This is a genomic window from Nisaea nitritireducens, from assembly GCF_014904795.1.
GTDB lineage: Bacteria > Pseudomonadota > Alphaproteobacteria > Thalassobaculales > Thalassobaculaceae > Nisaea > Nisaea nitritireducens.
Genome location: NZ_JACZFS010000031.1, coordinates 57,672 through 169,502 on the forward strand (window position 1 = coordinate 57,672; position 111,831 = coordinate 169,502).

A 111,831-nucleotide genomic window follows, 5' to 3' on the forward strand; every position below is an offset into this window, starting at 1 on the left:
TGGAATCATAACAGAGACACGGCGCTCTGAGAATCCCATGTCTGACAGTCATTTTTTTCCGATGTGTCGCACGTCTTTTCACGCGACCGGCATCCGCCAAGGATCCGGCGGCATTGCCGACAGAGGCAATCCGTCCCTAAGCTGTCCTCAGTGAAACTTAGGATTTCGCCCTATGCCCAGATACACGCCCGGCCCGTGGAGAATGAACACAAGCGGAGAGCTCTGGTCCTACGCCCGCGGCAATGCCCCGGCGCAGATCGGCTCCATGAGCTGGTCCTGCGATGCGCTGGAGCGCCAGGGGAATGCCCAGATGGTCGCCGCGTCGGCGGATCTTTGCGAGTGCCTCGACGAAGTAATGCTGTTGATCTCCCAGCCGGAGGTCGCAGATGCCATTCTCGATTGCGACAGATTGAAGACACGGGCGCAGTTGATTCTGGAAACTGCTCGTACAGTGCTCGCCGAGGCAACCGGACGCGACCTGCCGGAATGGCCCGGGCGCGACGAAACAGACACGCGCCTCGAAGGCTGATCTTCATGGATCTGAGGGCATTCGTCAGAACCATCGCCGATAGCGATGTTGTTGACTGGACACCGATCCTGCGCCCGACCTTCCGTCACCGCTTCGTGCTCCGGAACAATGCAAAGGGCGAGGAAATCGGACTGGCGGCGGATCAACACAGCCTGCATCTGACCTACCTGAAGGATATCCGGATCACCATGGCCTACGGCATGGTCGAGAATGCGAACTATCAGGTGCCGTCGCCCAACCGCTTCGCCAGCGAGAATGCCCGGACCCACCTGCTCGACTGTTTCTGGGAGGGCCGCCTCGCTTTTCGCGATACCATCGTGAATATCGGCCGTAACCGCTGCCTGCTGCCGTTACCCGCAGAATGGACGGAAACCGGCATGGAAATTCCCGTCCTGCGCTACGGGCTGGCAAGACTGATCCACGACCTGGCAGGGCCGCCGACCATCTTCGATGAGTATTTCAGCATGTCAGGAATGCAGAGGGTCAACCGCCGCTGGCCTTGAGAGGCAGGGCCGACAGCTCGGTAACCGAGCCTAGAACAGCTTTTGGAAACTCCCGCCCGCATAATGCAGCAGGTAGATCGTACCAAGCCCGCCACCGAGGATCAGAACCAGCAACAGCGTGACCTTGATGGCCATCGCATAATCGCCTTTCGTGTTCTTCCCTTTCGATCCCCGTGCAGTCGAAGGCCGCGCCGGTGCCGCGGCAGCGGCGGCCGGCTGTTCCGGTGCCGGCGGCGTCTTGTCACGGCTCACCTTCGAGCTGGTGTCGAACACCACGATTTCCTTGCCGTTCCCGGTCGCCTCGTCGAAGGTGTCCTTGATCACCTTGACGGCCTGGAACTGCTTCTCGCCGTGCAGTGACTTCGCGACATCAATGGCAGTGTCGCGATCCGGATAGGTCGAATCGACCGCCCAGTTTCCGCTTTTGAGCGTGTGCACCTCATAGAGGGTCTGAACCGCCATCGCCAACAAGTCCCAAACTCAAAAAAACAACCTAACCGGAAATCCGGTACAGCGTGTTTATATATAAATTAATCTTGATGACCCGTTAACGGTCTTTGGAAAAAACCCGCAAAATTAAAAAGGCCGCGCCGGAAAACCCGGCGCGGCCTCTTCAATTGGAACCCGGCAGACTATTCGCGATTACCGAACAGCTGCAGAAGGAACAGGAACATGTTGATGAAATCGAGATAGAGCTTCAGGGCGCCCATGATCGACTTCTTCGTCGACACTTCGTGCCCGTCGGACTCCATGTACATGTTCTTGATGTTCTGGGTGTCGTAGGCGGTCAGGCCCGCGAAGACCAGCACGCCGCCGACAGAGATCATGAACTGCATCATGGTCGAGGCCAGGAAGATGTTGACGACACTGGCGATCAGAATGCCGATCAGGCCCATGAACAGGAACGTGCCCATGCCACTGAGGCTTTTCTTCGTCGTGTAGCCATAGAGGCTGAGACCAGAGAAAGCAGCAGCGGTGATGAAGAACACCCGTGCAATACTCTCACCCGTGAAGACGAAGAAGATGCTGGCGAGCGAAAGTCCCATCACACCGGCATAGATGAAGAAGGTCATGCGCGCCGTGGAAGCCGACATCGACTGGATGCGGGCGGCCAGGAAAAACACCATGCCGAGCGGGGCGAGCATGATCACCCATTTCAGCGGTGAAGCGAAAATCAGCTGCGCGAAAGCCGGCGAGCTCATCGCCAGCAGCTTGGTGCCGATGGCGAAGAAACCGGTCAGCGCAAGGCCGATGGTCATGTGATTGTAGACGCCGAGCATGTAAGAGCGCAGGCCGACGTCGATTTGTGCGGCCTCCGCCTCGGCAGCAGTCATGTGTTTGCGATCCAAGTTCATGTCTCACTCCCAATGAGCCGAAGGTCAAAAAACAGTTCAGGAAAGAAGTAATGAGACACGTCAATATTTTCAACTGAATCCGGAGCAAAAGTCGCAAGACTTGCGGATCCGGTTGGAATGGCCCAAATGGACTGACTGAATTACGACATGTTGAAAGAAAATTCGCAGATGGTCGATCTCGGAGAGCTCAAACCCCTTTTTCGCGACAACAACGAGGCCGAGTACGAGCTGGACCTGCGCGGTCTCGACATGCCTCATTCCGTCGCCTCGACCGAGCGCATGCTGGAACGCAACAGATTCCGCACATCGCGCTCCGTCCGCATCCTGATCGACGCGCCGGACGGCGAAGGCGGTACCAGCCATTTCCAGCCCATCGGACGTTTGCTGCTCGACGCGCGGAAAGAGGGTATCCTGACCGGAATGTCGACCCTGCCGCCTGAAGACGTTCTTGGCTTCCACATTGTGACGACCGGCAAGCCGGATGCGGAGGAAGGCGAAACAGACGCAGGCGTGAGCGAACCGGAGGGAGAAGACGTTTGAGAAATCTGGCCGACCGCACGACGGATTACTTCGAGACCCTGGCCCGCCTGACCCGCGAGGCCAGCGTGACCGACGGTGCGGGCAGCCAGAAAACACTCAGCGACGGCTTCGCCGATTTCCTTGCACAAGGCCGCGCGGCCCACGATGCCGGCAATAAACTGATCTTCGTCGGCAACGGCGCCAGCGCATCGATGGCCTCCCACTACGCCCTCGACCTCACCAAGAACGGTGGCATCCGCTCTCTTGCCATTACCGATCACGCCATGCTGACAGCGCTGACCAACGATATCGGCGGCGACGCGATCTTCGCCGAGCAGATCGGCTTCTATGCCCAGCCGGGCGATATTCTTGTCGCCATCAGCAGCAGCGGCTCTTCGCCGAACATCACGAAAGCGGTCGAGCGGGCGCGGGACATAGGCTGCGCCGTTATCACTTTCTCCGGCTTTACCGCCGACAATCCGCTGCGGCTGTCGGGCGATCTGAATTTTTATGTCGCCGGGGATGAATACGGCTTCGTCGAAACCGCCCACGCCGCACTGATCCACGCCATCATCGACCTGTCGCTCGGCTGGGGCACGGCGGAAGACCGTAATCCGGGCGCTCTGAAACGCCGCGGTGCGGCAGTATAAGTCCCCCATCGTACTCAGGCGCTGCTGAACAAACCGCCTCGCATCTCCCGCGCAAAGGATAAGCGCCCAATGCAGACAGTCGCCGTGCCGAAAGCCGCTCTCACCTGGTCCCTGCTTCTGCTGCGTCTCGGCGTCGGCATCGTGCTCGGCATGTGGGTGCTGAACAAGTTCGTGAACCCGACCGGCACGTCCGGCGTGCTGCAACATTACTATGGCGGCCCCGAAATTGGGCCCGGCATCTCCTACGCCCTTGGCGCGGCACAAGGCTTCATCGTTCTGGCCTTCGTGATCGGCTCCCGGAAACGCGTGGCCACCGCTTTGGTCTTCCTCATGCATCTCGGCTCCACCCTTGCACCGGTCGCGAATTATCTCGATCCATGGACCGTGCCGAACCTGCTGTTCTTCGCAGCCTGGCCGATGCTGGCGGCCATCGTGGTGCTCTATCTGTTGCGCGACTACGACACGCTGTTCTCGATGGAAGATGGGATGGAAGAGAGGCTGAATGCCTTGCGCCCGGCCGGAGACTGACGTGAGCCAGGACAAGGGCCCACATCTGTCGAAACCGGAGGTCCGGCAGCTTGTTACGACGCTCGATGAGGCGAATGGCGACACCCGGCGCGCGGCGATGGCGCGCCTGTCATGGCGCCCGGCCTGGGCGATCCGTAGCCGCAACGGTGCGCTGAGCGCATTTTTTGATCTGTTTCGCCGACGCAAGGACGCGCGGGATTAAGAGGCGTACCCGGCCCAGCCGGATTTACGCAGATCGCAGGCCGGGCAGTCGTCGCAGCCATAGCCCCACGCGTGCAGCACGGTCCGGTCGCCGCGATAGCAGGTATGGCTCTCCCGCCGGATCAGCTCCACCAGATCCGCGCCTCCAAGCTCCTCCGCCATTTTCCAGGTCGCCGCCTTGTCCAGCCACATCAGCGGCGTGTGCAGCACATAGCGCTTGTCCATGCCGAGGGTGAGCGCGACCTGCAGCGCCTTGATGGTGTCGTCCCGGCAATCCGGATAGCCGGAGTAATCGGTCTCGCACATACCGGCGATAATATGCCGTGTATCCCGGCGATACCCGACCGCCGCCGCCGTCGTCAGGAACAGTAGATTACGGCCCGGAACGAACGTGTTCGGCAACCCGGCCTCATTCATCTCGATCTCTTTGTCCCGGGTCAGCGCCGTATCGCTGATCGCACCGAGCAGCGAAAGATCGATAAAATGATCCTCCCCGAGCTTCGCGCCCCATTCAGGAAACCGCTCCCGCAGCGCCGCGAGGAAGGTCGTCCGCACCTCAAGCTCGACCGCATGGGTCTGCCCGTAATCGAAAGCAATGGTCTCGACATGATCAAACCGGTCCAGCGCCCAGGCAAGACAGGTGGCGGAATCCTGCCCGCCGGAGAAAAGAACCATCGCTGTTTCGGTCATGGGGATACCTGCTTTTGACTTGCCGTTCAGGTTCAAGAGTCGCGGCAGTCAGCGCTACTAAGCCAATCGCTCTTTTGGGGAATCACAGGTCGAAAGCTGAAAAGAGATCAGCGCGACGTTAGTCGAATGATGACGTCTCTAACCCGCACTCGCCGCCGCAATCGCGGCAATCCGGTCTTTCTTCCGCAGCCGCTCGCTCGCGGACTTCAGCTGTCCGCAAGCCGCCAGGATGTCCCGCCCGCGCGGGGTCCGGACCGGTGAGGCGTAGCCAGCCTTCAGGACCACCTGGGCGAACTTCTCGATGGTCTCGTCGTCAGAGCATTCATACTCCACGCCGGGCCACGGATTGAACGGGATCAGGTTGATCTTGGCCGGGATGTCCTCGATCAGTTTCACCAGCGCCCGCGCGTCGTCCAGGCTATCGTTCACGCCCTTCAGCATCACGTATTCGAAGGTGATGCGGCGGGCATTGTTAACGCCTGGATAGGTCCTGCAGGCGTCGAGCAGGTCCTTGATCGGGTATTTCTTGTTGATCGGCACCAGCTTGTTGCGGATCTCGTCGGTCACCGCGTGCAGCGAGACCGCGAGGTTCACGCCGATTTCGGCGCCGCAGCGCTCCATCTCGGGAACAATGCCGGACGTGGACAGGGTGATGCGGCGCTTGGACAGGCCGAGACCCTCGCCGTCCATGGCGATCATCATGGCGCGCTTCACATTGTCGAAATTGTACAACGGCTCACCCATGCCCATCAGCACGATGTTGGTCAGCTTGCGGTCGCTCTGCGCCGTCGGGAAGCCGCCGAGCCGGTCGAGCGCGACCAGAATCTGGGCGACCATCTCGCCGGATGTCAGATTGCGGACAAGGCGCTGGGTGCCGGTATGGCAGAAGGAGCAGGTCAGCGTGCAGCCGACCTGGGAGGAAATGCAGAGCGTGCCCCGGTCGTCGTCCGGGATGAACACGGCCTCGGCCTCGTTCCCGTCGTCGAACTTCAGCAGCCACTTGGCGGTGCCGTCCTCGCTCCACTGCTCGCGGCTGATTTCCGGGCGGCCGATCTTGTAATGCTGGGCCAGCTCTTCGCGCAACGGTTTTGCCAGCGTCGTCATCTCGGCAAAATCTGTCACACCCTTGTGGTAGATCCAGTGCCAGATCTGACCCGCGCGGAATTTCGGCAGGCCGCGCGTCTTCAGCTCTTCTATGAGCTGTTCGCGATCAAGGCCCACCAGATCCTTGGCGGCAAGGTCTGCGGCGAGATCGGTCGTCGCCGGCTGGTCGGAGGCGGCGGAAGTGGATAAAGCATGTGTCGACATGGGCCGTAAAATGAGTGCACAGGCCTGCAAAGGCAAGCCGAATCGGCGGAAAGCAGCCATGCCGGAAGCGCGCATCTCGTGGGTGGGGGAAGAAGCTCTGGGAGACCAGCAATGAGCGCATCGCAGAAGGTTGTCATCGCGGGTGCCGGGATCATCGGCGCCGTGGCCGCGTTCGTGCTGAGCCGGGCCGGTGCGCACGTCACCATTGTCGAGGCGCGGCCGGGACCGGGAGAGGGCGTCTCGGCGGCATCCTTCGGCTGGATCAACGCGATCACCTTCGATCCGGAAGATGATCCGGCACTCTATGGGTTGCGCCGGGATGCGTTCGGCGCCTGGGCAGCACTGGAACAGGCCCTCGGCAAGCCGCTTCCCGCGCACCGGCAGGGCGCCCTGTTCTGGGGGCGCTCCGTCGAGGAGACCATGGAGGCCCGGGATAGGCACCGGGAGGCCGGTAGCAGCTACCAACTCATCGGCCAGGCGGAGATCGCGGCCCTGCTGCCGCAGCTCGCCTCCCCGCCTGAGGCCGCGCTGTTCGCGCCGGAGGAATTCGCACTCGATGTCAGTGCCACCGTCCGGATGCTGCTGAAAGCGGCGGAAGAGAATGGCGTGGTGCTGATAACCGGCGCCCCCGTCACCGGGATCGACAGCGCGGGAGGGCATGTGAGTGCCGTCCGGGCCGGGGATCACCGGCTTGAGGCGGACAGGCTGATTGTCGCGGCGGGAACGGAGAGCGGCCGGATCCTCGCCCCGTTCGTTCCCGATCTCGGAGTGGCGGCCTCGCCCGCCGCGCTGGTCACCGTCACCGGGAATTTCCCGCAGACAACCTGCATCACGGATAGCCCGGAGCTGGAATTCCGCATTCCCGCCCCCGGCCTCTTGATGTCTGCTCACAGCGTTCCCGAGGGAAGCAATCCGGAAGATGCCCTCGCCCGGCGTACCGTCGAGCGGGTGAAGCGTGTCCTGAAAGAGACGGGAGAGGTTGCGGTGCGGTCCGTGCAGGTCGGCCAGCGGCCATTCCCGGAAGGTGGAGTGCCGCTGGTCGGCCCGGTCGCGTCACTCACCGGGGCCTATGCCGCCGTTGCCCATCCGGGCGTCATCCTGGCACCGGCCATCGGCACCACGCTCCACGATCTGATAGCAGGGCGCCGCGCCGGAAGCGGGCTTCAGCCGAAAGCTTTCTAAGCCCGGTGGCCGGTTATTTCCGGCACTTGCCGTCGATCAGCTTCTTGGTCGCGGTGAACCCGCGCAGGGAGTAGGTGTCCGATGTCTTGGTGCCGCGCGAGGAAACGCCGGCCACCACCATCTTGCTGCCCTTGATCATCGCGTTGACGATGGAACTGTCCGTCTTGGCATCCGGCGCCCAGGCCCGGTCCTTGTCGGTGAAGAGGGAGAATTTCCGCCCACCGATCTCGACCTCGACCTCACTGTCCGGCTTGTAGCTATAGCCGGTGACAATGCTGAACTCGCCCTTGCTGTCCGCGTCGGGGTGGTGGGTGACCAGCGCGTAGATGTGGCCACGCTTTGAGTAATTACCCTCAGCCTTGGTCGGCGTGCTGGCCATGTAGCAGACAGTCTTGCCGCCACTCTCGTAGGTGTAGGCGATCCAGTCGCTGTTGCGGCCAATGGTCTGCGGTTCCTGTGCGGAAGCCGTGCTGGTCACGCCGACAGCAACGGCGAGACCGAGCAAAAGCAAGCGGAAGTGCGTCATGGTGATAGAGCCAGCCATTCCGGTTTTCATATCTAGGGTTTTGGATGCCATCCCGGCGGTCAATATACAATGCAAAGAATGTGGCGGGATTGAGAAATCGGCCGGAAATCGAGAAATTTTTCCCGCCGAGTGATCTGCTCCCGAGCTGCAAGCGTATCGTCAGCGTCATGTTAGAGCAAGCCGGCCTGGAAACTTCAGACCATCCGCTTGAGTCCGTGTGCTTTGAAACGGTACAACCGGATCTGGCGCACAAGAATATGGACCGGCTTCCCTTGGACATGACGCATGAAGATCTGATCGAGGCAATTGCCGGGAGCCAGGACAAAGCGGCTTTCCAGCAGCTCTTCGAACATTTTGCGCCGCGCCTGAAATCATACCTCCTGAGGCTTGGTGCGGATGCGGCAATGGCGGAAGATGTCGCTCAGGAAGCGATGGTCATGGTCTGGCGCAAGGCAGCGAGCTTCGACCGCAGGCAGGCCGGCGCCAGCACATGGATTTTCACCATCGCCCGGAACAAGCGGATCGACCGGCTGCGCCGCGAACGCAGGCCGGAACTGGACCCTGACGATCCCGGACTGGTCCCGGCAGCAGAACCGGCGCCCGACCGGTCGCTTCAGGACGGTCAGGCGCGCCAACGCATCGCGGCCGCGATGAAGGCCTTGCCCGACGAGCAGGCCGATCTGGTGCGCCGTGCATTTTTTGATGACGAGTCCCACAGCCGGATTGCTGAGGAAAGCGGTCTGCCGCTGGGAACCGTCAAGTCACGCATCCGTCTGGCCCTGACCCGGCTCAGGCACGAGATGAAGGATTTTGAATAGTCATGGCTGAAGCAAAATCAAACGCCGGCGCCATGCCCGGCGAAGACTTGCTGCTCGACTATGCAAGCGGCGCCTTGCCGGAGCCGGTATCGGTGCTGGTGGCGACCATGCTCGCCCTGCGCCCGGACCTGCGCCAGAGGGTGTCCGAGATGGAGGCTGTCGGCGGCTATCTGCTGGAAGAGATCGAGCCGGCCGACTTGTCGAACGATGCCTTTGACGCCGTACTGGCCCGGATCGAAGCCCCCGGCATGCCGGATGAAGCTTCTGCGAATAACGATAATGCAACACCGTCCGACGCCGCGACCGTCGCGGCCGTGCCGGAGCCTCTGCGCTCCTATCTCGGCAGCCCGCTCTCCAAACTGGCCTGGCGCAAACGCGGGCCGGGCATCGAGGAAGTCCGCCTGCCGGTCGCGGATAAACGTTTCGAGATGTCGGTTCTGCGCCTCGGTCCAGGCCGCAGCGTGCCGACGCACAGTCACGAAGGCAGCGAGCTGACGCTGGTTCTCGACGGGGCTTTCAGCGACGCCGCCGGCCGGTACGCACGCGGCGATCTCGCAGTGAATGGCGAGGAAGACCAGCATGCACCGATGGCCGATCCAGAGGATGGTTGCCTCTGCCTGGCAATCACCGGCGGCCCGCTGCGCTTCAGCAATCCATTGATCCAGCTCTACGACAGGATGACCCGGGGTTAGCTCTCGCTCTCCGCTGCCTTTGCAGCCGCAGCTTGCCGTTTCCGGTTCTTCCGAACCCAGAGCGGCGGACCAAAGCTCGGGACTTTTTCCGGCTGCGGTTCGGTAGGCCCGCCTGGGGAAACTGGACGGCGGGCGAAGTTGCCGGTGGATTGCAACCGGTCATACATGACCAGCGCGCCTGCCAGCCCGACATTGAGCGAGAACTTGGTCGGGATCTTCACGATGTGATCGCAGCGCGCCACCATCTCCTCGGACAGGCCGCCGCGCTCCGGGCCGAGCACATAGGCCGCAATTTTCGGGTGATGAAAACTCGGCAGTTCGACCGCGTCGTCGGTGATCTCGATGCCGACCAGGGCGCATCCCTTCGGCAGCAGCATGTTGCCGACCGTATCGAATTCATAGAACGGCAGGCTGCCGGCAGTTCCGGACGTGTCCGTCTGCTTGAGTTCATGCACTGAAAGCGCCGCCTGGACGCTGAAGACAAAACTGGCGCCGAAAGCGTGCGCCGTTCTGTAGATCGCGCCGACATTGCGGGATTTGCTGATCCCCTCGACGCCCATTCCGAAATATCCTCGCATGGCGTCTCTGTTGCACAAACCCGTGCGCCAAGGCAAGTTGCCTTGAACGTCAAGTCACCGGCCACAAGAGCCGGGAAAAGCATGCCAGACCAGGAGACGCCTCATGAGCCCGGACAGCCTCGCCGCTGACGACCGTATCGTGCGCACCCATATCTCGGAAGTCGATGCGGCTCCGCTGCTCATCGAAATCACCCGTGGCGACATGGTGGAATCCGTGCATCGCGGGATCGTTTCCGTCGTCGATGCCAACGGCAAGGAAGTGCTGTCCCTCGGCGATGTAGAGCGTCCGACCTATCCGCGCTCCGCCATAAAGCCCTTGCAGACCCTGCCGGTGATCGAAAGCGGCGCCGCCGACGCCTTCAATCTGAGCGAGGCGGAAATCGCGCTGTGCTGTGCGTCACATCGCGGCGAGCCGATCCACGCGGACAAGGTGATCCCCTGGCTCGCCCGTCTCGGACTCGGTGTCGATGATCTGGAATGCGGACCGCAACTGCCCTTCCACGAAGCATCCGCGCACGCCCTGATCAAGGCCGGCACCGAGCCGACCCGGGCGCATAACAATTGCTCCGGCAAACATTCCGGCATGCTCACCACAGCCGTTCATCTGGGCGAGCCGGTCAAGGGCTACACGGAAGCGGATCATCCGGTGCAGACACGGCTTATCGAACTGATCGGTGAGATGGGCGAGATGGACCTCTCGCGCACGGCGCGTGGTGTCGACGGTTGCGGCATCCCGGTCTTCGGTGCGCCGCTGCGTGGCGTCGCCTATGCCATGGCCCGCCTCGCCGCGCCGGACGCACTCGGCGCCGACAGGGCAGCCGCCTGCCGCCGGATCGTCAAAGCCTGCGCCAACAATCCGCTGATGCTCTCCGGCACCGGTGCGTTCAATTCCGTGGTGCTGGCCGAAACCGGCGAGAGCTGTCTGCTGAAGGGCGGGGCCGAGGGTTACTACACGGCTGCGCTGCCGGAAAAGGGATTTGGCGTTGCGATCAAGATCGACGATGGCGCGGGCAGGGCATCCGAGGCAGCCGTCCTCGCGGTGCTCATCAAGCTTGGTGTGATCGATGACGCACAGAAAGCCCGCATCGAAGCCTCTTGCTCGCCGGAAGTCCGGAACTGGGCCGGCCGTCTCGTCGGCTTCATCCGTCCGACACCCGCTTTCTGACTTTAAGAAAACCTGCTGTGGCAATATCTACAGCCCGCATCGGAAGACGCGATCTTGCTCTCGAGTAGCGTCACTTTCGAGGTCGTTTAAGGCCCTGCCAGCCGGTTTTCATGCATTTTTTCTTTGCGGGCCGCCCTCTCGCACGTTAGGAGATGCCGCGCGCTAAATTCCGAAAAGATTGATCAGTCATGCACCGCTATCGCAGCCATACCTGTCACGATCTCCGTATCGACCATGTCGGTGAAACAGTCCGCCTTTCCGGTTGGATCCACCGCCGCCGCGATCACGGTCAGCTGGTCTTCATCGACCTGCGCGACCATTACGGCCTGACCCAGTGCGTCGTCGACATCGAGGACGAGACCTTCAAGACGGTCGAGAAGCTGCGTGTCGAGAGCGTGGTGACAATCACCGGCCGCGTGGTCAAGCGCACCGACGAGACGATCAACGACAGACTACCGACCGGCCATATCGAACTTCGTATCGACGAGATCGAGGTGCAGTCCATCGCCGACGTGCTGCCGCTGCAGGTCAACGCGGACGAGGATGCCGGCGAGGACACCCGCCTGCGCTACCGCTTCCTGGACCTGCGCCGCGAGCGCATCCACAACAACATCATGCTGCGCAGCAAGGTGATCTCTTCGATCCGCCGCCGCATGACCGACCAGAATTTCATGGAGTTCCAGACTCCGATCCTGACCGCCTCCTCACCGGAAGGCGCGCGCGACTTCCTGGTGCCGTCACGTCAGCATCCGGGCAAGTTCTACGCCCTGCCGCAGGCGCCTCAGCAGTTCAAGCAGCTGATCATGGTTTCCGGCTTCGACCGGTATTTCCAGATCGCTCCCTGCTTCCGTGACGAGGACAGCCGCGCCGATCGCTCCCCGGGTGAGTTCTACCAGCTCGATGTCGAGATGAGCTTCGTCGAGCAGGAAGATGTCTTCCAGGCCATCGAGCCGGTCATGGCGGGCGTGTTCGAGGAATTCTCCGACTGGAAGGTGCCGGGTCCGTTCCCGCGCATCCCCTACAAGGAGTCGATGCTCAAATACGGTAACGACAAGCCGGACCTGCGCATTCCGTTCGAGATCTCCGACGTGACCGAGATCTTCCGCGACAGCGATTTCGCCGTCTTCGCCAAGGTTATTGCCGGCGGCGGCGTGGTCCGCGCGGTGCCGGGTCCGAAATGCGGCAGCCGGGCGATCTGCGACCGGATGAATTCATGGGCTCAGGGCGAAGGCGCTCCGGGCATGGGCTACATCATCTTCGGTGACGGCGAGGCACGCGGCCCGATCGCGAACCGCCTGACGCCGGAAAAGATCGCGGAACTGAAAGCACAGACCGGCATGGGCGATGGCGATGCCATCTTCTTCTCCGCCGGCAAGGAAAGCGACGCCGCCAAACTGGCCGGTACCGCCCGCGTGAAACTCGGCAACGATCTCGACATCGTCGAGAAGGACACTTTCCGGCTCTGCTGGATCGTCGACTACCCGATGTTCGAGCTGGACGAGGCGACCGGCAAGATCGACTTCTCGCACAACCCGTTCTCCATGCCGCAAGGCGGGCTTGAGGCACTGGAAACCCAGGAGCCGCTGGACATCCTCGCCTACCAGTACGACATCGTCTGCAATGGTATCGAGCTCAGCTCCGGCGCGATCCGGAACCATCTGCCGGAAGTCATGTACAAGGCCTTCGGCATCGCCGGGTACGAGCCGGAAGTTCTGGAAGACAAGTTCCGCGGCATGCTGAACGCGTTCAAGTACGGCGCCCCACCTCACGGTGGTATCGCGCCGGGTATCGACCGCATCGTCATGATGCTGGCGGACGAGCCGAACATTCGCGAGGTCATCCTGTTCCCGCTGAACCAGCGGGCCGAGGATCTGATGATGGGCGCGCCGAGCGAAGCGGAGCCGCAGCATCTGAAGGAACTCAGCGTCCGTCTCGCCCTGCCGCCGAAGCCGGCAGCACCGGCCGCCGAGTAATTAATACACATGCTTGGTGCCGCCGAGGCGTTCAAACGCGCACTGGCGGCACTCGCCGACGGAAAACTGACGAAGCAGCAGAACTGTCTCGTCTGGTCTCCGGGCAGGCCGAAAATCATGCGCCCTGCCTAAACCATCCCCGGCAGATTTTGATAAATCTCGAGTGTCTCTGATCGTCGATGCGGTCAGGTCAGGTGCGCCGTCGCGCTAGTCGATCCGCAGATCGACTGACTGAACTGTGTGATTCTTGCCGGGCCCCGATGGACGCTCAACCTGGACCAGCCCACGATACGTCCCTTTCGGCCAGTCACTGCGAGACTTCTTTCCAATATATTTGAAGGTCCTGAGCTGCGGTTTTTCCTGGACCCATTCCGTCTCCGTCAGAACACCGCCATCCGGCGCCGTAAAGCGCATCGACACCCGATCGCCCTTCCGCAATCCGTAGAGGTCTGTCCAGAGAACCAGAAGCGGGGCATTCGCGGAAATATCCGGATCGGTGAACTTGCCTTCCACCACGCCAAGCGTGTCCGGCACTTCACCGGCAATCCCGCTTGCCTGAATCAACGGCGCGGAATAGCGGAACTTGCGCAGCACCGTTTCCTTCCAGAGCGGTGCCTTGCCAATGCCGCACGCACCTTCGTCCGCATCAAGCCCAACGAAGGGGTCGACGACCTTGCCGTCTTTCTCAAACTGAACATGGAGATGCAGAAATTCGGTCGAGCCGGAAAGCCCCACAAACCCGAGCCGATCGCCGCTGACGACCGTATCGCCTGCCTTCACGGCAACGCTTCCGCGCTTCAGGTGGCAATACTGACTGACCCAGCCGCCGCCATGATCGATCCGGATCCCGTTACCGCAATCCCGTCCCTTCAGGGATTCCTTGCCGGCAATCCGGATATTCACATCCGGCATTTCGTCCCGCACGCCGACCACCTTCCCGGTCGCTGCCGCGAGAACGGGCACCTCGTCCCGGTTCAGCCGGCGCGGATCCGAGATCGCGAAATCGATGCCCTTGTGCCCGTCGACGGTCATCGCACCGCACTGGTAGTCGCGGCGGCCCTTGGTCGGGTCAAGGTCGACATATTTCAGCGGCCAGCAATCGACACCGGGATCGCAGGCAATCGGCATGGAAAGCGGTAATGGTGACGGCTCAAGCGCGCCAAGATCCAGCGGCGCCTGCTCCGAAACGTGAGCCGTCGAGGTCTCGGACGCCATCGCCTGCGTGGGCCGCCCTTGATCTTCGGGAGACAATAACGCGGTCATGAACCAGACGAACGCGCCACCAACGAGCATCACAAACGCTATGTACACTGCGATCAGTCGTCCCAAAACCAGCTCCGTTCGGCGTATCTAGCCCTTCACCAACGACCGCAGATAAACTCCGTAGCCGCTTTTCGCCAGCGGTTCGGCCAGCTTCAGAAGTGTCTCGTCGTCGATGTAACCCATATGGTGGGCGATTTCCTCGACACACGCAATTTTCAGCCCCTGACGTTCTTCCACGGTGCGGACGAACTCGGACGCCTGCAGCAGCGAGTCGTGGGTGCCGGTATCGAGCCACGCATAACCACGCCCCATCCGCTCCACATGCAAATCCCCGCGCTCCAGATAGACCTTGTTGACGTCGGTGATCTCAAGCTCGCCGCGCGGCGACGGCTTGATCGACTTGGCGATATCGATCACGTCCCGGTCATAGAAATAGAGCCCGGTCACCGCCCAGTTGGATTTCGGGTGTTCCGGTTTCTCTACGATCTCGTTTGCCTTGCCTGCCTCATCAAAGGAGACAACGCCGTAGCGTTCCGGGTCCCGGACGTAATAGCCGAACACCGTGGCGCCGCTCTCGCGGTCAGCCGATCGCTGCAGCATCTCCGTCAGGCCGTGGCCGTAATAGATGTTGTCGCCAAGGATCAGGGCCGACGTGTCGTCACCGATGAAGCTCTCACCGATGATGAAGGCCTGCGCCAAGCCGTCCGGCGAGGGCTGCACCCGGTATTCCAGCGAAATGCCCCACTGGCTGCCGTCGCCGAGCAGGCGCTGGAAGCCTTCCTGATCCTCAGGCGTAGTGATGATCAGGATATCCTTGATCCCCGCCAGCATCAGCGTGCTGAGCGGGTAATAGATCATCGGCTTGTCGTACACAGGCAGGATCTGCTTGCTGACGCTGACGGTCAGCGGGTAGAGCCGTGTGCCGGACCCGCCGGCGAGGATGATCCCTTTCATCCCTCTCCCTTTCTCTCGTTTATTCAGGCCTCGGCCAGAAGCACCTCGAGCACATCGTCGAGGCCATCCTGCCAGGGTCTGCGCGGCACAGTGAAGGCCGCGAGAATTTTGCCCGCGTCGAGCACGGAATTGACCGGACGCTTCGCCGGTGTCGGATATTCGCTTGCCGGAATAGCCTCAACCTCGGGGCGTCGTCCCCAGACAGGTTCCGCTCGGGCAAAGATCGCCTCGGCAAAGCCATGCCAGCTTGTCCGGCCATCGGCGGTGTAATGATAAGTGCCCCAAGCGTCCCGGTTACCGTCCGCGATCCGGGTGGCGATGGTCAGGATCGCGTCAGCGATGTCGCCTGCCGCCGTCGGCGCGCCAAACTGATCGGCAACAACGCGAAGCTGATCGCGGTCCTTGCCGACCCGCAGCATCGTCTTCACAAAATTGGCGCCATGGGCAGCGTAGACCCAGGAGGTGCGCATGATCACATGTTCACCGAGCACGGCCCGCACCGCCTGCTCTCCCGCTTCCTTTGAGGCGCCATAGACGCCGAGCGGCGCCACCGGATCGCTTTCCAGATAGGCGCCCTCCTTGCTGCCGTCGAAGACATAGTCGGTCGAGATATGGATCAGCGGAATACCGGCGGCTTTCGCGGCGGCGGCGAGATTGGCCGGACCGTCGCGATTGATGGCATAAGCCGCGTCCCGGTCTTCTTCCGCCTTGTCGACGGCCGTGTAGGCCGCCGCGTTGACGATCAGGGACGGTTTGATCTGCGCCACAGCCGCCTGAACGGCGGCCGCATCTGAAATGTCGAGGTCCGCCCGCACCAGGCCTTTCACGTCATGACCATGCTTCGCCGCACGCGCCAACAGCTCCGTGCCGACCTGCCCGCCAGCGCCGGTGACGAGGATCATGACCACTACTCCTTGGAGCCGGTGCCGAGACGCTCGCCGGCATATTTGCCGTCGAGGATCGGCTGCCACCAGTCCTTGCGGTCGAGATACCATTCGACGGTCTTGCGCATCCCGCTCTCAAAGCTCTCTGACGGCTCCCAACCAAGCTCAGCCTTGATCTTCGAGGCGTCGATGGCATAGCGGAAATCGTGGCCCGGACGATCGGTCACATGCGTGATCTGCTCGGCATAGCCCTTGCCGTCCTGGCGCGGCACGAACTCGTCCAGCAGGGCGCAGATGCCGGTCACCACATCGATGTTGCGGCGCTCCTCATTGCCGCCGATATTATAGCTCTCGCCTGGCACGCCTTTCGAGCAGACGGTCCAGAGCGCGCGGGCATGATCGTCGACAAACAACCAGTCGCGCACATTCTCGCCTTTGCCATAGACCGGCAGCGGCTCGCCCGCGAGCCCCTTGATGATCATCAGCGGGATCAGCTTTTCCGGGAAATGGTAAGGCCCGTAATTGTTCGAGCAATTGGAGAGCACGGTCGGCAGGCCGTAGGTCTCCATCCAGGCCCGGACCAGATGATCCGAGGATGCCTTGCTGGCGGAGTAGGGCGAGCGCGGGTCGTAGGCGGTTTCCTCGGTGAACAGCCCCTCGTCGCCGAGCGAGCCGAAGACTTCATCCGTGGAAATGTGATGGAAGCGGAAGCGCGTCTTCACGTCTTCCGGGGCGGCCGCCCAGTAATTCCGGGCTGCCTCCAGCATGGTGTAGGTGCCAACAATGTTGGTTTCGATGAAGGCCGCCGGGCCATCGATCGAGCGGTCGACATGGCTTTCCGCCGCCAGATGCATCACCGCGTCCGGCTTGTACTTGGAGAATATCCGCGCCAGCGCCGGGGCGTCGCAGATATCCGCCTGCTCGAAGCGATACCGATCCGACCCGCTGACCTCGTTAAGCGATGCCAGGTTCGCCGCATAGGTCAGCTTGTCGAGATTGATCACCGTGACGTCCGTGTCGGCGATCAGATGGCGGATGACGGCGGAGCCGATGAAGCCGGCACCCCCGGTAACGATGACGGTTTTGACGTCGCTCATGCTCGGGATTTCCTCAGGCTTCGTAGGTGAAGGGGCTGTCGAAGGCGGCAAAGGGCGTATAGCCCTCGTCCTTGGCGGAGAGGATCGGCCCACCGTCCAGCGGCCAGTCGATCCCGATATCCGGATCGTTCCAGGTCAAACCGCCCTCGCATTCCGGTGCGTATTTGCCGGTCACCTTGTACAGCACCTCGGTATTTTCCTCGACGGTGCAGAACCCATGGGCAAAGCCGACCGGTACCAGGATCTGGTTCCATTCATCGGCACTGATTGTCCGGCCGACCCATTTGCCATAGGTTGGCGAGCCTTTGCGTATATCGACGGCGACATCGTAGATCGCGCCCCGTATCACCCGCAGAAGCTTATCCTGACCATGCGGCGGGGTTTGGAAATGCAGCCCCCGCAGAGTGCCTTTCGGCGCAGAGAAAGAGTGGTTGTCTTGGACGAATGTATAATCGAGACCGGCGGCTTCGAAAGCGCCCTGATTATAAGTCTCGGAGAAAAAGCCACGATGGTCGCCGAACTTTTTCGGCGTGATGATCTTGACGTCCGAGATCTCTAGCGGCTCGACCTGCAAGGCCCTGTCTCCCCCTGGATACACGCGGCCTCAAAAGGCCTGCGCGGCTATAGCATGCGGTGCGCGAAGGCGGCAAGCCGCGCGCCCCGGAAAGCCGCTCAGGCTCTTGTCCCCGGAGCTTGTAACATGGGCTGAAAAGATGGCACATCAGAGCCATGGAAACTCCGCGCCCAGAAACGACGTCCCCCGGCTGTGCCGTCATCATCGTCAGCTACCATACCGGCCCCTGCCTTATGGACTGCATCCAGGCGGCTCTCGGTGAAGCGTCGGCGCGCGAAGTGGTGGTGGTGGATAACGGCAATCCGCCGGAAGTCGTAACCACGCTCGAAAAGATGGCCGCATCCGAGCCGCGCCTGACCTTGCTGACCGGTCACGGCAATGTCGGCTTCGGCCGGGCCTGCAACCTCGGCGCGCGGGCGACGACAAGCCCCTTTCTTCTGCTGCTGAATCCGGACAGCGTCCTGCAGCCCGGCAGCCTCGACGGCGCCATGGCGCTGCTCGGCACACGGCCAGACATCACGCTCTACACGATCCGGATCGAAAACCCGGACGGCAGTGAGCAGCGCGGCTGCCGGCGAAACCTGATGACCCCGTGGACCTGTCTGGTCGAGGCCTTCGGCCTGCACCTGCTCGGCTTCAGGCGGATCAACCTCAACCACACACCGCCGCCGGCCGCACTGACGGAGGTCGAGTGTATCTCCGGCTCCTTCATGCTGTTTCCCCGCTCCTTCTTCGAGAAGATCGGCGGCATGGATGAGGATTATTTCCTGCATATGGAAGATGTCGATACCTGCCAGCGCGTCCGCAAGGCGGGCGGCAGCATCTGGTTCGATCCGGCCTTCTCCGCAGTCCATGTTCAGGGCACCAGCGAGACGACAAAGCTTTATATAGAACGCCAGAAGACCAAGGGCGGCATGCTCTATTTCGCCAAGCATTTCGGCGGCTGGGCGAACCCGCTCGTGGCCTTGGTCAATCTCGCACTCTGGCTCCGGTTCGGCCTGATCGCCCTGCGGCTCGGCCTGAAGCGCTGATGGAAGAACTCGGCGTATATGGTGGGCTTTTCCTCCTATCCTTTCTGGCGGCAACTTTCCTTCCGGCGCAATCCGAGTTTGGCCTCGTCGGGCTGATCCTGACGGAATCCTATTCGGTTCCTCTGCTTATCGCCGTTGCGTCGGTCGGCAACACTCTTGGCTCGGTCGTAAACTGGCTGCTTGGTCGCTTCATTGACCGCTTCATCAGCCGAAAATGGTTCCCGGCGTCACCGGCACAGATGGAGCGCGCCTGCGGCTGGTACCGGAAATACGGTCAGTGGAGTCTGCTGCTGAGCTGGGCACCTTTTATCGGGGATCCTCTGACCCTCGCGGCCGGAGTATTGCGTGAGCCGTTCGGGCGGTTTCTGCTACTCGTCGCCATCGCGAAAACCGGGCGCTATATCGTCGTCGCAGTTCTGACGATCTAACAATTTCCAACACAGACCGTCCGCCCCAGCTGCGCTGAAATTGGCGTAAATCTTTTGACTTCTTCAATTTTTAAAAATTAAAAAACTCGTTAATAAAGCATGAATCATTTTAATTAAAATTTGCAGTGATTATCGCATCGAATTTTACATACGGTTGACGCTGACAGAAAGTTGGAGCCCGGTCATGATGCATGCCTTCCCTGTCGCACGCCCTTCCAGCATTTCTTCCATCGCATCCAGCACCCTGTTCTTCGTCGATCAAGAAGTCCCGAATCCTGAAAAAATTCTGTCTGGTCTCAATCGCGGAACAATCGTCAAACGACTGCCCAGAACCGGCGACGCCCTGGATGCCATAGCCTCATTCGCGGAGATACGGACGGCTCCGGTAGAGCGCATTGTCATTCTGTCACATGGCAGTGCGGGAAGCCTCAGACTGTCCGGACAGGAAATCGATAGTACGGCGCTGAGAGACGCGGGAGGAGCGCTGTCCCGCATCCGTGACGCACTCGCGCCGGACGCGGAGATTGTCCTGATGTCCTGTGCCACGGGAGCCAGCACCTCGGGTCGCACTTTCCTGAGAGTACTGGGCATCATGACAGGAGCGACGGTCAAAGCGGCGGACGCGGATATTGGCAAGACTGCCGATTGGGAAGCTCTGCCGTCAGCAGCCATCCTCGTCGGCAAAACCGCCCTGGCATCCTATCCGCATCGCCTCGGGGGCCGCACCACCTCGGGGCCTTTGTAGAAGGCAACCAGTCACCCCCACGAACGAGACCCTGACCGGAGTCTCGAAAACTCAACTCGACATCATAGCGACTGCCGGATGAGATCTCGCATAGGCAGGACCAAGGTCTCAGGCTGCCGGTCGTGTGCTCCGTCCAAGCACGGCGTGCATGACCCCGCGGCCTATTCCGCCAAGCTTCTCCAGCTTGTCGTCCTCAAGCAGGATGATCTTAGCGAGGTCAATGGCGATGGACGCCGCCTCAAAGGCGAAAAAGGCGGGCAAGCGCAAGCCGTATGCCCGCCAGACGCGCATCCGGTTGCGGTAGATATGATACCGGCGGAAACCGGAATGGCTGTTGAAACGAAAGTCGCGCCCCAATAGCCGCTTGTGCTCAAACTCGCCTAGCCGGTGTTCCAGCCCGGCATCCCCGACCGCGACCAGTCCCCAGTCGAACCGCCGCATGCGGAAGGCGAATTCGAAGTCGATGTAATCGACGAAGAAATCCTCGCGCATCAGGCCGATCTCGCGGAACACTTCCGCCTTCACTAAACTGCCCGAGGCAATGACAAAGGCAACATTGTCGAGCACATCGCCCGGCCCGAACCGGACCCGCCGTAAATCGAAAGCGTGCGTGGAGACATAGGCGCGGGCTTTCAGGGTACCTTCCGCATCGTGCAGACGTGGTGCGACAAGGCCGATCCGCTCCGGTGCAGGATGACTGTCATGGGCGGCCAGCAGGGCCTCGACCATGCCAGCGTCCGGAACGCTGTCATCATCGAGCAGCAGAACCCAGTCCGCGCCCTCTTCCAGCGCCAGCCGGATGCCTTGATTCTGGGCTGCCGCGAGGCCGACATTCTCGTCATTCAGAACTAGCTGGACCTTGTCACCACCGGCTTCGACAACTTCCTTCAGCTTTGCCCTAACCCCATCGCCGGAATCATTATCGACGACAATGATGCGTCCAACTTGCGGGGCCAGCGCTTCCAGCCCCCGGAACAGCCGTTCATCGGATTGATAGGAGACAATAACGGCGGCAACGCTAGTCTGCGGCATGTTCCACCCCGGTTGGCGGAACTGGTCCCGCTCTGTTTTCGCGCCGGATCGGCCGACGGTCGCCTGCCTTGGCAAAGAGTTTTGCAGGATTCCAGCTCAGCGCAGAGAGAAACATGCAAATTCCCACCTTCCGGTCGGCCTGAATCTTGGCTCGCTGTTTCATGATGGCAGGGAGAACGGCAAGAGCATCGCGGATCGCCCGCACCCGGACGGCACTGTCGCCACGCACCGGGCCAAGCAGGACAATAAGCCCTAGTTGCGCCAACAGTAATGGTAGAAACAGATGGAACAAAGGTGCCGGCATCGTGCGCAGGAACGTCCAGATCCGGTTTCGCGTGACGTGATAGCGGGAAAACTCAGAATTCTGCCCGGCAATGGCCGATGCAACATGACGGACCCTAGCTCCGGCAAGCTGAATGCAGCGCTCGCCGGCAAGCCGCAAACGCAGCCCAAGCTCGACATCCTCGTAATAACAGAAATAGGTCTCGGCAAAACCGCCGACCTGCTCAAATACATCTTTGCGATAAAACGCAGCGGCGGCACAGGGCCCCATCACCTCGGCATCCTCCGATATCAGCGATGCGGGCTTCAGCCGGTCGCCCCGCCAGGCAAGACCGAGCGGGCTGTAATGATCCCCGGCACCGTCGAGCAAGTCCGGGTCGCTGTCGAGAAGCTGGGTCGAGCCGAAGACTGAGGTGCCATCATAGCGGACAACGGCATCCGCAAAGGCCTGGAGCCAGTCAGGATCGGCAAAGGCGTCCGGGTTCAGCAGGGCAAGCCAGGTGCCGCGCGCCTGCCGGGCAAGCAGATTGTTGCCGGCTGCAAAGCCGATGTTTTCCGGGCTGCGCACCAGTTCGGCTGGAACATTAAGGGTACTGAGATCGATGCCGTCGCCGTCCGGAGACCCGTTATCGAGCACCAGAACCTCGAAATCACGGAATGACTGTGCTTCCAGCGCCGCCAGACAGCGGGGCAGGTACGCGCCTGAATTAAAGGCGACAACAAGAACTGAGATCAGTGGCACTTTGGCTACCATGCGAGTCTGCAAGTGGCTGATTTTTCATGACCATAGAATGGCCCTGTCTCCGCATTCGAGCACAGAGACAAAATCCGCGCAAACAAAAGGGGCTCGTCACAGACGAGCCCCGTAGGGAGAGTCCCGGAAGGATCACTTCGCCAGGTTAGGGGGATGCGTGAAAACGCTCCTGGACGTGATTGCTGCCGCTGGGGGAAACGGCGCTTCCTTGCATCCCAATGTAGCGTCCAGCGGTAAAGAAAGCCTTAAGCGGGTGCCAGAAAAATAGCGGCAGACCTAAACCAGCAGCTTGCGGATGAATTGCGGTAACCCGAACGCGCCGGCATGGGCTTCCGGCGTGTAATAGCGGCAAGCGATATCCGCAGCTTCGAACCGCTCCGCGATGGCGGAAACCGGAAGCTGACGCAAGGATTTGTCGTCACTGGCCCAGCCGAAAGCCATCAGCCCGCCCTGATAGGTCGGTACCGCCGCCGTATAGAACCAGACATCAGCAAAATGTGGGCTGAGACGGTTGAAGCTGTTCGTCACCTCTCCGCCCTGCACGAAAGGCACACCGTTCTGGGTGACCAGGATTCCGCCTTCCGTCAGGCACCGCTTGCAGGCCTTGTAGAAGCTTTCCCGGAACAGCACTTCGCCCGGCCCGATAGGATCGGTCGAATCGACGATGATGACATCCCAGCGCTCGTCGGTCTCTTCGACAAACTTCGCCCCGTCTGCGAATTGCAGATCGAGCCGCGGATTGTCGAACGCTCCGTCGCTGAGAGACGGCAGGTGCTCGATGCACATATCGACCACACTGCGATCCAGCTCGACCATGGTCACCCGCTCGACCGATGTGTGGCGCAGCGCTTCCCGCGCCATGCCGCCATCGCCGCCACCGATGATGAGTACCCGTTTCGCCCGGCCATGGGCCAGGATCGGAACGTGTGTCAGCATCTCGTGATAGACGAACTCGTCGCCCTCGGTGGTCTGGACGATGCCGTCGAGCGCCATCACCCGGCCGAACGCACGGTTCTCGAAAATAATCAGGTCCTGATGCTCCGTCCGTTCCCGGAAGAGCACCTTGTCGATCACCAGACGTTGTCCATAGCCGCTGTGGAGGGTTTCGCAGAACCACTCGCTCATACGGTCAGGCCCCGTTTCAGGTCGTTGAGCTGGATTGAGTCCGGGCGGAAGGCCCGGCGCAGCACCGCAATCGCCTGGTGAGGCTCTGCGTCTCCGCACATGAACACGTCGAGCGCGGCATAGCCCCGCTCCGGCCAAGTGTGGATGCTGATATGAGACTCTGCAAGCACCGCAACGCCCGACACGCCGCCATTCGGCGTGAAGTGATGCAGATGAATATGCAGCAGGGTAGCACCGGAAACCTCGACGGCTTCGCGCAGGGTTTCCTCGACATGGTCGAGTTCATCCAGCCGCGAGGCGCCAACCAGATCGATGATCAGGTGCGTGCCGGCAAAGACCAGCCCGTCCTTCTGTACGAAATGATCGAGAGATGCATCCGAATGCGTCGGTGCCAGTTGAACGACCGTGCCATCGATATTGGCCGTGCCGGTGGTGTCGGAATTGGTTCTGCTCGGTTGAGTATCCGAGTCCATCCCCAAATCAGCGAAGGCGACGTTTTTATCCATCAACCCCTCCTATCCAGTAGATGTCCCAGTTACCCCGTCGCATCCCGCTTGCCGCAACACCGTTGGGCGGAATGGTCTGGCGTTCCTTTCGCTCCGCACAATGCGGATATAAGCGCGGCGTTCTGAGGCTTTTCGCCCCCCGTAGCAAGTTAATTCTGACCCGCCGCTCGAAAAAGTTCGACCGGAAGCGCTCCACATCATCGCGATGCCCTACCGGTCGTGTCTTTCTAGACGAAAAATGCGCAATAAGTGCGCCTATGTCAAGTAGGGAGCCCGACAAATTTTTCAGCGCGGCCGCAGGGCGATACAATCGATCTCGACAAGCGCCTTCCGGGCTAGTCCGGTGACTCCAATACAGGTCCTCGTCGGCCGCGTTTCGGCTCCGAAATACTCCGCATAGACCGCGTTCATCGCATCGTAGTCACGCTCGAATTCCGTCAGGAACACGCGGGCGGAGACAACGTGGCTAAAATCGAGCCCGAGCCCCTCAAGTACCAGCCGCAGATTTTCCATGGTCCGGCGGGTCTGCGCCTCGACGCCATCCGGCAGCGGTCGCGCATCATCGTCGGGATCGGTCGCAAGCTGGCCCGTGATCAGGCACCAGTCATCAACCTCGACGGCATGGCTGTATGGCGCAACCGGAGAGGGCGCCTGATTGAACAAATGAAATACCGGTCCCGCCATGATGCGTCTCCTCAATCACTCCGCGCTGGTCGCCGTACCGGCCCTGCGCCGGTTTTTGCGCCGCGGTCGTGGCGCGACCGCACCGCGCCGGTCATGCAGCTCGGCAATAATCTGAAGTCTGCGCTCCCCGTCGAAACGGGGCCAGCCCGAAATCTCCTCGATCGTCCGCCAGCAGCCTAGGCAGTGGCCGCTTGCGCGGTCGATCTGGCAAACGGCAACGCAGGGTGAAGGAATGTCAGACATGTCGAAAACCTACCGGCCGCAGTTTCAGAACACCGAAACATTGCAGATAAGAAAACGGCGTGGATCAAAAATCCACGCCGTCTGCGTCGGTTTATGGTCCGGAAGCGGCGTTAAGCAGCTTCGGTCACATTGCTTTCGAAAGCATTGATCAGAGCTGCGAAGCTCTGGATCATCTCAGCGATACCTTCGGTGCCGCTGGCGGTGACCAGGTTGCCCTCGGTCACGGAAGCGACCTCTTCCCAGCTGGCACCGGCGGCTTCGAGAGCCTCACGGGTGTCGGCGGAGGAGGTAACGGTCCGACCCTTGGCATCCTCGATGGTGATCATCAGGGACGTGGCATCGCCGATCAGGGCAACCGGCATACCGGCGCGCATGAAGGCCTTCAGCACGCGCTGGGCATGCGGGTCTTCAGCCAGCTTCTCGACGCCACGGACACCGCCCGGAACAACGAGGCCGGCATAATCGACGGCCAGCGTATCGGCCAAGTCCGCGTCAACCGGGAAGAAATGGCCCCAGGAACCGTCGTACCAGCCATTGACGAGGCCGGTGGCGCGGGAAACGGCTTTGACCGTCGCGCCTGCGGCAAGCAACTGCTTTTGGGGCTCGACGAATTCGACTTCATCGAAACCGTTGGCGACCATGATTGCGATATTTTTTCCGGTGAGCGGCTTGTCCTGCATTTAGTTCTCCTTTTTATAGCGTCTCGTCGGGTGCGGCGGGGCCGGAACGGTCCTGGATCAAGACACTCCCGGAATGCACCGAAAAATCGGACTCCGGAAGGCACGTCTCATCAAAACGCCGAATGTGGGCTGGATCCCTCAACACCCGGTCAAGGCCGGGAGCGGGATCAAAACAATTGAAACCGACGAGCAATAGCTCGCGGCGTGGGAGATAGCGAAAATCGAGACTAAATTCAAGTCAAGAGATATGCATGGCTGCGTTGCGCAGATATTTCCGGGCCGAGGTACACCGGTAAATCCCCCATCTGCCCGAACATCCGATCATCTCCAGATCGGATTTAACGACCACCGTCCCCATACAATCAGGGATCAAATGGCCGCTGGAGCGGGTGAAGGGAATCGAACCCTCGTATTCAGCTTGGGAAGCTGATGTTCTACCATTGAACTACACCCGCGACGCCCCCAAAGATGCGCAAGCTGCGCCGAGCTTACAAGTGAAATCGTTTGTCCCGATATAGCTCACCAGCGTCACCACCGATTCCAGTAGACGTCAGGGGCAAACACGATCCTGACCTTGAGCGACGGCGGTACCATCACGCTCGTCGGCGCCTCGACCGGTCCGGTCTCGGACGGGCTTTTCCTCTACAGTTGAGCCCCTGCAGCGCGGGCAATTTCCGCCCGCCTGATGCTTTACAGTCCCATACAGTCACGACATGGTGAGAGATTGTGCGGCCGCTGGCGCTTGCCCGACTGTTGGCGGTAGCGCACCTTGCGCTCTATGTAGACTCTTCGGAAATTCGCTCCACATATAGCGTTGGGACCGGGGATACCGGTAGCGGGGGACGGCGAAGGCGCGGGTGAGGAGTGAAAAGGTGTACAGCGAGACCACGGGCGCGATCAGGGTATTTGTTCAGCCTCACTATCTTCCGGATCATTCGGACCCGGAGGAACATCGTTTTGTCTGGGCCTACAAGGTCACGATCGAGAATCTCGGGGATGAGGAAGTCCGCCTGCGTGCACGACATTGGGAAATTACGGATGCCCTCGGACGCCAACAGAAAGTCGACGGACCGGGCGTCGTCGGTGAACAGCCAGTGATCCGGCCGGGCGAAAGTTTCGAATATACCAGTGGCACTCCGCTCGGGACGCCTTCGGGCTTCATGAGCGGCCACTACGACATGACCGGCCCGGACGGGCAGAATTTCACTGTTTCGGTGCCCAGTTTCTCGCTGGATCTGCCGGAAGCGGCCGGACGGCCAAACTGAGCGGGTGCGCAAACCGGGCATCCATTGGGAACACTGAGGGCGTAACCCCATCACAATTCATGCGCCCTTGACCGAGAAGGAAGTAAAATGTCGCCTTATGACAACGCACTGCGCGCAGAGGCCGCGGCGGGCAACGATGTCGACGTCAAGGTCGTCGGGCCGCGCCCCTCACGCGAAGACGCGGAAGCGGCGGTTCGCACCCTGATCGAATGGGCCGGGGACGACCCGGACCGGGAAGGGTTGCTGGAGACGCCGGCACGCGTGGTGCGCTCTTACGAAGAACTGTTCAAGGGGTATCACAGCGATCCCCGGGGCTATCTCGAGCGCATATTCGAGGAGACCGAGGATTATCACGAGATGGTCCTGCTGAAGAATATCCGTATGGAATCCCATTGCGAGCACCACATGCTGCCGGTCATCGGCCGGGTCTCTATCGCCTACATGCCGAATAACCGCGTGGTTGGCGTCAGCAAGCTGGCGAGGGTCGTTGAGACCTTCGCAAAGAGGCTGCAGATCCAGGAAAAAATGACCGCACAGATCGCCCATTCGATCCAGGATGTGCTTCAGCCAAAGGGCGTTGCCGTCATGGTAGAGGCTGAACATCAGTGCATGACCACCCGCGGTGTCTGCAAGCCGGGCGCCAGCATGGTCACCAAGACTCTGACCGGCTGCTTCAAGGAGGATGCGGAACTTCGCAAGGAGTTCTTCGACCTGGTTGCGAAAGCCAACTGACCTCCCGCTAGCCGGGACCGGAATATCGGGGGCGCAGCCGTAAAGCCGCGCCCCTTTTCCGTTTCGGTACTGGACATCGGGCTCCAGCCAGTCCAATGATCCCCGCTCTGTGCAAATGGATTTGGAGCGCGGACTTGGTCGCCATTGGTCCGGTCCTTCACATCGTCGGTCTTCTCATGTCGATCATGGCCGTGGCCATGTTGCTGCCGGCCGGTGTGGATCTCGTCGTTGGCAACTCCGACTGGGAAGTTTTCACCGGCGCGTCCGCTTTGTCCCTCTTCATCGGCGTCTCGCTGATGCTGAGCACGACGAGCCCGTCGGCCACCAATCTGAGTCTGCGCCAGGCCTTCCTTCTGACCACGCTTAGCTGGCTGACGATTGCGACCGTCGCCGCACTGCCCTTTGCCTTCTCCCAGCTCGACATGACTGTCGCCGACGCTTTCTTCGAGAGCATGTCAGGGGTAACCACCACCGGGGCGACCGTAATCGTCGGGCTCGAACATGCTCCGCCGGGAATTCTCTTGTGGCGCGCCCTGCTGCAATGGCTCGGCGGCATCGGTATCATCGTCATGGCCCTGGCGGTTCTGCCAATGCTGAGCGTCGGTGGCATGCAGCTGTTTCAGACTGAGGCGTTCGATACGCCGGACAAAGTGGTCCCGCGGGCAGCCCAGCTGGCCGGCGGGATCAGCGGCATCTATCTGGCCTTCACCGCGATATGCGCGTCCGCGCTCTGGGCAGCCGGCCTGCCGGGGTTCGACGCCATCACCCATGCCATGGCAACGATCGCGACAGGAGGTTATTCGACCCGGGACGATTCCATCGGGCACTATGACAGTGCCCTCGTGGACTGGATCGTCTTTGTTGGCATGATCGCCGGCAGCCTGCCGTTCGTCTACTACCTGCGGATGATGCGCGGATCGCTCCGTCCGCTGTTCCAGGACAGCCAGGTGAAGTGGTTTTTCGCCATCGTCGCGATCGTGGTCTGCTCCATATCCCTGTGGAACTGGCATGTGCTCGACTTTGCACCGATGCAGGCGCTTCGGTACGCTGCCTTCAACATGGTCTCGGTGATGACCGGAACCGGGTTCACCACGACCGACTACGGAAACTGGGGAGGCTTCCCGGTCACCGTCGTCATGTGCCTCATGTTTGTCGGCGGATGCGCCGGATCGACGACCTGCGGCATCAAGATTTTCCGAATCCAGGTACTCTACGCCACCGCACAGGTCCAGATCGAGCGACTGCTGCGCCCGCATGGCGTCTTCATTCCCTACTACAACCGCAAACCGATCCCGGAGACGGTCTCCGAATCGGTGATGGGATTTTTCTTCCTCTATATGCTGTGTTTTGCGGCAATCGCGGCCTTGCTTGCCTTCATAGGCCTCGACTTCATCACCGCCGTATCCGGCGCCGCGACCGCTATCAGCAATGTCGGGCCCGGCCTCGGCCCGATCATCGGCCCCTCCGGAAATTTCGACTCCCTGCCAGCCAGTGCAAAATGGCTCTTGTCATTCGGCATGCTGCTCGGCAGGTTGGAGCTGTTCACCGTTCTGGTGATGCTCTCTCCCTCCTTCTGGCGCCGCTAGGCGCTGCCCGGAAAGGTATCGCGACATGAGCGAGATGCTCGCCCAATCCATTTCCATGCTCGACCGCCTGGTCGCGTTCGACACCACGTCCCGGCTGTCCAACCTCGAGCTGATCGACTTCGCGCGAGACTATCTGGAAAGCCACGGCATTCCGACGCGCACGACCTTCAACGAGGACAAGACCAAGGCCAATCTCTGGGCCACCATCGGCCCGGAAGACAAGGGCGGCGTTGTTCTCTCCGGTCATGTCGACGTGGTTCCGGTCGACGGCCAGGACTGGAGCGCCGAGCCGTTCAAGATGTGGGAAGCCGACAAGAAGCTGTTCGGACGCGGCACCGCCGATATGAAGGGCTTCTGCGCCATCGCGCTGGCCATGGCGCCGGAGATGAAAAAGCGCGGCCTGAAGACGCCGATCCATCTCGCATTCTCCTACGATGAAGAGGTCGGCTGCATCGGCGTGCGCGGCCTGATCAAGGACATGACAGAGAACCTGCCGCTGCCGATCGCCGTTGTGGTCGGCGAGCCGACCGGCATGAAGATCATCGGCGGCAACAAGGGCAGCCGGAGCCTGATGGTGACGGTGCGCGGCGTACCCGGCCATTCCAGCGAGCCGCATCGCGGTGCCAATTCCATCATGTTCGCGGCCCGGATCATCAATCTGCTGGAACAAATCCAGACCGAGTTGCGTGAAAACGCGCATGAGGACAGCCCGTTCGATCCTCCCTACACCACCATCGATCTTGGTGTCATCGAAGGCGGCACCGCGCACAATATCATCCCCGAGTTCACCAAGTTCCGCTGGGGTATGCGGCTGCATCCGGGTGATGACGGCGAAGCCATCGAGCAACGGGTCCGCGACTATATCGAGAGCGAGTTGAACCCCGCCCTGAAGGCCGTCTCTCCCGAAGCTGGCGTGACCATGGAACTGGTCAATGACGTGCCGCCGCTTGTGCCAGACACGGAATCCGCCGCCGAAGACCTGATCCGCCACCTGACCGGCCTCAACCAATCCGGTGCGGTATCCTTTGGAACCGAGGCCGGCTTCTTCCAGAAAGCCGGCGTTCCAGGCGTGATCTTCGGCCCCGGCTATATCCAGCAGGCGCACCAGCCGGACGAATTCATCGAACTCTCCCAGATCGAGGAATGCGTTGAATTCATGACCAAGCTGACGGACTGGGCCGCTAAAAACGGCTGAGCCGCCGCATTACGCAGTCACCACCTTGACCCTATTGCGAACCGGTGAGACGGTTCGCAATAGATGTAAAAAACGTCCGGCGCTGAAACCGGACGATGGTCAAGGGGGAGACCGGCGTAATGGCCGCAGACAATTCGAACAGGGACAATTCGAACAAGAACGACCCGGATAAAGGCAAACGGCGCTCATCCGACTGGTATGGCAAAACCGACAAGGATGGTTGGGCGCACCGGTCCTGGATGAAGAACCGGGGCATTCCCGCCGATATGTTCGACGGACGCCCCGTGATCGGCATCTGCAACACCTGGTCCGAGTTCAATCCCTGCAACGCCCATTTCCGCGATATCGCGGAGCGGGTGAAGCGCGGGGTCTACGAAGCCGGCGGCATGCCGGTCGAGTTTCCGGTCTTCTCCACCTCCGAAAGCCAGCTCCGGCCGACGGCCATGCTGTACCGCAACCTCGCCTCGATGGATGTCGAGGAAGCCATTCGCGGCCTGCCCATGGATGGCGTCGTGCTGCTTGTCGGCTGCGACAAGACCACGCCGTCCCTGATGATGGGGGCTGCGAGCTGCGATCTTCCGACCATCACCGTCTCCGGCGGCCCGATGCTGAACGGCCACTATCGGGGCGAGCTGGTTGGTAGCGGTACCCATGTCTGGAAATTCTCCGAGATGGTCCGCGCCGGAGAGATGACGCTGCAGGATTTCATGAATGCGGAGCAGGACAATGCCCGCTCCGCCGGTCACTGCATGACCATGGGTACCGCCTCCACCATGGCCTCCATGGTGGAATCCCTCGGCGCCGGCCTGCCGCACAATGCGGCCATCCCGGCTGTCGATTCCAGGCGCAACGTGCTGTCCCAAATGGCCGGGCGCCGCATCGTCGACATGGTGCGCCAGGACATCAAGATGTCGGACGTGCTGAAGCGCGAGAATTTCGAGAATGCCATCATGGTCAATGGCGCGATCGGCGGCTCCACGAATGCCGTGGTCCATCTGCTCGCCCTTGCCGGACGAATGGGCATCGACATCACACTGGACGACTGGGACCGGCTCGGCCGGGACGTGCCCTGCCTGCTCAACCTGATGCCCTCCGGTGACTTCCTGATGGAGGATTTCTTCTATGCCGGCGGGCTGCCCGCGATCATCCGGGAACTGGAAGGCTTCATCCACAAGGATGCGCAGACAGTCAACGGACGGACGCTCTGGGAAAACAACAAGGACGCGGAGTGCTGGAACCGGGAAGTCATCTTCCCGCTGGACAAGCCGTTCAAGCCGAATGGCGGCATCGCCGTCCTGCGCGGCAATCTTGCTCCCGACGGTGCCATCATCAAGCCGTCCGCCGCCTCGCCGGAGCTGATGAAGCATCGCGGCCGGGCCGTGGTGTTCGAGACCATCGAGGACTACAAGGAAAAGATCGACGATCCGGATCTCGATATCGACGAGACCTGCATCATGGTGCTGAAAAACTGCGGCCCGAAGGGATATCCGGGCATGGCGGAAGTCGGGAACATGGGCCTGCCGCCGAAAGTCCTGAAGAAGGGCATCAAGGACATGATCCGGATTTCCGATGCCCGGATGAGCGGCACCGCTTATGGCACCGTCATCCTGCATTCGGCGCCGGAAGCCGCCGCGGGTGGGCCACTGGCCTTCGTTCAGAACGGTGACATGATCGAGGTCGATGTCGACGCGCGGCGCATGCACCTAGACGTCTCGGACGAGGAGATGGAGCGCCGGCGAGCTGCCTGGCCCGGGTTCAAATCACCCTATGACAGAGGGTACTCAAAACTCTACGTTGAGCATGTAGAACAAGCCGATAAGGGGGCTGACCTGGATTTTCTCGTCGGCCGCAGCGGCACGCCGATCATGCGAGAATCCCATTAGCAAAAAATTCTGATTTCGGTGCTCGTATCCAGGCTGCATTTTAATACAGATGTATGCCAGTATAGTGGAACAATTGTTTTGCAACGCGCCGATGTGCATTGCACCGAAATCAGAGACGCGAAGAATTTCGCGCCACGGCTGCGTTACCACAAGTTGACGAAAAGCAGCGCACCATGGGCATGCGAGAGACACCTTTGACTGATGATCGACGCACTCCGGACGGTGCGAATACAGAAGCGATGCAAAGTGGCGGTAAGGAAGCGATCACTGATATCGCGCACGAGATGCGGAATGCATTGAGCGCGCTTCGTGCCTATACGCATCTTCTGAAGTCCGAGAAACACGGGCCACATAGTCACCCGAGCTATAAACGCTACTCGGTAATTGCTCACGATGCCGCCGATGCGCTTGTCCGGATCTGCGACCGGCTCCTGGACAGGGATGAGGCGCCTGCCGCGAGCATGTCGGCAGACCCTCATGCCCTCTGCCAGCTGGCCGTTGAAAGATATGCGGCGCTAGCGGAAGAAAAAAATGTCTCTCTCTATGTTCAGTTCGACCGTAGTTTTCCGGCACTTCCAATCCCGCAAGTTGTCCTGGAAGACGTGCTTGGCAACCTGATAACGAATGCGATCAAGTTTACACCGCCCGGCGGAACGGTCGCGGTAATCGGCAAGATCGACCCGAAAACAGGAGCCGTCATCATGGTGGTTCGAGATACCGGGGCCGGAATGTCGGCAGACAAGCTTTCCGAAGTTCTCCAGTTCCTGCCGGTCAAGCCAATGGAAGGCTCGGAAGGCGAACTTGGAACCGGCCGGGGGCTATCGATCATCAAAAGACAGCTTGCTCCCCACAATGTGGATATTCAAATCCGGAGCAATCCAAACTTCGGAACTTCGGTCTCGCTTATATTCAATACCCCTTAACAACAGCTCCTATTGAGTCGTCCAGGAGCCCTCACCGGGTCATGGCATGGCAGCCAACGCCTTGGCGAAGAAGTCCGGGCCGCCGAAATTACCGGACTTGAGCGCCAGCGCGATGGGCGCGTCTCCCAGCGAGACTGTTGCCGGGACCCCGGGATCAATCTGCGCACCGATCCTGAGCCCTGTTACGCCGAGTGCGGACACGACAGCGCCAGACGTCTCACCGCCCGCGACCACGAGGCGCCGGACCCCCGACGCAACCAGTCCTGTTGCAATCGCAGCCATTGCCTCTTCGACCAGCGCTCCCGCCTCCGCGCGGCCCAGACGGTCCTGTATGGCACGCACAGTCTCCGCCGGCTGGCTGGCATAAACCAGCACCGGGCCCGCCGAAACCTTCTCACGCGCCCAGTCGAGCACTTCCTCGACCACATTTTCACCATCCGCCAAACGCAGCGGGTCAATGCCAACGGATGGATAATCCGCCTTGAACCGGTCGATCTGCCCGAGCGTTGCGACGGAACAGCTCCCGGCGAGTACCGCGGCGTGCCCTGGAACAGTCGGAATTACGTCCGCACCGGCTGTTTCCTTCAGTAAGCCCTGCCGCCGGTAGTTCTCTGGAAGCCCAAGGGCGATACCGGAGCCACCGGTGATCAGTGCAAGATCAGTCAAAGCGCAATCTATTGAAAACAAATGACGATCAAGAACGGCATCAACAATGGCGATACCGCCTCCGGCTGATTTCAATGCCTCGATTTCCGCTGAAATTGCCTCCGGACCGGCCTCGACGGTAGCGAATTGGATCAGCTTAACTGGTTTTTTAGTTTGTCGTTGCAGGACCGACACGAGATTGCTGTCCGTCATCGGTGTCAGGGGATGATTCCGCATCGGACTGTCGGACAGAAGCTGATCGCCGACGAACAGATGCCCCTTGAAAATCGTCCGCCCCGTCTCGGGGAAAGCCGGACAGGCAATCGTGAAGTCCGTCTCCAGATCGGCCATCAGCGCATCCGTCACCGGCCCGATATTACCCTCGTCGGTCGAATCGAATGTAGAGCAGTATTTGAAAAAGAACTGGCGGCACCCCGCACTTTGCAGCCATTTCAGCGCGGCGCGCGACTGGGAGACGGCCTCCTGCACCGGATTGGTTCGGGATTTCAGAGCGACGACGATGGCATCGGCTTCGGGAACAGCCGTGTTCTCATCGGGGACGCCGATCAACTGCACGGTCCGCATGCCGCCGCGCACAAGCATGTTCGCAAGGTCCGTGGCTCCGGTGAAATCGTCCGCGATACAGCCAAGAATTGGCGCCATAACCGCATGTCTCCCTTGGAAAATCAGTTTCTGGATTGGGCAGCGCAGTCTGCTGTAGGCTGCGTCTCCAATCAAGCGCGGGTCCGTGCAACAACCGGCAATTTCAAGGACCGGCAACCAAGGGGGGTGTTCATGCCAAGACTGGCAGCCAATCTATCCATGATGTTTCAGGAGCACGCGTTCCTCGACCGGTTTCAGGCCGCGGCCGATGCCGGCTTCAAGGGCGTCGAGTTCCTGTTTCCATATGATTTTCCGGCCGAAACAATCCGGGCGCGCCTCAAGGATGCCGGCCTCGAACAGGCTCTGTTCAACCTTCCGCCGGGCGACTGGGAAGCGGGAGACCGCGGTTTCGCTGCAATCCCGGGACGGGAAGACCGTTTCGGCGAGGCGCTGGAGCGGGCACTGGATTATGCCGATGCGCTCGACTGCCCGCGCTTGCATGTGATGAGCGGCATGGTTCCCGACGGCGTCTCCCGCGAAGCTTGCACGGAAACCCTGACAGCCAATCTGCGCAAGGCCGCGCCAATCGCGGCCGCACGCGGAAAGACCCTGATCATCGAGCCGATCAACAACATCGATATGCCGGGCTATTTCCTGAACTATCAGGCCCAGGCCAAATCGATCCTGGGAGCCGTCGGCGCCGACAATGTCCGGCTGCAGTTCGATCTCTATCACTGCCAGATCATGGAAGGGAATCTCGCGGTCCACTTGCAGGATTATCTCGATCTGATCGAGCATATTCAGATCGCGGGCGTCCCGGGCCGGCACGAGCCCGACATCGGCGAGATCAACTATCGTTACCTGTTCGATCTGATGGACGAGCTTGGCTATGACGGCTGGGTCGGCTGCGAATATCGGCCGGAAGCCGGAACGGTCGATGGTCTTGCATGGAAGAAGGAGTGGTCCCTATGAAAATCACCATAACCGGGGCTACAGGCTTCATCGGCCAGAAACTGGCCCGCCGCCTGCTTGATTCCAACGCGATTGTCGCCGCCGACGGCAGCCGGCAAAGCATCACCGAGCTAACCCTTCTGGACACAGTCCCCGCGCCTGCCGCGCTGACGGACGATAGCCGGGTGCGCAGTCTCTCAGGCGACATCACGGACAGCGCCCTGCTGGCCGAGGCCATCCCGGGCGACACCGACAGCGTCTTCCATCTTGCCGCCATCGTCAGCGCCGGGGCAGAAGAGGATTTCGAACTCGGCATGGCCGTCAATCTGGACGCTACGCGCAACATTCTGGAAATCCTCCGGCATGCCGACGGCACGCCGAAGATGGTCTTCGCCAGTTCCTGCGCCGCTTTCGGTGGAGACCTGCCCAATATCGTCGAAGACATGACGGCAACAACGCCGCAGACCTCCTACGGCACCCAGAAAGCCATCGGCGAATTGCTGGTCTCGGATTATAGCCGGCGCGGTTTCGTGGATGGCCGTTCCCTGCGCTTCCCGACCGTCGTGGTTCGCCCGGGCAAACCGAACAAGGCCGCCTCCACCTTCGCCAGCTCGATCTTCCGCGAGCCGCTGCAAGGCGAGCGCGCTATCTGTCCGGTCGCCGGAGACGCCAAGATGTGGCTCGCCTCCCCGCGCAGCATCGTCGAGAACACGGTCCACGCTCACAATCTGGCGGGCGATGCCTGGGGCGCATCGCGCACGGTCTCGCTCCCAGGCTTTTCGCTCACCGTCGCAGAGATGGCGAAAGCGCTGGAACATGTCGCCGGACCGGCCGTCGCCTCCCGCATCGACTGGGAGCCCGATCCCTTCATCGAGAAAATCGTGCGTGGCTGGCCGCCGGCCTTCAATACCAAGAAAGCTGCAGCACTCGGCTTTACGCAGGATGAAGGCATGGAAGCGGTTATCCGGGCCTTCATCGAGGATGAGCTGGGCGGCAAGATCGCCGCGTAAACCGGGTTATTCCCTGCGCAGCACCTTGTCGACGATCAGGGAATAGAACCACTGATCGCGGAAGGAAGCCTTCAATGCATCGGGATCATATTCCGTCTCGACCCAGTCGCGGAATGTGATCCCGGTTTCGTCATGACGGTCGGCGAATGTCTCGAATACGAAATCGACAACGCCGGTCTTGCCCTGCCTCACATGTCCGAAGCGCAGGGAAAGCTGGTCCATCGCTTCCCGCATCGGCACGTCATGCTTCAGATGCAGATATATCGTGCTCATCAGCCCGGTGCGATCCGCGCCGGACTTGCAATGCATCAGTGTCGGACCCTCAAGCTGATCCCAGACATTGATGGCGTCGATCATGGTTTCCCGCTTCAGTGGGCTACGAGACCGGATCGGCAGGCTGATCAGTTTCAACCCGAGCCGCTCGCAGGTCTCCCGTTCCAGCCGGTAGCGGTAATTGTCCTGCTCCGACCCACGTAGATTGAGAACGGTCCGGAACCCGGCCTTGGTCAACCGTTCCAGATGCCACGGAGACGGCTGCGCTGAACGCCAGAGATCGCCCCGCACCAGATGCTTGTTCAGATAGATGGAGCGGAAGACACCGTGATCCTGCGCCATCAGGTGCCACCAGGCACGCCGACGCTCCAGGCCTTCAAGGCGCGGAAGAGCGGAGCTCTCGGGCAAAGAAGCGTCGGTCATCAGAAATCACTCACGGCGATCGCGGTCAGGGACATGGACTAGTCCTTCTCCCCGCGCTCACCAATCATCAGGGTGAAGGGAAGCCGGCCGCGCTCGAACACCATCTGCCCCATCGCGGTTACGCATTTATGCTCTTCGTTCTTGAAAGAGGCGTTAATCTCGAAATCCACCATCTCGTCAGGAAAAACCTTCTCGTCGACGTATTCCGCGAAGGCACGAATGATCTTGATCGGTGTCTTCGACCAGATTTCATCGTCATCGACCGTGAAAACGTAGTCTTCCTGCGTGTGACGCGTCGCACTCATCATCGTCGCGACCAATGTCTTGGACATAATTGAACTCTCCTAAATCCGAGGCCCTTTTACACGCGTTTGCTGGCGATTTTATGACTCTATCCCGTAATCCACGGCAATTTCGTCTCATCGTCCGCAATAAACAAGGTACCGCCTATGGTTTCCGGCAATGAGAGCCGGAGATAGCCGTCCAGCGCCTCCGGAGCGAAACCGCGCTCCCGCAGGAAGGCTTCGGTCTTCCCGAGGTCTTCGGAGAGCAGCCCATAGCCGACGATCAAAGGGCCGTCCTCGGGCAACTCGCCATCCGGGACGAGATCGGCAAGACCGTCTTCATCGACGATCACCACACCGCCTCGTTCAAGCGGGATTCGCCAGACATGCTCGCTCACCGGTTTCGGGCCGCCCCGGTTGAGGAACCAGCAGTAACGAGCGGCAACCTTGTCGAGGGTCTCAACCCCGACCACCACATCGCGCAGCGCGACGATGCCATTGCCGTGGTGTAGCCACCGATCCTGCCAGACGATCTCCTCGGTATGGTGGGCGACATATTGCACCCGGCCCTCCGGCATGTCCTGCGGCCGTACTCTGCAAACAGTAAAGCTGGCTTCATCCTCGCCGCCGCTGGCCAGACTGACGGGACGCTTAAGGTGCACCAGGGGCTCGGGATGAAAACCCGTCAGGGTCAGCCGGCCCTGTGCGCTTTCCGGATCGGCGCAGGAGAAGGCGATCAGATGCAGGCCTATATAGCGCTCCATCTGTTCGGCCGCCCGCGCGCCGAGCGGCGTGGACGCATCCGAGACCGTGATGATCTCGATATAGCCCTCGGGCAGCATGATGCAGCGATTGGCCGTGCCGGACGGTACCGGTTCGGTCGCCTCGTCAAGATTGTGGCGGTGCTCCGTAAAGGGCGTCTGCACGAATCCGAGCCGGTTGAACTCGCGATGCGCCTCCGCCATATCCGGCACGAAGTGCGCCACATGATCGAGGAAGATCTCCTCTCCGACTGGCAATTGCCGCGGCTGTTCCATATTCCGTTCTTTCCCGGCTTGCTTTCCGAATCTGCCGCGTCACTATGCGGAGAAATCAAAGCACTGAAAAGTAACGGTTGATGCGCATTCTGTTCGGGTGGGAATTCGGGGCCGGTTTAGGCCACATCAACAGGATCAAACCGATCGCCCGTGCGCTTCGGGAACGGGGCGCGGAGATTTTTCTCGCCCTGCAGGAAACGGAACGCGCGGATGCCTTCTGGGACCCCGGAACCGGTAAGCTGCCAGACGGCTATCATCTGCTGCCAATCCCGCGCTGGAACATGCCGTCCGATCCAAAAGCACGGACGGTGCCGACCCATTCCTTCGCCGACGTTTTGAATCTCATCGGCTATGGCAACGAAAGTGGCTTCGCAGCCCGGCTCGAAGCCTGGAACGGACTCTTCTCTGCCGTGCAGCCCGATCTGGTGGTCGGCGATTTCAGTCCGACCATGAATATCGCGGCGCGCGGCCGGATCCCGTCCCTGACCATCGGGAACGGCTACACCATGCCGCCCGGTGGCCGGCCGATGCCGCCGATCCGGCCCTGGCAAGATGCGCTGGAGGACTTCTCAAAAGAGCATGAAGCGAATCTGCTCGCCATTATCAACAAGGTGCTTCGGTTACGCGGCGAAGAACAGCTCCCCTATCTGAGCGATGCCTTTCATGGCGACCGGTCCTTTCCGCTCACCCTGTCAATCGTCGACCCCTATGCCGCCCATCGCGAAGAAGCGACTGTCCCACCTTTCAACATGCCGACGGACATCACTCCGTTACCGAAGGACCAACGACCGGCGGACAGTGTGTTTTTCTACATGCCGCACTCCCATCCGCTGCTGAAGCTGGCGGTCGATGCCCTGAAGCAAAGCGATCTGCTGGTACTGGCCTATATCAGCGGCATCAGCTCCGATGCCGCGCACAAGAACTCCACCGACCGGTTCCGAATCAGCCCGACGCCCCTGCCTTTCAACGAGGTCATGCCGAAGGCGCGGCTTCTGGTACATCACGGGGGGCTTTCAACGGCAGTTGCCGGAACCATGGCCGGCACCCCGCAAGCGATCCTGCCCTGGAACCTGGAGCATCTGGTGACCGCTAAGCGGATCGAAACCCTCGGCGCGACGCGTGTACTGAACAATCCTGCAAAAGAACTCCCCGGCAAGGCCCTGACACAATTCTTCGTCCGCGCCGCCCGGGACGATGCCCTCCTGGAAAAAGCCATCATGGCTGCCGGGTCCGTGGAGCTCGGCAATCCGGATGAGGGTCTTCAGGCCATCGTTTCGGCCTGCTTCGAATTGATCGGAAAAAATCCAGGCTAATCGCCCGTGAGGTGAATTCTTTTAATTGCAACTCATTCTCATAATCACTAACCTGTCCTGACCATTCGATGGGAGGGATAGATCGTGCAGCACCTGCTGACAGGACAAACCGGATTTCAGGCTCGGACAGGGAGTGGCCCACTCCCTTCGACACTGGTCACACCTGCGCTGGACGAGTTCGAAGCCCTGATCCTCTGGGGCATGCGGCAATGGATGCGCGCCCACAAGGAGCGTCGCTGCGCAACCGGCTCGGTTCTGGAAGCGTTCGAGTTTTCGGGGCTGGTTTCCGCTCTCGTACCGCTGAACCGGATGATGACCATGCTGGTCCTCGGCAGCCGGCGCCGCCTTGCTATCGCCACCACACCGGCCGCCCCACTGAGCATTGATGAGCAGGTACTGCTGCGGATGCTCAATGCTGCACGTCAGCGGCAGACCGACCTGGTGGAGTCCCGTTTGGGCATGTGGATGGAGCAGGTCAGCATTCAGGCAACCGCGCAGGCCGCACTGCTTCTGGCGCAGACCGTGTTTGCATCCGGCGCGACAGCGGTATCAGATGCATAAGCCCGCTCAGAAATGCCGGAGCCTAAACGCAAAGGACACCCTGCCTACCGGCAGGATGTCCTAATCCGCAGCAAATCCATTCAGGAGATTTGCGTCAGTCCGTTTCGTTCGCTTCAGACTGCAGCAGCAGATAGTTCTGCATGCCCATCTTCTCGATCATGCCGAGCTGGGTCTCAATGTAATCGACGTGACCTTCTTCATCTTCGAGGATCTCGGCAAAGAGATCGCGGGTCACATAGTCGCCGACCGACTCGCAATGCTTGATGCCGGCCTTGTAGTTGGCGATCCCGTCCAGCTCGAGCTTCATGTCGCCTTCGAAGATCTCCTTGACGTCCTCGCCGATCAGCAGCTTGTCGAGATACTGCAGATTAGGCACGCCTTCGAGGAACAGAATGCGGGCCATGAGCGTTTCCGCATGCTTCATCTCGTCGATGGACTCATCGTACTCGTGCTTGCCGAGTTTCGAAAAACCCCAGTCCTGCAACATCTTGGCGTGCAGAAAATACTGGCTGATGGCGGTCAACTCGCCCTTCAGACCATTGTTTAGAAATTCGAGAACCTTGCTGTCGCCCTTCATAGGCCTTGCTCCAGATTGAATGTCCCGGAGCGGAAGATAGCACTGTTTAGAATAATTCCAAGTACGTTCGCCAAATCAATATTGCGAACTATACTCAATATAACAAAGAGTTAGCGTTTAATTCCGGTTCTACGCAGCATCCGTAGAAGACATTTCAATCTCGCCGGTCCGCGCCGAGAGCTGTTCACGAATGGTATTCATGCAGGTTCCACACTGCGGACGGCAGCCCACATTCTGATAAACCTGACCGACTGTGCGCGCACCGGCCTCAATGGCCTTGTCGACACAGCGATTCGTAAATCCATTGCACAGACACACATACATGGCGCGCTACCCGCAATTAAGAGTCATTCGCATATGATGCTTCTTGCGACTGATTGTCAATACGAAATAAAGGACCAAAATTGGTCTGTATTAGAATTTGATGAGAAACGCGCGGAAACCTTATGATTTCAGTCGGGATCAAATAGGTCGGGCGGCCCCGAAGGACCGCCCTAGCTCGAGCCGAGAGGGAGGGAGCGAAGTCGAAAGGCTCGAGTGTTCTGTTGCCTTCATCGTTCCGTAAAACAATTCTGGCTTGGTACTTTTTTTACCCGTTAAACCTGAACATTTCGTAAACAGGACAAACAAAATCACCTGCGGTATTAGCCTGTATCGGTTAGTCGGGATGCGTGGCGAAAATGACGGCAAAAGCGCTGATGTTTCAGGGGACCGGATCGGATGTCGGGAAATCCGTTCTGGTCGCTGGTCTGTGCCGGCTGGCGGCCCGGAAAGGCCTCAGAGTCCGGCCGTTCAAGCCGCAAAACATGTCCAACAATGCTGCGGTCACGGTCGATGGCGGCGAAATCGGCCGGGCGCAAGCGCTTCAGGCGCGCGCCTGCGGTCTCGAGCCGCATACGGACATGAACCCGGTATTGCTGAAACCCGAAACCGATCTCGGCTCCCAGGTGGTCGTGCATGGCAAGGCGCGCGGCCATGCGAAGGCCCGCGACTATCAGGCCATGAAACCGGAACTGCTGGGAGCGGTCCGTGAAAGCTTCACCCGTCTGAAGGAAGACGCCGACCTGATCCTCGTCGAAGGCGCCGGTAGCCCGGCTGAAGTCAACCTGCGGGCTGGAGACATCGCCAATATGGGCTTTGCCGAAGCCACGGGCTGCCCGGTGGTGCTGATCGGCGATATCGACCGCGGCGGCGTCATCGCCTCCCTGGTCGGCACCCATGCGGTGATCCCGGAGGCAGACCGGACGCGCATTGCCGCGTACATGATCAACAAGTTTCGCGGCGACGTCTCGCTGTTTGACGAAGGGTTACGCATCGTCACCGAGCGGACCGGATGGCCTTCGCTCGGGGTCGTGCCGTATTTTCCCGAGGCCCGGAAACTCCCGGCCGAAGATGCCGTCGCTCTTGAAAGCGCGGTCCACGAAGCAGCGGGACCGATCAGGATCGCGGTTCCGCGGCTTTCCCGTATCGCCAATTTCGACGATCTCGACCCGTTACGGCTGGAGCCTGACGTTACGGTCGATATCGTGGAGCCCGGGCGCGCCCTGCCCGGCGATGCCGCACTGATCCTGATTCCTGGCTCGAAATCGACCATCGGCGACCTTGCCGACCTGCGGGCGCAGGGATGGGACGTGGATATTGCGGCCCATGTCCGGCGCGGCGGCCGCGTGCTCGGGATCTGCGGCGGCTACCAGATGCTCGGCCGCAAGGTGCATGACCCCGATGGGCTGGAAGGCCCCGTCGGATCGGCGGACGGGCTCGGGCTGCTGGATGTCGAAACCGTACTGTCGCCCGAAAAGGCCCTGACCCGCATCACCGGCACCGCCGCCACGGGCAAGCCGGTTTCCGGTTACGAGATCCATATCGGCCGGACCGACGGCCCCGACAGAGATCGCCCTTTCGCGACCATCGATGACGGCAGCGGCCCGCACCGGGACGGTGCCTGCTCCCGCTCGAGGCAGATCGCGGGAAGCTATTTGCACGGCATGTTCTCCGGCGACGAATTTCGCCGGGCCTTTCTCGCCGAACTCGGTGCCACGCACTTTTCAGACACCAGTTTCGAAATGGAAATCGACGGTGTACTGGACCGGCTGGCCGATCATCTGGACGCCCACCTGGATATTGAAACCCTGTTCGGTCTTGCCCGCTGAGCGCGGTCGTCTATGGTGCGGCCGGAAACGCTCATTCTCGGAGGCATACATGGCCAATCGCCTTTGCGCCCTGCTGGTGCTGCTGACGGCAGTTCTGCTGACCGGCCCGGCCCGCGCTGCGGATCTTGAAAACACGCTTTATCTCGACCTTCAATATGGACGCGTCGAAATCGAGCTGCGCCCCGACATCGCGCCGAACCACGTGGCGCGGGTCAAGGAGTTGGCGCGGCAGAAATTTTACGACGGCATCATCTTTCACCGGGTGATCGACGGCTTCATGGCGCAGACGGGCGATCCGACCGGCACCGGCATGGGCGGTTCCGGCCAGAAGCTGAAGGCTGAATTCAGCAATGCGCCTTTCGTGCGCGGCACCGTTGGCGCGGCACGGTCGAGCAATCCGAACAGCGCGGACAGCCAGTGGTTCATCTGCTTTACTGACTGCCAGTTCCTAAACGGAAAATACACCGTTTGGGGCGTAGTCTCCAAAGGCATGGAATTCGTGGACATGATCAAGCGTGGCGAGCCGCCGCGCACGCCGGATCATATCGTGAAATTGCAGGTGGCTGCGGACGCTCAGTAAGTCCACAGCTCACCTCTTCCCAGAAACTCAGAAAAGGATCGAAACCTTGAGCGATCAGGAAAACACCCTCTTCATCGATCTCGACAATGGCCGCGTGGTCATCGAGCTCAAGCCCGACCTCGCCCCGAAGCATGTGGCGCGGGTCAAGGAACTGGCCCGGGAAGGCTTTTATGACGGCATCGTCTTCCACCGGGTGATCGATGGCTTCATGGCGCAGACCGGCGACCCGACCGGTTCCGGCATGGGCGGATCCGGCCAGAAGCTGGACGCCGAATTCTCCGATGCACCGTTCCAGCGCGGTACGGTCGGTGCGGCACGCTCGCAGAGCCCGAACAGCGCCGACAGCCAGTTCTTCATCTGCTTCAAGGACGCCCGCTTCCTCGATGGTCAATACACCGTCTGGGGCGAAGTCACCGAAGGCATGGAATTCGTCGACATGATCAAGAAGGGCGAACCGCCGGTCGACCCTGACAAAATGGTCAAGGTCCAGGTCGCGGCAGACGCCGAATAACCTGAACAAACATCTATCCAACCCAGGACCGGCTTTACGTCAGGTCCTGGGTTCGCCTCAGAAGAACAGCGCGTCTTCGAGCGGATTGCGGCCCTCGCGGTCCTCGATTTCCAGAACCCAAATATCGGGATCGATGCGGCGTTCTTTCTCCAGCACCGCATCCGCTTCGGCTTCCGGCACCGGCTCCTCGCCCGTCCGCGAACGCCATTTCAGGCTGCCGTCCAGCTCCCGGGCCAGCGCCAGGATGGTGAAACCCGGCCCAAGCCGGTTGATCTTCAGATACACCGTACCCGCATCGTCATCGCCGGAACGCGCCACGGTCGCCGTCAGGCCGAGCGCCATGCACTGGCGCAACCCGGCCTGAACCAACATTTTTGACTTGAGACGCGGTCCAATCATCAGCTAATCCCCGGCGGCCGTTGAAATCTGCGGGCTTTCCGCAATTTTACTGATCGGTAAAAGCAGCAGGACTCCGGCGGGTTTCTTTTTTAGACTACCGCACGGATTGAAATCCGCGAACAGGCCCTGAGCGGCCTTAATAAACAGGGGTGGCACATAATGAAACAGTGGGTATTCGCGGCAATCGCCGCAATCGGTATCGGCGCCGCTGCCGATGCCGCCGAGTTCAAGCCGGCCGTCGTGTTCGACATGGGCGGCAAATTCGACAAGAGCTTCAATGAAGGTGTCTACGAGGGTGCCGAGCGCTTCGCCAAGGAATCCGGTATCAAATATCTCGAATTCGAGGTGACCAACGAGACCCAGCGCGAGCAGGCGATCCGCCGCATGGCGCGCAAGGGCGCCAACCCGATCCTCGGTGTCGGCTTCGCCCAGGGTCCGGCCATCGAGAAGATCGCCAAGGAATATCCGGACACCAGCTTCGCCATCATCGACAGCGTCGTCGATGTGCCGAACGTTCAGTCAATCGTGTTCAACGAGCATGAAGGCTCGTTCCTGGTCGGCGTGCTGGCGGCGAAAGCCTCCGAGACCGGCAAGCTCGGCTTTGTCGGCGGCATGGACATTCCGCTGATCCGCCGCTTTGCCTGCGGTTATGTCGGTGGCGCCCAGTGGGCGAACAAGGATGTCGAGGTTCTGCAGAACATGACCGGCAGCACGCCGGCCGCCTGGAACGATCCGACCAAAGGCGCAGAGCTTGCCCGCAGCCAGTTCGACCGCGGCGCGGACGTTGTCTTCGCGGCAGCCGGCTCCACCGGCCTTGGCGTGCTGCAGGCTGCAGAAGATGCGGGCAAGAAAGCCATCGGCGTCGACAGCAACCAGAACTACCTGCATCCGGGCACCATGCTGACCTCCATGCTGAAGCGCGTGGACATCGCCGCCTACAATGTCTTCAAGAGCGCCAAGGCGGGCGAACTGAAGCCGGGCATCAATGTCCTCGGTCTCGGCGAGAACGGTGTCGGCTGGGCGCTGGACGAGCATAACAAGGACATGATCACCGACGAGATGAAAGCTGCGGTCGCAAAGGCCGAAGCGGGCATCAAGTCCGGCGAGATCAAGGTGCATGACTACATGGCCGACAATACCTGCCCGTACTAAAGGCCGCGCATCAGAAAACATGACCTCCGATCATCAACAGTCCATGGCGGGCGGCGGCGAGCCGCCCGCCATCGAGTTGAAGGGCATCAGTAAGAGTTTCGGACCGGTTCAGGCGAACCGGAACGTAACGCTGCGCGTCATGCCGGGCACAATCCACGGCATCGTCGGCGAGAACGGGGCGGGGAAATCGACCCTGATGTCGATCCTGTACGGCTTCTATCATGCCGATGCAGGGGAAATTCTGGTCGACGGCACACCGGTAACCATCGCATCCAGCCGGGCCGCCATCGATCTCGGCATCGGCATGGTGCATCAGCACTTCATGCTGGTCGACACCATGAGTGTGCTCGACAATGTCATGCTCGGCTCCGAAGGCGGCGCGCTGCTCGACAAGGGTGAGCGGGCGGCACGGGCTGAGCTGGCGCGGCTGTCCCGGGATTACGGGCTGACGGTCGACCCGGACGCGCTTGTCGGCGACCTTTCGGTCGGCCAGCAGCAGCGGGTCGAAATCCTCAAGGCACTCATCCGCGGCTGCCGCATCCTGGTACTGGACGAGCCGACCGGTGTACTGACGCCGCAGGAAGCGGACCGGCTGTTCGAGATCCTGGATGCCCTCCGGGAGCGCGGCGTCACCATTATCCTGATCACCCACAAACTGCGTGAAATCCTAGCCGCCACCGACAGCGTGTCGGTCATGCGGCTCGGCGAGATGGTCGCGCACCGGAAGACACCGGAGACCAGCGCCGAGGAGCTCGCCGAACTGATGGTCGGCCGCAAGGTTCTACTGCGTGTGGACAAGCCGGAGCCGAAAATCGGCGAGACCATCCTGCAGGCCGACAATGTCACCGTCACAGATGCGCAGGACGTTGACCGCGTCAAAGCGGTGAGCTTCACGGTCCACGCGGGCGAGATCGTCGGCATCGCCGGCGTTGCCGGGAACGGGCAGAGCGAGTTGCTGCAGGCGCTGGCCGGTATCCAGCGACTCTCAGGTGGCTCTTTTTCGATAAACGGCACCCGCACGGTGTCCGCCGCGACACCCTACAATCCGCATGAGGCACGCGGTCTCGGCATCGCCCATGTGCCGGAAGACCGGCACCATATGGGGCTGGTCACCGCTTTCCCGGCGCATGAAAACCACATTCTCGGCCACCAGGACTGGGATCAGTACAACAACGGTCTGCTGCTGGACCGGGAAGCGGCCATCGCCGACTGTGCGGCGGAGATGGAGCGCTATGACGTGCGTCCACCGAACCCGCACCTCCCGGCAGCCAGTTTCTCCGGAGGGAACCAGCAAAAACTCGTGCTGGCCCGGGAGCTGGAAACCGAGCCGAAGCTGCTGCTGGTCGGCCAGCCGACGCGCGGTGTCGATATCGGCGCCATCGAGTTCATCCACAACACCCTGGTCGCCATGCGCGACCAAGGCGCCGCGGTCTTGCTGGTATCCGTGGAGCTGGAGGAGATCATGTCTCTCTCCGACCGCATCCTCGTCATGTCCGACGGCCGTATCGTCGGCGAGATGATGGCCGCCGATGCGGACCCGCAACGGATCGGCCTGATGATGGCGAACATTTCAGAAGACGATGCCCCTCAGGGCAGTCCCGAGGGTGACAAAGCCGCATGAGCCAGCCGATCAAGCTCCCGAAATGGGTCGATGTCGGGGTTATTCCGGCACTGAACATCCTCGCCGCGCTCGCGGTCTCCGCTCTTGTCATCCTGGCGCTCGGCGAAAACCCGATCGAAGCGCTGGACGTCATGCTTTACGGGGCTTTCGGCTATGACGAGGCCATCGGCTACACGCTTTATTACACGACCAATTTCATCTTCACCGGCCTTGCCGTCGCGGTCGCCTTCCATGCCGGGCTGTTCAATATCGGCGGCGAAGGGCAGGCCTATATCGGCGGGCTTGGCGTCGGGCTTGTCATCCTGGCACTGGACGGGCTGCTGCCTTGGTACGCGCTGCTGCCGCTGGCCATGATCGGGGCCGCCTTGTTCGGCGGGATCTGGGCGGCGGTGCCGGGCTGGCTGCAGGCCTATCGCGGCAGCCACATCGTCATCACCACCATCATGTTCAACTTCATCGCCTCGGCGCTGATGGTCTACCTGTTGGTCAATGTGATGATCAAGCCGGGGCAGATGTCCCCCGAAAGCCGGGAATTCGCCGAAAGCGCCTGGCTGCCGATGGCGCACCAGATGTTCGCCGTCATCGGGATAGACGTCTCCCGCTCGCCGCTGAACCTCTCCTTTGTCCTTGCCCTGATCGCCTCCGTCCTCGTCGCCATCTTCATCTGGCGCACCCGATGGGGCTATGCCATCCGCACGGTCGGCCGGAACGAGACGGCGGCGATCTATGCCGGGATCGATCCGAAGAAGACGATCTTCTGGACCATGGCACTTTCCGGAATGCTGGCCGGCATGGTCGGCATCAACGAGATCATGGGCGTGCAGCACAAGCTGCTGCTGAACTTCACCGCCGGATACGGCTTCACCGGCATCGCCGTCGCCCTGATGGGACGTAATCATCCGATCGGCATCGTGCTGGCCAGCCTGTTGTTCGGTACCCTCTATCAGGGTGGCGCGGAGCTCGACTTCGAGTTCGAGCAGATCACCCGCGACATGGTAATCGTCATCCAGGGTTTCATCATCCTGTTCTCCGGCGCGCTCGCCTACATGTTCAATCCGCTGGTCGCGCGGCTGATCGGCCGGCTCATGCCGGCGCGGGGCTAGGGGGCGATCATGGCGGACACCTATCTCCTGATCCTGCTCACCCTCGACGCCACGCTGCGCGTCGCCACGCCGCTGATCCTGGCCGCCATGGCCGGTCTGTTCTCGGAACGCTCGGGCGTGATCGATATCGGACTTGAGGGCAAGATGCTGGCGGCTGCCTTTGCCGCCGCCGCGACCGCTGCCGTCACCGGCTCGGCATGGGCCGGGCTCGGCATGGGAATTTCCGTCTCCATCGGTCTGGCGCTGCTGCACGGCTTTGCCTGCATCACCCACAGGGGCGATCAGGTGATCAGCGGCGTTGCCATCAATGTCGTGGCCGCCGGGCTGACAATCGTGCTCGGCATCGCCTGGTTCCATCAGGGCGGCCGGACGCCGACCCTCGATGCCTCCGCGCGCTTTACTGAACATGCCCTGCCTTTCGCGGATGCCGCACGCAGCATTCCGGTGATCGGGCCGCTCTATGCGGAGGTGATCAGCGGGCACAACATCCTCGTCTATCTCGCCCTTGCCGTCGTGCCGCTGACCTGGTGGGTGGTTTACCGCACCCGGTTCGGATTGCGGCTGCGGGCTGTCGGCGAAAACCCGGCGGCGGTCGATACTGCCGGGATCAGCGTCACCGGCCTGCGCTACAGCGCACTGGTGATCGCAGGGACCCTCTGCGGCATTGCCGGGACCTACCTCTCCACCGCCCATTCCGCCGCCTTCGTGCGCGACATGACGGCAGGCAAGGGATACATGGCGCTGGCGGCGATGATCTTCGGCAAGTGGAAGCCGGTGCCGACCCTGTTCGCCTGCCTGCTGTTCGGCTTTCTCGACGCCATGGCTGTCCGCCTGCAGGGCGTCGAGCTGCCGGTAATCGGCATCTTCCCGGTTCAGCTGCTGCAGGCCCTGCCCTACATTCTGACCGTCGTCCTGCTGGCCGGCTTCATCGGCAAGGCCATCGCCCCAAAAGCCAGCGGCACCCCCTATGTGAAGGAGCGGACGTGACCCCTTACAGCATAGCGGCCAAGGCTATCCGCGCAGCTCTGCCGGGCCGAAGCGCCCGGATCGCACTGGTCCTCGGCAGCGGGCTCGGCCCCGTCGCCGATGCGGTGGAAAACCCGGCCTCGGTTTCTTTCGACGACATCCCCGGCTTTCCGAAACCTGCTGTCGAAGGCCACCACGGCCGCCTGATCCATGGCACGCTTTCGGGCCGCGAAGTCTTCGTCCTGCAGGGCCGGGCACATGCCTATGAAGGCCATCCGCTGTCCGACGTCGTTCTGCCGGTGCGGGCGCTGGCCCTGCTCGGTGTCGAGACGCTGGTACTGACCAACGCCGCCGGAAGCCTTCGGGAAGACATGGCGCAAGGCGGCCTGATGATGCTGACGGACCATATCAACTGGTCCGGCGCCAATCCGCTGATCGGCCCGAACGATCCGGCACTCGGACCGCGCTTCTTCGACATGACACAGGCCTATGACATCGGCCTGCGGGACGCGCTCCGGCGCAGCGCCGAGGCGGAGGATGTGGCGCTGCATGAAGGCACCTACCTCTGGGCGCTCGGCCCGAACTTCGAAACCCCGGCGGAAATCCGCGCCTTCCGCCTCCTCGGCGCCGATGCCGTCGGCATGTCGACGGTGCCGGAAGTGCTGGCCGCCCGGCATGCGGGCCTCAGGGTTGCCGCAATTTCCGGTATAACCAATTTCGGCGCGGGCATGGTTGCGAACGAAATTCTCGACCACGAACACACACTGGCCCAAGGCGCGACGATCGCGGAGTCCATGACCCGCCTGCTGCTGGAATTTCTGAAGGACCCAATTCATGACTGAAGCCGGCCGCGCATTGTCCATGCTCGATTTGACGAGTCTTGCAGACGATGACACTCCGGCCTCGGTCGGTGCCATGCTGAAACGCGCCGTGACGCCCGCCGGGCCGGTCGCCGCTGTCTGCATCTGGCCGGCATTCGTGGCGCAGGCAAAGAGCGCACTTGCCGGAACGACTGTCCGCATTGCCACGGTCTCGAACTTCCCGCATGGCCGCCCGGATATCGCGGGCGCTATCGCGGTTACGAAACAGGCCGTTGCGGATGGCGCGGATGAGGTGGACGTGGTCTGGCCTTATGACAGCTGGCTGAACGGCAATACCGCCATCGCCGGGGATCTTGTCAGCGCGTGCAAGCAAGCCTGCGGACCCGACGCACACCTCAAGGTCATTCTGGAAACAGGCCGGTTGCAGACCGCCGACGCCATCGCCGGCTCCAGCCGGGACGCGATTGCGGCCGGTGCGGATTTCATCAAGACCTCCACCGGCAAGACACCCGTCTCCGCCACTCTGGAAGCTGCCCATATCATGCTGGAAGCCATCCGGGAGAGCGGCAAGCCGGTCGGCCTGAAACCCTCCGGCGGCATTCGCACAACGGAGCAGGCCATTGCCTATCTGCGGCTCGCCGACAAGATCATGGGACCGGGCTGGGCGACACCGGAGACGTTCCGTTTCGGTGCCAGCAGTCTGCTCGACGCTCTGTTGAAGACACTTGGGCACAAAGAGTGAGAGACTACCGCCATGCTGACCCAGGAAATCATCCGCAAGAAACGTGACCGCGCCGCTCTCTCGGAGGCCGAGATCGCGACCTTTGTCGAACGGATTACCAGCGACGAAGCGAGCCCGGAACAGATTGCCGCCTTCGGCATGGCCGTCTTCCTGAATGGCATGGAAACCGAAGAGACCGTCGCCCTGACCCTGGCGATGCGGGACAGCGGCAATGTGATGGACTGGGATGCGGAAACGCTCGGCGGCCCGGTCCTGGACAAGCATTCGACCGGCGGGGTCGGCGACAAGGTCAGCCTGATGCTGGCCCCGATGGTCGCTGCCACCGGCGGCTTCGTGCCGATGATATCCGGACGCGGGCTCGGCCATACCGGCGGCACGCTGGACAAACTGGACTCAATCCGTGGCTACGAGACAGCGCCGTCAGTCTCCCGTTTCCGCAAGGCGGTCGAGCAGGCAGGCTGCGCCATCATCGGACAGACTGAAGATCTCGCCCCGGCGGACAGGCGCTTTTATGCCGTGCGGGATGTGACGGCGACGGTGGAATCCATTCCCCTGATCACAGCCTCGATCCTCTCCAAGAAACTCGCCGCCGGGCTGCAGGGCCTCGCCATGGATGTGAAGACCGGCTCCGGTGCCTTCATGGAAACGCTCGACGGCTCCCGCGCCCTTGCCCGCTCCATCGTCGATGTAGCGAACGGCGCCGGACTGCCGACCACCGCAATCATCACGGACATGAATCAGGTGCTCGGCCACAGCGCCGGTAATGCCGTGGAAGTGCGCGAGACCATCGATTACCTCACCGGCGAACGGCGCGACGACCGTCTGCATGAGGTTGTAATCGCGCTCGGCGCGGAAATGCTGGTCACCGGCGGACTCGCACCGGATCGGGAGAGCGCCCGGGAAAAATTGCTGCGTACCCTCGCCTCCGGCGCGGCCGCCGAACGGTTCGAGCGCATGGTCTCCTGTCTTGGCGGGCCGACCCATCTGTTGCGCGACACCAAAGCTCTTGCCAAGGCTGCGCATGTTGTTTCTGTCCATGCCGACCGCACCGGAACGGTGACGGCAATCGACACTCGTCGGATCGGCCTCGCCGTGGTCGAGCTTGGCGGTGGACGGCAGCGGGCAGAGGACCGCATCGACCGCTCCGTCGGACTGACCGAAATCGCCGGGCTCGGCGATACCGTCGACGGCGAGCAGCCGCTGGCGGTCGTTCATGCGAAGGACGAGGAGGACGCCGCCCGCGCGGCCGAAACACTGAAGCAAGCTTTCAGCATCGGCAATGGTACGCCGGATGAGGCCTCCCCCATTATCGAGATTGTCACCTGATGGCCCGGGCATTCCTCATCGTTCTCGATTCCGTCGGCATCGGCGGCGCCCCCGATGCCGAGGCGTTCGGGGATACCGGCTCGAATACAGTCGGCCATATCGCGGAAGCCTGCGCTGACGGACGCGGAGAAAACGAGCAGCGCTCCGGTCCTCTTTGCCTTCCCAATCTCTGCCGGATCGGACTCGGAAGTGCGCTCGAAGCCAGTACGGGAAAGCCCGCGCCCGGCCTTACAGCGGCCTCGCCGGAGGCAAGCTGGGGATATGCCTCGGAGATCAGTAACGGCAAGGACACACCGAGCGGGCACTGGGAGCTGACCGGTGTGCCGGTCAGCTTTGACTGGGGATATTTCCCGGAAACTGAACCCTGCTTCCCGCGCGACCTGATGGAGCGGCTGATGAAGGCCGCCGATCTGCCCGGCTGGCTCGGCGACCGGCATGCCAGCGGCACTGTCATCATCGAGGAGCTTGGCGAGGAGCACATCCGCACCGGCAAGCCGATCTTCTACACCTCCGCCGACAGCGTGATGCAGATCGCCGCGCATGAAGAGCATTTTGGGCTCGACCGTCTACTGCGTCTCTGCGAGACGGCGCGCACGCTTGTCGACCCGCTGAAAATCGGCCGGGTGATCGCCCGCCCCTTTGTCGGAGAAGACAGCGCCAGTTTCCGGCGCACGGCCAACCGGCGGGACTATTCCGTACTGCCGCCTGCTCCGACACTGCTGAAACGCCAAACGGATCGTGGCGGCTCTGTCATCTCCATCGGCAAGATCGGCGACATCTTCGCCCATGACGGCACCGGCCGGGAGGTGAAGGCACCGGATAATGATGCGATGTTCGACCTGCTCCTAAAGGAGACACGCGCTGCCGGGTCCGATAGCCTTATCGTCGTCAATTTCGTCGATTTCGATGTGCATTTCGGCCACCGCCGCAATCCGGCTGGATATGCCGCAGCGCTCGAAGCCTTCGACAGCCGCCTGCCGGAATTCGAAGCCCTGCTTGGCCCCGGCGATCTGGCCGTCATCACTGCCGACCACGGTTGCGATCCGACCTGGCGCGGCACAGACCATACACGCGAGAATGTCCCTGTGCTGGCCCTCGGCGGTGCCAGACCCGATGTCGCCTTCGGGCATCTCTCCAGCTTCGCCGATGTCGGCCAGACATTGGCACGACATCTCGGGATAAACGATATGCCGCACGGCCAGTCTTTCGGCCAGGCGGCGTAGGGGACCAGCGATGAAAATGTTACGGGACCTGATCCTTATCGCCATGATCGCCGCCGGCGGCATTGGCGGCTCCCAGATCCCGCAACTCGTCCAGGAATATGAACAGCGCCTCGGCGGCGCGCGGGACGAGGCCATGGCCGCGCACAAGAAGGACGTTGAGGATGCAGGCGCCTTCGGCCTGTCCCTCAAGGAATTCGCGGACCGGTACCGGGCGTCAGAGGATGAAGCGATCCGGTCCGGGGCCGACAACATGCTGCGCCGGCGCGACCGGGCCGAGGCGCTCGACGAGGCGCTCGTCGAGCTCGCCAAAGCGCCCTACATGATGCGCCCCTGGATCGCTTTCCAGCATCTCGATCCCGTGGTCGGCCCCGCCACATGGGAGGCCTTCAAGCCGACACTGACAATCGATCCGAGATTTGCCATCGTCGGCGTTCTGGTTGCCTGGATTTTGCACGCCCTGTTGGCCCTGATCTGGCGTCTGGTCCTCAGACGGCCATACCGGGAACGGCGCCGCTTCGACCGCCGCCGTGCCTGATCCGCTTGAAATTCTTGTCACGCGGATTTCCGCCTGCCGCACCTGCGCCGACCATTTGCCCCTCGGCCCACGCCCCGTCGTGGTGCCGCGTCCCGGCGCCCGCATCCTGATTGTCGGACAGGCTCCAGGCACCCGGGTGCACGAGAGCGGTATTCCCTGGAACGACCGCTCAGGTGACCGGCTGCGGGAATGGATGGGTCTGGATCGGGAGACTTTCTACACCTCCGAGCGGATCGCCATCATGCCGATGGGCTTCTGCTATCCCGGCGTGCTGCCCAACGGCGGGGACGCGCCGCCAAGACCGGAATGCGCCCCGCAATGGCACGCGGAACTGCTCGGCCACATGCCGCGGATCGATCTGGTGATCCTGGCCGGCATGTATGCCCAGAAACATTATCTCGGGAAGGCGCGAAAAAAGACCCTGACGGAAACCGTCCAGAGTTGGCGCGACTATGCACCACTCTATCTGCCGATGCCGCACCCGAGTTGGCGCAGCGGCAATATCCTCAAGAAGAATCCCTGGATCGAGGGCGAGATCTTGCCGCACCTCCAGGCGGAAGTGGCGCGGCTCATCCGGTAGGCGGCATGCCTAGAGGCTGGAGCGTTTCAGCTTCGGCTTTTTCAGGCCGAGCTTGGTCTCACGATAGAGGATGAACAGACCTGCGCAGCAAATGATGCTGGCGCCCGCGATCACCTGGTTCGACGGGATATTGCCGAACACCAGATAGCCGAGGGTCGCGGCCCAGAGCATGGCCGTGTAGTCGAACGGAGCGATCACGGAAGTCGGCGCCTGACGGAAGGCTTCCGTCATGAACATCTGCGCGACACCGCCGATCAGACCCACGCCGATCAGCAGGGCGAGATCGACAAAGGTCGGCGTCACCCATTCGAACGGCATGATGGCGCCGCCAACGATCACGCCCGCGAGGGTGAAGTAGAACACCGTCGCCGCGCTCCGGTCGATGCTGCCGAGCTTGCGCATGACCACCATGATGGAGCCATAGGCGAAAGCCGCGGCCAGCGCGAGCAGAGCATAAAGGCTGACCTCGCTGCCATCCGGTGCGGCGGCCAGCGCTACACCGGCGAAACCGGTCAGCACGGCGGCGAGCCGCTTGATGCCGACTTTCTCACCCAGAAACGGGATGGCCAGCAACGTGCCGAACAGCGGTGCGGAGAAGCTGATTGTGACGTAGGTCGCGAAATCCATCTGGGAGAGCGCGTAGAAGCCTGCGAACATGGAGACGACACCGACGGACGCCCGGATGAACTGCAGGTCGGGCCGCTTGGTCAGCAGCGCGCGCCAGCCGCCCTGAGCCGGCAGATAGAGGAACAACGGCAGCAGTGCCGGCAAGCTCCGGAAGAAGATGATCTGCGACGTCGGATAGGAGTCGCCAAGACCCTTGACCAGAATACCCATGATCGCGAACAGGAAGACGGCGGTGAGCTGGCAGGCAATGCCGCGTCCATATCCTGCAGAAGCGGCGACAACGGGAAGAGCGGCAGGCATCAGATAGACTTCCGGACGCGGGAACAATTTGTTCACGCTACGCCCGCAACCACCGATTGAGGCATGCAAAAAACGACTATCTGACGGCTAAGGAATCGATAACGTCCTAATAAATATATAATTTTTGTCGCATGTGAAACACCCAGTCGGATTCAGAGCATTTTCAGGCGAGGCGAAATAGCGGCCGCAACCTGACCCCGATCACGTTCCCCGCCATCGCCACGAAGATCCAGACCCAACCATGCAGGCTGGTCGAGGATATACCTGCGAAGAACGCTCCGATATTGCAGCCATAGGCCAGCCGGGCACCGTAGCCGAGCATCAGCCCGCCAATGACAGCCGCGAGGAACGGGCGCCAGCCGATGCGCAGGTTCGGCGCGATCTTGCCAGCAAGGGATGCCGCCATCCCGGCGCCGAGAATGATCGCGATATTCATCAGCGACGTTGCTTCCATCAACAGATCCGCACGCAGCGCGCCCTGCCGCCAGGCCGGTGTCCAGAAACTGCTGCTTGCCGGGTCCCAGCCAAGCGCCATTGCGGCCTTGGCACCCCACAGCGTGAAGCCCCAGGTCACTCCCCAGGGGAAACCCTTTGCCAGCAAGGTGGCAAAGCCGAGCAGCGCCAGCATGATCGCGCCAAGCAGCAACGGCCATGGACCATGAACGAGTGTCCGCCAGCTCAACGCCTTATCGCCACCCCAGAGCGGCTGCCTGATCCGCGCACCCCAGAGCCAGAGAGCGCCGAGAATAGCGCCAAGCATCGCAAGCTGGATTGCGATGCCGCCCACATAGCCGAACTCCCGGCCGAGAGAGACCGCACCCAGACTGGGCAGCGTGCGCCAGAACGGCAGGTCAAGCGAGCCCCAGAACGATCCGGCACAGAAAAAGACCAGCACCACGATCATCCGGACATTGCCGCCACCGGCGGTAAAGAGTGTGCCCGACGCACAGCCGCCTGCGAGCTGCATGCCGAGACCGAAGATGAAAGCGCCGGTAACGAGGGAGACATTGAGCGGCGCGATCGCCGGGCCCGCCTTCAGACCGAAGGCACCGCCCGCGCTCAGCACCGGCGCGAACAGGATCATGGCGATGGCCAGCATGACCGCCTGGGCGACGATACCGCTCAGATCACGCTCCACCAGCAACTTGCGATACGCGCCGGTAAAACCGAACGCGGCGTGATACAGCGCAACGCCGAGCCCGCAGCCGATCGCCAGCATGGAAAAGCGGCGCCAGTCCGCATATTGCAAATGCAGGACGGCAATGGCCACAGCCGCGCAAGCGAATATCAAAAAGAGCGGGCGTTGCGTAACCGGGAGAGACGGAACGGCAATGGTCATGATTGCATCAGCTCAACTGTTGGTTTTCGCAGCGAAAATAATGGCCTCCACATCCGCGTCCAGTTCCGCTCCAAGCACATCAAGGGCCGGTACTTCATAGGCGCCGAAAACATGGGACGGCAGGCGGTACGTCACCTCTGCCGTGCCGTCGCCGGCCTCCGTTACATAGACGCGGATCGGCGCCTCAATCCCCGCCGCTTCCGAGGCGGCGAGCATACGCACTGCGTAGGCCGGTTTAAAGAAGAAGAACACCCGGTTGCCAGGGACCGTCACTCCCTGGGATTTTGCAGCACATGTCGCGCAGGCAATCCCGACGATGTTAAATCCCCTGGCCTTGATCGCGCCGGACAATGCTTTGATGAACGGGATAAAGGGTTTTCCCGTGGCAATGGTTTCCGTGCCGGAGTAAGGCGCCTGCACCGCCGCATGGGCCGGTGCTAAGGCCAACCCGAGCGTGACGCAAAGTGCGAGCAGAACTAGACGCAACCGAACCATGTCTCTTCTCCCTGACCGTTATCTTTGGCCGGGGTGACACAGATTGATACTCTCGGGAAATGAACACCCCGTGACGGTCGCGCCGCCGTCGCTCTATTGCAACAACCGCGGTGCCGGAATATCCGCCAGCGCACTGACCTCCGACGCAACCGGTCCCGACTGGTGGTGGATCAGCACCCAGTCGGCGCTCTCGAAGGCGAAAATGTTCGTCGCGGTCAGGGTCTCGTTGCCGTGCCGCTCGAAGCACACGACAAGGGCCAGATCTTCGCTCAGGAAATGAGCCTTCGGCTCCAGGCATTGCAGCGAGGAGCGGACCGGGCTGGACAGGATACGCACCCAGCTCTCGATCACGGCCTCCCGGCCGAAAAGCGGCGTGCCGCCCGGATGGATACAACTCACATGCATTTCCGAGGCCCACAGGCTTTCCATCGCCGCCAGATCACGGGTGGTGAAGGCCGTGTAGAAAGCCTCGTTCCGCATCAATATCTCTGCCTGCCGGGCCCGGCTCATGGTCTGTCGCCTTGATGTTACACGCCTCGGGAGCGGACCTCAGTAGGTCGCGCGCCCGCCCGAACAATCGAATACGCCACCGGTGCTGAAGCTGCAATCCTCGGAGCTCAACCAGGCCACGAGATTTGCGATTTCCTCGACCTGACCGAACCGCTTCATCGGAATTTTCGAGAGCATGAAATCGATATGCTCCTCGGTCATCTGGTCGAAGATATCGGTCTTCACCGCCGCCGGGGTAACGCAGTTCACGGTGACACCGGTTTCCGCCAGCTCCTTGCCGAGAGACTTGGTCAGGCCGATCACGCCAGCCTTGGCCGCGCTGTAGGCAGGCGCGTTGGGATTGCCTTCCTTGCCGGCCACAGAGGCGATATTGACGATGCGCCCGTAATCGTTGCGCAGCATGTAGGGCACCGCTGCCCGGCAGCACAGGAAAGTGCCGTTCAGATCGATATCGATCACCTGGCGCCAGTCGGCGACGCCATATTGCCAGGTCGGCACGTTAGGGCCGGTGATGCCGGCGCTGTTGACCATGATGTCGAGGCGCCCGAACTCCCGCTCGACCTCCGCCGCCGATCGGTCAACGGCGGAATCATTCGTGATGTCCACCACGGAGGTATGGATGTTGCCACCCAGTTCCGCCGCGGTTTCCGCCAGCTTGTCCCCATCCGTGTCCCATAGGCTGACGGACGCTCCGGAGGCGGCAAGACGGGCTGCAACCGCCTTGCCGATACCGCGTGCGCCGCCGGTGACCACGGCGGCACGTTTTGCAAAATCGTAACTCACCATGGCCAAGTTCCCCGTTCGGCTGTCTTAGCTGTCGGCAACGCAGGTCTGGCGCTGTACGCCGAGACCGTCGATACCGAGTTCGACCACATCGCCGGCCTTCAGATATTTCGGGTCCGGCTTGAAACCCATGCCGACGCCTGGCGGGGTGCCGGTCGGGATCACGTCGCCCGGCTCCAGGGTGAAGAACTGGCTGAGATAATGCACCAGGAAGGCCGGGCCATAGACCATGGTGTTGGTGTTGCCATCCTGCCGTGTCTCGCCATTGACCTTTGCCCAGATGCCAAGCGCCTGCGGGTTCGGGATCTCGTCCTTTGTCACCATCCACGGGCCGGTCGGGCCGAACGTGTCGCAACTCTTGCCCTTGGTCCACTGGCCGGAACGCTCCGCCTGGAACTCACGCTCGGAGACGTCGTTCACCACACAGAAACCGGCGACATAATCCAGCGCATCGGCTTCGGAGACATATTTCGCCTTCTTGCCAATGACGATGCCCAGCTCAACCTCGTAATCCAGCTTCTTCGAGCCGCGTGGCACGACAGTGTCGTCGTTCGGACCACAGATCGCGGAGGTCGCCTTCATGAAGATGATTGGCTCCGGCGGCACGTCCATGCCAGACTCGGCGGCGTGATCGCTGTAGTTCAGACCGACGCAGATCATCTTGCCGACCTTGCCAACGCAGGCGCCGAGACGCGGGTCACCGGCAACAACGGGCAGAGACGCGATGTCCGCCGCCTTGATTTTCGCCAGACCCTCGGGGCTGAGCGCCGCGCCGTCGATATCGCCGACAATGCCGGAGAGATCGCGGATCTTCCCGTCGGTATCCAGAATCCCCGGCTTTTCGGCACCCGGCGCGCCATACCGCAACAGCTTCATGAGGGTCGTCCCTTCCCTTAGGTTTCTCATTTGGTGGCGGCGAGGGTTACAATCGGTCAAAGCCAAGTCAAGGGACAGATTAACCCGTGGAGGAAATGCGAATGACTGAGAACGGGCTTATCGCAATCGACTGGGGAACCACCTGGCTGCGGGCCTACAAAATGTCCGCGAGTGGCGAAGTTCTGGACACCCGCCATCCGCAGGCAGGCATCCGTAATCTGATGCGCGGAGAGCACGAGAGAATCTTCAAAGGAGTAACGGCGGACTGGCTGGGAGACGATCCGGACAACGCTCCGTTTATCGTCCTCAGCGGCATGATCAGCAGCCGGCAAGGTTGGGTGGAGTCTCCATATGCTCCATGTCCGGCCGATCCCCGCAGTCTGGCGTCGCTCGCCGTTCAACACCGGACAGAGACCGGGCACCGTATCTGGTTCGCGCCAGGTCTCTGCACGACGATTGGCGGACGGTATGACGTCATTCGTGGTGAAGAGATGCATATTCTCGGTGCGCTGGATAAAATCGGCCCCGGCAGACACATCGTCTGTTTACCGGGAACCCACAGCAAATGGGCCGTTATCGAGGACGGCGTCATCCTCGACTTCAGAACCTACATGACAGGAGAGCTTTTCGAAGCGACACGCCGGCACACCATCATCGGGAAAATGATGGAGCACGACGCCTGGTTCGATTCAGGTTTTGACTTGGGACTGGAGGCCGCCGACGCGGATCGGGGGCTGCTTGGTGAGCTTTTCTCGATCAGATCGCGCACGCTGCTGGATTCCCTGCCGGTGGAACAAAGCGAATCCTATCTGTCCGGACTTCTCATCGGCACCGAAATCCTCGAAGCCCGCCGGTTTCACGACATCGGGGAAGAGGTCTGCATTATAGGCAACCCTGCTCTCTCCGAACTCTATGTGCGTGCCAATACCCACCATGGTATACGCTCGCTCCAACTCGCGGAGACTATGGCTGCGCAGGGAATGTTCCTGTTAGCGAAGAGTCTTCAGGAACGCATGTGAGTGCGGAGCGACGAAGGGACGGGTATGACACCGAATGTCACCTTTCTCGGCATCGGGCGGATGGGTCTTTGCATGGCCACCAACATCGCCCGCGCCGGATTTCCACTGACGGTCTGGAACCGGACCTCTGGCAAGACCGACTCACTTGTCACCCACCACGCCACGATTGCTGAAAGCGCCGCGGAAGCGGTCACCGGGGCGGATATCGTCTGCACCAGTGTCACCGACGCGAACGCCGTACGGGAGATCCTGTTCGAACATGGCGTAGCCGATGCCATGAAGCCGGGCACGATTTTCTGCGACATGAGTTCCATCGCGCCCCAGGCCGAACAGGAATTCGATACCGCCCTGACCAAGCTCGGCATCCGTCATCTCGATGCGCCGGTTTCCGGCGGCACCCAAGGCGCCGAACTCGGCAGCCTTGCCATTATGGTCGGCGGCGAGAAAGATACCTTTGTCGAGGCGACCCCCGTGCTGGCCTCCATGGGACGCCCTTTCCGGGTCGGTCCCTGCGGCGCCGGACAGCTTACCAAGCTCTGCAACCAGGTGATCGTCGCCATCTCCATCGCCGGACTTTCCGAAGCGATGCTGCTGGCCGAGGCCGGCGGCGCCAATCCCGAGTCGGTACGCGACGCCCTGCGCGGCGGTTTCGCCGAAAGCCGCGTCCTGCAGGAACATGGCAACCGCATCATCGAGCGGAACTGGGGCCCGGGCGCCCAAATCAGCAATACGCTGAAGGACCTGGACACCGTGCTCCGCACCGCCAAGGAATGCGGCCTCGACCTGCCGTTTCTCAATCTCGCCCGCGATCTCTACAGCTCACTCAGCGCCCGCGGGCTTGCCGAGTACGACCAGACAGCCCTGCTGCTTGAGCTGGAGCACCGCAACGCGCCGCACCGGGTCGGCGACAAGCCGGACAGCGGTCCGGGCGCGTAGGCGCTACCAAGCTCACTGAACGACCGTCATCCCTGCGTGCGCAGGGATGACGGGTTAGGGGTGGCGACAGGCGGATATCCTACGGGATCGCCTTCCGGGCCCGAAATTCGTCGAACAGTTCGATGAACATTTCCTGCGACCGCACATAGTCGTTGAAGCCCGCCATGCGGATTTTCAGGGTGTCGGTCATCACATCCCAGTCGGTGCCGAAAACGTAGTCCGCGAAGGGCCACGCCGCGATATCGGCATAGGGCGTGTGCATCAAACCGTCGCGCTCCACGATCCGCTCCCAGAGCGGTGCCTTGTCTGCCATGAACTCGGTGAGCGGAATGGTCTGCACGTCCCCAAGGTCCATCTCGAAAAATTCGGCAAAACGGGGCCAGACATTCTTCCAGCGGAAGAAATCGCCGTTGGTGATGTTGAACACCTCGTTCTGCGCGCTGCCTGCCGTTGCCGCCCAGACCATCGAGCGCGCCAGCAGGGCCGAGTCCGTAACCTGATAGACAGCCTCATAGGCACCCGGCTTGCCGGGGAAGCGCAGCGGCAGGCCGAGCTCCTTCGAGATCGTCGCGTAGACGGCGATGCAGGTGGTGATGTTCATCGGATTGCCGACGGCAAAGCCGCAGACTGTGTGCGGGCGAAGAGCGGACCAGGTCCAGCGCTGTCCTTCCTGGGCCGCGCGCAGCCAGCTTTCCTGAGTGTGGTAGAAATTCGGCAGCATGTGCGGCGGATCTTCTTCCCGCGCCGGGGTCCGGAAGGGCCCGAGATGGCTGCCATAGATCTTGTTACCTTCCATCAACTGGACATGCTCAAGCACGGGAGAGACCGCCGCCACAGGCTCCACCGTGTTGACCAGCATGGCGAGATTTGGAGCGTCATGCTCCGCCCATGTCGGCCGGGCCTGGAAGGCTGTGTAGAAAACATGCGTGACGTCCGTCAGGTGTGCGAGCTTTGCTTCCGCGTCCGCACGGTCAAGCAGATCGACAGAAATGTAGGTCGCCTTGCTTGGAAAATCCGGGGCCCGGCGGCTCAGGCCGACAATGTCCCACCCGCCAGTTTCCTCGAGATGCTGGATCAGCCGGCGCCCGATAACCCCGAGCGCGCCGACCACCAATGCTTTCTTCCTGGCCATGCCTTCCTCCCCAATATTTTTGCGGGCAGTGTGAGAGGCATACCTTCCGGCGTCAACGCGGCAGGACTCCGGAAATAAAGAAACGGGAGAGAACATGCCTCTCCCGCCGAAAAATGATTAATGCTGGCACTATTGCGCGACCATCTCCTGCGGCAGCGGCGTATCCGCGCTGCTGACTGGGAGCACCGGGTATTCGACCCTCGGCTGCTCGCCCGTCAGGCTTTGCAGGAATTTGGTGATCAGATCGATCTCCGGGGCGCTCAGTTTCTCGCCCAACTGGCTTTCGCCCATAACGGCGACAGCCTGACGCAGATCCCAGACAATACCGGAATGGAAATACGGCGCCGTCAGCGCGATGTTACGCAAAGGCCCTGCCCGGAAGACGTAACTGTCATCCGCCGTCTGGGTCACCTGGAAGCGGCCCTGATCGCCCGGCGGCAAAATGTCGGCGCCCGGCTTCTCCATGACACCGAACGGGAAATACCCCTCGCCGCCGATATTCACCCCGGCATGACATCCGGCGCAGCCTTTTTCCATAAAGAGCGCGAGCCCCTTCTTCTCATCCTCCGTCAGCACCTTCTCATTGCCTTCGAGGTACTGATCGAAGCGGGAAGCAGGGGTGATCAGCGTCGCCTCGAACGCCTCAATCGCCTTCGCCATGTTGTCAAACGTCACTGGCGCGTCTTCGCCAGGGAAAGCGCGCGCAAACCGCTCACGATATTCCGGCATGCTTTTCAACGTCGTTTCGACGGCCGCAGGTTTGTTGTTCATCTCGACACCGGCCTGGATCGGCCCCTTGGCCTGCGCCTTCAAATCCTCCGCCCGGCCATCCCAGAACTGGGCAACGTTGAAGACCGCGTTCAGCACCGTCGGCGCATTGCGTGGCCCCTTGGCCCAGCCGTGCCCGATCGAGGTCTCGAGATTATCGTCACCGCCCATGCCGAGATTGTGGCAGGTGTTGCAGCTGATCAGATGGCTTGAGGAAAGCCGCGGTTCGAAGAAGAGCATCTTGCCGAGCTCTACCTTCTCATGCGTAACCGCGTTGTCCCGCACCGCAGGCACCACCGACGGAATCGGCTCGAAGTAACTCCGCGCCTCTTCCAGCAATTCGTCCGCCCGGGCCAAGGACGGCCCCGCAATCAATGCCAATGTGAGCAGGCTGGCGACGGAACGAGCGCGCCATTTTGTCCCAAACATATCGTCTGTCCTTTCCGGTTGTCGTTGGGCCGCCGGATGGCGGTCCCGATAGACGTTTGAAAAGGCTCAGTATTGTTATTGTTTTATGAGCCAGCACATTTTTTAGAATAATTCTAAAAAATACGCATTGATCTGCCTCAATGGCCTGAATTTTCTTCAGGAAATTTTTGAATGCTCGATCATCGCCTGGGCTGCGGCAATACGCGCCACCGGCAGACGGTTCGGTGCGCAGGAGACATAATCAAGCCCGATGGAGTGGCAAAAGCGGACTGTCTTTGCGTCCCCGCCATGTTCTCCGCAAATACCGATCAGCAATTCCGGGTTTTCCGTCCGGCCGCGTTCCGTTGCGATCCGCACCAGCTCGCCCACGCCCTCGATATCGAGGGTAACGAAGGGATCGAGATCGACCACCGAATTGTTCATGTATGTGGTCAGGAAGGCATCGGCGTCATCCCGCGACATACCGAAGACGGTGCGTGTCAGATCGTCGGTACCAAAGCTGAAAAAGTCCGCACTCTTGGCGATCTCGCCCGCACGCAAGGCCGCACGGGGCAGCTCGATCAGGGTGCCAACCCTGTAGGTGATGGTGCAGCCGGTTTCCTGCTCGACCTCGGCGGCCACCCGGTCGACGATGACCCGGACGAAATCGAACTCCCGCTTGCCGACAACCAGCGGTACGGTGATTTCCAGCGTCACCGTATCGCCGAATTCCTTCAGCACATCGCTCGCCGCGACGAACATGGCGCGGACCTGCATGTCGGTGATTTCCGGATAGGAAATCGCCAGCCGGCACCCGCGATGACCGAGCACCGGCACGATCTGGCGCACCGCCGCGACCCGTTTGCGCACCGCCTCGACCGGCAGGCCGAGGGCCTCCGCCGTCTCCTGATACTCCGCGTCGCTTTCCGGCAAGACCTCGTCGAGCGGCGGGTCGAGCAGGCGTACCGCCACCGGGAAGCCGCGCAGCTCGCGAAACAGCTTGGTGAAATCGGCGCGCTGCAGCGGGAACAACCGGTCGAGCGACGGCCGCCGCTCTTTCTCGTTCCGGGCCAGGGTCAGCTCCCGCACGGTCATGATCCGGGACGGTGCGAAGAAGGTATGCTCCGTACTGACCAGCCCGATACCGTCCGCCCCGAAAGCGTGAGCGGCCCGTGCATCCTCCATGGTCTCGACATTGGCGCGGACGTCGAGATGCCGTATCTCGTCAGCCCAGGAGACAAGGGTCTTCAGATCTTCCGGAAGCTGCGGCTCGATTGTCGGAATGCGGCCGAGATAGATACCGCCGCCAGTGCCGTCGAGAGTGATTTCGTCGCCGTCGCGCACGGTCACATCGCCCACGGTGAAGCAGGTACCCGCCGCATCGATCCGGACCGTGCTGGCACCGCAAATACAGGGGCGTCCCATGCCGCGCGCGACCACAGCCGCATGGCTGGTCAGGCCGCCCCGCGCGGTGACGATACCGACCGCCGCATGCATACCGTGAATGTCGTTCGGGCTGGTTTCCTTGCGGACCAGGATCACGTCCTCGCCGTCGCGTGACCGGCGGATGGCGTCGTCCGGGTCGAACACGGCGATGCCACTGGCCGCCCCGGGCGATGCCGGCAGGCCACGGGCAATCGGCTCCGCCCCGGCAGAGGGATCGACGGACGGATAAAGCAAGCTGTCGAGATCGTCCGGATTGACCCGCATGACCGCATCCCGGCGCGAGATCAGCCCCTCCCGTTCCATGTCGACGGCGATCTTCAGCCCAGCCTCGACCGTTCGTTTGGCGGACCGGGTCTGCAGCAGGAACAACTCCCCGTCCTCGGCCGTGAATTCGATGTCCTGCACGTCACCATAGTGACGCTCCAGGCGATCGCAGAGGGTCTGCAGCTTGTCGAACAGGCCGGGCGCATGGGCGGAAAGCGCCTCTGCATCTTCCGCCGCGCCATGCATTGCACTTTCCACAAGCGGCAGCGGCGTACGCAGCCCGGCCACCACATCCTCGCCCTGGGCATTCGGCAGATATTCGCCGTAGGGCTCTTTCACTCCGGTGGAGGGATTGCGGGTGAAGGCAACGCCGGTGACACTCTCCTGGCCAAGATTGCCAAACACCATGGCCTGCACGGTGACGGCGGTACCGGTTTCGTCCGGAATATCGTGCAGGGAGCGGTAGATCACCGCACGCTGGTTGTTCCAGGACCGAATGACCCCGCCGATGGCCCCCCAGAGCTGTTCGAAAGGATCTTCCGGGAAGCGCTCACCGGACTCGTCCTCGACGATCTGCTTGAAGCGTACCGCCATCTCGGCAAAGGCATCGGCGGTAAGGTCGCGATCGAAATCCGCGCCGTGGTCTTCCTTGATCTCGTCGGCGGCCTCCTCGAACAGGAAACCGTCCACGTCGAGCACGACTTCGCCATACATGTTGATGAAGCGGCGGTAGCAATCGTAAGCGAAGCGGCGGTCATCGGATTTCCGGGCCAGCCCCTCGACCACGGCATCGTTGAGGCCGAGATTGAGTACCGTATCCATCATCCCGGGCATCGATGCGGCACCGCCGGAGCGCACGGAGACGAGCAGCGGGTTTTCCGGATCGCCAAACCGGGCGCCCCGTGCTTTTTCCAGCTGCGCGAGCCCTTCCCGGACCGACGCGTCCAGCGTCTCCGGGAAAGTGCCGTCATGGCTGTGATAATAACCGCAGACATCGGTGGTGATGGTGAAACCGGGCGGCACGGGCAGCCCGATCGCACTCATTTCCGCGAGATTGGCGCCCTTGGAGCCAAGCAGACCTTCCATACCGGCGGAGCCTTCTGCCGCTCCCCCGCCGAATGTGTAGATCCACTTCTCCATCGCGCCGCCGTCAGGCCTCTATCTTCGAGAAATCCGCGATCCTGTGCGCAGCCGACCCAACCCGCGCCAACAGCGCAAGGCGGTTCCGGCGCACCGCCGGATCATCGACATTGACCGTCACCTTGTCGAAGAAGGCATCGACCGGTCCGCGCAGCCCTGCGAGAGCCGCCATGGCCGCTTCGAAATCCTCACCGGCAAGCGCCTTGTCGGCTCCATCTTCGGCCACAATCAGGGCTTGTGAAAGCGCCTTCTCCTCGTCCTGCGCAAGCAGAGCTTCGTCGGTGGCGCCGTCATGGGTCGCGCCGTCCTTCTTTTCCTCCGCCCGCACAATGTTGCCCGCCCGGCGAACGCCCGCCAGAAGGTTGGCGCCGTCATCGGTGGAAAGCACGGACTGCAGCGCAGTGACCCGGGCAAGCAGGCGGACCAGATCGTCCTCGCCGCCAAGCGCGAATACTGCGGACACCAGATCGTGCCGCACACCGCCTTCGCGCAAATGGACCTTCAGACGGTCCGCAAAGAAATCGAGAAGACCATCCGGCGCACCAAGCCCCGGATAGAGCCCGGCAGCCTTCGTAAAAGCATCGCCCAGCGGCAGCCGCAGCTTGTTCTCGACGATCAGACGGATGACCCCGAGCGCTGCACGGCGCAGGGCGAACGGATCCTTGGAGCCGGTTGGTTTTTCATCGATGGCAAAGAACCCGGCAAGCGTATCCAGCTTGTCCGCGAGCGCGACAGCGATGCTCTCAGGCGCGGTCGGGCACCGGTCGTTCGGCCCCTGCGGCGCGTAATGATCGGCGATGGCATCGGCCACTTCCGGCGCCTCGCCATCATGCAATGCGTAATAGCGGCCCATGATGCCCTGCAGCTCCGGAAACTCGCCAACCATTTCGGTGACAAGGTCCGCCTTGCAGAGCGTCGCCGCGCGCTTCGCCTTGCCGGCATCGGCACCCGGCACATACGCCGCGAGCCATTCCGCCAGCGCTTCCAGCCGCCCGGCCTTGTCGGCGACAGTGCCAAGCTTCTGGTAGAACAGGATATCGGACAGTTTGCCTGTCCGGCTTTCCAGCTTCACCGCCCGGTCCTGATCCCAGAAGAATTTTGCGTCCGACAGGCGGGCCCGCAGAACCTTCTCGTTCCCGGCCCGGATGGTCGCATCCCGCTCCGGGTCCGCCGCCATGTTGGAGACGGTGATAAAGCGGCTGGCAAGGGTGCCGTCGGCATGCTCGGCGGAGAAATATTTCTGGTGGCTGCGCATGGAAGTCACCAGCGCTTCCGCCGGCACGTCCATGAAGGCATCGTCGATCCGGCCCATGATCGGCACCGGCCATTCGACCAGCCCGCAAACCTCTTCCAGCAGACCCTGATCCGGCTTCACCGTCAAATTCTCGGCCTTGGCGAGCGCGGCCGCGCCTTCCTCGATGATGCGCTTGCGCTCTTCCCGGTCGATAATGACGAAAGCCGCACGCAGCTTCGCCTGATAATCCGCGAAATCGCTGACCGTAATAGCATCGGGCGCGAGGAAACGGTGCCCGCGCGTCTGGTTCGTGAAAGTCAGCGCGCCGCCGCCGAGATCGACAGCACCATCCAGCGTCTCACCGCCGAACACCGCCAGCACACCATGCATCGGGCGCACCCAGCGGAAGGCGTGACGGCCCCAGCGCATGCTTTTCGGCCAGGCCAGTTCCTTCACCGCCTCGGCAAGAATGCCCGGCAGCACGGCACGGGTTTCCGCGCCCTTGGTTTCGACCACGGCATAGAGGAACGTGCCTTTCGGCGTTTCCCGCTTCTCGCACTGGTCCAGCGTCAGGCCGACGGACCCGAGGAAACCCGCGAGGGCTTTCTCCGGCGCATCGGCTTTCGGGCCACGGCGTTCCTCGCTGGTATCCGGCTGCTTGTCCGGCAGACCGTCGATCACGGCGATCAGGCGGCGCGGCGTGACATGCGCGGTGGCGGAGCTGAATTCGAGACCGGCTTTCTTCAGCTTCTGGGTCAGCAGGGACAGCAGGTCGTCCGCCGCCTTCTTCTGCATGCGGGCCGGAATTTCCTCACTGAAGAGTTCGACGAGCAACTCAGACATTGGTCGCCTCCGTGCTCTCGGCCTTACCGGCCTCGACCCACCGCTCGCAACAGCGCTTTGCCAGCGCCCGCACCCGGCCGATATAGGCCTGCCGTTCGGTCACGCTGATCACCCCGCGCGCATCCAGAAGGTTGAAGGTATGGCTGGCCTTCATGCACTGGTCATATGCCGGCAGCGGCAACGGCCGCTCGTCGGAGAGAATGCGTTCGCACTCGGCTTCGGCGTCCTTGAAGTGCTGGAACAGGGCATCCGTTCCGGCGATCTCGAAGTTCCAGGTGGAGAATTCACGCTCGGCCTGCTGGAAGATATCGGCGTAGGTCTTGCCGCCCTCTTCCTTCGGCACGCCGTCCCAGTCGAGCTCGAAGATCGAATCGACGCCCTGGATGTAGGTCGCGATACGCTCCAGCCCGTAGGTCAGCTCCAGCGGAACCGGATCGCAATCGATGCCGCCGACCTGCTGGAAGTAGGTGTACTGGGAGATTTCCATACCGTCGCACCAGATCTCCCAGCCAAGCCCCCAGGCGCCCAGCGTCGGGCTTTCCCAGTCATCCTCGACAAAGCGGATATCGTGCTTCATCGGGTCGAGGCCGATGGCTTTCAGGGAGCCGAGATAAAGCTCCTGGCTGTCCGCCGGAGAAGGTTTGATCAGCGCCTGGAACTGGTAATAGTGCTGCAGCCGGTTCGGGTTCTCGCCATAACGGCCATCCGTCGGACGGCGCGAAGGCTGGACGTAGGCCGCCTTCCAGATATCGTCCGGACCGAGCGAACGCAGGGTCGTCGCCGGGTGGAACGTACCCGCGCCGACTTCCATGTCATAAGGCTGCAGGATCACGCATCCCTTGCTCGCCCAATAGCTCTGCAAGGTGAGAATGAGAGACTGAAAATCCGTCCGCGGCGCGGATTCGGCCGAACTCGACATCGGGTATGGCTCGCTTGCTCGAAAGTTTTGCAGTGCGGCAACGTAATGGAACGGTCATGGCCCGGGCAAGCGGTGATTCCATGGGACAAATCGACGGAACGAATCGGCCTTCGGCCCGGGTTCGCGAACGACACGTCCGTCAGTTTTGTCCGCTGGCTTTCCGAGCTTCTTCAATCCGGGCCTCAAGCCACGGTTTGGCCGCCTCATAGCTGTCGAACTCTCGCCACGGGACGCCCGCTTCTTCATAGAGACCGCCGATCTGCGCGCTGGTGATCAGGCGGTGTGACGAGCGAGAAAGATTAAGTGCCGCCGCGCACATTCCATGCCTGCAGCGCTCGGCAATACTCTCCTTGAGACGCGCGACAGCATCATGGGTCAGGATCACAGCGGGATCGTAATCCGAATAGATGGCGAAGGGAGCGCCGGAAAACTGGCCGATCAGGAGCGCGAGTTCCTTTACGTAATCCTCGATTGTTTCCTGGTTAGCGGCGCCGAGTGCGGAATTCTTGATGATGTTGCCGTCCAGCTCGAGACTGTACTCACCATGTGGCGCGAATAAAGGCACGATAAGCAGTTCTCCAACACTCCACCGGCATGAGAGCCGGCATCAGGACTTCAGCCGGTCAAGCGCCCAGACCATCGCCGCATCATCGTCGGCCGCCTCGTGCCACTGCACCCCGATGGCATCGAGAACCCGCGTTACCTGCGCGCGCACCAGAGTTTTGAACTCGGCCTCGTTATCGAAATAAAAGGCAACACCGGCCCATCCGCGGGCGACCCGGCCGACGGCGCTCGTAATCCAGGCGTCCTCGGCCTCGGGGGTCATCATCATGCCGCCATTGAAGTTGCAGACCATGGCGTAAGGGCTGCCTCTGAAGCCTTCCACAATCTCATTGGTACGCCCGTTGTGGAGGCGCAGCATCTCAAGATTGACGAAGCCGGACGCCGCAACACGGATCACCCGGTCCTGGTCCGGATCCAGCCAGATCTCGTAATTACCGTGCGGGGCATAATCGGGCACGTGCGTTACCCGCTGACTTTTTCGATACGGTAACGGGTATGCGCGTCATCGACGCTTTCCCAGGCCCGTTTCTGCCATTCGGCCTTCGCGTCCTCGTAGGATGTGAAAGGCCCGACCCGGTTCTCGGGAGAGCCATCCACCGTCTCGCTGAAATCCGTCGACTTGTAGGTTCCGCCGACAACCCAGAACTGCTCCGAGCCATCGTCCCAGATCCGGTAGCGGGTGTGGGCGTCGTCCACATGCTCCCAGGCCAGCTTTCCCCAAACGGATTTCGCCGTTTCATAGTCCGGGAAAGGACCGATCTTGGTCTCTGCGTCACCGCCTTTGATATGCGTGAAGGAAGTGTCCGTGTACTCGCCGCCGATTACCCAAAAGGCCATGACAAAACTCCGTGCCATATTTGTGAGTCCGGTATACCGCGACAGGCCAGCGCTATCAATCGCAGTGCACCATACTCCCGACGCGTGCCCGCTGGACTCTCCGACGCTCGCCGCTGGTCGCGGCCCTGCCTCCCGGTTATATCTGACCACGCGTCTGCAGGACGCATCGAACCGACGGAGTGCTTTCATGCCCTTTTCTTCCCTGCGCGACTTCATGGCCCAGCTTGAAAGCAAGGGGCGCCTCGTCCGGGTCAGCGAGCCGGTCTCGCCGGTTCTGGAGATGACGGAGATCCAGACTCGCTTGCTGGCTGAGGGTGGCCCGGCGGTGCTGTTCGAGAATGTCGTCGGACCGGACGGGGAAAAGTACGGCATGCCCGCGCTGGCCAATCTGTTCGGCACGGTGGAACGGGTCGCCTGGGGTATGGACCGGGAGCCGGACCAGCTCCGCGAGGTGGGCGAGACCCTGGCCTTCCTCCGCCAGCCGGAACCGCCAGGCGGATGGCGAGAAGCGCTGGACATGTTGCCGCTGCTGAAAACCGTGATGGCGATGAAGCCGCGCACGGTCGGCTACGGTCCCTGCCAGGATGTGATCATGGAAGGAGACGACATCGATCTCTCCCGCCTGCCGATCCAGAGCTGCTGGCCGGGTGAGCCCGCGCCACTGATCACCTGGCCGCTGGTGGTCACGAAAGGGCCTGGCAAGCGCAAGGAAGACGATTTCAATCTCGGCATCTACCGCATGCAGGTGCTGGGCAAGAACAAGACCCTGATGCGCTGGCTGAAACATCGCGGCGGCGCCCAGCATTATCAGCGCTGGAAGAACGAGAAGCCGGAGCCGCTGCCCGCTGCCGTGGTGATCGGCGCCGACCCGGGCACGATCCTCGCCGCCGTGACGCCGGTGCCGGATACACTCAGCGAGTACCAGTTCGCGGGGCTCCTGCGCGGCAAGAAGGTCGATCTGGTCGATTGCAAGACGGTGCCGCTGAAGGTGCCTGCCGAAGCCGAAATCGTCATCGAAGGCTATGTCTCACTCGAAGAGTATGGCGACGAGGGTCCCTATGGCGACCACACCGGCTACTACAATTCGGTCGAGAAGTTCCCGGTCTTCAACGTCTCCGCCATTACCATGCGGCGCGACCCGATTTACCTGACCACCTTCACCGGCCGCCCACCGGACGAGCCGTCGGTGCTCGGCGAGGGATTGAACGAGGTCTTCATCCCGCTGATCCAGCAGCAATTCCCAGAGATCGTGGATTTCTGGCTGCCGCCGGAAGGCTGCTCCTACCGGATCGCGGTCATCTCCATGAAGAAGGCTTATCCGGGCCATGCCAAGCGGGTGATGATGGGCGCATGGTCCTATCTCAGGCAGTTCATGTACACGAAATGGCTGATCATCGTTGACGACGACATCAACGCCCGCGACTGGAAGGATGTCATGTGGGCAATCTCGACCCGGATGGACCCGGTCCGGGACGTGACGATGATCGAGAACACGCCGATCGACTATCTCGATTTCGCCAGCCCGGAATCCGGTCTCGGCGGCAAGATCGGTCTCGACGCCACCAACAAATGGCCACCCGAGACCAAGCGGGAATGGGGCGAGGAAATCCGGATGGACCAGGACATCATCGATCTGGTCGACCGGAAATGGTCCTCGCTCGGACTGCCGGGCAGCGGCAAACCGATCTGGAAATAGTCCGGCACTCTACTTCGCCGGATAGTCCCGCTCGATCCGCGCATTGTCCCAGGCGTCCAGCGCCGCGTCGACTTCAAGCATGGCGTTTAGGAAGCCGGTGCGGCAGGCGGCGATATCGTCTGTTTGGTGCCCTTCCTCCGCCTGCTCGACCCAGCAGTCGAACTGGGCCTGGGCACGGGCAGAGGCATGCGGCGCCAGAATCCGGGAATCCCGGTCAAAGGCGGAAATCAACCGGTCCCGGGACGATTGCAGTGCCGGACGCTGAGCCTCGCCGAGTTGCCAATCGGCGAGATCCTCCGGCGGCACGGTTTCGCCCCGGGCGGATGCGAGGGTCTTTTCGGCAAAATGCTCGGCATCGATCCAGTCCGCCATATCGTCCGCCTCATAAAGCGCGAAGCGGCGGTATTCGGCGGCAAGGCTGTGCTCGAACCCGTCACGGGCATCTGCCTGGTTGCGGACGGCGGCAACGCCGTCATAGAGCTGGAACATCTGGGCGGCGGCCGGTCCGGCAGCGGCCGGGATCAGCATGGCAGAGACGGCAAAAGCTGTGAGAATCCGTTTCATCGGTTCCTCCTTCTCAACAGTGGGGTGAGCATGGTTTAGCGACCGGCTTTGACGGGAACAGGACGTGTTTCGCCACATTCGAACCGCAATCCCGGACCTCCAAACCGCAGAACTGGGCCGCCCTCGGTTGCGTGCGCCGCCGATCCGCCCTATGTCTCAATCGGTTCTGTGACGGAGACGGAAAAGACATGTCAGATATCGGCGGACTAGACCTGCTGGACAGCCTGATCGCCAAAGCCCGAAAGGCCGGTGCCGAAACGGTGGACGCCATTTATCTTACCGGGCGCTCGCTTTCCGTCTCCCAGCGCCTGGGCAAGCCGGAAGCGGTCGAACGCGCCGAAGGCAACGATATTGGTCTGCGCGTTCTGATCGGAAAACAGCAAGCTTCGGTCTCCGGCTCCGATACAAGGCCCGACGCTCTCGACGAACTTGTCGAACGGGCGGTCGCCATGGCGAAGGTTGCACCGGAAGACCCCTTTGCCGGGATCGCCGATCCGTCCCAGATCGCGGGTGCCAGCCCAGAGATCGAGATGTTCGATCCCTATGAGCCCACCGCCGAAGCCCTGACAGATCTCGCCGCTTCCGCGGAAGAAGCCGGCCTCGCGGTAAAGGGCATCACCAATTCGGAAGGCGGCGATGCCGGCTGGAGCACGACCGAGGTCGCGTTCGCCGCGAGCAACGGGTTTTCCGGCCAGTATCAGCGCTCCAGCTTCTCCGTCTCCGCCGTGATGCTTGCCGGCGAAGGCCAGGGCATGGAGCGGGATTACGATTATACCGCCAAGGTCTTCTTCGCCGATCTCGAGGATGCCGCTGAAATCGGCCGCCGGGCGGGCGAGCGGACGATCCGCCGCCTGAACCCGAAGCGCCCCGCCTCCCAGCGCGTTCCGGTGATCTTCGATCCACGGGTCAGCCGCTCGCTTCTGGGCCATCTTTCCTCCGCTATCAACGGTGTTTCCATCGCGCGGGGCACGAGCTTTCTGAAAGACAAGATGGGCGAGCAGGTCTTCGCCGATAGTATCCGCATCGTCGACGACCCGCTGCGCGACAGGGGCTTCCGCTCCCGACCGTTCGATGCCGAGGGCCTGCCGACCGAAAAGCAGATGATCGTCGAGGATGGCCGTCTCGCCTCCTGGATTCTCGATCTGTCGACGGCCCGGCAGCTTGGCCTTGAGAGCAACGGGCACGCCTCACGCGGCGTCGGCGGACCGCCGAGCCCGTCAGTCACGAACCTTTATCTGGAGCCGGGCGATACAAGCCCCGAGGACCTGATCAAATCGGTTGGCACCGGTCTCTACATCACCGACATGATGGGCTCCAGCGTCAGCACCGTGACCGGCGACTACAGCCGGGGCGCGGGCGGATACTGGATCGAGAACGGCGAGCTGGCATATCCGGTCTCCGAAATCACCGTGGCCGGACACCTCACGGAGATCTTCAAGAATCTGACGCCGGCGAACGATCTGACATTCAAGTACGGCACCGACGCACCGACCCTTCGCGTCGACGGCCTTACCCTTGCCGGATCGAAAGCATAGGCCTTTCGAAATCTTTCACTAATTCGTGACTCGAAAACTCTGGCAATCCTGATTGCGCCTCCCCAGATGAGGCGCAATCGAGAAATTTCCTATGGAGTCCGAAGATGAGCTGCAAACGTGGCTTGTCGCGCCTGTTCCTTGTGCTTGTCGCGGTTGGACTGGCTGCCGCCGTGTCCCGCGACCCAACAGACGCGACCGAAATGAAAATGGTCGATCCGACAATCAGCGCACACCAGGGCCTTGCCATTGGCGGGTATGATCCTGTTGCCTATTTTACCGACTATGCCGCGGTCCATGGAGACAAAGCGCATGCCGTGGATTACGACGGTGTGCGGTTCCTCTTCGCGAACGCCGACAATCGCGCCCAGTTCCTGCAGGATCCGAAGCGCTATCTGCCGCAGTTCGGCGGCTACAGCACGTTCGCCCTCTCCAAGGGCAAGCTGTATGGCGCGGACCCGACGGTCTTCGACATCATCGACGGCCGCCTCTATCTCAGCCGCAACGAGCGGGTGCAGGAACTCTGGCACCGGAACCCTGACGGCTATATACGCCAGGCGGAAGAGAACTGGTCGGAGCTTAGCGACCGCTAAGCACCGGCTCGTCTAAGCACCGGCTCGTCTAAACACCGGCTCTGGGCACCACCAGCTTGAGCGGTTGCGACGGCAGGGAAATACTGGCGGGGAGATTGGTCACGATGTCCCCGTCCGCCTGCACAGGGTCGCCGCTATAGGCTCCCTCCTCGGCCCAGATCGACACCGACCGGGTCTGGACGATCCGGTAGCCGGCCGTCGATGGAAGCCGGCCCATCATCATGTTCGCCGCATAGCGCACCGCGTTCCAGCGCCCGGCCCGTTCGAACAGGCAGACATGCAGGATGTCCGCATCCAGCCTGGCGTCGGGCGCGCAGATGAATGTTCCGCCATAATAATGGGCTTTCGCGACCACGACCGAGGCCGCCTTGTAGGTGTGGCCGTTGATCGCCACCCGGTAATAATGCGGCTTGTAGGATGCCAACTCCGACAGAGTGGTCAGCACATAGGCGCCCTTGCCGAGCCGGGCTTTCACCCGTGTGTTCACATTGGCCACCACATCCGCATCGAGACCGGCCCCGGCCATCAAGGTAAATCGGTGGCCGTTCACATCGCCTGTATGAGCATCGATGACCGGACCGCGCCAGATCGTATCGGCGATCGCCTCGGCCTTCACTTTCAGGCCAATCTCGGCGGCCAGCACGTTCGCCGTGCCGAGCGGCAGGATGGCCAGCGGCAAATCCCCGCCGCTCATCCCGTTCACCACCTCGTTGATGGTTCCGTCCCCGCCAGCGGCAACCACCGCGTCCGGTGCGTTTTCCGCTTTCATCAAACTGTGCTGCCGGGCGTGGCGGGCAAAGGCTTCGGCATCGCCCCGCGCTCCGGTCTCCAGAATCGTGACATCGACGCCATGCGCCTTCAGCCGCTCGATGACGGATGAGAAAAGCGGATAGCGCCGTTGTCCCGCCTTTGGATTGTAGATCACAACCACATGGTTCCGGTCATCTCCGGCATCGGACACCAGCGGATCGCTTGCCTTCACCCGGACCGAATCGCCGGTGATTTGATCCAAGTGAAACTCCCGCTCGCGGATTTTTCGCAGCAAAAAAAGATGACAGTTTTATTAAGCGGCCGCTGCTCTCGATAAATATAAATCGTTTTTTTGTTACGAATTCATGAAGTCATACAAAGTTCATTTTACAAAATATGGGGTGATTCATAATAGAGCGCACAACACACATTGGCCAAAAGCGGTTTTCATTCAAGATCCGGTAAGTTTTCAGAGACGGGATGACGGTAAATGAACAGCCAGAAGGGTATTGACCGTTACCGGGCAATCTGGATTTCCGACATTCATCTTGGGACCAAGGGGTGCCAGGCCGAATACCTTCTCGATTTTCTGAAGCATACGGAATCCGATTATCTCTATCTGGTCGGCGATATCATCGATATCTGGCGCATGAAGCGCTCCTGGTCCTGGAAGCAGAGCCATAACGACGTGCTGCAGAAGCTGCTGCGCAAGGCGCGCAAAGGCACCAAGGTTATGTTCCTTCCGGGCAACCACGACGAAATGTTCCGCGGATTCCTCGGCGAGAACTTCGGGCAGATCGAGGTCCGGGACGAGCATATCCATGTCACCCGGGACGGCCGCCGCTTCCTGATCCTGCACGGCGACCAGTACGACGTGGTGGTGAAGTACAACAAGTGGCTCGCGCTGGTCGGCGACGGTGCCTACAACCTCGCCCTCACGCTCAATACCCATTTCAACCAGATCCGCCGCTTCCTCGGCTATCCCTACTGGTCGCTCTCCGCCTACCTGAAGAACAAGGCGAAGCGCGCGGTCGAGTTCATCGGCAATTTCGAGCATGCACTGGCCGACGAGGCTTCGAAACGGGGCGTCGACGGCATTATCTGCGGCCACATCCACAAGGCCGAGATGAAGCAGATCGGTGACGTCACCTACTGCAACGACGGTGACTGGGTGGAAAGCTGCACGGCGCTTGTCGAGCATGCGGACGGCCGTATGGAAATCCTCAACTGGGCCGAAGTGAGACAACTCACCTTCGCCTGAGGCGGTAAGCCCCATGAAAATCCTTCTCGTTTCCGACGCCTGGTTCCCTCAGGTAAATGGCGTTGTCCGAACCCTGAACACGGTGATCGGCGAGCTTAAGGCAATGGGCCACGAGGTCGACACCATCACGCCGGACCAGTTCACGACGATCCCGTGTCCGACCTACCCTGAAATCCGGCTTGCCTGCTGGCCCTTCTTCCGGGTCCCGGCAATGATCGAGGCGGCCCGCCCGGATGCCATCCATATCGCTACCGAGGGGCCGCTGGGCATGACGGCGCGGCGCTATTGCGTCCGCAACAAGCTGCCGTTCACCACCGCCTACCACACGAGGTTCCCGGAATATGTCGAGCCACGCCTCGGCGTGCCCGTGTCCTGGACTTACAAGGTCATGCGCCATTTTCATGGCAAATCCGCCGGCGTGATGGTCGCCACCAAATCCATCCGCGCCGATCTTGAGGCACGCGGCTTTGACAACATCAAGGACTGGAGCCGGGGCGTCGACACGGAGTTGTTCCGTCCCCAGGCCAAGGACGCCATCGACGCGCCGAGGCCGGTTTTCATGTTCGTCGGCCGGGTGGCAGTGGAAAAGAATCTTCCGGCCTTCCTTGAGCTGGACCTGCCAGGCAGCAAGGTGGTCGTCGGCGACGGCCCTGACATGAACATGCTGAAAAAGCGCTTTCCGGACACCATCTTCGTTGGTGCCAAGAAGGGTGAGGAGCTGGCCCGGCATTACGCGGCGGCCGATGTCTTCGTCTTCCCGAGCCGGACCGATACATTCGGCCTCGTGATGCTGGAAGCCCTCGCGTCGGGTGTGCCGGTCGCAGCTTTCCCGGTTCCCGGCCCGCTGGATGTCATTGCGTCAGAGAAGGTTGGCGTGCTGTCGGAGGACCTTGGCGCGGCGGCCAAGGCGGCACTTGCACTGTCTCCGGAAGACTGCCGGAATTATGCGCTCGGCTACAGCTGGCAGGCCTGCGCGGAGCAGTTCTTCAGCAATCTGGCTCCCTTCGATTCCGACGCCGCTTTCGGCCGTTTCGGAGCACGGTCCGTCAAAGTCGCCTGACGCTTTACGCTAATAAGAACTTGGCCCGGCAACGGTGCCCTAGTATGCATTCCCGTTATCGTGAAAAGCGGCCGATTCGGCCCCAAAGCTCGAACGGAAAGCATGCTGAAACGTCTGTTGCGCACGGATACCGGCCGCGAGGTCGCAAGCCGCCTGTTGGCCACCTTCATCCGGGGCCTCGCGCGCACCATCCGTTGGCAGATCATTAACCCCGAAATCGCGGACACGATCTTCCGGAGCGAAAAGCCGATGATCGGCGCCTTCTGGCATAATCGCATCATGCTGATGACGGAGATCTGGAACAGCGACCGGCCGTTCGCCATGCTGCAATCAAAGCACCCGGACGGTCGCCTGATCGCACGCACCATCGAGCATCTCGGCATCCAGGATATTGTCGGCTCGGCCGGCAAGGGCAAGGGCGGTGCGCAGGCTTTGCGCGGCATGCTGCGGGCATTGCAAAGCGGCACCAGCGTCGGCGTCACGCCCGATGGGCCGCGCGGGCCGCGCATGCGGGCCTCCGGCGGCGTCATCGCACTCGCCCGGATGAGTGGCGCCCCGATCTATCCCGTGACCTGGAACGTCTCCCGCCGCAAGGTATTGCGGAGTTGGGACCGATTCATTCTCGCACTGCCCTTCGCCCGCGGCGTTTATATCTGGGGTGACCCTATCCATGTGCCCCGGGATGCGGACGAAGCCCAGATGGAAGCCCTGCGCCTCGAACTTGAAAAGCGTCTGAACCAGCTTTGCGCCGAAGCAGACGCCGCTCTCGGAACGGACCCGATCGCGCCCGCCGATCCAGCGCCGGAAGCCTCATGATCTTCCGCCTCTATAACGTCGCCATGCGTCTCGCCAGCCCACTACTCGACCGGCTGCTGGAAAAACGCCTCGCGCGCGGCAAGGAAGACCCCGAGCGTATCGGCGAGCGCCGGGGCGAGACCACGCGCCCGCGCCCGGCTGGCCGGGTCTTCTGGGTACACGGTGCCAGTGTTGGCGAATGTCAGACGGCACTGGCACTGATAGACTGCTTGCTGACCCGCGACCCGGAGCTGCAGGTGCTGCTGACCAGCGGAACACGGACCTCCGCCGACCTGATGGCCGGGCGCCTGCCGGAACGGGCAATTCACCAGTTCGTACCGGTCGATCAGCCGCGCTGGATTGCGCGCTTTCTCGATCACTGGGCCCCATCCACCGCCATATTCGTTGAGTCCGATCTCTGGCCGAATCTTGTCCTTGAGACCCGGGCGCGCGATATCCCCCTGATCCTCGCCAACGCCCGCATGTCGGAGAGCTCCTTCGCGCGTTGGCGGCGTCTGGGTTTTCTGACCGGGCGCCTGTTTGAGGATTTCGCCCTGATCCTGGCCAGCAACGAAGCCCAGAAGAGGGGATTCGAAAGCCTGACCCACGCTCCGGTCGCCTGTATCGGGAACCTGAAGCGTGCGGCCGGCCCGCTTGCGGTCGATGAGGTAAAACTGGTGGAACTGAAACACGCCACCGGGACCCGGCCGGTCTTCCTTGCCGCCAGCACCCATGATGGCGAGGAGGCTGCAATACTGACAGCTCACCGCCATGCCGCGGACAGGATTCCCGGCCTGCTGACAGTGATCGCACCGCGCCACCCGAACCGGGGCCCCGCAATCAAGCGTATGGCGGCGGATACAGGCCTCACGGCGGCCCGGCGGTCGACGGGTGCTCTGCCGGATGCGGCAACCGAGATTTATGTCGCGGACACGATGGGCGAGATGGGCACCCTGTTCTCGCTCGCCGATACGGTCTTCGTTGCCGGATCATTCGTGCCCGTGGGCGGACATAACCCGTTGGAACCCGCCCATTTCGGGAAACCGGTCCTGTTCGGCCCGCTGATGGCAAAGAATGCCGATATTGCCGCCGACATGATCGCGGCGGGGGTTGCGGAAGAGGTTGCGGACGGCATTGTACTCGGCGACCGGATTGTCGCGCTGACGAACGACAGCAAGGAGCGCAGCGCCATGACCGGCGCGGCACTGGCCTTTGCCCGCGGCCAGTCAAGAATCGCGGAAGACATGGCCGAACGCGTCTTGGACATTGTCAACCGGCATGGTGTCCCCGGTGCAGGCCGAGGCGGGCCGTCATCGTGAAAGCGCCAGCATTCTGGCAGCGCGCGGGCCTGCTTCCGGCGCTTCTGACACCTGCCTCCTGGCTCTACTGGGCCGGAGCATGTCTTCGCGCCGCGACGACAAGCCCATACCATGCCTCCGTTCCCGTGCTCTGCGTGGGCAACCTCATTGCAGGCGGAGCAGGGAAAACGCCTGTTGCGCTGGCGCTCGGTCGGGCCTTGGTCCGGCGTGGCCTGAAAGTCGCCTTTCTCAGCCGGGGCTATGGCGGGAAAGAGACCGGGCCGCTACAGGTTCTACCGGACAGGCACAGTGCCAGCGATGTCGGCGACGAACCGTTACTGCTGGCCGAAGCGGCGCCGACCTGGATCGCCCGCGACCGGGCGGCAGGCGCCCGGGTGGCAGCGGATGCCGGCGCCGACATCATCCTGCTCGATGACGGCTTCCAGAACCCGGCCCTCGCCAAGACCATGTCCGTGCTGGTGGTGGATGGCGGCTACGGCTTTGGAAACGGTCATGTCATTCCGTCCGGGCCGTTGCGTGAACCGGTATCGCATGGGCTGGCCCGGGCCGATGCCGTCATGCTGCTGGGAGACGACCCCGGCGGTCTGGAAGACGTGCTCAGTGAAACGCTCCCGGTTTTTCGCGGTCATCTGACCCCAACCCGCGCGAGCGCGGGCTTGCGGGGCGAAAAGGCCATCGCTATTGCCGGGATCGGACGTCCAGAGAAGTTTTTCGACACGTTGCGGACGCTCGGTGTCGAGCTGATCGAAACCCGGTCCTTCGGCGATCACGAACCCTATCGAGGGGAAGATCTGATCGACCTGATCGCCAGAGCCGAGCAGGAAGACGCCCTGCTGCTAACCACATCCAAGGATCATGTCCGGTTGCCGGAAGAGCTGCGGCTTTTGATCCGTCGGGTCGATGTGGAACTTGTCTGGGAAGACCCGGCCGGTATCGAGACCTTGCTGGACAGGATCGCCGCACCCGGCGGCTAGTTCTTCGGCGCCTAGTTTTTCGGGGGTAGTGGCGGCACCAGGACGGCCGCATCGACCCGGACATCGAACCAGTTGATCCGCCAATCCAGATGCGGCCCTGTGGCCCGGCCGGTCGCCCCGATAGTGCCGATTTTCGCGCCGCGCTTCACTTCCTCGCCGACTTTCGCTGTCACCGTCTGCATATGCAGGAAGGCCGAGCTGAGCCCGTGCCCGTGATCGATGATCACCGTGCCGCCGGTATAATAGAGATCCTTCTCCGCCAACCGGACGATCCCTCCCGCAGGCGCGACCACAGGCGAGCCCACCGGCCCGGCGACATCGACGCCGAAATGCGGTCGCTTCGGAACACCGTTCAAGACCCGCTGGCTGCCATAGACTCCGGAAATTCTGCCTTTCGCCGGCCAGATAAAGCCTTCGGCGAAGTAGGGACGGTCCGTGTCGATCTCCCGCACCTTCTTGATCCCTGCATTCTCGCGGCGGATGCGGGCCAGGACTTCGGGCTTTGGCTCGACATATTTCTGCGGCAGACCGTCAATCCGCTGGATATTGTAGCTCCGCTTGGCAACCTTCAGGGCCTTGCGCTCTTCCGATCCGTCCGGTGCCGTGGCGACCAGCATTGCATCCGGCTCCGCATCGCGCCCGAAACCGAGCACGAACACCCCCTCGGCACTGACCCGCACGGGGCGGCCGTCGAGGGCCAGTTTAACGCCTGGATCGGTACGCCCCATGATGATCCCGCCCTGGGTGAAGGCGCCATTCATCTCCAGCGTCACGGCATCTGCCGGGCGTGCCAGCAAAGCCAACATGGCAACAAGCAGAAGGCGGATCACAGCAGACTCCCCTGAGCCGGGTCGGGTTTCTTCGGTTTCGGCTTAGGCGCGGGTTTCGGCTCGACCGGACTTTCCGCCACCTTATTCCCACTGCCGGCAACCGAAGCAGATACTCCCCCGATCACCGCATCGCGCGCGCCGTCGCCAAAATGGATGGAAACCCCATCACCTTCCGATAGCGCCTCGGCGCGCGTGACCGGCGCGCCATCCGCATCCCGGACCAGCGCGAAACCGCGCTTCAGGGTCTGCTCGTAGGAATTGCTTTCCAGCAGGCGGCCCGCCGCATCCAGCCGTTTTCCCTGCAGGTCAACAACCCGCGCAAAGGCCTGTTCAAACTGGCTTCCGAGCCGGCCAAGATCACGATCAGCACGCGCCGTCCGCTCGGCGATGGGCTCAAGCCGCAAGCGTCCGGCGACCGCACCGAGCTTGCTGACCGCGACCTCTCCAACCCTGCGAATCGAGGATGCCCAGCGCTGTTCCGCTACCTTGAAGCGGCTTTCCATACGGTTGAGTTCGGCCTGCGGGTCCGGAATCTTCGAGGCGAGATCGCGCATCCGGTCATTCGCCCGGGAAAGCCTGCGTTCCGCCGCCGCACCCGCGGCCTGCCAGCGATAATCGACGGTCTGCGCCTTCGTCTCGATGATCGAGCGTGGATCGCCGAGCCCGCGCGCAAGGCCGGTAAGTCGGGTTTCCGATTCGGCGAATTTACGGCGCAGCCCGTTGAACAGCCGCGCCTCGTCCTGCATCAGCGTCGCCAGCAAATCGGCCCGTACCGGTACTGCCATCTCGGCAGCTGCCGTCGGGGTTGGCGCCCGGCGGTCGGAGGCGAAATCGATCAGAGTGGTGTCTGTCTCATGCCCGACGGCGGAGATCAGCGGGATCTCGCTCGCAGCGGCGGCGCGGACCACAATTTCCTCGTTGAAGGCCCAGAGATCCTCGAGGCTGCCGCCGCCACGAGCGACGATCAGCAAGTCCGGGCGCGGCACGGCACCGTCCGGCGCCATCCGGTTGAAGCCCTCGATCGCGGCCGCGACCTGATCCTTTGCCGTCTCACCCTGCACCAGCACCGGCCAGACCAGCACATGGCTCGGGAACCGGTCGGACAGCCTGTGCAGGATATCCCGGATTACCGCGCCGGTCGGCGAGGTAACCACACCGATAACCTTCGGCAGAAACGGCAGCGGGCGCTTGCGGGCGGCATCGAACAGGCCTTCGGCAGCCAGTTTCTTGCGCCGGTCTTCCAGCAGCTTGAGCAGCGCGCCTTCGCCCGCCAGTTCCATCTGCTCGATCACCATCTGGTACTTGGAGCGGCCGGGGAAGGTGGTGAGCTTGCCGGTGCAAATCACCTCCATGCCTTCTTCCGGCTGGATCGAGAGCCGCTGCGCCGCGCCGCGCCAGCAGATCGCGTCGAGCACCGACTTCTCGTCCTTCAGGGTCAGGTAAAGGTGGCCTGAACCGGCGCGTGTCGGGCGGGAGATCTCACCCCGGACGCGGACATGTTCGAATGCCCCTTCGACGGTCCGTTTGACCTGCTGGGATATCTCGCTGACGGAGAATTCGGGAATATTGCCGAGCGGCGGCGCGCTGTCGTCTTGCATGTGGGGAATTTATGCTACAAGGCCGCCGAGTGAAAGCATGGGAACAGGAAAATGAAGATATTGGTCGTCGGATCGGGTGCGCGGGAACATGCCTTGTGCTGGGCCATTTCGGCCTCTCCCCTCTGCGATCAGCTTTATTGCGCGCCGGGTAATGCCGGGATCGCCACTGTTGCCGAATGCGTCGAGGTGAAAGCCGAGGATGTCGACGGTGTGGTCGCTTTCGCTAAAGAGAACGCCGTCGACTTCGTTGTCGTCGGCCCGGAAGCGCCGCTGGTCGCCGGTCTGGTCGACAAGCTGGACGAGGCCGGCATCAAGGCCTTCGGCCCGAGCGCGGCCGCGGCCCAACTCGAAGGCTCTAAGGCCTTCACCAAGGGGATCTGCGACCGGCACAACATCCCGACCGCCGCCTACGCCCGCTTCACCGATCTGGAAGCCGCGAAGGACTACGTCACGAAAATGGGCGCCCCCATCGTTGTGAAAGCGGACGGGCTTGCCGCCGGCAAGGGCGTGACCGTCGCCCAGACTGTCAATGAAGCGATCTCCGCACTTGAAGACGCCATGTCCGACAAGGCCTTCGGTGCGGCAGGTGAAGAGGTGGTGATCGAGGAATGCCTGATCGGCGAGGAAGCCAGCTTCTTCGCCCTCTGCGATGGCAAGACCGCGTTGCCGCTGGCCACTGCCCAGGACCACAAGGCGGTCGGCGATGGCGATACAGGGCCTAACACGGGCGGTATGGGTGCCTATTCGCCAGCCCCGGTGATGGATGACGCCATGGTCCAGCGGGTGATGGACGAAATCGTCCAGCCGACGGTGGACGGCATGGCGGCCGAGGGCATGCCCTTCAAGGGCGTGCTGTTCGCCGGTTTGATGATCACACAGGACGGCCCCAAGCTTATCGAACACAATGTCCGCTTCGGCGATCCCGAATGCGAAGCGCTGATGATGCGCCTGATGAGCGACATCCTGCCTGCGCTGATCGCCTCTGCGGACGGTCAGCTCGACCAGATCACCCTGCGCTGGCGCCCGGAAAGCGCGCTTTGCGTCGTGCTCGCCTCGAAGGGTTATCCCAATTCCTACGAGAAAGGCACGCTGATTGCCGAACTCGCACCGGACAGCGACACCGTAGCCACCTTCCATGCAGGCACGGCCCGCACGGAAAAGGGCGTGCTGCTTGCCACCGGCGGGCGGGTGCTTGTGGTGACTGCGCTGGGGGAAAGCGTCACCGCCGCCCAGAGCCGCGCTTACGAGACGGTCAAAGCCATCAAATGGTCGAATGGTTTTTACCGGAACGACATCGGCTGGCGTGCCGTTGCCCGGGAATCAAGCAGTCAGAATAAGTAAAATTTTCTAAAAAACAGAATGAATTCTTAAATTTCATTCATTTAACTTTCACACACAAAAGGATTTAAAAACTCTCGGAATGAAATAGAAAGCGCAGTAACATCCGCTTCTTAGGTTCTTAGGGCGAATTTTAGTGCTTGATATGAACTCAGCAGTTGCCGCGCCTGCAACCGACGTGGAGACTTTTGAAACCTTCCCGCCAGTAGAAGACATCATTCGCGGGGTCGGACATGCGTTTCAGCCAATCGTACATCTCGACACCGGCCTGACCCATGGCTTCGAAGCCCTGCTGCGCGGCACGGACACGCTTGGATTCAAAAGCATCGCCCAGCTATTCGACCTGGCAGCCGAAAACGGGGTCGTGGAAGAGCTTGAATCACAATTACTGACCAAAGCTCTCACGGATTTCACAAATCTTTCCTGCGCCGAAGGGCTGCATCTTTTCTTCAATATCGATGCCCGCAGTCTGCCGGAGCTTGGCCGTAACATTCCAAAGACGCTGAATGCCATGGCCGATCTCGGCCTCTCCAGCACGCAGCTTTGCCTGGAAGTCTCCGAGAAATCGGACATCTCGCAGGACAGCGCGGCCACCAAGGCCCTGCGCAGTGCCCGGGACAGGGGTATCCAGATTGCGCTGGACGATTTCGGCGAAGGCTATGCCCGGCTCCGTCTGCTGCATGAAGAACATGCCGAATATGTGAAGTTCGACCGTTACTTCATCAACAATGTCGCCCGAGATCCGAAGAAGAAGCTGTTCGTTTCCAGCCTGATCGACATGTTCGAGGTGCTCGGCATCCAGACCATCGCCGAGGGGGTAGAAACGGACGAGGATCTCTCCAGTTGCCGTGAACTCGGTTTCGACATGGTGCAGGGCTATCTCGTTGCCCGCCCGACGCTGGACCATGAAAGCCTCAGCCGAAGCTACGAAAGCCTGATATCGGCCCGGCGGCGCGACCGGCGCTCCAGGACATCGGACCAGCATCTTCTACGCGAACAGATCGTCGATGTGCCGACCCTCAATATCGAAACACCGATGCAGGACGTTTTCGACGCTTTCCGCACAAATGAAAGCGCCCGCCTGTTTCCGATCCTCGATGCCAATCAGCGACCGCTCGGCATCGTCCGAGACGCCGATCTCAAGGCCTATGCCTTCTCGCCCTATGGCAAGGATCTGATCGTGAACCGCAGCTTCGGCAAGCGCCTCGGCGATTTCGTCCGTCCCTGCCCCGTCGCGGATATTCATACCCAGGCAGAGCGCATTCTGCAGATCTACAGCCACAATGACACGCTGAACGGGGTGATCATCGTCGAGAATGCGCGCTATGCCGGCTTCCTGGACAATTCATCCCTCCTGCGGGTGCTGAACGAGAAGAACCTGATCACCGCGCGTGAGATGAATCCGCTGACAAAGCTGCCCGGCAACACCGCCATCTCGGACTTCATCGCCGATGCGCTGGCAGAGGACGATGAAACCCGGGCGCTGATACATTTCGATTTCGATAATTTCAAGCCGTTCAACGACACCTATGGCTTCCGTCAGGGCGACCGCGCACTGCTGCTCTTCGCGGAAAACATGCGACAGGTCTTCACCGGCCAGGAATTCTTCCTCGGGCATATCGGTGGCGACGATTTCTTCGTCGGCGCCCGCGGCCTGCCGGCGTCCGAGGTCAGTCGCCTGGCCTACGAGGCCCGCAGGCAATTCGCCATGGATGTGGAAAGTTTCTACGACAAGGAAGCCCGCGAGCGCGGCTCTATCGAAGCGCGCGGCCGGGATGGCAATCTGCGATCCTATCCGCTGCTGACCTGCAGCGCCGCCATGCTGGCGATCGATCCCGGCGAACATCAGTCGGATCTGGAAACCGTTCTGACGACATTCGCGGATCTGAAGAAACGGGCAAAGGAGGAAGGCGGCTTCGCCTTCCACCATATTCAGTAGACCGGCTCTATCGAGCGAGCCCCGTGGCCTTTGACGTCAAAGGCTGCTCGGCGGCTTTCCGTAGACTTTCTCGAATGCGACTTTGAGCTCCTCGGTCTCCTCTTCGGTGAGCTCGACCATCTCGTCGACGAAGTCTTTCTGCTCCTTGAGGGAGCGCTCGCACATTGAATGGAAGATATCCATCAGGACGCGAAAAGCGCTGAAGCGCGGATTTCCAACCGGGTCGGAACGGATTTCAAACACCGAGATAATACCGCCCATCTTGCGGACCATATGGTCCAGTTCAGCGGCTCTGCCCTTGTCAATTGCCACGGTGGTTTCCCCTTAAAGCCGTTCAAACATTTTATTAAAGATACAAGCGCGCCATCATACCCTGCACGCATGATGCGGCAATCTCATTCCCCTTTTGCCCGGGAATACACTGCGCCGCAGTCAGACGAGCTCGGCGGTCCAGACCACCACCTGGTTTCGCCCCCCGTTCTTGGCCTCATACAGCGCCCGGTCGGCGCGCTCCATGATGTCCTTCAGACTGCGCCGGGGCACGAGTTGCGCCACGCCGAACGACACGGTGATGGAAAGCGGGTCACCGGTATCGATCGAGATCGGTGTTTCGGAGATCGTATTGCGAACCCGGTCGAGGACCCGGCGCGCATCTTCCGGTCCCGAATCCGGCAGGCAGATCAGGAATTCCTCACCGCCGAACCGATAAATCGAATCGTACGGCCTGAGCGTGTCCTCAATGATCCGTGTCACGCGGGCAAGGACCCGGTCGCCAGCCTGATGCCCATAGGTATCGTTGACCGACTTGAACTTGTCGATATCGGCAATGGCAATGGAACAGGGACGCCCGCTACGGCGCATCCGCTGCTGCTCGCGCATCAGCTCCCGCTCCATTGTGCTGCGGGTATTGGTGCCGGTCAGCGGATCGAGATCGGAAAGCGCCGCCCGGAATGCCCGGGCCATGCGTCCTGCCTGTTCGTTGAAACTGTCGATCTTGTGCAGCAGCGCGTCATATTCCTCGGCCGGGATCTTGTCTTCTTTCCATCCCCGCACCGCGAGGATCGCGGCATGTGCGTAAAGCCCCTGATGCATGTCAACGAGCATGGCAAAAGCGGGCTGAGAGAAGATGTCGTCGTCCCGGTTTGTGGAGTACCAGCGGCCGAAGCGGCTCATCCGGTGCGCATCCTCCGTCACCACTTCCGGATCGGGTCTCAACCGGCAGACCAAAGCCCGGTGAAAGAGCGCGAGCCATTGCCGCGTCTCCTCGACGGCGGCCTCAAGCTCACGCACGATCTCCTCAAGCTGTCGCCGGGACAGTGCGGAGTCCGGCGCCTGCTGTTGCGCGGAATTATCCTGAGCCGAGATCGTCCTGTTCCCTTGTTATGGTCTGCCGACCCCATGCCCCGGTCAGAGCCTATCGGCTCTGCCGCGCGCAACCAAGCTCAATGAGCGATTTCACTGGCCGAACTGACGCTCAGTCAACCAGCTCCGGGCGATTTTCGAACAGGCTCAGCGCTTCCGGGTTGGCCAGCGCCTCGACATTCTTCACCGGACGGCCATGCACCACGTTACGCACGGCCAGCTCGACGATTTTGCCGCTCTTGGTGCGCGGGATATCGGCGACGGCGATGATCTTGGCCGGCACGTGGCGCGGGGACGCGCCCTTGCGCACCGTGTCCTTGATCTTCTTGGTCAGCGCATCATCCAGCGTGACTCCCTCGGCCATACGGATGAACAACACAACGCGGACATCGTCGTCCCAGTCCTGCCCGATAACGAGCCCTTCCAGGACTTCCGGCAGCTTCTCGACCTGACGGTAGATCTCCGCCGTGCCGATGCGCACACCGCCCGGATTGAGCACCGCATCGGAGCGGCCATAGATCACCATGCCGCCGCGCGTTGTCAGTTCCACATAATCGCCGTGGCACCAGATATTGTCGTAGCTCTCGAAATAGGCGCCCCGGTACTTGGAGCCGTCCTCATCGTTCCAGAACATGATCGGCATGCAGGGGAACGGACGGGTGCAGACCAGCTCGCCCTTCTCTCCGACCACCGGCTTGCCGTCATCGTCGAACACATTGACTGCGAGGCCGAGACCGCGCGTCTGGATCTCGCCGCGCCAGACCGGGCCGACCGGATTGCCGAGCACGAAGCAGGAAACAATATCCGTGCCGCCCGAAATCGAGGAGAGCTGGATATCGGACTTGATCGACCGGTAGACATAATCGAAGCCTTCCGGCACCAGCGGCGAGCCGGTCGAGGTCATCGCCCGGACGGTCGAGAGATCGTGCGTGTCCTTCGGCTGCAACCCGCCCTTGTTCAAGGCATCGATATATTTCGCCGAGGTGCCGAACAGGGTCATCTTCTCCGCATCGGCATAGTCGAACAGGATATTGCCGTCCGGATGGAACGGATTGCCGTCATAGAGCAGCAGCGTCGCCTCCGACGCGAGGCCGCTGATCAGCCAGTTCCACATCATCCAGCCGCAAGTGGTGAAATAGAAGACCCGGTCATCCTTCTTCACGTCGCTATGAAGCTGATGCTCCTTCAGGTGCTGGATCAGCGTGCCGCCGATACCATGCACGATACATTTCGGCACGCCCGTGGTGCCGGAGGAAAACATGATATAGAGCGGCTCGTTGAAGCCCATACGGGTGAAAGCAATGTCGCCCGCCTGATAGACGCCGGTGAAATCCCCATAGCTGACCGCGCCCTTGACCTCGCCTATTGGCGGCTCGTCGCGGGTGTAAGGCACGATGACCGTCTTCTTCACCGTCGGCAGCTCGGCCAGAATGCCTGTTACCTTATCCAGCGTGTCGAAGCTCTTGCCGCCGTAATAGTAGCCCTCAACGGCAACGAAGACCGTCGGCTCGATCTGGCCGAACCGGTCCAGTACCCCGCGAATGCCAAAATCGGGAGAGCAGGAGGACCAGACAGCACCGAGGCTGGCCGTCGCCAGCGTGGCGATGATGGTCTCCGGCATGTTCGGCATGAAAGCCGCGACCCGGTCGCCCGGGCCGACACCCTCGGCTTTCAGGGCCTGGGCGAACTTGGAGACCTCGTCATAAAGCTGGGAGAAGCTCATCCGGCGCTTCACCTTGTCCTCGCCCCAGAACACGATGGCGTCGGCATTGTCGCGCCGGCGCAGCAGGTTTTCCGCGAAGTTTACCTTCGCATCGGGGAAGAAAGCGGCGCCCGGCATCTTGTCGCCATCCTTCAGGATGGTGCCGCCTTTCTCGCCGATGATGCCGGTGAAATCCCAGACAGCGTCCCAGAAGCTTTCCAGCTCCGTCACCGACCAGTCGTAGAGACTGTCGTAATCCGTCAGACCGGCACTGCGCTCGCGATTCACGAAATCAATAAAACGGGTGATGTTCGCATCTGCGATCCGCTCGGCACTCGGTTTCCAGAGCGGTGTGATTTCTGTCGTCATGTCTCTCGGCGTCCCCTGCTTGCCAGCGTCCCTGTTCTTCGCGCCATTCCCCGGTTGGCGTCTTATCTGTTGCTTCATCCTATAACGGCGGCTCGTGCCAGCGGCAATGCTGCAATGCGCAATCGGCGCTGGTGATCCCCTCTCCGGGCCGGGCTAGCTTGGGCATCACACACTTTTCGTGGACCGACGCTATGCCAGCAACACAAATACCGGAGGACATCAAAATCAGGACGGCCACCGCAGAGGAGGCCGTTGAGATTGCCAATTTCCACGTGAAGATCTGGCGCGAAACCTACAAAGACATGGCGCCGGAAGAAGCGATACGCGTGCTGAATGAAGATCGCCGCCTGCCAGGCTGGATCGAAACCCTCACCTCGACCGATGTCCGGAAGAACACGCAGATTGCTCTCGCCGATGGAAAGATCGTCGGCCTGGTCAGCTACGGGCCGCCAACATCCAAAATTTTCGGCGACAGGGGGGAGATCAAGCATCTCTATGTCGACGGCAGCCAGCGCGGCCGGGGCCTCGGCGGGCATCTGCTCCGGCAGGCGTTTCAACAGATGGGAGAGCTCGACTTCGAAGGAGTTGGTCTGTCCGTCGTGCGCGATAACATGGCGGCACGCCATTTTTACAAATCCCTCGGAGGCACGGAGCATGCCGAGTTCCGGGATCCCGGGCCGATCTGGAAATCCAGCAATATCCTTATGATATGGCCGGCCGGAGCTGAGACACGCTGACGGAAAATGCGCGACCGGGCATGAACATCCGGAAGCCCCCACACCACCCCGCGTCCATGACCGACAAGGCTGCAATGCGCAATCAGCGCTGGTAGAGAACGCGGCGTGGCGTATCCTGACGCTCTTACGCTGATTATGGACATGGCGCTATCGAGCGCCTGCAGAGTCTCAATGGCATTCGCCGAAACATCGCTGTCTTCCCGCTGGGCCGCCCTGTCGCCCAATACTCAGGGTGCGCTCTGGATTGTCATCTCCTGCGTGCTTTTTTCCATCATGCAGGCGGCAGTGAAGCTGCTCGGCGCTCGGCTCGACACCTTCCAGATCGCCTTTTTCCGCTGCGCCTTCGGGCTCGCCGTGATCCTGCCCTTCATGGTCAAGGCCGGGCCTGCCGTGTTCAGAACCAAACGCCCGCTCGCTCATTTTCTGCGTGGCTGCCTCGGCGCCGGCGCGATGGCCTGCGGCTTCTATTCCGTGACCCACATGCCACTGGCCGACGCGACGGCAATCAGCTTCGCCAAACCGCTTTTCATGATCGTGCTCGCCGTGCTGTTCCTGAACGAACAGGTCCGCTGGCGGCGCTGGTCAGCCACCGCAGTCGGTTTCGTCGGCGTGCTGATCATGGTTCGGCCCGGCTCGTCCGAGATCGGCTTTGCCGCCGGTGTCGCCCTGCTCGGCACGTTCTTCGTCGCTCTGGTCGTGGTCGTCGTGAAGAAACTGGCCGAAACGGAGTCCCCACTCACCATCCTGTTCAGCTTCGGCATCATCTCGACCTCGATCATGACCATCCCGGCCATTCTGGTCTGGCAACAGCCAACCTGGACGGAAATGGCCATGCTGCTCGCAGTCGGCACCCTCGGCTCCGCCGGTCAGGCCTGCGCTGTACGCGGCTTCAAGGTAGGAGAAGCGACGGCGGTCGTACCCTTCGACTATTCCCGGCTGATCTTCGCCGGCTTCATCGGCTACTGGCTGTTCGCCGACGTGCCCGGTATTCACACCCTTGCCGGCGCCGCCCTGATCGTCACCTCGACGCTCTATATCGCCCGCCGCGAGGCGCAACTCGGCAAGACGCCGATGCGCAACAAGACCGATCACCATCCGGTGGTGCTGGTAGAGGAACAGCCCGCAACGGAAAAAAGTACCTAATAGGGTACGACCGCTCCGCCGATCCCGGCGTTGGCAAGCGCGATCAGCGTGAAAATCGTCAGCCATTTCCGCAGTTTCGCGTACCATTCCGGCAAAAAACCGGCGTTACAGGCACGGACGTCGATGAAATAGGCGAACGCAATGCCGAGTGTGATCAGCACCAGACCAAAGAACGGCCCCAGCAGGGTCCCGATCCAGGCGATCAGGGCCGGTACCACGCTCCAGCCGTAGCGAGCCCAGGCCGCCCGGTCCATCTCCTCATCGTCCTCTTCCCGTGCTTCTTCCAGCTCGCCCTGCCACATGGCAGCGCCCCAGTGCACAGCACCGAGGAAGGACAGGATCGCCGCACCGTAAGTGATCAGGCTGTCGATCAGCACATAGCCGTAAAGCGGGTCCGTCAGCCAGATCGGCAGGGAAATCGCGTAGAACGGGACAAGGCCGCCAAGGCCGAGGATCAGGGCGGGACGGGGTACGTCCTGGAATGAAGGCAGCATCGCGGTTGATCCCTTTGTCGCACTGGCCTTTGCCGCGCTGGACGCGCGGGCGGCTTTCGGTTTCACTGCGCCCCGTTATACCGTTCAAGCATCCGGCCGGCAAAGGCCGGACCCGAAAGCACCGGAGGAAACAGGAACATGCAGGTTCAGGGGCAAGCCGCGATCGTCACAGGCGGCGGCAGTGGATTGGGTGCAGGCACCGCGCGCGTACTGGCGGCAGCGGGCGCGAAGGTTGCACTGTTCGACGTCAATGAAGAGGGCGCCAGGAAAATCGCGGCCGAAATCGGCGGCATCGCCGTACCGTGCGACGTTTCCGATGCGGCTTCTGCCGAAGCCGCCATTGCCAAAGCCCGCGACGCCCACGGCCCGGCCCGCATCCTGGTGAATTGCGCTGGTATCGCACCGGCAGAGCGCATCGTCGGCCGCAACGGCCCGATGCCGCTCGAAAATTTCCGCAAGGTGATCGAGGTGAACCTGATCGGCACCTTCAACATGATGCGCCTCGCCGCCGCCGACATGCAGGGCACGGACCCGCTGGAGGACGGAGAGCGCGGCATCGTCATCTCCACCGCCTCCGTCGCCGCCTTCGAAGGCCAGATCGGCCAGAGCGCCTATGCCGCATCAAAGGGCGGCGTGCATGCGCTGACCATCGTCGGCGCCCGCGAATTCGCCAAGGCAGGCATCCGCTTCAACACCATCGCTCCGGGCCTTTTCGGCACTCCGATGCTGCTCGGCATGCCCGAAGACGTGCAGAACAGCCTCGCCGCCACCGTGCCCTACCCGTCCCGCTTCGGCACGCCGGCGGAATACGCCAAGCTGGCGATGGCGATGATCGACAATGTCATGCTGAACGGTGAGACCGTACGGCTGGACGGCGCTATTCGCATGCAGCCGCGGTAATCGCTGAATGGAACGGTCGACGTGGCCTGACCGACAGAAGAGTCGGGCCACTGATGATGGATAACTCCGTGAGTTTTTTTTCAGGCCGGATATCGCGTCACAAAGTCTTGAATTGATGCGATCATCAATCTTACCTGATCAGCACCATACGAAGAATATTCCCCATGCGCTGCTTCATTTCGCAACCCCAACCATGCAGTAACATTTTTCTGATCAAGCTTATTTATCACCCTATTTTTTACCAAATCAGCATTCAGAGCCTCTGCCTTCCGAAATTTACCGTCAACCTCTACTTCAATTGAGTTTTTCGCACTCAATGATCTGATATGCTGCTCTAACACGCTGCCAATTATAACAGCTGCAGCATCTTTGTATCCTTGAGACATTAAATTTTGCGCCATATCCATAAAACTTGCAGAAGTTTCTAAGTGAATACTTTCTTCTATAGAATCTAAATACCCACATTCTATTTCATTTTTTATCGCCAGCAAAATACCAGCAAGATCTGAAATTTTTGTCGACCAGTAATTATCATCTAGAATAATTTTATCCACTTTATCACGATATATAGTCCCGACAGGAGCAATCTTTCTTATTGCATTGGCCAATTCACTATGAATCATTACACCAATTTCAGTTGGAATGTCCCCATCACCCCTTTCAAATCTTGGCTTTATTTCGTTCCATTTTTCAAGAACCGCTAAAATTTGACCTATAACCTGCTCTTTTTCCATAACACCTCCATAGAACCTATGAAAAACACATCATTACTGTAAAATACGAAAATTTTCCCCTTGGTTTACTGGTTTTTTGATAGCAGCTCCTCCACATAGGCCGGGACGATCTCACTTGCCGGACCGTAGCGTTTCTCGGCGAACAACGTGGCGCCTTCTGACGGCTCGAGATTGAGCTCGATCGTGTGGGCGCCGTGCATGCGGGCTTCCTGGACGAAACCCGCTGCCGGATAAACGTTGCCGGAGGTGCCGATGGAGATGAAGAGATCGGCGTCGGAGAGCGCTTCGGTGATCTCTTCCATATAGAGCGGCATCTCGCCGAACCAGACGACATGTGGGCGCAGTGTTCCGGCCTCGTTCGTGGTCGGGTTCCGGCTTTCCAGCGTCAGGTCCTCACGCCAGTCGAAGATCTCGCCGGTGCGCTCACAGCGCGCTTTCAGCATCTCGCCATGCATGTGCAGCAGCTTCGAAGAGCCGGCCCGCTCATGCAGATCGTCGATATTCTGCGTCACCAGCAGCACGTCCCCCTGCCAGTCCCGCTCGAGCCGGGCGAGCGCCGCATGGGCCGCGTTCGGCACTACATCGCTGTCGGTCAGGGAACGGCGGCGGGCGTTGTAGAACTCATGCACCATCACCGGGTTTTTAAGGTAGCCCTCCGGCGTCGCCACATCCTCCAGATTGACCTTCGACCAGATACCGTCCGCGTCCCGGAACGTGTCGAGACCGGATTCCTTGGAGATACCGGCCCCGGTCAGGATGACGATGGAAGCATCGGGGGAAAGATTGAGCTGCATGGGTGGCTCCTAGCGGCGGTCCTGGAAAAATTTGCGAAGCAGATCACCGGCCCGGCTTTCCTCAACCCCGCCGATCACCTCCGGCATGTGATGGCAGGTTGGCTGGCCGTAAATCCGGGGACCATGCTCGACCCCGCCGCCTTTCGGATCGTAGGCGCCGAAGACCAGGCGGCGAATACGGGCGAAGCTGATGGCCGTTGCGCACATCGGGCAGGGCTCCAGCGTCACATGCAGATCGCAGTCGATCAGACGCGGCGCGCCGATTTTCGCTGCCGCTGCACGGATCGCCAGGATCTCTGCATGGGCGCTCGGATCGTTCAGCTCTTCCACCCGGTTACCTGCGGCAGACAGCACTGCGCCGTCCGGGCCGGTGACCACCGCACCCACCGGAACCTCGCCCCGCGCTGCGGCCGCTTCCGCTTCGGCCAGTGCCCGTGCCATAATTGTCTGATGTTCAGTACTCATAGCTCCATACCTAGCGGGAAGCGGTATTGCATCCAAGCCGTTTGCATCCGGACGCATCCGCGCGTAAGACCTGCTTCATGAGTGATTTCAGCGAAATTTTCACCGAAGACCGCGGCCCGGAACGGATCGCCAAGCGGCTTGCCCGCGCCGGGCTCTGCTCACGCCGCGAGGCGGAACAGTGGATTGCCGACGGCAGGGTCGAGCTGGACGGGGAAGTCCTGACAAGTCCCGCCATCACCGTCACCGCGGAGTCGCGGATACGGGTCGACGGCAAGCCTCTGCCGGTGATCGAACCCACCCGCCTCTGGCGCTTCAACAAGCCGCGCGGCGTGGTGACGACGAACAAGGATCCGGAAGGCCGGGAAACCGTGTTCGACCGGCTGCCCGCGGATCTGCCGCGCGTGGTCACGGTCGGCCGCCTCGATTTCGATACCGAGGGCCTGCTGCTGCTGACCAATGACGGCGCGCTGTCCCGGCTGCTGGAACTGCCCTCGACGGCATGGCTGCGGAAATACCGGGTCCGCGTCTATGGCTCCATTACCGAGAAATCGATTGCCCTGCTGAAGTCCGGCCCGACGGTCGACGGCATCAAATACGGAGCGGTCACGGTCGAGCGCGATATCGAGGGCAAGGCGAATACCTGGCTCACCCTCGGCATCCGCGAAGGCAAGAACCGTGAAATCCGCAAGCTGATGGAACATGTCGGCCTCAAGGTGAACCGGCTGATCCGGGTTTCCTACGGCCCGTTCCAGCTCGGCGAGCTGCCGGAGGGTGAGGTTCAGGAAGTCCGCCAAGCCACGCTGAAGGAACAGCTTGGCATCCAGGAAGAGAAGACCGGCACCGCGAAAGCAAAAGAAAAAGCGCCGTTCAAGGGCACGCGCCGCCCCACGCAGAAAGACGGTGCGGGGAAAGACGGAACGGCGAAGCCCTCGGGCGCCGGCAAGTCCAGAGGTGCTCCAAGGCCGGGCGGTGCCGTCAAGGTTAGCGGCGCCGGAAAGCCTGGAGCCTCTAGATCCGGCACCCCCGGGAAGACCGGCGACGACCGAAAGCCCTCGACGCGGGGCGCTGCCGGGAAGCAGAACATAAAACGGGACGCGTCCAAGGCAGGCCCGGCTCGAGGAGACAAAAATGCGGATCGTCGCGGGCAAAAATCGCGGAACCAAACTCGCCGCCCCTGAGAACTGGAATACACGTCCGACCGCCGACCGGACCCGGGAGTCGCTGTTTGGCGTTATTCAGGGCGGCAGGCTGGGTGACGTTCTGACGGACGCGCTTGTCGTGGATGTTTTCGCCGGTACTGGTGCGCTCGGCCTCGAAGCCTTGTCGCGCGGCGCGACGGAAGCGGTTTTCATCGAGAGTGACCGGGAGGCCGTCGCGGCGCTGCGCGAGAATATCGCCCGCCTGAAGGCCGGTGACGCAACCACTGTGATCGAAGGCGACGTTCTCTCCCTGCATCGCAAGGCGCCGCGCCCGGCGGGCCTGATCCTGATGGACCCGCCCTATAATAGCGGTCTTGCCGCCCCGGCCCTCGACCAGCTGCACAAATGCGGCTGGCTCGACGGCAAGACACTGATCGTTGTCGAATGCGAGAAATCGGAGGAACTGGAAGTTCCGGAATGGCTGGAAGTGCTGGATAACCGGCGCTACGGCAAGGCCCAGATCAGCTTCCTGCGCCCGAGCATGTCCGGCGTCGCTGACTGAGGAAACACCGCCAAGGGGAGAACGCACCATGCATCTGGAAGGATCCTGCCATTGCGGCGCCGTCCGCTTCAGCCTGGAAAGCAAGCATCCCACCCCGTTCAATCGTTGCTACTGCTCGATTTGCCGGAAGACGGCGGGCAGCGGTGGCTATGCGATTAATCTGTCCGGCGAGTTCGAAAGCCTGAAGATCGAAGGCGCGGAGAATATCTCGAAATACCACGCCAAAATGGAGGGCGGTGAAAGCCCGGCTGAGCGCAGTTTCTGTAAGAGCTGCGGCTCCGCCCTTTGGCTTTGGGACCCGCGCTGGCCAGAACTGGTACATCCGCAGGCCGGCGCCATCGACACACCGCTCCCCGCGGCACCGGAACTGACGCATCTGATGCTTGGATCAAAGCCGGACTGGGTGCCTCTGGAAAAAGGCGCTAAGGACCAGTGCTTCGATGCCTACCCGGAGGAAAGCATCGAAGCCTGGCACAAGAGGCTTGGGCTGGAACGCTAGGAGCCGCTAGCCTCCCCCCTGTTATCCTCCCAGGAACAGCCGTCCTACTTCCGGGTTCGCCAGCAGTTCCTCGCCAGTGCCCGCCATGGCCGTCTGGCCGGAGACCAGGACATAGCCTATATCGGCGAATTCCAGGCCTTTCTTGGCGTTCTGCTCCACCATCAGGATGGTCTTACCCTCGACCCGCTGCAGGTCATCCAGAATCTCGAACACCATGTCGATGAAGCGCGGCTCAAGACCGATGGACGGCTCGTCCACCAGCAACACCTCCGGCTCCATGACAAGCGCCCGGCTGATCTCCAGCAAGCGGCGCTCGCCACCGGACAGCACCTTGGCCTGATGGTTCCGGCGGGCGGCAAGGCGCGGGTATTTCTCGAAGATCCGCTCCGCCGCTTCCTTGGCTTCCGAGGTCTTCTCCTTCAGGTATCCGCCCATCCAGAGATTTTCCTCCACCGTCATGCCGCCAAAGACGGATTTGTCCTGAAGGATGTAAGCGATGCCCGCATTCTTCAGCTTCTCGTTGGAGGAGAAATTAGTGACGTCCTGGCCGCCGACATTGACGGAGCCGGAGAATATGTTGGTGAAGCCGAAAATCGAGTGCAGCACGGTCGACTTGCCCGCCCCGTTCGGTCCGATCAGGCAGCAAGACTGCCCTTTGCCGACCTTGAGGGAGAAGTCGTGCAGGATCTCCATCTTGCCGTATCCGGCCTTCAGCTTGTCGATGGCAAGATACGGATCGGGCCCGGCCAACGCATCGATGCGGGCCTGGTCCGGGCCGTCGGCAATGGCTTCGACCTGACGGACGACATCCTCAACGGAGATGACTGTCTCGACACCGCCGCGGCCATAGCCGCTGATGCGCGTTTCACTCACCGTCACACTCACGGTTTCTTCCTTGTCGCTCATCAGTGTGCTCCCAGATAGGCTTCGACCACCCGCGGGTCGTTCTGGACCTCGTCCGGCGTCCCGGTGGCGAGCAACTCGCCATGGGCAAGACAGGAGATCCGGTCTGCGAGGTTCATGATCACGCGCATATTGTGCTCGATGACGAAGAGGGTAATACCGAACTGTTCGTTCGCCCGCTTCAGCCGGTCGATCAGGCCGTTGATCAGAGTCGGGTTGATCCCTGCCGTCGGCTCGTCCAGCAACAGAACTTTCGGCCGGTTCATCAGCGCCATGGCGAACTCAAGCAACTTCTGCTGACCGAAGGACAACTCGCCCGCGATCAGGAACCGCTTCTGGTAGAGCCCGACGAATTCCAGAAGTTCCTCTGCAAAAGCCTCGGTTTCCCGGTCATGCATGGAGCCGAACATGGAACCTAGTCCCTCATCCCTGTGCGAGACAGAGATCAGCATGTTCTTCATGCAGTCCATCTTCGAATAGATCCGGGTCTGCTGGAAGGTCCGGAGCAGACCGAGCCGGGCAATGTCCGGCACCCGGAGTTTGGATATCTCCTGCCCCTTGAACTTGATCGAGCCCTCATCGATCGGGTGATAGCCAACAATCGAATTGAACAGGGTGGTCTTGCCCGACCCGTTCGGCCCGATAAGCCCGGTGATGCCGCCCTCGGCGACATCAATGCTGACCTCTTTGTTCGCGACGACGCCGCCAAAACTCTTGGAGACACCGCGCACCTCGATTAGCGATCCGCTCATTTCGCTGCCTCCGCCTGGCCCGTTCGGGTCGTTTTCTCATCCACCGTCACGCCAAACAGAGATGGCCAGCGATCCTGCGCCCAGCCAAGGATACCCTGTTGGAAATAGACGATATTGATGATGATGATGGCGCCGAGAGCAACCCACTGCCAGCCGAGCAGATGGGTCCAGGTCACCTCCTTGACGATGTGGAACAGGATGGCACCGAGTACCGGCCCCCAGACCGTTCCCTTACCGCCGAGCAGTGCCATTGCCACCATGAAGATACCGAAGGTCGCGGTCGGGAAGGCCACCTCCAAAGGCTCGATGAATCCGGACATATTGCCGAAGACGGCGCCGGCCATGCCCATAAAGAAGGCCGGGACCATCCAGGCCGTGACCTTGTAGCGGGTGGTATGGATACCCATCGCCTCGGCCTTGTCCTCGTCATCCCGGATCGCATTGATAGCAAGCCCGAAGCGGGTCTTGTAGATCGCGCGGATTACGACATGTGCGAGGATGGCGAGCACGAACAGCAGCACATAGAATACCTGTGAGCCGCTGGCCGCCTCGCCCGGGAAGACTGGCATGGAAATGCCGCTACCGCCGCCGACATAGGACCAACCGCTGACCAGTTCGGCCACCGCGACCGCAAGGCCCAGCGTGCCAATGGCAAAATAGGGGCCGCGCAGCCCAAGCATGAATGGACCGATTATGAGGGCGAAAACGGTCGCCACGACACCGCCGAAACCTATGCCAAGAAGCAGCCCCGTCCAGTATTGCTCCACCGTGAAATCCACCTTGATGGCGCCAAAGGCCGCGGTGTACTCCGCAACATCGTAGACAATACCGATCTGCACCACCGCAGAGGCATACATGCCGATCCCGAAGAAGGCGATGTTGCCGAGAGAGTTGTAACCCATCTGCCCGCCGGTCATGTCCCAGGTCACCGCCATGAGCACCATGAGCCAGAGAATGGCCATCTGGCTGGTGAAGGCCGGCGCCAGCAACGGCACCAGAATTCCGGCGGCAATTAGCACGCCGTAGAGTGAGAGATCGAGTTTCTGAGCGCTCATCGGACGACCTGCCTTAACCGGTACATTTGGAACAATCGCACCATGAGCACGACGACGAGCAGGCCGACCACGGCCGCGACCGCGAATTCAGCACCGAAGATGAAGCCGGAATAATTCTCCCAGACCCCGAGACCGAACCCGGCGACAATCACGCCCGGCAGATTTCCAAGCCCGGCCGCTGTCACAATGATGAAGGCCCGGATCGAATGCACGAGCCCGTAGAAGGGCTGGATGTTCCAGATCATCGCCACCAGCACCCCGGCTGCGCCGCAGATTGCAGCGTTGAGCGCATAGGTGAAGGCATAGACCTGATCCGTGTTGATACCGAGAACGCGCGCCGCGCGCGGGTCCTGCGACGTTGCCCGGATCGCCTGCCCCATCCGCGAGTTACGCATGAAGAGCACGATGCAGATCGCCAGTACGGCTGCCAGCCCCAACCCGACAAAGCGGATCGCGGGAATGCTGAGCTCTCCGATATCAAACGTGCCGAAACCGGCTTCCGCGATCTTCACTTCCGGACCGAAACGCAGGTTCAGCGCCTGCTGGATCAGCAGGCTGAGCCCGAACGTGGCCAGCAGGGACGTGAACATATCCCGGTCGACAACACGGCGGATGATCGCCGCGTAAACGCCCCAGCCGAGCACAAACAGAACGACGAAAGCGATTGGCAGGGCCAAAATCGGATGTATTCCCCAAAGCGTGCATTGATAGGCAACGTACCCACCGAGAATCACCATGTCGCCCTGCGCCAGGTTCTTCACGTTCATGACGCCCCAGACCAGGGCCAGTCCATAGGCGGCGAGGACGAATATCCCCCCGATCAACAACCCCTGGACCAGAAGGTCCACGGCGAAGATCGGCGCCTGGAATAAAATCGAGATATTGTCGAACATTTAAGGTCGCAACCCTTCCCGCAAACGCGCCCTGAGCCTCAAACGCGGCTTGGCGAGTCAATAGCTTTCAAAGGATAGGAGAACGGCAGAAGAGCGGTGCCCCTCCGCCGTTCCCTGTTCGGTTATGCGATCAGTATTTCGGCTGACGCGGATGGCGAGCTTCCGAAGACGCCCATTTCAGCGGGGCAACCACGTTCAGATTGCCGTCCTGAATTTGACGCAGCACCATCGGCTTGGCGATGTTGTTGCCGGCCGGCGAGAATTTGATACCGCCATAGAAGGTATCCATGTCGGTATCAGCGATCGCATCGCGCAGTGCTTCGGAATCGAAGCTGTTCGCCCGTTCGAACGCATCTTTCCAGACCATCACAGCGGCAGTTGCCTGAGCGGCCTGATAGGGAACGTTCTTGTATCCTTCGAAGGATTTCTTGAAGAGCGCATCATATTCGGCAGCGGTGCCAAACAGATCGTCCTTGTAGCTCAGCGTTTCCGCCCACTGGGTCGGGCAAAGGATACCCTCTGTCGCACCAGCCCCGAACTTGCTGATGACCTTCGCGGCCTCGCAGTGGGTCATGGCAATCATCGGTGTGCTGATCTTCAGCTCCGCGATCTGGCGGGCAGCGGTAGCCGCCCCCTTGGAGTGACCGGAAATCACCAGAAGGTCCGGCTTCAGCGCCTTTACCTTGGTCAGGGTCGAGGTCATGTCGGAAAGGTCGCGCGGCAGTTTGTCGTCGATGACGATCTTCATGCCGAATCTCTTCGCATCATCGACCACACCGGCCCGTACGTCGAGCGAGAACGGATCATTCTCGAACGCCATCGCCACTTTCACGTCGGAAGGCTTCTTGCCGTTCTTCTTGGCAATTTCAGCGGCGAGCTCGATTGAACTCGCGAGGTACTGCTCGGAGGTGGACAGCACGGCGAACAGGTAGCGATAGCCCTGGGTAAAGAGCGAACGCGATGCGCCTTCAGCCTCGACCATCGGGATCTTGTATTTCTCGGTAACCGGCGCGATCGCCTTGGTCAGACCGGAGCTGTACGGGCCAAGCATATATTTGACGCCGTCCTGATTGATCAGACGCTCGGCAAGCTGCGCGCCACGAGCCGGAGTGGACTCGTCATCGTAGTAGACGACCTTCAGCTTGTAGCTTTTGCCGCCGACTTTCACGCCGCCATTATCGTTGATCATCTTCACGCCAAGCTCGTAGCCATTCTGGGCGTGAATACCGTTTGTCGAATATTTGCCGGTCAGCGAAATCGCCGAGCCGAGAATGATGGTATCGCCTTCAACCTTGGCTTCTGCCGGAGCAGCGGCAAGGCCGAGCGATACAGTCAGCGCGGCCGCAACCGTAGCGGCACGCAAATCCATTTTCAGGAAACGCATTTCAAGTTCCTCCCTTGTCCTAGGGAGGATGCAGGCACATGCCCTAACCGCAATTTTTGTTTTTTTAGCGGCGCACTCTCCCTATTAGGTGAAACGTTAGGAAATCCCCCACGGCAACGCCAGCCCTTTTTCCGCCATGCGCGAAGGCCAAGTCACGCCTCACTCAAGATTGAAGCCTTTGCGCTTTAAATATTTGGCCAATTGCTTGCGTTCCGGTTTCGAAACTTGACGCGCTTTGTCCTCTGACCATCCGTATTCTTGCGCCAGCCCGTATTCATCGACCGATCTTTGTTTTTCATCCGGAATTTGAAAACGCGCGCTCCGGCGAGCGTCATACTCCGCAACCTCCTGTTCAAGACGGCTGTCGTCATAGCGATCCGTATGAACGAACACGGAGGGCGGCAACCGTAAGCTGATATGCCCCTCGCCAGCAGGCCAGCCGAGGCAGAACCCGCAAATCGGAAAAACGTGGTCCGGCAACTCCAGCAGCTCAGAGATCACCTCGATATGGTTCCGGACAACACTGATCGGACAGCAGCCGAGCCCGGCCGATTCCGCCGCCCGGATGAAATTCATCAGCACCAGTCCGGCATCGACCGCCGCATTCAGGACGGAATCCAGGTGATCGTTGGCAAAGGGCTTGCCGCGCATCTCCGAGACCTTGCGGATACGCCTGTTATCGGCGAGGAAAACCATGAAGACGGGCGCATCCGCGATCCAGGGCATAGCCGGCATCAGCGCCTCGATCTTCCGGCGCTTCTCCGCATCCCGCACGATCAGCACTCCGGATTGCTGAAGATCCGACTTTGCCGGAGCTGAAAAAGCCGCCGCCAACAGCACCTCAAGGAGATCGTCCGGCACCGGGTCCGGCTTGTATCGACGATGGGAGCGGTGAGAGAGAATATGGGCAAGATCGCCCTCGGCCGGCATGTCCCGGCCTGCATCGACCGGCAGGCCGAACCTGTCTTCAATCAAATCGGCGATTGTTTTCTTCACGTTCCCATCCCTCCTCTTCGGATGGGCCGAGAGTAAGCAGGCCCGGCGCCGGACCGCAACTCCCGCCCCGACAACACCATGCAACTCCCGGTGTCGCACGGGACGGTTCACGAAAACCTCTCCGCGCCTTGACTCATCCGGCTGAATCATGACGAATCGACCGCCCGATCACGGGTTCGCGCCGCTCTGATGGAGGAAAACGGTGTCTGACAAATCGGATTTCGAGAACCGAAATCGCCAGTCCATTTTCAAGCGCCTCGGAATGACGGAACTTGAAAGCCCCGGCCCCCCCGCCGACCCGGCGACGGAAGAAACAGGTACATCTGATGTCAGCGGCAACGGACCTTGTCCGGAACACCCTCTCGGCAACGATCTTTTTTACGTCCTCAGAAACGCGTATCGTCCCTGATCCGGCCAGCCCGGCCATTTGAATACCCTTTAACTCCAAGTTGTTTGCCCTGGAGAGACGATGCGCAATCTTGTGATAGGCGGCGGCACCGTCGTCACGATGGATTCCGGACGGCGGGTTATCGACGGCGGCACGGTGCATGTCCGGGACGGACGGATCGTGGCCATCGCAGGGCCCAACGAAGCGATCAGCACAACCGAAAACGCGGAAATCATTGATGCGACCGGCATGCTGGTGCTGCCGGGCCTGATCGACGCTCATGCTCATGCCGGGCACGCGCTGGTGAAAACTCTCGGCAGCGACGACAGCGCGACCTGGTTCAACGCTTGCCGGCAGATCTATACGCTTGGCTCTGACGAAGATTTCTGGCGAGCGGACGCAGCGCTTTTCGCCCTCGAGCGGATCAAGGCGGGCGTTACCACGGGTGTCTCCATGCTGGGTGGCGGTGACAGTATCAGCAGAACCGATCATCCCGGTGTCGCGGATGCCCATTTCAACGCGATCAAGCAGGCCGGCACCCGCGCCATGCTCGCCGTCGGGGCCAACCGACCGCCCTTCCCGTGGTGTTTCAAGGACTGGGATCACGGCGAGGATGAGCGGGATATCAGCTTCGAGCGGCAACTCGACGTCAGCCGGAAGATTGCAGAGAAATGGCACGGAGCGGAGAGCGAACGGCTTGCGGTCGCGATCACCTATCCCGTATCCCGCCTGGACGAGCCTCTGCCGGAGGGCGTAACAGCCGATCTTGTGACCGAGCACGCACGGCAAGTCCGCGCCCTATCGCGCGAGCTGGGCCTCCGCTTCACCCAGGACGGTCACCGCGAAGGAAGTATTGCCTATGCTCATAACGCGCAGGATCTGCTCGGCGAGGATGCCTTCCTGTCCCACTGCACCAATCTGACCGAGACGGATATCGCTGCCTTGCGCGAGACTGGTGCCAGCGTGGTGCACAATCCGTCTGCCGTGGCCTCGATCAAGGGCCGCTGTCCTGTGCCGGAGCTGATCGATCAGGGCATCACCGTCGCCATCGGCTCGGACGCGCCCGCGCCGGATCGGTCCGGAGACATGATCCGGCACATGCAGCAGGCCATGCATTATCACCGCCGTCATTTCCGTGACGACCAGATCCTGCCGCCCGGCAAGGCGCTGGAGATGGTGACCATCGATGCCGCGAAGGCCATCGGCATGGAGAGCGAGATCGGCTCGCTCGAGCCCGGCAAGAAAGCCGACATCGTGCTGCTTGATCTGCGCAAGCCACATCTGGTGCCCGCCAACATGCCGCTGCACCGGGCGATTTACTTCGCCAACGGTGCCGATATCGACACCACGATCGTCGACGGCAAAGTCCTGATGCGCAGCCGAGCGGTCACCAGTCTCGACGAAGGCAGCGTGCTGGACGCGGCGGACGCCGCCATTGCAAAGGCGCTGGAGCGGACAGGCCTCACCTCCCTGCTGGAGACCCGGTCAGGCTTCTGGGGCCAAAGCCGCTACGACTAACCCCTGGGACTTACCCCTGAGACTAGCTGCCGGGACTGAACCGGACTTTTTCCACGCCCGCCTCTTTCCGTCCTCCAAATTCGGCGCCACACTCCCCGACATAAAAAGGAGTGGTGGAATGCAAGACACCGCCGATAGGGAAGAAATGCTGACGGTGGAGATCTGGCGCGGCCGCGAAGACGGCGCGCTCCAGACCTATCGTGTGCCGCGCCGGGAAAGCCAGACCGTGCTGGATGTCGTCACCTGGGTGCAGCGGAACGAAGAGCCCGCGCTGGCCTATCGTTTCGCCTGCCGGGTCGGGATGTGCGGCTCCTGCGCCATGCAGGTGAACGGCAAGCCCCGCTGGACCTGCCGGACCCATGTCTCCCGCGTTGCCGAGAACGGTCTTCTCAGGATCGAGCCGCTGGCCAATCTGCCGCGGATCAAGGATCTCGCCACCGACATGGCCCCATTCTTCGAGAAGTGGCAGGGCGCCCGCGGCCGGCATGAGCCGACCCGCACCCGTCATGAGCCGATGGCCCCAGTCTCGTCCGAAAGTCCTGCACGGAAAGCCGCGAATGCAGGGATCGAATGCATCAATTGCGCGGTCTGCTACGCCGCCTGCGATGTGGTCGGCTGGGATGAAAACTATCTCGGCCCCGCCGCCCTGAACCGGGCCTGGACGCTCGCGAACGATGAGCGGGACGCGGACAAGGCGGGCCTGCTCCAGGCGGTGTCGCAAAGCGGCGGCTGCCATTCCTGTCATAGCCACGGAAGCTGCGTCGAGCATTGCCCGGTCGGCCTCAACCCGACCGCCGGAATCGCCGGGCTGAAGCGGATGACGCTCGCCGCCCTGATGAAGGGCGAGCTCTGATGCTGGAAGCCCGCCTCTACCTGCTGCAACGCGCCAGCGCGATGCTGCTGGTCCCGCTCCTGCTCGCCCATCTGGTGATGATCCTCTATGCCATCGAAGGCGGGCTGTCGGCCGCCGAGATCCTCGGCCGGACCCGGGGCAATCTTCTATGGGCCGCGTTCTACGGCCTGTTCGTGACGGCGGTGGCGATGCATGCCCCGATCGGGTTGCGCAACATCCTGCGGGAATGGACCGGCTGGCGTGGCCGTTCCCTCGATTTCGCCACGCTTGGTTTCGGCGCCCTGCTGCTCGGCCTCGGCCTGCGTGCCGTGCTGGCGGTGACGGTATGATGCGCGCCTCACGCAACCATCCGGGCTGGTGGGCGGCGCTCGGCCACCGGCTTTCCGGCCTTGCCCTTGCGCTGTTCCTGCCGGTGCATTTCCTCGTGCTCGGGCTGGCATTGGATAGCGATGCCGCGCTCGACAGCGTGATCGCCTGGACAGATCAGCCGCTGGTGAAAGTCGCCGAATGGGGGCTGGTCATGCTGCTGACCCTGCATCTCGGTTTCGGGCTGCGGGTGCTGGCGCTGGAGTTCCTGCCCTGGCGCGATCCCCTGAAAACCCTGATTTCCCTCGGCGCCGGCGCTTCCGTGCTGGCCGGGCTTCTTTTCTGGATCGTCGCGCTATGAGCCAATCTCTCGAAACTCTTCGCACCGATATCCTGATCATCGGCTCCGGCGGCGCCGGGTTGATGGCCGCGCTGCATGCATTGCAGGCGGACCCGGATCTGGACGTCACCATCGCGGTGAAGGGACTGATCGGCAAATGCGGCTGCACCCGGATGGTGCAGGGCGGCTACAATGTGGCGCTGGCACCCGGCGATTCTGTCGAGCGGCATTTCATGGACACCATCGTCGGCGGCAAGTGGCTGCCGCGCCAGGATCTCGCCTGGAAGCTGGTGGACAAGGCGGTCGAGCGGATTCATGAGCTGGAGAACGAACTCGGCTGCTTCTTCGACCGCAATCCGGACGGCTCCCTGCATCAGAAGGCCTTCGCCGGGCAGAGCTTCGACCGGACCGTGCACAAGGGCGACCTGACCGGGATCGAGATCGTCAACCGGCTGATGGAGCAGATCTGGGCGCGCGGTGTGAACAGGCTGGAGGAACACCGCGCCATCGAGCTGATACCGGCGCGGGACGGCAGCGGCATCGCCGGAGTTCTGCTGGTGGACATGCGGACCGGGACCTATCGCTATGTCGAGGCCAAGGCCGTGCTGCTGGCGAGCGGTGGCGGGCCGACCATGTTTCTTTATCACACGCCGTCCGGCGACAAGGCGTGCGACGGCATGGCGATGGCGCTGCGGCGGAACCTGCCGTTGCGGGATATGGAGATGGTGCAGTTTCATCCGACCGGGCTGCTGGCGGGGACGGATACGCGGATGACCGGCACGGTGCTGGAAGAAGGCTTGCGGGGCGCCGGCGGATATCTTCTGAACGGCGCGGGCGAGCGCTTCATGAGCCGGTATCACGAGCACGGAGAGAGGGCGACGCGGGACATTGTCAGCCGGTCGATCTACTCGGAAATGCGGGCCGGAAATACCACACCAAACGGGGGTATTTTTATTGAGATGGCGCATCTCGGTCCGGAGAATGTTGCCAACAAATTCAAGGGGATGGTGGAACGCTGCGCCGATTGCGGCTTCGATCTGGCCGGCGGACGTGTGGAAGTTGTGCCGACCGCCCATTACATGATGGGCGGCGTGGAATTCGAGCTGGATTGCGGCACCGGCCTGCCCGGTCTTTTCGCCGCAGGCGAGGATTGCGGCGGGGTACACGGCGCAAACCGGCTCGGCGGCAACGGCGTTGCCAACTCCACCGTCTTCGGCGGCATCGCCGGGGAGAGCATGGCGGCTTATGTGCGGACCGGAAACGCCGCCTGGCGCGAAGCCGACAAAACCGTGCTCGAAGCCGGCATTTCCCGTGCAGAACACCCCTTCCAGGCGCGCGGCGGCAACCTCTCCGACCTGCGCGAACGTCTCAGCCACTGCATGTGGGACGATGTCGGCATCCTGCGCACCCGCGACGGTCTGCGCTCGGCCCTGACCGCGCTCGGCGATTTCCGGGCGGAGCTGCACGAGACCGGCCTCGCCGACGGCGACCGGGCCTTCAACATGACCTGGCACGACTGGATGAACCTGGAGAGCCAGATCGATGTCAGCGCCGTGATCGCCACCGCCGCGCTCGGCCGCGAGGACAGCCGCGGCGCCCATTTCCGCGAGGATTTCCCGGAGACCGGAGCGCTGGAGGAGACCCGTTTCACCCGCATCACCCAGTCCGATGCCGGGCTGGCGCTGGACATGGTGCCGGTGGATTTCTCCATCGTCACGCCGGGCCAGTCTCTGATCGAGGACGAGGCCGGTGCGCCGCCAACGGCGGCTGAATAGCGCCCGGAACAAAGCGCGGCGTCTCGCCTCATAGGCGAAGCGGACGCACACGGGTAGAGTGAGCATCGGACCGGCTCTGCCTCTGGAGGGCAAGACAGAGTGAAATTTCATCCCGAACGGGACTCGCTGACCCTGGAATTGCACGCCCGCCCGATCCGTCCGGTGCGGGCGCCGCTGCGCATCAGCCATATCGGTTTCGGCACAGGCGAGCATGGCGGCGACCGGGATTTCGAGGATCTCGTCGCGCTCTGCCGCAAGTTCGGCAAGGCCGAGCCCTCCGCCGACATGAAGCATTTCACCGCCGATCTCGGCCCCTTCACCGTGAAGTGGGAGCGCCATACCGAGTTCTCGACCTACACCTTCGTCCGCGAGGAGAGCTTCGAGGCGCCGTTCGAGGAAACCGTTTTCGGATTGCTGCCGGCGGACTGGAAAGAGGCGAAGTTCGGCGAGGTCATGGTCGCGGTGCATCTCGCGGTCGCGGACGGCGTGGACGCACCGCTCGACGGCAACAAGCTGTCCCGCTGGTTCGACGGCAACGAGGTGTTCGCCAATCGCATGGAGAAGGAGCGGGTCGAGATCTACGGCGACCTGCGCACCCATGACGACGGCTTCGACAGGATGTATCTGCGCGCCGGCGACCTCGGCCAGGAGCTGCTCGGCCAGACCGTGCAGCGGGTGCTGGAGCTCAACACCTATTGGCGCCTCTCCCTGCTTTCGCTGCCGATTGCCCGGGAAAGCAGCCCGAAGCTGGAACGGATCGAGCGCGGGTTGGCCAAGATCGCCGCCGAGCTCGCCGACGGCGATCAGGACCGCAGCGACGAAAGCCTGCTCGACCCTCTGGCCGCGCTCTCGGCCGAGCTGGAGACCATCATCGCCAGCTCAAGCTACCGCTACCGTGCCAGCACCGCCTATTTCGAGATCGTCGAGGGAAGGCTGCGCCAGCTCGGCGCGGTCAACCTGAACGGCTACATTCATCTGTTCGACTATCTGATGCGCCGGATCGATCCGGCCCTGCGGACCTGCTGGTCGGTGCAAAGCCGGCAGGAGGCGATCTCCAAACGGGCCTCGCGCCTGTCCAGCCTGCTGCGCACCGGCATCGAGGTGAAGGTGGAGCGGCAGAACCGGGACCTGCTCGACAGCATGAACCGCCGCGCCGCCCAGTCCCTCGCCATCCAGCGCACGGTCGAGGGCCTGTCCGTGGTGGCGATCAGCTATTACGCGGTCAATCTGCTGAAATATCTGCTGGAAGGCATGGTGAAGGCGCACCTGATCACGCTCGATCCGACAATTGTCTCCGCCGCCTTCCTTCCGGTCCTCGTCATCGCGCTCTGGTTCAGCCTGCACCGGCTGACCCGGCGGGCTCTGAAAAAGCCGGACGGGAAGTAGCGCCGCTCAGCGCATGTTTTAGATGTTTGTATTTTTCTCAAGTCTACTGATGAGCACCATGTGAAGACTGTATGAGCAGCGTCGGGAGAGGTGCTATGCCGCGCAGTTCATGCATGGGTTCCGGCTGCGGGCAGCGATGCGCTGTTCGCGCAATAGGGCGCGCCTGGTGGTGAGAATCTGACGCTTGGTACCCCGCTGGGGATGGCGGGAACCGACGCAGAGCGGTCATCCTCTGCCTCGTTAGCGCACGACCCGGAGGGGTCAATCCCTTGATGATCGGCTGCGACAGGTGATTAGCCAGGAGCCGTCAATGCTGACCAGACAGACGTTCGTCTCTCAGAACTTGCAGTATGTCGCTCCGGTAATTGCGCCTGTATACTGTGTTGGCCGGTTGAGAGATTGAGACAATCTAGTTGTGGCTGTGAAATGGCGAAGGTCTGAGAAAATGCCAAATTGTATCGACCACGATTTTCCCTGCCAATTTATTGACTATTCTAGTTTTGATAAAATCGCAAACATGGAACTTAAGCACCCCGTTCTTGCGAGCGAAATTGTCAACAGTAGTTGGTATTGTATGCACATCCCAACGAATGAACACTTCCAAATTGGTGATCTACTGCCATCAAAATTCTTGCGGCCTATGCGCGGAAAGAGTGGACTTTATCATTTGTGGAAAGAATACGAGAACTGTGATGATCACAAGTGCCATACGATGGAGTGTCAATATGTTGGCAAAGGTCCTCCAGATACCAGAGTATCTGCTCACATCAAAAATAAATGGAATAAAGAGGAAATGCTGTATGTAACCTTTAATGAATTCGATAATAGACTTGCAAAATATTATGAGCAACTATTCTTAGATACATATAAATTCGAATTAAACAATAACGAAAACAATGGCGCGGAGGTTTTATACGCTGTTTGGGATGAAGAACGCGTCATAGTGGGAACACATTTGAGCGAAATCAGCAGTTATAGTACGATGCAGGGCCCAGAGGATTGGTGAACATATGCACGCTAGGTGCCCTCGCCAGAGAAGAGACATGACCAGCATTGTTCAGATGATGGCGGGTTTGGGTCAGAGAACGGCAGTTGGGTCGGACTCCGTCCTGCGCCCATTCCCCCGATCAGTCGCATCACCCTGTCCTACCCGACCCAAAGCAGTCATTGGGGCTTTGGTCATGCCGTAGCTGAGGTCGACCTAGAGATGCGGCCCCTTCATTT

119 protein-coding genes and 1 tRNA gene are annotated in these 111,831 nt (G+C 61.4%); 63 read left to right on the plus strand and 57 right to left on the minus strand.

The window, feature by feature from the left end; genetic code table 11:
• Positions 1 to 202 precede the first annotated feature (202 nt).
• Positions 203 to 529: a hypothetical protein gene (locus IG629_RS11025; RefSeq protein WP_226886617.1), complete on the plus strand. Its 327-nt coding sequence runs from the start codon at positions 203 to 205 to the stop codon at positions 527 to 529.
• A 5-nt stretch (positions 530 to 534) separates the two neighbouring features.
• A complete protein-coding gene (locus IG629_RS11030; protein ID WP_193172002.1) occupies positions 535 to 1,032 on the plus strand; it encodes a hypothetical protein in 498 nt (165 codons plus the stop codon).
• Between the two features lie 30 nt (positions 1,033 to 1,062).
• Here IG629_RS11030 and IG629_RS11035 read toward each other — a convergent pair whose 3' ends face one another.
• Positions 1,063 to 1,494, minus strand: coding sequence for a hypothetical protein (locus tag IG629_RS11035; protein ID WP_193172003.1), 432 nt, complete (start codon positions 1,492 to 1,494; stop codon positions 1,063 to 1,065).
• 170 nt (positions 1,495 to 1,664) lie between these two features.
• A complete protein-coding gene (locus tag IG629_RS11040; RefSeq protein ID WP_193172004.1) occupies positions 1,665 to 2,387 on the minus strand; it encodes a Bax inhibitor-1/YccA family protein in 723 nt (240 codons plus the stop codon).
• Positions 2,388 to 2,534: 147 nt separating this feature from the next.
• On the opposite strand from IG629_RS11040, the gene IG629_RS11045 reads away from it, so the two are divergent.
• The 4 genes from IG629_RS11045 (at position 2,535) to IG629_RS11060 (ending at position 4,286) form a co-directional block, all read left to right on the plus strand.
• Entirely contained in the window at positions 2,535 to 2,927 is a 393-nt protein-coding gene (locus IG629_RS11045; RefSeq protein WP_226886618.1) for a hypothetical protein, read from the plus strand.
• The gene (locus IG629_RS11050; protein ID WP_193172005.1) at positions 2,924 to 3,556 is read left to right on the plus strand and encodes an SIS domain-containing protein; all 633 of its coding nucleotides are present in this window, start codon (positions 2,924 to 2,926) and stop codon (positions 3,554 to 3,556) included. Before IG629_RS11045 ends, IG629_RS11050 begins: the two co-directional genes overlap by 4 nt.
• 69 nt (positions 3,557 to 3,625) lie before the next feature.
• The gene (locus tag IG629_RS11055) at positions 3,626 to 4,084 is read left to right on the plus strand and encodes a hypothetical protein (protein ID WP_193172006.1); all 459 of its coding nucleotides are present in this window, start codon (positions 3,626 to 3,628) and stop codon (positions 4,082 to 4,084) included.
• A 1-nt stretch (position 4,085) separates the two neighbouring features.
• Entirely contained in the window at positions 4,086 to 4,286 is a 201-nt protein-coding gene (locus tag IG629_RS11060) for a hypothetical protein (protein ID WP_193172007.1), read from the plus strand.
• Here IG629_RS11060 and queC read toward each other — a convergent pair.
• Positions 4,283 to 4,975 (minus strand): 7-cyano-7-deazaguanine synthase QueC, encoded by a 693-nt coding sequence (queC, locus tag IG629_RS11065; RefSeq protein WP_193172008.1) that lies wholly within the window; start codon positions 4,973 to 4,975, stop codon positions 4,283 to 4,285. The two genes, IG629_RS11060 and queC, sit on opposite strands and share 4 nt — an antisense overlap.
• A 138-nt stretch (positions 4,976 to 5,113) precedes the next feature.
• On the minus strand, positions 5,114 to 6,283 hold the full coding sequence (rlmN, locus tag IG629_RS11070; RefSeq protein WP_193172009.1) for a 23S rRNA (adenine(2503)-C(2))-methyltransferase RlmN: 1,170 nt from the start codon (positions 6,281 to 6,283) through the stop codon (positions 5,114 to 5,116).
• A 111-nt stretch (positions 6,284 to 6,394) separates the two neighbouring features.
• On the opposite strand from rlmN, the gene IG629_RS11075 reads away from it, so the two are divergent.
• A complete protein-coding gene (locus IG629_RS11075) occupies positions 6,395 to 7,465 on the plus strand; it encodes an NAD(P)/FAD-dependent oxidoreductase (RefSeq protein WP_193172010.1) in 1,071 nt (356 codons plus the stop codon).
• 13 nt (positions 7,466 to 7,478) lie between these two features.
• Here the strand turns inward: IG629_RS11075 and IG629_RS11080 are convergent, their stop codons facing one another.
• Positions 7,479 to 8,009 (minus strand): invasion associated locus B family protein, encoded by a 531-nt coding sequence (locus tag IG629_RS11080; protein ID WP_193172011.1) that lies wholly within the window; start codon positions 8,007 to 8,009, stop codon positions 7,479 to 7,481.
• Between the two features lie 260 nt (positions 8,010 to 8,269).
• On the opposite strand from IG629_RS11080, the gene IG629_RS11085 reads away from it, so the two are divergent.
• Complete coding sequence (locus tag IG629_RS11085) at positions 8,270 to 8,809, plus strand: sigma-70 family RNA polymerase sigma factor (RefSeq protein WP_226886619.1); 540 nt, start codon at positions 8,270 to 8,272, stop codon at positions 8,807 to 8,809.
• A gap of 2 nt (positions 8,810 to 8,811) precedes the next feature.
• Positions 8,812 to 9,501, plus strand: a complete 690-nt coding sequence (locus IG629_RS11090) for a ChrR family anti-sigma-E factor (protein ID WP_193172013.1) — start codon at positions 8,812 to 8,814, stop codon at positions 9,499 to 9,501.
• On the opposite strand, the gene IG629_RS11095 is transcribed toward IG629_RS11090, so the two are convergent.
• Positions 9,498 to 10,079: an RNA methyltransferase gene (locus IG629_RS11095; RefSeq protein WP_193172014.1), complete on the minus strand. Its 582-nt coding sequence runs from the start codon at positions 10,077 to 10,079 to the stop codon at positions 9,498 to 9,500. The two genes, IG629_RS11090 and IG629_RS11095, sit on opposite strands and share 4 nt — an antisense overlap.
• Before the next feature lie 103 nt (positions 10,080 to 10,182).
• Here IG629_RS11095 and IG629_RS11100 point away from each other — a divergent pair, with 103 nt between their 5' ends.
• Together IG629_RS11100 and aspS are read left to right on the plus strand one after the other, a co-directional pair.
• Entirely contained in the window at positions 10,183 to 11,244 is a 1,062-nt protein-coding gene (locus IG629_RS11100; RefSeq protein ID WP_193172015.1) for an asparaginase, read from the plus strand.
• A gap of 188 nt (positions 11,245 to 11,432) precedes the next feature.
• Positions 11,433 to 13,217: an aspartate--tRNA ligase gene (gene aspS, locus IG629_RS11105; RefSeq protein WP_193172016.1), complete on the plus strand. Its 1,785-nt coding sequence runs from the start codon at positions 11,433 to 11,435 to the stop codon at positions 13,215 to 13,217.
• Between the two features lie 207 nt (positions 13,218 to 13,424).
• Here the strand turns inward: aspS and IG629_RS11110 are convergent, their stop codons facing one another.
• The 5 genes from IG629_RS11110 to rfbC are packed head-to-tail and all read right to left on the minus strand — an operon-like array spanning position 13,425 to position 17,989.
• Positions 13,425 to 14,528 (minus strand): M23 family metallopeptidase, encoded by a 1,104-nt coding sequence (locus IG629_RS11110; RefSeq protein ID WP_193172017.1) that lies wholly within the window; start codon positions 14,526 to 14,528, stop codon positions 13,425 to 13,427.
• Between the two features lie 39 nt (positions 14,529 to 14,567).
• Complete coding sequence (gene rfbA, locus IG629_RS11115) at positions 14,568 to 15,434, minus strand: glucose-1-phosphate thymidylyltransferase RfbA (RefSeq protein ID WP_193172018.1); 867 nt, start codon at positions 15,432 to 15,434, stop codon at positions 14,568 to 14,570.
• Between the two features lie 23 nt (positions 15,435 to 15,457).
• Positions 15,458 to 16,336, minus strand: a complete 879-nt coding sequence (gene rfbD / locus IG629_RS11120) for a dTDP-4-dehydrorhamnose reductase (protein WP_193172019.1) — start codon at positions 16,334 to 16,336, stop codon at positions 15,458 to 15,460.
• 5 nt (positions 16,337 to 16,341) lie between these two features.
• Positions 16,342 to 17,415, minus strand: coding sequence for a dTDP-glucose 4,6-dehydratase (gene rfbB / locus IG629_RS11125; protein ID WP_193172020.1), 1,074 nt, complete (start codon positions 17,413 to 17,415; stop codon positions 16,342 to 16,344).
• Between the two features lie 13 nt (positions 17,416 to 17,428).
• Positions 17,429 to 17,989, minus strand: coding sequence for a dTDP-4-dehydrorhamnose 3,5-epimerase (rfbC, locus tag IG629_RS11130; protein WP_193172021.1), 561 nt, complete (start codon positions 17,987 to 17,989; stop codon positions 17,429 to 17,431).
• A gap of 155 nt (positions 17,990 to 18,144) precedes the next feature.
• On the opposite strand from rfbC, the gene IG629_RS11135 reads away from it, so the two are divergent.
• The 3 genes from IG629_RS11135 to IG629_RS11145 all read left to right on the plus strand — a co-directional run bounded on the left by IG629_RS11135 (position 18,145) and on the right by IG629_RS11145 (position 20,193).
• Entirely contained in the window at positions 18,145 to 19,020 is an 876-nt protein-coding gene (locus tag IG629_RS11135) for a glycosyltransferase family 2 protein (RefSeq protein ID WP_193172022.1), read from the plus strand.
• Complete coding sequence (locus IG629_RS11140; protein WP_193172023.1) at positions 19,020 to 19,448, plus strand: YqaA family protein; 429 nt, start codon at positions 19,020 to 19,022, stop codon at positions 19,446 to 19,448. The genes IG629_RS11135 and IG629_RS11140 overlap by 1 nt, the downstream gene beginning before the upstream one ends.
• Positions 19,449 to 19,632: 184 nt before the next feature.
• Complete coding sequence (locus IG629_RS11145; RefSeq protein WP_193172024.1) at positions 19,633 to 20,193, plus strand: DUF4347 domain-containing protein; 561 nt, start codon at positions 19,633 to 19,635, stop codon at positions 20,191 to 20,193.
• Positions 20,194 to 20,301: 108 nt separating this feature from the next.
• Here IG629_RS11145 and IG629_RS11150 read toward each other — a convergent pair whose 3' ends face one another.
• The 8 genes from IG629_RS11150 to IG629_RS11185 all read right to left on the minus strand — a co-directional run bounded on the left by IG629_RS11150 (position 20,302) and on the right by IG629_RS11185 (position 25,954).
• Complete coding sequence (locus IG629_RS11150; protein ID WP_193172025.1) at positions 20,302 to 21,225, minus strand: glycosyltransferase family 2 protein; 924 nt, start codon at positions 21,223 to 21,225, stop codon at positions 20,302 to 20,304.
• Entirely contained in the window at positions 21,212 to 22,261 is a 1,050-nt protein-coding gene (locus IG629_RS11155; protein WP_193172026.1) for a glycosyltransferase family 2 protein, read from the minus strand. Before IG629_RS11155 ends, IG629_RS11150 begins: the two co-directional genes overlap by 14 nt.
• A gap of 276 nt (positions 22,262 to 22,537) precedes the next feature.
• The gene (speE, locus tag IG629_RS11160; RefSeq protein ID WP_193172027.1) at positions 22,538 to 23,386 is read right to left on the minus strand and encodes a polyamine aminopropyltransferase; all 849 of its coding nucleotides are present in this window, start codon (positions 23,384 to 23,386) and stop codon (positions 22,538 to 22,540) included.
• Complete coding sequence (speD, locus tag IG629_RS11165) at positions 23,383 to 23,892, minus strand: adenosylmethionine decarboxylase (RefSeq protein ID WP_193172028.1); 510 nt, start codon at positions 23,890 to 23,892, stop codon at positions 23,383 to 23,385. Before speD ends, speE begins: the two co-directional genes overlap by 4 nt.
• Before the next feature lie 285 nt (positions 23,893 to 24,177).
• Entirely contained in the window at positions 24,178 to 24,576 is a 399-nt protein-coding gene (locus IG629_RS11170) for a RidA family protein (RefSeq protein WP_193172029.1), read from the minus strand.
• Positions 24,577 to 24,591: 15 nt separating this feature from the next.
• Positions 24,592 to 24,819 carry a DUF1289 domain-containing protein gene (locus IG629_RS11175; protein WP_193172030.1) on the minus strand — a complete coding sequence of 76 codons (228 nt, stop codon included), beginning with the start codon at positions 24,817 to 24,819 and terminating at the stop codon, positions 24,592 to 24,594.
• Between the two features lie 110 nt (positions 24,820 to 24,929).
• Positions 24,930 to 25,499, minus strand: coding sequence for a DJ-1/PfpI family protein (locus tag IG629_RS11180; RefSeq protein ID WP_193172031.1), 570 nt, complete (start codon positions 25,497 to 25,499; stop codon positions 24,930 to 24,932).
• Between the two features lie 381 nt (positions 25,500 to 25,880).
• Positions 25,881 to 25,954, minus strand: a tRNA-Gly gene (locus IG629_RS11185).
• Between the two features lie 417 nt (positions 25,955 to 26,371).
• On the opposite strand from IG629_RS11185, the gene apaG reads away from it, so the two are divergent.
• From apaG to IG629_RS11215, 6 genes are all read left to right on the plus strand, one after another.
• Complete coding sequence (gene apaG, locus IG629_RS11190; protein WP_193172032.1) at positions 26,372 to 26,764, plus strand: Co2+/Mg2+ efflux protein ApaG; 393 nt, start codon at positions 26,372 to 26,374, stop codon at positions 26,762 to 26,764.
• Between the two features lie 87 nt (positions 26,765 to 26,851).
• A complete protein-coding gene (gene folE / locus IG629_RS11195; RefSeq protein WP_193172033.1) occupies positions 26,852 to 27,496 on the plus strand; it encodes a GTP cyclohydrolase I FolE in 645 nt (214 codons plus the stop codon).
• Between the two features lie 134 nt (positions 27,497 to 27,630).
• Positions 27,631 to 29,082, plus strand: a complete 1,452-nt coding sequence (locus IG629_RS11200; protein ID WP_226886620.1) for a TrkH family potassium uptake protein — start codon at positions 27,631 to 27,633, stop codon at positions 29,080 to 29,082.
• A gap of 25 nt (positions 29,083 to 29,107) precedes the next feature.
• A complete protein-coding gene (gene argE / locus IG629_RS11205) occupies positions 29,108 to 30,277 on the plus strand; it encodes an acetylornithine deacetylase (protein ID WP_193172035.1) in 1,170 nt (389 codons plus the stop codon).
• A gap of 119 nt (positions 30,278 to 30,396) precedes the next feature.
• Positions 30,397 to 32,160: an IlvD/Edd family dehydratase gene (locus tag IG629_RS11210; RefSeq protein WP_193172036.1), complete on the plus strand. Its 1,764-nt coding sequence runs from the start codon at positions 30,397 to 30,399 to the stop codon at positions 32,158 to 32,160.
• Positions 32,161 to 32,258: 98 nt separating this feature from the next.
• Positions 32,259 to 33,083 (plus strand): sensor histidine kinase, encoded by an 825-nt coding sequence (locus tag IG629_RS11215; RefSeq protein ID WP_193172037.1) that lies wholly within the window; start codon positions 32,259 to 32,261, stop codon positions 33,081 to 33,083.
• Between the two features lie 39 nt (positions 33,084 to 33,122).
• Here IG629_RS11215 and otnK read toward each other — a convergent pair whose 3' ends face one another.
• A complete protein-coding gene (gene otnK / locus IG629_RS11220) occupies positions 33,123 to 34,391 on the minus strand; it encodes a 3-oxo-tetronate kinase (RefSeq protein ID WP_193172038.1) in 1,269 nt (422 codons plus the stop codon).
• A 132-nt stretch (positions 34,392 to 34,523) separates the two neighbouring features.
• Here otnK and otnI point away from each other — a divergent pair, with 132 nt between their 5' ends.
• Together otnI and denD are read left to right on the plus strand one after the other, a co-directional pair.
• Positions 34,524 to 35,303: a 2-oxo-tetronate isomerase gene (gene otnI / locus IG629_RS11225; RefSeq protein WP_193172039.1), complete on the plus strand. Its 780-nt coding sequence runs from the start codon at positions 34,524 to 34,526 to the stop codon at positions 35,301 to 35,303.
• Positions 35,300 to 36,292: a D-erythronate dehydrogenase gene (denD, locus tag IG629_RS11230; RefSeq protein WP_193172040.1), complete on the plus strand. Its 993-nt coding sequence runs from the start codon at positions 35,300 to 35,302 to the stop codon at positions 36,290 to 36,292. Before otnI ends, denD begins: the two co-directional genes overlap by 4 nt.
• 6 nt (positions 36,293 to 36,298) lie before the next feature.
• Here denD and IG629_RS11235 read toward each other — a convergent pair whose 3' ends face one another.
• From IG629_RS11235 to IG629_RS11245, 3 genes are read right to left on the minus strand one after another with little or no spacing between them, the layout of a single operon-like run.
• Positions 36,299 to 36,988 carry a fused DSP-PTPase phosphatase/NAD kinase-like protein gene (locus IG629_RS11235; protein WP_193172041.1) on the minus strand — a complete coding sequence of 230 codons (690 nt, stop codon included), beginning with the start codon at positions 36,986 to 36,988 and terminating at the stop codon, positions 36,299 to 36,301.
• A 38-nt stretch (positions 36,989 to 37,026) separates the two neighbouring features.
• Complete coding sequence (locus tag IG629_RS11240; protein ID WP_193172042.1) at positions 37,027 to 37,320, minus strand: hypothetical protein; 294 nt, start codon at positions 37,318 to 37,320, stop codon at positions 37,027 to 37,029.
• A gap of 59 nt (positions 37,321 to 37,379) precedes the next feature.
• Entirely contained in the window at positions 37,380 to 38,309 is a 930-nt protein-coding gene (locus IG629_RS11245) for a VOC family protein (protein WP_193172043.1), read from the minus strand.
• Between the two features lie 80 nt (positions 38,310 to 38,389).
• Here IG629_RS11245 and IG629_RS11250 point away from each other — a divergent pair, with 80 nt between their 5' ends.
• Together IG629_RS11250 and IG629_RS11255 are read left to right on the plus strand one after the other, a co-directional pair.
• A complete protein-coding gene (locus IG629_RS11250; protein WP_193172044.1) occupies positions 38,390 to 39,622 on the plus strand; it encodes a glycosyltransferase in 1,233 nt (410 codons plus the stop codon).
• Between the two features lie 84 nt (positions 39,623 to 39,706).
• Positions 39,707 to 40,183: a hypothetical protein gene (locus tag IG629_RS11255; RefSeq protein WP_193172045.1), complete on the plus strand. Its 477-nt coding sequence runs from the start codon at positions 39,707 to 39,709 to the stop codon at positions 40,181 to 40,183.
• Between the two features lie 94 nt (positions 40,184 to 40,277).
• Here IG629_RS11255 and bfr read toward each other — a convergent pair whose 3' ends face one another.
• Both bfr and IG629_RS11265 read right to left on the minus strand, forming a co-directional pair.
• Complete coding sequence (gene bfr, locus IG629_RS11260) at positions 40,278 to 40,760, minus strand: bacterioferritin (RefSeq protein WP_193172046.1); 483 nt, start codon at positions 40,758 to 40,760, stop codon at positions 40,278 to 40,280.
• Positions 40,761 to 40,889: 129 nt separating this feature from the next.
• Positions 40,890 to 41,084, minus strand: a complete 195-nt coding sequence (locus IG629_RS11265; protein ID WP_084608235.1) for a (2Fe-2S)-binding protein — start codon at positions 41,082 to 41,084, stop codon at positions 40,890 to 40,892.
• Positions 41,085 to 41,440: 356 nt separating this feature from the next.
• On the opposite strand from IG629_RS11265, the gene IG629_RS11270 reads away from it, so the two are divergent.
• The 3 genes from IG629_RS11270 to IG629_RS11280 are packed head-to-tail and all read left to right on the plus strand — an operon-like array spanning position 41,441 to position 44,001.
• Entirely contained in the window at positions 41,441 to 42,910 is a 1,470-nt protein-coding gene (locus IG629_RS11270; protein WP_193172047.1) for a cobyric acid synthase, read from the plus strand.
• A 49-nt stretch (positions 42,911 to 42,959) separates the two neighbouring features.
• On the plus strand, positions 42,960 to 43,490 hold the full coding sequence (locus IG629_RS11275; RefSeq protein WP_193172048.1) for a peptidylprolyl isomerase: 531 nt from the start codon (positions 42,960 to 42,962) through the stop codon (positions 43,488 to 43,490).
• 46 nt (positions 43,491 to 43,536) lie between these two features.
• Positions 43,537 to 44,001, plus strand: a complete 465-nt coding sequence (locus tag IG629_RS11280; protein WP_226886621.1) for a peptidylprolyl isomerase — start codon at positions 43,537 to 43,539, stop codon at positions 43,999 to 44,001.
• Between the two features lie 57 nt (positions 44,002 to 44,058).
• Here IG629_RS11280 and IG629_RS11285 read toward each other — a convergent pair whose 3' ends face one another.
• The gene (locus IG629_RS11285) at positions 44,059 to 44,400 is read right to left on the minus strand and encodes a DUF1491 family protein (RefSeq protein WP_193172049.1); all 342 of its coding nucleotides are present in this window, start codon (positions 44,398 to 44,400) and stop codon (positions 44,059 to 44,061) included.
• Positions 44,401 to 44,559: 159 nt separating this feature from the next.
• On the opposite strand from IG629_RS11285, the gene IG629_RS11290 reads away from it, so the two are divergent.
• From IG629_RS11290 to IG629_RS11335, 10 genes are read left to right on the plus strand one after another with little or no spacing between them, the layout of a single operon-like run.
• Positions 44,560 to 45,552 carry a BMP family lipoprotein gene (locus IG629_RS11290; protein WP_193172050.1) on the plus strand — a complete coding sequence of 331 codons (993 nt, stop codon included), beginning with the start codon at positions 44,560 to 44,562 and terminating at the stop codon, positions 45,550 to 45,552.
• Positions 45,553 to 45,571: 19 nt separating this feature from the next.
• Positions 45,572 to 47,173, plus strand: a complete 1,602-nt coding sequence (locus IG629_RS11295) for an ABC transporter ATP-binding protein (RefSeq protein ID WP_226886622.1) — start codon at positions 45,572 to 45,574, stop codon at positions 47,171 to 47,173.
• Entirely contained in the window at positions 47,170 to 48,276 is a 1,107-nt protein-coding gene (locus IG629_RS11300) for an ABC transporter permease (protein WP_193172051.1), read from the plus strand. The genes IG629_RS11295 and IG629_RS11300 overlap by 4 nt, the downstream gene beginning before the upstream one ends.
• 9 nt (positions 48,277 to 48,285) lie before the next feature.
• Positions 48,286 to 49,263 (plus strand): ABC transporter permease, encoded by a 978-nt coding sequence (locus IG629_RS11305; protein ID WP_028465949.1) that lies wholly within the window; start codon positions 48,286 to 48,288, stop codon positions 49,261 to 49,263.
• Positions 49,260 to 50,084 (plus strand): purine-nucleoside phosphorylase, encoded by an 825-nt coding sequence (locus IG629_RS11310; protein WP_193172052.1) that lies wholly within the window; start codon positions 49,260 to 49,262, stop codon positions 50,082 to 50,084. The genes IG629_RS11305 and IG629_RS11310 overlap by 4 nt, the downstream gene beginning before the upstream one ends.
• Positions 50,077 to 50,805, plus strand: coding sequence for a deoxyribose-phosphate aldolase (gene deoC / locus IG629_RS11315; RefSeq protein ID WP_193172053.1), 729 nt, complete (start codon positions 50,077 to 50,079; stop codon positions 50,803 to 50,805). The genes IG629_RS11310 and deoC overlap by 8 nt, the downstream gene beginning before the upstream one ends.
• Before the next feature lie 12 nt (positions 50,806 to 50,817).
• Positions 50,818 to 52,131: a thymidine phosphorylase gene (deoA, locus tag IG629_RS11320; protein ID WP_193172054.1), complete on the plus strand. Its 1,314-nt coding sequence runs from the start codon at positions 50,818 to 50,820 to the stop codon at positions 52,129 to 52,131.
• On the plus strand, positions 52,131 to 53,354 hold the full coding sequence (locus IG629_RS11325) for a phosphopentomutase (RefSeq protein ID WP_193172055.1): 1,224 nt from the start codon (positions 52,131 to 52,133) through the stop codon (positions 53,352 to 53,354). The genes deoA and IG629_RS11325 overlap by 1 nt, the downstream gene beginning before the upstream one ends.
• Before the next feature lie 10 nt (positions 53,355 to 53,364).
• Positions 53,365 to 53,889, plus strand: a complete 525-nt coding sequence (locus IG629_RS11330) for a DUF2937 family protein (RefSeq protein WP_193172056.1) — start codon at positions 53,365 to 53,367, stop codon at positions 53,887 to 53,889.
• On the plus strand, positions 53,882 to 54,469 hold the full coding sequence (locus IG629_RS11335; RefSeq protein ID WP_193172057.1) for a uracil-DNA glycosylase family protein: 588 nt from the start codon (positions 53,882 to 53,884) through the stop codon (positions 54,467 to 54,469). Before IG629_RS11330 ends, IG629_RS11335 begins: the two co-directional genes overlap by 8 nt.
• Positions 54,470 to 54,478: 9 nt before the next feature.
• Here the strand turns inward: IG629_RS11335 and IG629_RS11340 are convergent, their stop codons facing one another.
• The 6 genes from IG629_RS11340 to IG629_RS11365 form a co-directional block, all read right to left on the minus strand.
• Complete coding sequence (locus IG629_RS11340) at positions 54,479 to 55,432, minus strand: DMT family transporter (protein ID WP_193172058.1); 954 nt, start codon at positions 55,430 to 55,432, stop codon at positions 54,479 to 54,481.
• A 127-nt stretch (positions 55,433 to 55,559) separates the two neighbouring features.
• Positions 55,560 to 56,735, minus strand: a complete 1,176-nt coding sequence (locus IG629_RS11345; protein WP_193172059.1) for a YeeE/YedE family protein — start codon at positions 56,733 to 56,735, stop codon at positions 55,560 to 55,562.
• A gap of 12 nt (positions 56,736 to 56,747) precedes the next feature.
• A complete protein-coding gene (locus IG629_RS11350) occupies positions 56,748 to 57,230 on the minus strand; it encodes a DUF302 domain-containing protein (RefSeq protein ID WP_193172060.1) in 483 nt (160 codons plus the stop codon).
• Between the two features lie 93 nt (positions 57,231 to 57,323).
• A complete protein-coding gene (locus tag IG629_RS11355; protein WP_193172061.1) occupies positions 57,324 to 57,740 on the minus strand; it encodes a nuclear transport factor 2 family protein in 417 nt (138 codons plus the stop codon).
• 39 nt (positions 57,741 to 57,779) lie between these two features.
• Complete coding sequence (locus IG629_RS11360) at positions 57,780 to 58,526, minus strand: SDR family NAD(P)-dependent oxidoreductase (RefSeq protein ID WP_193172062.1); 747 nt, start codon at positions 58,524 to 58,526, stop codon at positions 57,780 to 57,782.
• Between the two features lie 24 nt (positions 58,527 to 58,550).
• Entirely contained in the window at positions 58,551 to 59,399 is an 849-nt protein-coding gene (locus tag IG629_RS11365) for a fumarylacetoacetate hydrolase family protein (protein ID WP_193172063.1), read from the minus strand.
• Between the two features lie 101 nt (positions 59,400 to 59,500).
• Between IG629_RS11365 and IG629_RS11370 the strand changes: the two genes are divergently transcribed.
• A complete protein-coding gene (locus IG629_RS11370; protein ID WP_193172064.1) occupies positions 59,501 to 60,418 on the plus strand; it encodes a 2-dehydro-3-deoxygalactonokinase in 918 nt (305 codons plus the stop codon).
• A gap of 24 nt (positions 60,419 to 60,442) precedes the next feature.
• Positions 60,443 to 61,354: an NAD(P)-dependent oxidoreductase gene (locus IG629_RS11375; RefSeq protein WP_193172065.1), complete on the plus strand. Its 912-nt coding sequence runs from the start codon at positions 60,443 to 60,445 to the stop codon at positions 61,352 to 61,354.
• A 79-nt stretch (positions 61,355 to 61,433) separates the two neighbouring features.
• Here the strand turns inward: IG629_RS11375 and IG629_RS11380 are convergent, their stop codons facing one another.
• From IG629_RS11380 to IG629_RS11415, 8 genes are all read right to left on the minus strand, one after another.
• On the minus strand, positions 61,434 to 62,486 hold the full coding sequence (locus tag IG629_RS11380; RefSeq protein WP_193172066.1) for an SDR family oxidoreductase: 1,053 nt from the start codon (positions 62,484 to 62,486) through the stop codon (positions 61,434 to 61,436).
• Positions 62,487 to 62,615: 129 nt separating this feature from the next.
• Positions 62,616 to 63,683 carry a cytochrome-c peroxidase gene (locus tag IG629_RS11385; RefSeq protein WP_193172067.1) on the minus strand — a complete coding sequence of 356 codons (1,068 nt, stop codon included), beginning with the start codon at positions 63,681 to 63,683 and terminating at the stop codon, positions 62,616 to 62,618.
• Between the two features lie 156 nt (positions 63,684 to 63,839).
• Entirely contained in the window at positions 63,840 to 66,512 is a 2,673-nt protein-coding gene (gene ppdK, locus IG629_RS11390) for a pyruvate, phosphate dikinase (protein WP_193172068.1), read from the minus strand.
• A 10-nt stretch (positions 66,513 to 66,522) separates the two neighbouring features.
• Complete coding sequence (gene glyS, locus IG629_RS11395; protein ID WP_193172069.1) at positions 66,523 to 68,589, minus strand: glycine--tRNA ligase subunit beta; 2,067 nt, start codon at positions 68,587 to 68,589, stop codon at positions 66,523 to 66,525.
• A complete protein-coding gene (locus tag IG629_RS11400) occupies positions 68,582 to 69,508 on the minus strand; it encodes a glycine--tRNA ligase subunit alpha (RefSeq protein ID WP_193172070.1) in 927 nt (308 codons plus the stop codon). Before IG629_RS11400 ends, glyS begins: the two co-directional genes overlap by 8 nt.
• Positions 69,509 to 69,647: 139 nt before the next feature.
• Complete coding sequence (locus IG629_RS11405) at positions 69,648 to 70,073, minus strand: hypothetical protein (RefSeq protein WP_193172071.1); 426 nt, start codon at positions 70,071 to 70,073, stop codon at positions 69,648 to 69,650.
• A gap of 42 nt (positions 70,074 to 70,115) precedes the next feature.
• Positions 70,116 to 70,529, minus strand: coding sequence for a hypothetical protein (locus IG629_RS11410; RefSeq protein WP_193172072.1), 414 nt, complete (start codon positions 70,527 to 70,529; stop codon positions 70,116 to 70,118).
• Between the two features lie 5 nt (positions 70,530 to 70,534).
• Positions 70,535 to 70,909: a DUF4170 domain-containing protein gene (locus IG629_RS11415; protein ID WP_193172073.1), complete on the minus strand. Its 375-nt coding sequence runs from the start codon at positions 70,907 to 70,909 to the stop codon at positions 70,535 to 70,537.
• 187 nt (positions 70,910 to 71,096) lie between these two features.
• Between IG629_RS11415 and IG629_RS11420 the strand changes: the two genes are divergently transcribed.
• Positions 71,097 to 72,605 carry a UbiD family decarboxylase gene (locus tag IG629_RS11420; RefSeq protein WP_193172074.1) on the plus strand — a complete coding sequence of 503 codons (1,509 nt, stop codon included), beginning with the start codon at positions 71,097 to 71,099 and terminating at the stop codon, positions 72,603 to 72,605.
• 9 nt (positions 72,606 to 72,614) lie between these two features.
• Here the strand turns inward: IG629_RS11420 and IG629_RS11425 are convergent, their stop codons facing one another.
• Positions 72,615 to 73,169, minus strand: coding sequence for a hypothetical protein (locus tag IG629_RS11425; RefSeq protein ID WP_193172075.1), 555 nt, complete (start codon positions 73,167 to 73,169; stop codon positions 72,615 to 72,617).
• A gap of 188 nt (positions 73,170 to 73,357) precedes the next feature.
• Here IG629_RS11425 and IG629_RS11430 point away from each other — a divergent pair, with 188 nt between their 5' ends.
• Both IG629_RS11430 and IG629_RS11435 read left to right on the plus strand, forming a co-directional pair.
• Positions 73,358 to 74,704 carry a TldD/PmbA family protein gene (locus tag IG629_RS11430; protein ID WP_193172076.1) on the plus strand — a complete coding sequence of 449 codons (1,347 nt, stop codon included), beginning with the start codon at positions 73,358 to 73,360 and terminating at the stop codon, positions 74,702 to 74,704.
• Positions 74,705 to 74,808: 104 nt separating this feature from the next.
• Positions 74,809 to 75,294 carry a YHS domain-containing (seleno)protein gene (locus tag IG629_RS11435; RefSeq protein ID WP_193172077.1) on the plus strand — a complete coding sequence of 162 codons (486 nt, stop codon included), beginning with the start codon at positions 74,809 to 74,811 and terminating at the stop codon, positions 75,292 to 75,294.
• 28 nt (positions 75,295 to 75,322) lie between these two features.
• Here IG629_RS11435 and IG629_RS11440 read toward each other — a convergent pair whose 3' ends face one another.
• Positions 75,323 to 76,306 carry a diacylglycerol/lipid kinase family protein gene (locus tag IG629_RS11440; RefSeq protein WP_193172078.1) on the minus strand — a complete coding sequence of 328 codons (984 nt, stop codon included), beginning with the start codon at positions 76,304 to 76,306 and terminating at the stop codon, positions 75,323 to 75,325.
• Positions 76,307 to 76,534: 228 nt separating this feature from the next.
• On the opposite strand from IG629_RS11440, the gene IG629_RS11445 reads away from it, so the two are divergent.
• The 5 genes from IG629_RS11445 to lpxK all read left to right on the plus strand — a co-directional run bounded on the left by IG629_RS11445 (position 76,535) and on the right by lpxK (position 81,453).
• A complete protein-coding gene (locus IG629_RS11445; protein WP_028465975.1) occupies positions 76,535 to 77,305 on the plus strand; it encodes a UDP-2,3-diacylglucosamine diphosphatase in 771 nt (256 codons plus the stop codon).
• A 13-nt stretch (positions 77,306 to 77,318) separates the two neighbouring features.
• Positions 77,319 to 78,365 (plus strand): glycosyltransferase family 4 protein, encoded by a 1,047-nt coding sequence (locus tag IG629_RS11450; RefSeq protein WP_193172079.1) that lies wholly within the window; start codon positions 77,319 to 77,321, stop codon positions 78,363 to 78,365.
• 102 nt (positions 78,366 to 78,467) lie between these two features.
• Complete coding sequence (locus IG629_RS11455) at positions 78,468 to 79,181, plus strand: lysophospholipid acyltransferase family protein (RefSeq protein ID WP_193172080.1); 714 nt, start codon at positions 78,468 to 78,470, stop codon at positions 79,179 to 79,181.
• The gene (locus tag IG629_RS11460) at positions 79,178 to 80,479 is read left to right on the plus strand and encodes a 3-deoxy-D-manno-octulosonic acid transferase (RefSeq protein WP_193172081.1); all 1,302 of its coding nucleotides are present in this window, start codon (positions 79,178 to 79,180) and stop codon (positions 80,477 to 80,479) included. The genes IG629_RS11455 and IG629_RS11460 overlap by 4 nt, the downstream gene beginning before the upstream one ends.
• Positions 80,476 to 81,453, plus strand: coding sequence for a tetraacyldisaccharide 4'-kinase (gene lpxK, locus IG629_RS11465; RefSeq protein WP_193172082.1), 978 nt, complete (start codon positions 80,476 to 80,478; stop codon positions 81,451 to 81,453). Before IG629_RS11460 ends, lpxK begins: the two co-directional genes overlap by 4 nt.
• Before the next feature lie 11 nt (positions 81,454 to 81,464).
• On the opposite strand, the gene IG629_RS11470 is transcribed toward lpxK, so the two are convergent.
• Together IG629_RS11470 and xseA are read right to left on the minus strand one after the other, a co-directional pair.
• Positions 81,465 to 82,283 carry a M23 family metallopeptidase gene (locus tag IG629_RS11470; RefSeq protein WP_319025065.1) on the minus strand — a complete coding sequence of 273 codons (819 nt, stop codon included), beginning with the start codon at positions 82,281 to 82,283 and terminating at the stop codon, positions 81,465 to 81,467.
• Positions 82,280 to 83,881, minus strand: a complete 1,602-nt coding sequence (xseA, locus tag IG629_RS11475) for an exodeoxyribonuclease VII large subunit (RefSeq protein ID WP_193172083.1) — start codon at positions 83,879 to 83,881, stop codon at positions 82,280 to 82,282. The genes IG629_RS11470 and xseA overlap by 4 nt, the downstream gene beginning before the upstream one ends.
• 51 nt (positions 83,882 to 83,932) lie before the next feature.
• Between xseA and purD the strand changes: the two genes are divergently transcribed.
• Both purD and IG629_RS11485 read left to right on the plus strand, forming a co-directional pair.
• Entirely contained in the window at positions 83,933 to 85,222 is a 1,290-nt protein-coding gene (gene purD / locus IG629_RS11480; protein ID WP_193172084.1) for a phosphoribosylamine--glycine ligase, read from the plus strand.
• A 142-nt stretch (positions 85,223 to 85,364) separates the two neighbouring features.
• On the plus strand, positions 85,365 to 87,158 hold the full coding sequence (locus IG629_RS11485) for a GGDEF domain-containing protein (protein ID WP_193172085.1): 1,794 nt from the start codon (positions 85,365 to 85,367) through the stop codon (positions 87,156 to 87,158).
• Between the two features lie 36 nt (positions 87,159 to 87,194).
• On the opposite strand, the gene IG629_RS11490 is transcribed toward IG629_RS11485, so the two are convergent.
• The 3 genes from IG629_RS11490 to IG629_RS11500 form a co-directional block, all read right to left on the minus strand.
• Positions 87,195 to 87,470, minus strand: a complete 276-nt coding sequence (locus tag IG629_RS11490; RefSeq protein WP_193172086.1) for a hypothetical protein — start codon at positions 87,468 to 87,470, stop codon at positions 87,195 to 87,197.
• 120 nt (positions 87,471 to 87,590) lie between these two features.
• Positions 87,591 to 88,523: a diguanylate cyclase gene (locus IG629_RS11495; RefSeq protein WP_319025067.1), complete on the minus strand. Its 933-nt coding sequence runs from the start codon at positions 88,521 to 88,523 to the stop codon at positions 87,591 to 87,593.
• 109 nt (positions 88,524 to 88,632) lie between these two features.
• On the minus strand, positions 88,633 to 90,591 hold the full coding sequence (locus IG629_RS11500; RefSeq protein WP_193172088.1) for an acetoacetate--CoA ligase: 1,959 nt from the start codon (positions 90,589 to 90,591) through the stop codon (positions 88,633 to 88,635).
• Between the two features lie 191 nt (positions 90,592 to 90,782).
• Between IG629_RS11500 and IG629_RS11505 the strand changes: the two genes are divergently transcribed.
• Together IG629_RS11505 and IG629_RS11510 are read left to right on the plus strand one after the other, a co-directional pair.
• On the plus strand, positions 90,783 to 91,328 hold the full coding sequence (locus IG629_RS11505; protein WP_193172089.1) for a GNAT family N-acetyltransferase: 546 nt from the start codon (positions 90,783 to 90,785) through the stop codon (positions 91,326 to 91,328).
• A 171-nt stretch (positions 91,329 to 91,499) separates the two neighbouring features.
• Positions 91,500 to 92,471, plus strand: coding sequence for a DMT family transporter (locus tag IG629_RS11510; protein WP_193172090.1), 972 nt, complete (start codon positions 91,500 to 91,502; stop codon positions 92,469 to 92,471).
• Here the strand turns inward: IG629_RS11510 and IG629_RS11515 are convergent.
• A complete protein-coding gene (locus tag IG629_RS11515; protein ID WP_193172091.1) occupies positions 92,468 to 92,965 on the minus strand; it encodes a DUF3429 domain-containing protein in 498 nt (165 codons plus the stop codon). The two genes, IG629_RS11510 and IG629_RS11515, sit on opposite strands and share 4 nt — an antisense overlap.
• A gap of 138 nt (positions 92,966 to 93,103) precedes the next feature.
• Here IG629_RS11515 and IG629_RS11520 point away from each other — a divergent pair, with 138 nt between their 5' ends.
• The gene (locus IG629_RS11520; RefSeq protein WP_193172092.1) at positions 93,104 to 93,865 is read left to right on the plus strand and encodes an SDR family NAD(P)-dependent oxidoreductase; all 762 of its coding nucleotides are present in this window, start codon (positions 93,104 to 93,106) and stop codon (positions 93,863 to 93,865) included.
• An 80-nt stretch (positions 93,866 to 93,945) separates the two neighbouring features.
• Here the strand turns inward: IG629_RS11520 and IG629_RS11525 are convergent, their stop codons facing one another.
• The 3 genes from IG629_RS11525 to IG629_RS11535 form a co-directional block, all read right to left on the minus strand.
• The gene (locus IG629_RS11525; RefSeq protein ID WP_193172093.1) at positions 93,946 to 94,599 is read right to left on the minus strand and encodes a hypothetical protein; all 654 of its coding nucleotides are present in this window, start codon (positions 94,597 to 94,599) and stop codon (positions 93,946 to 93,948) included.
• 65 nt (positions 94,600 to 94,664) lie between these two features.
• Positions 94,665 to 95,393, minus strand: a complete 729-nt coding sequence (cobB, locus tag IG629_RS11530; RefSeq protein ID WP_193172094.1) for a Sir2 family NAD+-dependent deacetylase — start codon at positions 95,391 to 95,393, stop codon at positions 94,665 to 94,667.
• A 9-nt stretch (positions 95,394 to 95,402) separates the two neighbouring features.
• Positions 95,403 to 95,858: a nucleoside deaminase gene (locus IG629_RS11535; protein WP_226886623.1), complete on the minus strand. Its 456-nt coding sequence runs from the start codon at positions 95,856 to 95,858 to the stop codon at positions 95,403 to 95,405.
• A gap of 77 nt (positions 95,859 to 95,935) precedes the next feature.
• On the opposite strand from IG629_RS11535, the gene IG629_RS11540 reads away from it, so the two are divergent.
• Genes IG629_RS11540 through IG629_RS11550 form a run of 3 tightly spaced genes read left to right on the plus strand, consistent with a single transcriptional unit; the run spans position 95,936 to position 98,058 of the window.
• Positions 95,936 to 97,036, plus strand: coding sequence for a pseudouridine synthase (locus IG629_RS11540; protein ID WP_193172095.1), 1,101 nt, complete (start codon positions 95,936 to 95,938; stop codon positions 97,034 to 97,036).
• On the plus strand, positions 96,987 to 97,559 hold the full coding sequence (gene rsmD, locus IG629_RS11545) for a 16S rRNA (guanine(966)-N(2))-methyltransferase RsmD (RefSeq protein ID WP_193172096.1): 573 nt from the start codon (positions 96,987 to 96,989) through the stop codon (positions 97,557 to 97,559). The genes IG629_RS11540 and rsmD overlap by 50 nt, the downstream gene beginning before the upstream one ends.
• Positions 97,560 to 97,587: 28 nt before the next feature.
• The gene (locus IG629_RS11550; RefSeq protein WP_193172097.1) at positions 97,588 to 98,058 is read left to right on the plus strand and encodes a GFA family protein; all 471 of its coding nucleotides are present in this window, start codon (positions 97,588 to 97,590) and stop codon (positions 98,056 to 98,058) included.
• A 21-nt stretch (positions 98,059 to 98,079) separates the two neighbouring features.
• Here IG629_RS11550 and IG629_RS11555 read toward each other — a convergent pair whose 3' ends face one another.
• From IG629_RS11555 to IG629_RS11580, 6 genes are all read right to left on the minus strand, one after another.
• Complete coding sequence (locus IG629_RS11555; RefSeq protein WP_193172098.1) at positions 98,080 to 98,964, minus strand: ABC transporter ATP-binding protein; 885 nt, start codon at positions 98,962 to 98,964, stop codon at positions 98,080 to 98,082.
• Positions 98,964 to 99,713, minus strand: a complete 750-nt coding sequence (locus IG629_RS11560; protein ID WP_193172099.1) for an ABC transporter ATP-binding protein — start codon at positions 99,711 to 99,713, stop codon at positions 98,964 to 98,966. Before IG629_RS11560 ends, IG629_RS11555 begins: the two co-directional genes overlap by 1 nt.
• Positions 99,710 to 100,768: a branched-chain amino acid ABC transporter permease gene (locus IG629_RS11565; protein WP_193172100.1), complete on the minus strand. Its 1,059-nt coding sequence runs from the start codon at positions 100,766 to 100,768 to the stop codon at positions 99,710 to 99,712. Before IG629_RS11565 ends, IG629_RS11560 begins: the two co-directional genes overlap by 4 nt.
• The gene (locus tag IG629_RS11570; RefSeq protein ID WP_193172101.1) at positions 100,765 to 101,661 is read right to left on the minus strand and encodes a branched-chain amino acid ABC transporter permease; all 897 of its coding nucleotides are present in this window, start codon (positions 101,659 to 101,661) and stop codon (positions 100,765 to 100,767) included. The genes IG629_RS11565 and IG629_RS11570 overlap by 4 nt, the downstream gene beginning before the upstream one ends.
• Before the next feature lie 130 nt (positions 101,662 to 101,791).
• Positions 101,792 to 103,045: an amino acid ABC transporter substrate-binding protein gene (locus tag IG629_RS11575; protein ID WP_226886624.1), complete on the minus strand. Its 1,254-nt coding sequence runs from the start codon at positions 103,043 to 103,045 to the stop codon at positions 101,792 to 101,794.
• A 159-nt stretch (positions 103,046 to 103,204) separates the two neighbouring features.
• The gene (locus IG629_RS11580; RefSeq protein ID WP_319025066.1) at positions 103,205 to 104,041 is read right to left on the minus strand and encodes a nitroreductase family protein; all 837 of its coding nucleotides are present in this window, start codon (positions 104,039 to 104,041) and stop codon (positions 103,205 to 103,207) included.
• A gap of 202 nt (positions 104,042 to 104,243) precedes the next feature.
• On the opposite strand from IG629_RS11580, the gene IG629_RS11585 reads away from it, so the two are divergent.
• From IG629_RS11585 to IG629_RS11620, 8 genes are all read left to right on the plus strand, one after another.
• Complete coding sequence (locus IG629_RS11585) at positions 104,244 to 104,450, plus strand: hypothetical protein (RefSeq protein ID WP_193172103.1); 207 nt, start codon at positions 104,244 to 104,246, stop codon at positions 104,448 to 104,450.
• A 60-nt stretch (positions 104,451 to 104,510) separates the two neighbouring features.
• The gene (locus tag IG629_RS11590) at positions 104,511 to 105,947 is read left to right on the plus strand and encodes an amidohydrolase family protein (RefSeq protein ID WP_193172104.1); all 1,437 of its coding nucleotides are present in this window, start codon (positions 104,511 to 104,513) and stop codon (positions 105,945 to 105,947) included.
• A 118-nt stretch (positions 105,948 to 106,065) separates the two neighbouring features.
• Positions 106,066 to 106,800, plus strand: a complete 735-nt coding sequence (locus IG629_RS11595) for a succinate dehydrogenase/fumarate reductase iron-sulfur subunit (RefSeq protein ID WP_193172105.1) — start codon at positions 106,066 to 106,068, stop codon at positions 106,798 to 106,800.
• Positions 106,800 to 107,129 (plus strand): succinate dehydrogenase, encoded by a 330-nt coding sequence (locus IG629_RS11600; RefSeq protein ID WP_193172106.1) that lies wholly within the window; start codon positions 106,800 to 106,802, stop codon positions 107,127 to 107,129. Before IG629_RS11595 ends, IG629_RS11600 begins: the two co-directional genes overlap by 1 nt.
• Positions 107,126 to 107,467, plus strand: coding sequence for a succinate dehydrogenase (locus IG629_RS11605; RefSeq protein ID WP_226886625.1), 342 nt, complete (start codon positions 107,126 to 107,128; stop codon positions 107,465 to 107,467). Before IG629_RS11600 ends, IG629_RS11605 begins: the two co-directional genes overlap by 4 nt.
• Positions 107,464 to 109,221, plus strand: coding sequence for an L-aspartate oxidase (locus tag IG629_RS11610; RefSeq protein WP_193172107.1), 1,758 nt, complete (start codon positions 107,464 to 107,466; stop codon positions 109,219 to 109,221). Before IG629_RS11605 ends, IG629_RS11610 begins: the two co-directional genes overlap by 4 nt.
• 99 nt (positions 109,222 to 109,320) lie before the next feature.
• Positions 109,321 to 110,607 (plus strand): DUF3422 family protein, encoded by a 1,287-nt coding sequence (locus IG629_RS11615; RefSeq protein ID WP_193172108.1) that lies wholly within the window; start codon positions 109,321 to 109,323, stop codon positions 110,605 to 110,607.
• A 445-nt stretch (positions 110,608 to 111,052) separates the two neighbouring features.
• Positions 111,053 to 111,613, plus strand: a complete 561-nt coding sequence (locus tag IG629_RS11620; RefSeq protein WP_193172109.1) for a hypothetical protein — start codon at positions 111,053 to 111,055, stop codon at positions 111,611 to 111,613.
• Positions 111,614 to 111,831 lie beyond the last annotated feature (218 nt).

Bases quoted from the DNA above. Each gene is read 5' to 3' on its own strand.
- IG629_RS11025 (WP_226886617.1), top strand. From the start codon at position 203: ATGAACACAAGCGGAGAGCTCTGGTCCTACGCCCGCGGCAATGCCCCG.
- IG629_RS11030 (WP_193172002.1), top strand. From the start codon at position 535: ATGGATCTGAGGGCATTCGTCAGAACCATCGCCGATAGCGATGTTGTT.
- IG629_RS11035 (WP_193172003.1), bottom strand. From the start codon at position 1,494: ATGGCGGTTCAGACCCTCTATGAGGTGCACACGCTCAAAAGCGGAAAC.
- IG629_RS11040 (WP_193172004.1), bottom strand. From the start codon at position 2,387: ATGAACTTGGATCGCAAACACATGACTGCTGCCGAGGCGGAGGCCGCA.
- IG629_RS11045 (WP_226886618.1), top strand. From the start codon at position 2,535: ATGTTGAAAGAAAATTCGCAGATGGTCGATCTCGGAGAGCTCAAACCC.
- IG629_RS11055 (WP_193172006.1), top strand. From the start codon at position 3,626: ATGCAGACAGTCGCCGTGCCGAAAGCCGCTCTCACCTGGTCCCTGCTT.
- queC (WP_193172008.1), bottom strand. From the start codon at position 4,975: ATGACCGAAACAGCGATGGTTCTTTTCTCCGGCGGGCAGGATTCCGCC.
- rlmN (WP_193172009.1), bottom strand. From the start codon at position 6,283: ATGTCGACACATGCTTTATCCACTTCCGCCGCCTCCGACCAGCCGGCG.
- IG629_RS11075 (WP_193172010.1), top strand. From the start codon at position 6,395: ATGAGCGCATCGCAGAAGGTTGTCATCGCGGGTGCCGGGATCATCGGC.
- IG629_RS11080 (WP_193172011.1), bottom strand. From the start codon at position 8,009: ATGGCTGGCTCTATCACCATGACGCACTTCCGCTTGCTTTTGCTCGGT.
- IG629_RS11085 (WP_226886619.1), top strand. From the start codon at position 8,270: ATGACGCATGAAGATCTGATCGAGGCAATTGCCGGGAGCCAGGACAAA.
- IG629_RS11090 (WP_193172013.1), top strand. From the start codon at position 8,812: ATGGCTGAAGCAAAATCAAACGCCGGCGCCATGCCCGGCGAAGACTTG.
- IG629_RS11095 (WP_193172014.1), bottom strand. From the start codon at position 10,079: ATGCGAGGATATTTCGGAATGGGCGTCGAGGGGATCAGCAAATCCCGC.
- IG629_RS11100 (WP_193172015.1), top strand. From the start codon at position 10,183: ATGAGCCCGGACAGCCTCGCCGCTGACGACCGTATCGTGCGCACCCAT.
- aspS (WP_193172016.1), top strand. From the start codon at position 11,433: ATGCACCGCTATCGCAGCCATACCTGTCACGATCTCCGTATCGACCAT.
- rfbA (WP_193172018.1), bottom strand. From the start codon at position 15,434: ATGAAAGGGATCATCCTCGCCGGCGGGTCCGGCACACGGCTCTACCCG.
- rfbD (WP_193172019.1), bottom strand. From the start codon at position 16,336: ATGATCCTCGTCACCGGCGCTGGCGGGCAGGTCGGCACGGAGCTGTTG.
- rfbB (WP_193172020.1), bottom strand. From the start codon at position 17,415: ATGAGCGACGTCAAAACCGTCATCGTTACCGGGGGTGCCGGCTTCATC.
- IG629_RS11135 (WP_193172022.1), top strand. From the start codon at position 18,145: ATGGAAACTCCGCGCCCAGAAACGACGTCCCCCGGCTGTGCCGTCATC.
- IG629_RS11140 (WP_193172023.1), top strand. From the start codon at position 19,020: ATGGAAGAACTCGGCGTATATGGTGGGCTTTTCCTCCTATCCTTTCTG.
- IG629_RS11145 (WP_193172024.1), top strand. From the start codon at position 19,633: ATGATGCATGCCTTCCCTGTCGCACGCCCTTCCAGCATTTCTTCCATC.
- IG629_RS11150 (WP_193172025.1), bottom strand. From the start codon at position 21,225: ATGCCGCAGACTAGCGTTGCCGCCGTTATTGTCTCCTATCAATCCGAT.
- IG629_RS11155 (WP_193172026.1), bottom strand. From the start codon at position 22,261: ATGGTAGCCAAAGTGCCACTGATCTCAGTTCTTGTTGTCGCCTTTAAT.
- speE (WP_193172027.1), bottom strand. From the start codon at position 23,386: ATGAGCGAGTGGTTCTGCGAAACCCTCCACAGCGGCTATGGACAACGT.
- speD (WP_193172028.1), bottom strand. From the start codon at position 23,892: ATGGATAAAAACGTCGCCTTCGCTGATTTGGGGATGGACTCGGATACT.
- IG629_RS11170 (WP_193172029.1), bottom strand. From the start codon at position 24,576: ATGGCGGGACCGGTATTTCATTTGTTCAATCAGGCGCCCTCTCCGGTT.
- IG629_RS11175 (WP_193172030.1), bottom strand. From the start codon at position 24,819: ATGTCTGACATTCCTTCACCCTGCGTTGCCGTTTGCCAGATCGACCGC.
- IG629_RS11180 (WP_193172031.1), bottom strand. From the start codon at position 25,499: ATGCAGGACAAGCCGCTCACCGGAAAAAATATCGCAATCATGGTCGCC.
- folE (WP_193172033.1), top strand. From the start codon at position 26,852: ATGTCGCCTTATGACAACGCACTGCGCGCAGAGGCCGCGGCGGGCAAC.
- argE (WP_193172035.1), top strand. From the start codon at position 29,108: ATGAGCGAGATGCTCGCCCAATCCATTTCCATGCTCGACCGCCTGGTC.
- IG629_RS11210 (WP_193172036.1), top strand. From the start codon at position 30,397: ATGGCCGCAGACAATTCGAACAGGGACAATTCGAACAAGAACGACCCG.
- otnK (WP_193172038.1), bottom strand. From the start codon at position 34,391: ATGGCGCCAATTCTTGGCTGTATCGCGGACGATTTCACCGGAGCCACG.
- otnI (WP_193172039.1), top strand. From the start codon at position 34,524: ATGCCAAGACTGGCAGCCAATCTATCCATGATGTTTCAGGAGCACGCG.
- denD (WP_193172040.1), top strand. From the start codon at position 35,300: ATGAAAATCACCATAACCGGGGCTACAGGCTTCATCGGCCAGAAACTG.
- IG629_RS11235 (WP_193172041.1), bottom strand. From the start codon at position 36,988: ATGACCGACGCTTCTTTGCCCGAGAGCTCCGCTCTTCCGCGCCTTGAA.
- IG629_RS11240 (WP_193172042.1), bottom strand. From the start codon at position 37,320: ATGTCCAAGACATTGGTCGCGACGATGATGAGTGCGACGCGTCACACG.
- IG629_RS11245 (WP_193172043.1), bottom strand. From the start codon at position 38,309: ATGGAACAGCCGCGGCAATTGCCAGTCGGAGAGGAGATCTTCCTCGAT.
- IG629_RS11250 (WP_193172044.1), top strand. From the start codon at position 38,390: ATGCGCATTCTGTTCGGGTGGGAATTCGGGGCCGGTTTAGGCCACATC.
- bfr (WP_193172046.1), bottom strand. From the start codon at position 40,760: ATGAAGGGCGACAGCAAGGTTCTCGAATTTCTAAACAATGGTCTGAAG.
- IG629_RS11265 (WP_084608235.1), bottom strand. From the start codon at position 41,084: ATGTATGTGTGTCTGTGCAATGGATTTACGAATCGCTGTGTCGACAAG.
- IG629_RS11270 (WP_193172047.1), top strand. From the start codon at position 41,441: ATGACGGCAAAAGCGCTGATGTTTCAGGGGACCGGATCGGATGTCGGG.
- IG629_RS11275 (WP_193172048.1), top strand. From the start codon at position 42,960: ATGGCCAATCGCCTTTGCGCCCTGCTGGTGCTGCTGACGGCAGTTCTG.
- IG629_RS11285 (WP_193172049.1), bottom strand. From the start codon at position 44,400: ATGATTGGACCGCGTCTCAAGTCAAAAATGTTGGTTCAGGCCGGGTTG.
- IG629_RS11290 (WP_193172050.1), top strand. From the start codon at position 44,560: ATGAAACAGTGGGTATTCGCGGCAATCGCCGCAATCGGTATCGGCGCC.
- IG629_RS11295 (WP_226886622.1), top strand. From the start codon at position 45,572: ATGACCTCCGATCATCAACAGTCCATGGCGGGCGGCGGCGAGCCGCCC.
- IG629_RS11300 (WP_193172051.1), top strand. From the start codon at position 47,170: ATGAGCCAGCCGATCAAGCTCCCGAAATGGGTCGATGTCGGGGTTATT.
- IG629_RS11305 (WP_028465949.1), top strand. From the start codon at position 48,286: ATGGCGGACACCTATCTCCTGATCCTGCTCACCCTCGACGCCACGCTG.
- deoC (WP_193172053.1), top strand. From the start codon at position 50,077: ATGACTGAAGCCGGCCGCGCATTGTCCATGCTCGATTTGACGAGTCTT.
- deoA (WP_193172054.1), top strand. From the start codon at position 50,818: ATGCTGACCCAGGAAATCATCCGCAAGAAACGTGACCGCGCCGCTCTC.
- IG629_RS11325 (WP_193172055.1), top strand. From the start codon at position 52,131: ATGGCCCGGGCATTCCTCATCGTTCTCGATTCCGTCGGCATCGGCGGC.
- IG629_RS11330 (WP_193172056.1), top strand. From the start codon at position 53,365: ATGAAAATGTTACGGGACCTGATCCTTATCGCCATGATCGCCGCCGGC.
- IG629_RS11345 (WP_193172059.1), bottom strand. From the start codon at position 56,735: ATGACCATTGCCGTTCCGTCTCTCCCGGTTACGCAACGCCCGCTCTTT.
- IG629_RS11350 (WP_193172060.1), bottom strand. From the start codon at position 57,230: ATGGTTCGGTTGCGTCTAGTTCTGCTCGCACTTTGCGTCACGCTCGGG.
- IG629_RS11355 (WP_193172061.1), bottom strand. From the start codon at position 57,740: ATGAGCCGGGCCCGGCAGGCAGAGATATTGATGCGGAACGAGGCTTTC.
- IG629_RS11360 (WP_193172062.1), bottom strand. From the start codon at position 58,526: ATGGTGAGTTACGATTTTGCAAAACGTGCCGCCGTGGTCACCGGCGGC.
- IG629_RS11365 (WP_193172063.1), bottom strand. From the start codon at position 59,399: ATGAAGCTGTTGCGGTATGGCGCGCCGGGTGCCGAAAAGCCGGGGATT.
- IG629_RS11370 (WP_193172064.1), top strand. From the start codon at position 59,501: ATGACTGAGAACGGGCTTATCGCAATCGACTGGGGAACCACCTGGCTG.
- IG629_RS11375 (WP_193172065.1), top strand. From the start codon at position 60,443: ATGACACCGAATGTCACCTTTCTCGGCATCGGGCGGATGGGTCTTTGC.
- IG629_RS11380 (WP_193172066.1), bottom strand. From the start codon at position 62,486: ATGGCCAGGAAGAAAGCATTGGTGGTCGGCGCGCTCGGGGTTATCGGG.
- IG629_RS11385 (WP_193172067.1), bottom strand. From the start codon at position 63,683: ATGTTTGGGACAAAATGGCGCGCTCGTTCCGTCGCCAGCCTGCTCACA.
- ppdK (WP_193172068.1), bottom strand. From the start codon at position 66,512: ATGGAGAAGTGGATCTACACATTCGGCGGGGGAGCGGCAGAAGGCTCC.
- glyS (WP_193172069.1), bottom strand. From the start codon at position 68,589: ATGTCTGAGTTGCTCGTCGAACTCTTCAGTGAGGAAATTCCGGCCCGC.
- IG629_RS11400 (WP_193172070.1), bottom strand. From the start codon at position 69,508: ATGTCGAGTTCGGCCGAATCCGCGCCGCGGACGGATTTTCAGTCTCTC.
- IG629_RS11415 (WP_193172073.1), bottom strand. From the start codon at position 70,909: ATGGCCTTTTGGGTAATCGGCGGCGAGTACACGGACACTTCCTTCACG.
- IG629_RS11420 (WP_193172074.1), top strand. From the start codon at position 71,097: ATGCCCTTTTCTTCCCTGCGCGACTTCATGGCCCAGCTTGAAAGCAAG.
- IG629_RS11425 (WP_193172075.1), bottom strand. From the start codon at position 73,169: ATGAAACGGATTCTCACAGCTTTTGCCGTCTCTGCCATGCTGATCCCG.
- IG629_RS11430 (WP_193172076.1), top strand. From the start codon at position 73,358: ATGTCAGATATCGGCGGACTAGACCTGCTGGACAGCCTGATCGCCAAA.
- IG629_RS11435 (WP_193172077.1), top strand. From the start codon at position 74,809: ATGAGCTGCAAACGTGGCTTGTCGCGCCTGTTCCTTGTGCTTGTCGCG.
- IG629_RS11445 (WP_028465975.1), top strand. From the start codon at position 76,535: ATGAACAGCCAGAAGGGTATTGACCGTTACCGGGCAATCTGGATTTCC.
- IG629_RS11450 (WP_193172079.1), top strand. From the start codon at position 77,319: ATGAAAATCCTTCTCGTTTCCGACGCCTGGTTCCCTCAGGTAAATGGC.
- IG629_RS11455 (WP_193172080.1), top strand. From the start codon at position 78,468: ATGCTGAAACGTCTGTTGCGCACGGATACCGGCCGCGAGGTCGCAAGC.
- IG629_RS11460 (WP_193172081.1), top strand. From the start codon at position 79,178: ATGATCTTCCGCCTCTATAACGTCGCCATGCGTCTCGCCAGCCCACTA.
- xseA (WP_193172083.1), bottom strand. From the start codon at position 83,881: ATGCAAGACGACAGCGCGCCGCCGCTCGGCAATATTCCCGAATTCTCC.
- purD (WP_193172084.1), top strand. From the start codon at position 83,933: ATGAAGATATTGGTCGTCGGATCGGGTGCGCGGGAACATGCCTTGTGC.
- IG629_RS11485 (WP_193172085.1), top strand. From the start codon at position 85,365: ATGAACTCAGCAGTTGCCGCGCCTGCAACCGACGTGGAGACTTTTGAA.
- IG629_RS11500 (WP_193172088.1), bottom strand. From the start codon at position 90,591: ATGACGACAGAAATCACACCGCTCTGGAAACCGAGTGCCGAGCGGATC.
- IG629_RS11505 (WP_193172089.1), top strand. From the start codon at position 90,783: ATGCCAGCAACACAAATACCGGAGGACATCAAAATCAGGACGGCCACC.
- IG629_RS11510 (WP_193172090.1), top strand. From the start codon at position 91,500: ATGGCATTCGCCGAAACATCGCTGTCTTCCCGCTGGGCCGCCCTGTCG.
- IG629_RS11515 (WP_193172091.1), bottom strand. From the start codon at position 92,965: ATGCTGCCTTCATTCCAGGACGTACCCCGTCCCGCCCTGATCCTCGGC.
- IG629_RS11520 (WP_193172092.1), top strand. From the start codon at position 93,104: ATGCAGGTTCAGGGGCAAGCCGCGATCGTCACAGGCGGCGGCAGTGGA.
- IG629_RS11525 (WP_193172093.1), bottom strand. From the start codon at position 94,599: ATGGAAAAAGAGCAGGTTATAGGTCAAATTTTAGCGGTTCTTGAAAAA.
- cobB (WP_193172094.1), bottom strand. From the start codon at position 95,393: ATGCAGCTCAATCTTTCCCCCGATGCTTCCATCGTCATCCTGACCGGG.
- IG629_RS11535 (WP_226886623.1), bottom strand. From the start codon at position 95,858: ATGAGTACTGAACATCAGACAATTATGGCACGGGCACTGGCCGAAGCG.
- IG629_RS11540 (WP_193172095.1), top strand. From the start codon at position 95,936: ATGAGTGATTTCAGCGAAATTTTCACCGAAGACCGCGGCCCGGAACGG.
- rsmD (WP_193172096.1), top strand. From the start codon at position 96,987: ATGCGGATCGTCGCGGGCAAAAATCGCGGAACCAAACTCGCCGCCCCT.
- IG629_RS11550 (WP_193172097.1), top strand. From the start codon at position 97,588: ATGCATCTGGAAGGATCCTGCCATTGCGGCGCCGTCCGCTTCAGCCTG.
- IG629_RS11555 (WP_193172098.1), bottom strand. From the start codon at position 98,964: ATGAGCGACAAGGAAGAAACCGTGAGTGTGACGGTGAGTGAAACGCGC.
- IG629_RS11560 (WP_193172099.1), bottom strand. From the start codon at position 99,713: ATGAGCGGATCGCTAATCGAGGTGCGCGGTGTCTCCAAGAGTTTTGGC.
- IG629_RS11565 (WP_193172100.1), bottom strand. From the start codon at position 100,768: ATGAGCGCTCAGAAACTCGATCTCTCACTCTACGGCGTGCTAATTGCC.
- IG629_RS11570 (WP_193172101.1), bottom strand. From the start codon at position 101,661: ATGTTCGACAATATCTCGATTTTATTCCAGGCGCCGATCTTCGCCGTG.
- IG629_RS11575 (WP_226886624.1), bottom strand. From the start codon at position 103,045: ATGCGTTTCCTGAAAATGGATTTGCGTGCCGCTACGGTTGCGGCCGCG.
- IG629_RS11590 (WP_193172104.1), top strand. From the start codon at position 104,511: ATGCGCAATCTTGTGATAGGCGGCGGCACCGTCGTCACGATGGATTCC.
- IG629_RS11595 (WP_193172105.1), top strand. From the start codon at position 106,066: ATGCAAGACACCGCCGATAGGGAAGAAATGCTGACGGTGGAGATCTGG.
- IG629_RS11600 (WP_193172106.1), top strand. From the start codon at position 106,800: ATGCTGGAAGCCCGCCTCTACCTGCTGCAACGCGCCAGCGCGATGCTG.
- IG629_RS11605 (WP_226886625.1), top strand. From the start codon at position 107,126: ATGATGCGCGCCTCACGCAACCATCCGGGCTGGTGGGCGGCGCTCGGC.
- IG629_RS11610 (WP_193172107.1), top strand. From the start codon at position 107,464: ATGAGCCAATCTCTCGAAACTCTTCGCACCGATATCCTGATCATCGGC.
- IG629_RS11620 (WP_193172109.1), top strand. From the start codon at position 111,053: ATGCCAAATTGTATCGACCACGATTTTCCCTGCCAATTTATTGACTAT.